Source organism: Xanthobacter variabilis (genome assembly GCF_043831965.2).
In the GTDB taxonomy this organism is placed as follows: domain Bacteria; phylum Pseudomonadota; class Alphaproteobacteria; order Rhizobiales; family Xanthobacteraceae; genus Xanthobacter.
Map to the genome: position 1 here is coordinate 286099 of NZ_CM195533.1, position 114475 is coordinate 400573.

At 68.3% G+C, this 114475-nt stretch carries 98 protein-coding genes (2 of these 98 running past the window's edge); 45 read left to right on the plus strand and 53 right to left on the minus strand.

Features of this window, described 5'->3' with window-relative positions:
* Positions 1–1462, plus strand: partial view of an ABC-F family ATP-binding cassette domain-containing protein gene (locus V5F26_RS01250; RefSeq protein WP_394946736.1) — the 3' portion only. 419 nt of this gene lie to the left of the window's left edge; only the last 1462 of its 1881 coding nucleotides appear in the window; the start codon falls outside the window, past its left edge; its stop codon occupies positions 1460–1462.
* A gap of 96 nt (positions 1463–1558) precedes the next feature.
* Here the strand turns inward: V5F26_RS01250 and V5F26_RS01255 are convergent, their stop codons facing one another.
* Positions 1559–2290 carry a class I SAM-dependent methyltransferase gene (locus tag V5F26_RS01255; protein WP_234051303.1) on the minus strand — a complete coding sequence of 244 codons (732 nt, stop codon included), beginning with the start codon at positions 2288–2290 and terminating at the stop codon, positions 1559–1561.
* Positions 2291–2506: 216 nt separating this feature from the next.
* Between V5F26_RS01255 and gloB the strand changes: the two genes are divergently transcribed.
* Complete coding sequence (gloB, locus tag V5F26_RS01260; RefSeq protein WP_394946737.1) at positions 2507–3280, plus strand: hydroxyacylglutathione hydrolase; 774 nt, start codon at positions 2507–2509, stop codon at positions 3278–3280.
* A 3-nt stretch (positions 3281–3283) separates the two neighbouring features.
* Positions 3284–3730 (plus strand): cupin domain-containing protein, encoded by a 447-nt coding sequence (locus V5F26_RS01265; protein WP_234051058.1) that lies wholly within the window; start codon positions 3284–3286, stop codon positions 3728–3730.
* A gap of 716 nt (positions 3731–4446) precedes the next feature.
* On the opposite strand, the gene V5F26_RS01270 is transcribed toward V5F26_RS01265, so the two are convergent.
* From V5F26_RS01270 to V5F26_RS01280, 3 genes are all read right to left on the minus strand, one after another.
* Positions 4447–5040 (minus strand): sigma-70 family RNA polymerase sigma factor, encoded by a 594-nt coding sequence (locus V5F26_RS01270; RefSeq protein WP_394056031.1) that lies wholly within the window; start codon positions 5038–5040, stop codon positions 4447–4449.
* Positions 5041–5321: 281 nt separating this feature from the next.
* The gene (locus tag V5F26_RS01275; protein ID WP_234051060.1) at positions 5322–5603 is read right to left on the minus strand and encodes a con-10 family general stress protein; all 282 of its coding nucleotides are present in this window, start codon (positions 5601–5603) and stop codon (positions 5322–5324) included.
* 209 nt (positions 5604–5812) lie between these two features.
* Positions 5813–7528 carry a sensor histidine kinase gene (locus tag V5F26_RS01280; RefSeq protein WP_394946738.1) on the minus strand — a complete coding sequence of 572 codons (1716 nt, stop codon included), beginning with the start codon at positions 7526–7528 and terminating at the stop codon, positions 5813–5815.
* A gap of 306 nt (positions 7529–7834) precedes the next feature.
* Between V5F26_RS01280 and V5F26_RS01285 the strand changes: the two genes are divergently transcribed.
* Together V5F26_RS01285 and V5F26_RS01290 are read left to right on the plus strand one after the other, a co-directional pair.
* Positions 7835–8620: a response regulator gene (locus V5F26_RS01285; RefSeq protein WP_394946739.1), complete on the plus strand. Its 786-nt coding sequence runs from the start codon at positions 7835–7837 to the stop codon at positions 8618–8620.
* 91 nt (positions 8621–8711) lie between these two features.
* Complete coding sequence (locus tag V5F26_RS01290) at positions 8712–9056, plus strand: hypothetical protein (protein WP_234051063.1); 345 nt, start codon at positions 8712–8714, stop codon at positions 9054–9056.
* 558 nt (positions 9057–9614) lie between these two features.
* Here V5F26_RS01290 and V5F26_RS01295 read toward each other — a convergent pair.
* From V5F26_RS01295 to V5F26_RS01315, 5 genes are all read right to left on the minus strand, one after another.
* Positions 9615–11264, minus strand: coding sequence for a DUF3300 domain-containing protein (locus tag V5F26_RS01295; protein WP_394946740.1), 1650 nt, complete (start codon positions 11262–11264; stop codon positions 9615–9617).
* Between the two features lie 154 nt (positions 11265–11418).
* The gene (locus V5F26_RS01300) at positions 11419–12180 is read right to left on the minus strand and encodes a gamma-glutamyl-gamma-aminobutyrate hydrolase family protein (protein WP_394946741.1); all 762 of its coding nucleotides are present in this window, start codon (positions 12178–12180) and stop codon (positions 11419–11421) included.
* Positions 12181–12204: 24 nt separating this feature from the next.
* Positions 12205–12897, minus strand: coding sequence for an outer membrane protein (locus V5F26_RS01305; RefSeq protein ID WP_394946742.1), 693 nt, complete (start codon positions 12895–12897; stop codon positions 12205–12207).
* Positions 12898–13137: 240 nt separating this feature from the next.
* Positions 13138–14481, minus strand: coding sequence for a phosphoglucosamine mutase (glmM, locus tag V5F26_RS01310; RefSeq protein WP_394056020.1), 1344 nt, complete (start codon positions 14479–14481; stop codon positions 13138–13140).
* Positions 14482–14642: 161 nt separating this feature from the next.
* Positions 14643–15749 (minus strand): linear amide C-N hydrolase, encoded by a 1107-nt coding sequence (locus tag V5F26_RS01315; protein WP_394946743.1) that lies wholly within the window; start codon positions 15747–15749, stop codon positions 14643–14645.
* A gap of 273 nt (positions 15750–16022) precedes the next feature.
* Between V5F26_RS01315 and V5F26_RS01320 the strand changes: the two genes are divergently transcribed.
* Positions 16023–17024 carry an adenosine kinase gene (locus V5F26_RS01320; RefSeq protein WP_394946744.1) on the plus strand — a complete coding sequence of 334 codons (1002 nt, stop codon included), beginning with the start codon at positions 16023–16025 and terminating at the stop codon, positions 17022–17024.
* On the plus strand, positions 17021–18367 hold the full coding sequence (locus tag V5F26_RS01325) for an ATP-dependent DNA helicase (protein ID WP_394946745.1): 1347 nt from the start codon (positions 17021–17023) through the stop codon (positions 18365–18367). The genes V5F26_RS01320 and V5F26_RS01325 overlap by 4 nt, the downstream gene beginning before the upstream one ends.
* Positions 18368–18391: 24 nt before the next feature.
* Here V5F26_RS01325 and V5F26_RS01330 read toward each other — a convergent pair whose 3' ends face one another.
* Positions 18392–19258 carry a type 1 glutamine amidotransferase gene (locus tag V5F26_RS01330; RefSeq protein ID WP_394946746.1) on the minus strand — a complete coding sequence of 289 codons (867 nt, stop codon included), beginning with the start codon at positions 19256–19258 and terminating at the stop codon, positions 18392–18394.
* Between the two features lie 700 nt (positions 19259–19958).
* Positions 19959–20450 carry a MarR family winged helix-turn-helix transcriptional regulator gene (locus V5F26_RS01335; protein ID WP_234051072.1) on the minus strand — a complete coding sequence of 164 codons (492 nt, stop codon included), beginning with the start codon at positions 20448–20450 and terminating at the stop codon, positions 19959–19961.
* A 234-nt stretch (positions 20451–20684) separates the two neighbouring features.
* Between V5F26_RS01335 and metX the strand changes: the two genes are divergently transcribed.
* Positions 20685–21905: a homoserine O-acetyltransferase MetX gene (metX, locus tag V5F26_RS01340; protein WP_394056015.1), complete on the plus strand. Its 1221-nt coding sequence runs from the start codon at positions 20685–20687 to the stop codon at positions 21903–21905.
* 2 nt (positions 21906–21907) lie between these two features.
* Complete coding sequence (gene metW, locus V5F26_RS01345) at positions 21908–22561, plus strand: methionine biosynthesis protein MetW (RefSeq protein WP_394056013.1); 654 nt, start codon at positions 21908–21910, stop codon at positions 22559–22561.
* A 90-nt stretch (positions 22562–22651) separates the two neighbouring features.
* Here metW and V5F26_RS01350 read toward each other — a convergent pair whose 3' ends face one another.
* From V5F26_RS01350 to V5F26_RS01395, 10 genes are all read right to left on the minus strand, one after another.
* A complete protein-coding gene (locus tag V5F26_RS01350) occupies positions 22652–23539 on the minus strand; it encodes a LysR family transcriptional regulator (protein WP_394056011.1) in 888 nt (295 codons plus the stop codon).
* 12 nt (positions 23540–23551) lie between these two features.
* The gene (locus tag V5F26_RS01355) at positions 23552–24646 is read right to left on the minus strand and encodes a YeiH family protein (RefSeq protein ID WP_394946820.1); all 1095 of its coding nucleotides are present in this window, start codon (positions 24644–24646) and stop codon (positions 23552–23554) included.
* A gap of 631 nt (positions 24647–25277) precedes the next feature.
* Positions 25278–25700, minus strand: a complete 423-nt coding sequence (locus tag V5F26_RS01360) for a F0F1 ATP synthase subunit epsilon (RefSeq protein WP_234051076.1) — start codon at positions 25698–25700, stop codon at positions 25278–25280.
* 319 nt (positions 25701–26019) lie between these two features.
* Positions 26020–27456, minus strand: coding sequence for a F0F1 ATP synthase subunit beta (atpD, locus tag V5F26_RS01365; RefSeq protein ID WP_234051077.1), 1437 nt, complete (start codon positions 27454–27456; stop codon positions 26020–26022).
* A 34-nt stretch (positions 27457–27490) separates the two neighbouring features.
* Complete coding sequence (locus V5F26_RS01370) at positions 27491–28366, minus strand: F0F1 ATP synthase subunit gamma (RefSeq protein WP_234051078.1); 876 nt, start codon at positions 28364–28366, stop codon at positions 27491–27493.
* Between the two features lie 40 nt (positions 28367–28406).
* Positions 28407–29936 (minus strand): F0F1 ATP synthase subunit alpha, encoded by a 1530-nt coding sequence (gene atpA / locus V5F26_RS01375; protein WP_234051079.1) that lies wholly within the window; start codon positions 29934–29936, stop codon positions 28407–28409.
* Positions 29936–30496, minus strand: a complete 561-nt coding sequence (locus V5F26_RS01380) for a F0F1 ATP synthase subunit delta (RefSeq protein WP_370640654.1) — start codon at positions 30494–30496, stop codon at positions 29936–29938. Before V5F26_RS01380 ends, atpA begins: the two co-directional genes overlap by 1 nt.
* Positions 30497–30976: 480 nt before the next feature.
* Complete coding sequence (locus V5F26_RS01385; RefSeq protein WP_234051307.1) at positions 30977–32323, minus strand: S41 family peptidase; 1347 nt, start codon at positions 32321–32323, stop codon at positions 30977–30979.
* The gene (locus V5F26_RS01390) at positions 32320–33699 is read right to left on the minus strand and encodes a murein hydrolase activator EnvC family protein (RefSeq protein WP_394946747.1); all 1380 of its coding nucleotides are present in this window, start codon (positions 33697–33699) and stop codon (positions 32320–32322) included. The genes V5F26_RS01385 and V5F26_RS01390 overlap by 4 nt, the downstream gene beginning before the upstream one ends.
* A 181-nt stretch (positions 33700–33880) precedes the next feature.
* Positions 33881–35698, minus strand: coding sequence for a M3 family oligoendopeptidase (locus V5F26_RS01395; protein WP_394946821.1), 1818 nt, complete (start codon positions 35696–35698; stop codon positions 33881–33883).
* Positions 35699–35973: 275 nt separating this feature from the next.
* Here V5F26_RS01395 and V5F26_RS01400 point away from each other — a divergent pair, with 275 nt between their 5' ends.
* From V5F26_RS01400 to V5F26_RS01410, 3 genes are all read left to right on the plus strand, one after another.
* Positions 35974–36762, plus strand: coding sequence for a response regulator (locus tag V5F26_RS01400; RefSeq protein WP_394946748.1), 789 nt, complete (start codon positions 35974–35976; stop codon positions 36760–36762).
* A 965-nt stretch (positions 36763–37727) separates the two neighbouring features.
* Positions 37728–39467 carry a L,D-transpeptidase family protein gene (locus V5F26_RS01405; RefSeq protein WP_394946749.1) on the plus strand — a complete coding sequence of 580 codons (1740 nt, stop codon included), beginning with the start codon at positions 37728–37730 and terminating at the stop codon, positions 39465–39467.
* A gap of 464 nt (positions 39468–39931) precedes the next feature.
* Positions 39932–41410, plus strand: coding sequence for a peptidoglycan L,D-endopeptidase MepK (locus V5F26_RS01410; RefSeq protein WP_394946750.1), 1479 nt, complete (start codon positions 39932–39934; stop codon positions 41408–41410).
* 434 nt (positions 41411–41844) lie between these two features.
* On the opposite strand, the gene V5F26_RS01415 is transcribed toward V5F26_RS01410, so the two are convergent.
* Entirely contained in the window at positions 41845–42096 is a 252-nt protein-coding gene (locus V5F26_RS01415) for a DUF2312 domain-containing protein (protein WP_234051084.1), read from the minus strand.
* A gap of 289 nt (positions 42097–42385) precedes the next feature.
* On the opposite strand from V5F26_RS01415, the gene V5F26_RS01420 reads away from it, so the two are divergent.
* Positions 42386–42937: a DUF1036 domain-containing protein gene (locus V5F26_RS01420; protein WP_394946751.1), complete on the plus strand. Its 552-nt coding sequence runs from the start codon at positions 42386–42388 to the stop codon at positions 42935–42937.
* Between the two features lie 110 nt (positions 42938–43047).
* On the opposite strand, the gene V5F26_RS01425 is transcribed toward V5F26_RS01420, so the two are convergent.
* The 7 genes from V5F26_RS01425 to proB form a co-directional block, all read right to left on the minus strand.
* Positions 43048–43791, minus strand: a complete 744-nt coding sequence (locus tag V5F26_RS01425) for a tetratricopeptide repeat protein (protein ID WP_394946752.1) — start codon at positions 43789–43791, stop codon at positions 43048–43050.
* A 120-nt stretch (positions 43792–43911) separates the two neighbouring features.
* Positions 43912–44037: a type B 50S ribosomal protein L36 gene (ykgO, locus tag V5F26_RS01430; protein ID WP_012114086.1), complete on the minus strand. Its 126-nt coding sequence runs from the start codon at positions 44035–44037 to the stop codon at positions 43912–43914.
* 128 nt (positions 44038–44165) lie between these two features.
* Positions 44166–44648, minus strand: a complete 483-nt coding sequence (rlmH, locus tag V5F26_RS01435; RefSeq protein WP_234051087.1) for a 23S rRNA (pseudouridine(1915)-N(3))-methyltransferase RlmH — start codon at positions 44646–44648, stop codon at positions 44166–44168.
* Positions 44649–44680: 32 nt separating this feature from the next.
* Positions 44681–45046 (minus strand): ribosome silencing factor, encoded by a 366-nt coding sequence (rsfS, locus tag V5F26_RS01440; protein WP_370640667.1) that lies wholly within the window; start codon positions 45044–45046, stop codon positions 44681–44683.
* A 191-nt stretch (positions 45047–45237) separates the two neighbouring features.
* Entirely contained in the window at positions 45238–45873 is a 636-nt protein-coding gene (locus tag V5F26_RS01445) for a nicotinate-nucleotide adenylyltransferase (RefSeq protein WP_234051311.1), read from the minus strand.
* Between the two features lie 136 nt (positions 45874–46009).
* A complete protein-coding gene (locus tag V5F26_RS01450) occupies positions 46010–47308 on the minus strand; it encodes a glutamate-5-semialdehyde dehydrogenase (protein ID WP_234051312.1) in 1299 nt (432 codons plus the stop codon).
* A 256-nt stretch (positions 47309–47564) separates the two neighbouring features.
* Positions 47565–48707, minus strand: coding sequence for a glutamate 5-kinase (gene proB / locus V5F26_RS01455; RefSeq protein WP_394946753.1), 1143 nt, complete (start codon positions 48705–48707; stop codon positions 47565–47567).
* 260 nt (positions 48708–48967) lie between these two features.
* On the opposite strand from proB, the gene pdeM reads away from it, so the two are divergent.
* Positions 48968–49924 (plus strand): ligase-associated DNA damage response endonuclease PdeM, encoded by a 957-nt coding sequence (gene pdeM, locus V5F26_RS01460; protein WP_394946754.1) that lies wholly within the window; start codon positions 48968–48970, stop codon positions 49922–49924.
* 890 nt (positions 49925–50814) lie between these two features.
* On the opposite strand, the gene V5F26_RS01465 is transcribed toward pdeM, so the two are convergent.
* Genes V5F26_RS01465 through V5F26_RS01475 form a run of 3 tightly spaced genes read right to left on the minus strand, consistent with a single transcriptional unit; the run spans position 50815 to position 53513 of the window.
* The gene (locus tag V5F26_RS01465) at positions 50815–51381 is read right to left on the minus strand and encodes a Smr/MutS family protein (RefSeq protein WP_394946755.1); all 567 of its coding nucleotides are present in this window, start codon (positions 51379–51381) and stop codon (positions 50815–50817) included.
* Positions 51382–51394: 13 nt separating this feature from the next.
* The gene (gene mltA / locus V5F26_RS01470; RefSeq protein WP_394946756.1) at positions 51395–52777 is read right to left on the minus strand and encodes a murein transglycosylase A; all 1383 of its coding nucleotides are present in this window, start codon (positions 52775–52777) and stop codon (positions 51395–51397) included.
* A 10-nt stretch (positions 52778–52787) separates the two neighbouring features.
* Positions 52788–53513: a Tim44/TimA family putative adaptor protein gene (locus V5F26_RS01475; RefSeq protein WP_394056395.1), complete on the minus strand. Its 726-nt coding sequence runs from the start codon at positions 53511–53513 to the stop codon at positions 52788–52790.
* A 444-nt stretch (positions 53514–53957) separates the two neighbouring features.
* Between V5F26_RS01475 and V5F26_RS01480 the strand changes: the two genes are divergently transcribed.
* Positions 53958–54899: a glucokinase gene (locus V5F26_RS01480; protein WP_394055988.1), complete on the plus strand. Its 942-nt coding sequence runs from the start codon at positions 53958–53960 to the stop codon at positions 54897–54899.
* A 21-nt stretch (positions 54900–54920) separates the two neighbouring features.
* Here V5F26_RS01480 and V5F26_RS01485 read toward each other — a convergent pair whose 3' ends face one another.
* On the minus strand, positions 54921–55697 hold the full coding sequence (locus V5F26_RS01485; RefSeq protein WP_394055986.1) for a hypothetical protein: 777 nt from the start codon (positions 55695–55697) through the stop codon (positions 54921–54923).
* 358 nt (positions 55698–56055) lie between these two features.
* On the opposite strand from V5F26_RS01485, the gene V5F26_RS01490 reads away from it, so the two are divergent.
* Together V5F26_RS01490 and V5F26_RS01495 are read left to right on the plus strand one after the other, a co-directional pair.
* Positions 56056–56844 carry a Bax inhibitor-1/YccA family protein gene (locus V5F26_RS01490; protein WP_234051094.1) on the plus strand — a complete coding sequence of 263 codons (789 nt, stop codon included), beginning with the start codon at positions 56056–56058 and terminating at the stop codon, positions 56842–56844.
* A 268-nt stretch (positions 56845–57112) separates the two neighbouring features.
* The gene (locus tag V5F26_RS01495; RefSeq protein WP_394055984.1) at positions 57113–57634 is read left to right on the plus strand and encodes a GNAT family N-acetyltransferase; all 522 of its coding nucleotides are present in this window, start codon (positions 57113–57115) and stop codon (positions 57632–57634) included.
* 99 nt (positions 57635–57733) lie between these two features.
* Here V5F26_RS01495 and argB read toward each other — a convergent pair whose 3' ends face one another.
* The gene (gene argB, locus V5F26_RS01500; protein ID WP_234051096.1) at positions 57734–58639 is read right to left on the minus strand and encodes an acetylglutamate kinase; all 906 of its coding nucleotides are present in this window, start codon (positions 58637–58639) and stop codon (positions 57734–57736) included.
* A gap of 334 nt (positions 58640–58973) precedes the next feature.
* On the opposite strand from argB, the gene V5F26_RS01505 reads away from it, so the two are divergent.
* Positions 58974–60599, plus strand: coding sequence for a hypothetical protein (locus V5F26_RS01505; RefSeq protein ID WP_394946757.1), 1626 nt, complete (start codon positions 58974–58976; stop codon positions 60597–60599).
* Between the two features lie 181 nt (positions 60600–60780).
* Entirely contained in the window at positions 60781–61914 is a 1134-nt protein-coding gene (locus V5F26_RS01510) for an alpha-D-ribose 1-methylphosphonate 5-triphosphate diphosphatase (RefSeq protein ID WP_394946758.1), read from the plus strand.
* A 119-nt stretch (positions 61915–62033) separates the two neighbouring features.
* Here the strand turns inward: V5F26_RS01510 and V5F26_RS01515 are convergent, their stop codons facing one another.
* Positions 62034–63089 (minus strand): DUF2125 domain-containing protein, encoded by a 1056-nt coding sequence (locus V5F26_RS01515; RefSeq protein ID WP_394946759.1) that lies wholly within the window; start codon positions 63087–63089, stop codon positions 62034–62036.
* Positions 63090–63219: 130 nt separating this feature from the next.
* Here V5F26_RS01515 and V5F26_RS01520 point away from each other — a divergent pair, with 130 nt between their 5' ends.
* A complete protein-coding gene (locus V5F26_RS01520; protein ID WP_394946760.1) occupies positions 63220–63819 on the plus strand; it encodes a gamma-glutamylcyclotransferase in 600 nt (199 codons plus the stop codon).
* A gap of 102 nt (positions 63820–63921) precedes the next feature.
* On the opposite strand, the gene V5F26_RS01525 is transcribed toward V5F26_RS01520, so the two are convergent.
* From V5F26_RS01525 to ftsE, 5 genes are all read right to left on the minus strand, one after another.
* Positions 63922–64347, minus strand: coding sequence for a hypothetical protein (locus V5F26_RS01525; RefSeq protein ID WP_394946761.1), 426 nt, complete (start codon positions 64345–64347; stop codon positions 63922–63924).
* Positions 64348–64379: 32 nt separating this feature from the next.
* Positions 64380–65177, minus strand: a complete 798-nt coding sequence (locus V5F26_RS01530) for a lysophospholipid acyltransferase family protein (protein ID WP_234051314.1) — start codon at positions 65175–65177, stop codon at positions 64380–64382.
* Positions 65178–65224: 47 nt separating this feature from the next.
* The gene (locus V5F26_RS01535) at positions 65225–66016 is read right to left on the minus strand and encodes a YdcF family protein (protein ID WP_394055974.1); all 792 of its coding nucleotides are present in this window, start codon (positions 66014–66016) and stop codon (positions 65225–65227) included.
* A 71-nt stretch (positions 66017–66087) separates the two neighbouring features.
* Positions 66088–67056 carry a cell division protein FtsX gene (locus V5F26_RS01540; protein ID WP_394946762.1) on the minus strand — a complete coding sequence of 323 codons (969 nt, stop codon included), beginning with the start codon at positions 67054–67056 and terminating at the stop codon, positions 66088–66090.
* Positions 67043–67702, minus strand: a complete 660-nt coding sequence (gene ftsE, locus V5F26_RS01545; protein WP_234051315.1) for a cell division ATP-binding protein FtsE — start codon at positions 67700–67702, stop codon at positions 67043–67045. Before ftsE ends, V5F26_RS01540 begins: the two co-directional genes overlap by 14 nt.
* Positions 67703–67850: 148 nt before the next feature.
* On the opposite strand from ftsE, the gene hpt reads away from it, so the two are divergent.
* Entirely contained in the window at positions 67851–68387 is a 537-nt protein-coding gene (gene hpt, locus V5F26_RS01550; protein ID WP_234051104.1) for a hypoxanthine phosphoribosyltransferase, read from the plus strand.
* Positions 68388–68406: 19 nt separating this feature from the next.
* Here hpt and ppc read toward each other — a convergent pair whose 3' ends face one another.
* Positions 68407–71226 (minus strand): phosphoenolpyruvate carboxylase, encoded by a 2820-nt coding sequence (gene ppc, locus V5F26_RS01555; protein ID WP_394055973.1) that lies wholly within the window; start codon positions 71224–71226, stop codon positions 68407–68409.
* Between the two features lie 165 nt (positions 71227–71391).
* Positions 71392–72315: a hypothetical protein gene (locus tag V5F26_RS01560; protein ID WP_394946763.1), complete on the minus strand. Its 924-nt coding sequence runs from the start codon at positions 72313–72315 to the stop codon at positions 71392–71394.
* Between the two features lie 166 nt (positions 72316–72481).
* Here V5F26_RS01560 and V5F26_RS01565 point away from each other — a divergent pair, with 166 nt between their 5' ends.
* The 3 genes from V5F26_RS01565 (at position 72482) to V5F26_RS01575 (ending at position 74152) form a co-directional block, all read left to right on the plus strand.
* Positions 72482–72805, plus strand: a complete 324-nt coding sequence (locus tag V5F26_RS01565) for a hypothetical protein (protein WP_234055150.1) — start codon at positions 72482–72484, stop codon at positions 72803–72805.
* 190 nt (positions 72806–72995) lie between these two features.
* Positions 72996–73268, plus strand: a complete 273-nt coding sequence (locus tag V5F26_RS01570; RefSeq protein ID WP_394055970.1) for a hypothetical protein — start codon at positions 72996–72998, stop codon at positions 73266–73268.
* 353 nt (positions 73269–73621) lie between these two features.
* Positions 73622–74152, plus strand: a complete 531-nt coding sequence (locus V5F26_RS01575; RefSeq protein ID WP_234051107.1) for a prolyl-tRNA synthetase associated domain-containing protein — start codon at positions 73622–73624, stop codon at positions 74150–74152.
* Between the two features lie 168 nt (positions 74153–74320).
* Here the strand turns inward: V5F26_RS01575 and V5F26_RS01580 are convergent, their stop codons facing one another.
* Both V5F26_RS01580 and V5F26_RS01585 read right to left on the minus strand, forming a co-directional pair.
* Positions 74321–76012, minus strand: a complete 1692-nt coding sequence (locus V5F26_RS01580; RefSeq protein ID WP_394055967.1) for an acyl-CoA dehydrogenase family protein — start codon at positions 76010–76012, stop codon at positions 74321–74323.
* 124 nt (positions 76013–76136) lie between these two features.
* Complete coding sequence (locus tag V5F26_RS01585; RefSeq protein ID WP_394946764.1) at positions 76137–77228, minus strand: FUSC family protein; 1092 nt, start codon at positions 77226–77228, stop codon at positions 76137–76139.
* A 216-nt stretch (positions 77229–77444) separates the two neighbouring features.
* On the opposite strand from V5F26_RS01585, the gene V5F26_RS01590 reads away from it, so the two are divergent.
* Positions 77445–78335, plus strand: a complete 891-nt coding sequence (locus V5F26_RS01590; RefSeq protein WP_234051110.1) for a YihY/virulence factor BrkB family protein — start codon at positions 77445–77447, stop codon at positions 78333–78335.
* A complete protein-coding gene (locus V5F26_RS01595) occupies positions 78335–78808 on the plus strand; it encodes an MmcB family DNA repair protein (RefSeq protein ID WP_394055964.1) in 474 nt (157 codons plus the stop codon). The genes V5F26_RS01590 and V5F26_RS01595 overlap by 1 nt, the downstream gene beginning before the upstream one ends.
* Before the next feature lie 793 nt (positions 78809–79601).
* On the opposite strand, the gene V5F26_RS01600 is transcribed toward V5F26_RS01595, so the two are convergent.
* Complete coding sequence (locus V5F26_RS01600; protein ID WP_234051112.1) at positions 79602–80156, minus strand: ActR/PrrA/RegA family redox response regulator transcription factor; 555 nt, start codon at positions 80154–80156, stop codon at positions 79602–79604.
* Between the two features lie 93 nt (positions 80157–80249).
* On the minus strand, positions 80250–81617 hold the full coding sequence (locus tag V5F26_RS01605) for an ActS/PrrB/RegB family redox-sensitive histidine kinase (RefSeq protein WP_234051113.1): 1368 nt from the start codon (positions 81615–81617) through the stop codon (positions 80250–80252).
* A 210-nt stretch (positions 81618–81827) separates the two neighbouring features.
* On the opposite strand from V5F26_RS01605, the gene V5F26_RS01610 reads away from it, so the two are divergent.
* Both V5F26_RS01610 and V5F26_RS01615 read left to right on the plus strand, forming a co-directional pair.
* On the plus strand, positions 81828–83276 hold the full coding sequence (locus V5F26_RS01610) for a polyhydroxyalkanoate depolymerase (protein ID WP_394055962.1): 1449 nt from the start codon (positions 81828–81830) through the stop codon (positions 83274–83276).
* 73 nt (positions 83277–83349) lie between these two features.
* Positions 83350–84105, plus strand: coding sequence for a M48 family metallopeptidase (locus V5F26_RS01615; RefSeq protein WP_394946765.1), 756 nt, complete (start codon positions 83350–83352; stop codon positions 84103–84105).
* Positions 84106–84134: 29 nt separating this feature from the next.
* Here the strand turns inward: V5F26_RS01615 and V5F26_RS01620 are convergent, their stop codons facing one another.
* Entirely contained in the window at positions 84135–85223 is a 1089-nt protein-coding gene (locus V5F26_RS01620; RefSeq protein ID WP_394946766.1) for an AbrB family protein, read from the minus strand.
* A gap of 9 nt (positions 85224–85232) precedes the next feature.
* Positions 85233–86483, minus strand: a complete 1251-nt coding sequence (locus V5F26_RS01625; protein WP_394055957.1) for a pyridoxal phosphate-dependent aminotransferase — start codon at positions 86481–86483, stop codon at positions 85233–85235.
* Positions 86484–86708: 225 nt separating this feature from the next.
* Between V5F26_RS01625 and V5F26_RS01630 the strand changes: the two genes are divergently transcribed.
* Positions 86709–87299, plus strand: a complete 591-nt coding sequence (locus V5F26_RS01630) for a malonic semialdehyde reductase (RefSeq protein WP_234051117.1) — start codon at positions 86709–86711, stop codon at positions 87297–87299.
* A 68-nt stretch (positions 87300–87367) separates the two neighbouring features.
* Here the strand turns inward: V5F26_RS01630 and V5F26_RS01635 are convergent, their stop codons facing one another.
* Positions 87368–87817 (minus strand): GlcG/HbpS family heme-binding protein, encoded by a 450-nt coding sequence (locus V5F26_RS01635; RefSeq protein ID WP_234051118.1) that lies wholly within the window; start codon positions 87815–87817, stop codon positions 87368–87370.
* 354 nt (positions 87818–88171) lie between these two features.
* On the opposite strand from V5F26_RS01635, the gene V5F26_RS01640 reads away from it, so the two are divergent.
* The 5 genes from V5F26_RS01640 (at position 88172) to ubiB (ending at position 95322) form a co-directional block, all read left to right on the plus strand.
* A complete protein-coding gene (locus V5F26_RS01640) occupies positions 88172–88702 on the plus strand; it encodes a universal stress protein (protein ID WP_234051119.1) in 531 nt (176 codons plus the stop codon).
* 105 nt (positions 88703–88807) lie between these two features.
* A complete protein-coding gene (locus V5F26_RS01645) occupies positions 88808–92314 on the plus strand; it encodes a hybrid sensor histidine kinase/response regulator (protein WP_394055954.1) in 3507 nt (1168 codons plus the stop codon).
* A 212-nt stretch (positions 92315–92526) separates the two neighbouring features.
* Entirely contained in the window at positions 92527–92724 is a 198-nt protein-coding gene (locus V5F26_RS01650; protein ID WP_234051121.1) for a hypothetical protein, read from the plus strand.
* 170 nt (positions 92725–92894) lie between these two features.
* Positions 92895–93725: a bifunctional demethylmenaquinone methyltransferase/2-methoxy-6-polyprenyl-1,4-benzoquinol methylase UbiE gene (ubiE, locus tag V5F26_RS01655; protein WP_394946767.1), complete on the plus strand. Its 831-nt coding sequence runs from the start codon at positions 92895–92897 to the stop codon at positions 93723–93725.
* Between the two features lie 28 nt (positions 93726–93753).
* Positions 93754–95322, plus strand: coding sequence for a 2-polyprenylphenol 6-hydroxylase (ubiB, locus tag V5F26_RS01660; protein ID WP_394946768.1), 1569 nt, complete (start codon positions 93754–93756; stop codon positions 95320–95322).
* A gap of 1545 nt (positions 95323–96867) precedes the next feature.
* Here ubiB and V5F26_RS01665 read toward each other — a convergent pair.
* Positions 96868–97281 (minus strand): Ros/MucR family transcriptional regulator, encoded by a 414-nt coding sequence (locus V5F26_RS01665; RefSeq protein ID WP_234051124.1) that lies wholly within the window; start codon positions 97279–97281, stop codon positions 96868–96870.
* 322 nt (positions 97282–97603) lie between these two features.
* Here V5F26_RS01665 and msrB point away from each other — a divergent pair, with 322 nt between their 5' ends.
* Together msrB and V5F26_RS01675 are read left to right on the plus strand one after the other, a co-directional pair.
* A complete protein-coding gene (msrB, locus tag V5F26_RS01670; RefSeq protein ID WP_234051125.1) occupies positions 97604–98113 on the plus strand; it encodes a peptide-methionine (R)-S-oxide reductase MsrB in 510 nt (169 codons plus the stop codon).
* Positions 98100–100223, plus strand: a complete 2124-nt coding sequence (locus tag V5F26_RS01675; protein ID WP_394946769.1) for a S9 family peptidase — start codon at positions 98100–98102, stop codon at positions 100221–100223. The genes msrB and V5F26_RS01675 overlap by 14 nt, the downstream gene beginning before the upstream one ends.
* Before the next feature lie 43 nt (positions 100224–100266).
* On the opposite strand, the gene V5F26_RS01680 is transcribed toward V5F26_RS01675, so the two are convergent.
* On the minus strand, positions 100267–101967 hold the full coding sequence (locus tag V5F26_RS01680) for a M10 family metallopeptidase (protein ID WP_394946770.1): 1701 nt from the start codon (positions 101965–101967) through the stop codon (positions 100267–100269).
* A gap of 296 nt (positions 101968–102263) precedes the next feature.
* On the opposite strand from V5F26_RS01680, the gene V5F26_RS01685 reads away from it, so the two are divergent.
* The 7 genes from V5F26_RS01685 to mraY all read left to right on the plus strand — a co-directional run bounded on the left by V5F26_RS01685 (position 102264) and on the right by mraY (position 110853).
* The gene (locus tag V5F26_RS01685) at positions 102264–102737 is read left to right on the plus strand and encodes a division/cell wall cluster transcriptional repressor MraZ (RefSeq protein WP_234051128.1); all 474 of its coding nucleotides are present in this window, start codon (positions 102264–102266) and stop codon (positions 102735–102737) included.
* The gene (rsmH, locus tag V5F26_RS01690; RefSeq protein WP_234051129.1) at positions 102734–103771 is read left to right on the plus strand and encodes a 16S rRNA (cytosine(1402)-N(4))-methyltransferase RsmH; all 1038 of its coding nucleotides are present in this window, start codon (positions 102734–102736) and stop codon (positions 103769–103771) included. Before V5F26_RS01685 ends, rsmH begins: the two co-directional genes overlap by 4 nt.
* 5 nt (positions 103772–103776) lie before the next feature.
* Entirely contained in the window at positions 103777–104409 is a 633-nt protein-coding gene (gene ftsL / locus V5F26_RS01695) for a cell division protein FtsL (protein ID WP_234051130.1), read from the plus strand.
* A 331-nt stretch (positions 104410–104740) separates the two neighbouring features.
* On the plus strand, positions 104741–106468 hold the full coding sequence (locus V5F26_RS01700) for a peptidoglycan D,D-transpeptidase FtsI family protein (RefSeq protein ID WP_394056393.1): 1728 nt from the start codon (positions 104741–104743) through the stop codon (positions 106466–106468).
* Between the two features lie 174 nt (positions 106469–106642).
* Positions 106643–108124 carry a UDP-N-acetylmuramoyl-L-alanyl-D-glutamate--2,6-diaminopimelate ligase gene (locus tag V5F26_RS01705; RefSeq protein WP_394055941.1) on the plus strand — a complete coding sequence of 494 codons (1482 nt, stop codon included), beginning with the start codon at positions 106643–106645 and terminating at the stop codon, positions 108122–108124.
* Entirely contained in the window at positions 108121–109554 is a 1434-nt protein-coding gene (locus V5F26_RS01710; protein ID WP_394946771.1) for a UDP-N-acetylmuramoylalanyl-D-glutamyl-2,6-diaminopimelate--D-alanyl-D-alanine ligase, read from the plus strand. The genes V5F26_RS01705 and V5F26_RS01710 overlap by 4 nt, the downstream gene beginning before the upstream one ends.
* Before the next feature lie 213 nt (positions 109555–109767).
* Positions 109768–110853: a phospho-N-acetylmuramoyl-pentapeptide-transferase gene (gene mraY, locus V5F26_RS01715; RefSeq protein WP_234051134.1), complete on the plus strand. Its 1086-nt coding sequence runs from the start codon at positions 109768–109770 to the stop codon at positions 110851–110853.
* 73 nt (positions 110854–110926) lie between these two features.
* On the opposite strand, the gene V5F26_RS01720 is transcribed toward mraY, so the two are convergent.
* The gene (locus V5F26_RS01720; protein ID WP_234051135.1) at positions 110927–111145 is read right to left on the minus strand and encodes a YgaP family membrane protein; all 219 of its coding nucleotides are present in this window, start codon (positions 111143–111145) and stop codon (positions 110927–110929) included.
* 201 nt (positions 111146–111346) lie between these two features.
* Between V5F26_RS01720 and murD the strand changes: the two genes are divergently transcribed.
* Entirely contained in the window at positions 111347–112918 is a 1572-nt protein-coding gene (gene murD / locus V5F26_RS01725) for a UDP-N-acetylmuramoyl-L-alanine--D-glutamate ligase (protein ID WP_394946772.1), read from the plus strand.
* 47 nt (positions 112919–112965) lie between these two features.
* Here murD and V5F26_RS01730 read toward each other — a convergent pair whose 3' ends face one another.
* Entirely contained in the window at positions 112966–113649 is a 684-nt protein-coding gene (locus V5F26_RS01730) for a TetR/AcrR family transcriptional regulator (RefSeq protein ID WP_394946773.1), read from the minus strand.
* A 383-nt stretch (positions 113650–114032) separates the two neighbouring features.
* Here V5F26_RS01730 and V5F26_RS01735 point away from each other — a divergent pair, with 383 nt between their 5' ends.
* A protein-coding gene (locus V5F26_RS01735; RefSeq protein WP_394946822.1) for an efflux transporter outer membrane subunit crosses the window boundary here: on the plus strand, positions 114033–114475 show its 5' end (the start). Its footprint extends 1000 nt past the window's final position; only the first 443 of its 1443 coding nucleotides appear in the window; its start codon is at positions 114033–114035; its stop codon lies beyond the right edge, outside the window.

The window sequence follows — 114475 nt, forward strand, 5'->3', positions numbered from 1 at the left end:
GAGCCGGCCTTGCTCGGAATTCTCCGGCGGCTGGCGCATGCGCGTGGCGCTCGCGGCCCTGCTCTTCACCGAGCCGGACCTGCTGCTGCTGGACGAGCCCACCAACTATCTCGACCTCGAAGGCACGCTGTGGCTGCAGGATTACCTCGCGCATTATCCGCGCACGGTCATCCTCATCAGCCATGACCGCGATTTGCTCGATTCGTCGGTGGACCACATCCTGCACCTCACCGGACAGAAGCTGACCCTCTACAAAGGCGGCTTCACCTCCTTCGACCGCCAGCGCCGCGAGCGGCTGCTTCTGGACCAGAAGGCCCGCAAGAAGCAGGAAGCGCAGCGGGCGCACATGGAGTCCTTCGTGGCCCGCTTCCGCGCCAAGGCCACCAAGGCGAAGCAGGCCCAGTCGCGCCTGAAGGCCCTGGCACGCCTGGAGCCGCTGGCCGCCCAGGTGAGCGAGGAGGCGGCGTCCATCTCCATCCGCCATCCCGAGCGGCTGCTGTCCCCGCCCATCGTGGTGCTGGAGAAGGCTGCGGTGGGCTATGTTACCGGCAAGCCGATCCTGCGCAATCTCGATCTGCGCATCGACGAGGATGACCGCATCGCTTTGCTCGGCCCCAATGGCAACGGCAAGTCCACCTTCGCCAAGCTGCTGGCGGGCCGGCTTTCCACCGATAGCGGGCGCATGGTGCGGGCCGACAAGCTGGAAGTGGCCTATCTGGCCCAACACCAGCTCGACGAACTGCGCCCCAATGACAGCCCTGCCGAGCACGTGCGCCGCCTGATGCCCGACGCCCCGGAAGCGCGGGTGCGCGCGCGGGCGGCCGAAATGGGCTTTTCCGGCGGCGCGGCCGACACCAAGGTCTCGTCCCTCTCGGGCGGCGAGAAGGCACGCCTGCTCCTGGGGCTGGCCACCTTCCACGGACCGCACCTGCTCATCCTCGACGAGCCCACGAACCACCTGGACATCGAGGCGCGCGCCGCGCTGATCGAGGCGCTGAACGATTTTCCCGGCGCGGTCATCCTCATCTCCCATGACCGCTATTTGCTGGAAGCTTGCGCCGAGCGGCTGTGGCGGGTCTCGGGCGGCACCGTGAAGCCCTATGAGGGCGACCTCGACCAGTATCGCACCGAGGTGCTCTCCAAGGCCGACGGCGACCGCATGACCAGCGAGGGCCGCAAGGAGAAGGCCGCCACCAAGGAGGAGAGCGCGCCAGAGCCCAAGCGCCGCATCGCCACGGGTCCGCTCAAGAAGCGCATCCGCGAGCTGGAAAGCCAGGTGGAGAAGCTGGAGCGGCTCATTTCCCTGCTCGACACCCGGCTGGCGGACCCGGCCTTGCACGCCAAGGCGCCGCTGGACGCCGCCCGCTATGGCCAGGAGCGCACCACCGCGGCAGCGACCCTTGCCAAGGTGGAGGAGGAGTGGCTCACCGTGAGCGCGGAGCTGGAGGAAGCGGGGGGCTGACGGCCCCTGCCGCGGAAGCGCAGGTCCGGAGCGCGGTCCAAGTCTGCGACATTCGCCGCGACACCGCCGCGCGGCCTGTCCGGGCGCGGGAGTCGCTCAGCTTGTCGGCACGCGCCCCAAAGCGGGTTCCAGGCCCGGTTCCATCACCGGGGCGAGGCGGGTGCGGCGGATCATGACCGGGCGATAGAGCTGCTTGGTGGCTTCCACCACCAGCACGCCGGAAAAGGGCAGCGACAGGCGCGAGCCCACCCGCTCAAAGGCGACCGCCGTGCGCAAGAACCAGCGGCTGGGCGGGGCGTAGAGCGCCTCGCTCCACCCCACGGGCGTGAACAGCGCCTCGCGCAGCAGTCCCACCACCTGGCCACGCGAGAAGGGCCGGCCATTGCCGAAGGGCGTGGTATCGAGCCGCGCCCACACGCCGCGCCGGTTGGGCACCACCGCCAGCAGACGCCCGCCGGGGGCCAGCACGCGCCACACCTCGCGCAGCATTTCGGCGGGGTTGCTGGTCATTTCCAAAGCGTGCACCGCCACCACCCGGTCCATGCTGGCGGTGGGCAAGGGCAATAGCAGCTCATCGGAAAGGGCGGCGAGGGCGGGGCCGGTGGACGGCCAGCGCACCACGCCCTGAGCCGCGGGCATCACCGCGATGCAGCGCTCCGCCTCCTCCCGGAACACGCCGAGAAAGGGGATGGCATAGCCCAGGCCGAGCACGGAAAGGCCGGTGACGTCCTCGAAGCGGGCGCGGATGGCGCGTCCGAGCAGCCGCCGGGTAATGACGCCCAGCGGCTGGGCATAGAAGTTGCGCAGGTCGACCACGTCGAGATTCATGCCGCTGCCCGCGATCCCCTGGCTGCCGAGATCCCACATGCTGCGAAAGTCCGGATCCACGCGCGCGCCCGCGCCCGTTGTTCAAAGGCCATGAATAGAGCATCGTCGCGGCCGGGTCGCCAGGCTTCTCGCGGCGACGGTGCAAAAGGCGGGACAGGCGCAAGCGCCACGCCTCTGCTATCATCGCCGCGGGCCACTGCCCCGGAGGACCCTTTCGTGCCGGCGGAGATCCGTCTCGTTCCCTGCCTCAGCGACAATTATGCGGTGCTGCTGCATGATTGCGTGACCGAAGCCACCGCCGTCGTGGACGCACCCGACGGGGAAGCCATCATCGCCGCCGCCGATGCGGCCGGCTGGGCCATCACCGAGGTGCTGGTCACCCACCATCACGCCGACCATGTGCAGGGCATCCCCGCGCTCAAGGCGCGCTATGGCGCCACTGTCGTTGGCCCGCGCAAGGAGGCGGATGCCATTCCCGACATCGACGTGGTGGTGGAGGATGGAGACCCCGTCGCCGTCGGCGGCCTGGTCGGCCGGGTGCTGGAAACGCCCGGGCACACGCTCGGCCATGTGGTCTATCTGTTCGAGGGGGAGCGGCTGCTGTTCAGCGGCGACACCCTGTTCTCCCTGGGCTGCGGGCGCGCCTTCGAGTGCGAGCCGGCCGTGCTATGGCACTCCCTGGCCCGCCTGCGCGCTTTGCCGGGCGACCTTTCCGTCTATTGCGGGCACGAATACACCCTGGCCAATGCCCGCTTCGCCCTCTCGGTGGATCCGGATAATGGGGACCTGAAGGCGTTTGCCGCGCAGGTGGAACAGGCCCGCGCCGAAGGCCGCCCCACCGTGCCCTCGCGCCTCCAGGACGAGTTGAAGGCCAACCCCTTCCTGCGGGCGGACGATCCCGCCCTGGCCGAGCGGCTGGGGCTCGCCGGGGCGGAGCCGGCGGCGGTGTTCACCGAACTGCGCGCCCGCAAGAACGACTTCAAGGGCTGAGCCATGGACCGTGCCGACACCCTGGACCCCAGCCTTGCCGCAGCCGACATCATCGCCTTGCTTGGCCTCCAGCCCCACCCGGAAGGCGGCCATTTTCGCGAAACCTTCCGCGACGTGGCACCGGACGGCGGGCGCGGAAGCTCCACCGCCATCTATTTCCTGCTGGCGGCGGGAGAGCGCTCCCACTGGCATCGTGTGGATGCGGTGGAGATCTGGCATTGGCACGCCGGCGCGCCGCTCACCCTTTCGGTGGCCGATGACAAAGGCCGCAGCGACCTGCTGCTGGGGCCGAAGCTCCATCTGGGGGAACGCCCGCAAGGCATCGTGCCCGCCTTCGCGTGGCAGGCGGCCGTGAGCACTGGGGCCTGGACCCTCGTCGGCTGCACCGTCGCCCCCGCCTTCGACTTCGCCGGCTTCGAGCTGGCCCCACCCGGCTGGTCGCCGGGCTGAGGGTTTCTGGCGTTTTCCTAAATCGGCCAAGGGCTTCAGCTTTTTGAGCCGGGGCTGTCTCTCCGCGAGACGCGGCCCCGTCCGTTGCCCCTCAGGGCGCAAGCGGAGCGTCCCTGAGCGCACGCGTGGAAATCAGCGAAGGCCTGCTGCCCGCAGCCAGAGACCAAATGGCCGGCCGATACGGGTGTGCCGGGTGAGAACAGCGGAGAGGCCAGCCCGGGGCGCCCTTGCCCTTCGGACCATTTCCGCTTGCCGCGAAGCTGGAGGGCATTCAACAATTCATTGATTTATTTTATTTATCGGCGCGCCCCGGTGTCCACTTCACTCGATACCGTTCCACACAGCCGAGGCGAGCGCCGAACGCTCTCCGGCCACGGCGGGAAGGACGCACGCCGAGTCCCGGACAGGCCTGCAGGCCGCCGACGTCGGCGCGCCCCAGGCTCCGGTCACCCGGCCCCGCACCGGGCGGCGCCGTCAGCTCTCGCCGCCCCGGCCGCCATGGGGCGAGGAAATTCAACAAGCTATTGATTTCAATCATTTATCGGCGCGACGCGAATTCCACTTCGCTCGATACCACTCCACGCGGCCGAGGCGAGCGCCGGACGCTCTCCGGGCACAGCGGGGAGGACACCCGCCGAGTCCCGGACAGGCCTGCAGACCGCAAACGCCGGCGCGCCGCAGGTTCCGGTCATCCGGCCCCGCACCAGGCGGCGCTGTCAGCTCTCGCCGCCCCGGCCGCCATGGGCGGCGGACAGGGCGATGGCGTCGCCCTCCACCACGTCGGCGGTATCGCTGGCGCCCATCAGCACCAGCAGCTTGGCGCGGGCCCGGTTGACGCGGCTCTTGATGGTGCCGAGGGCGCAGCCGCACACCTCCGCCGCCTCCTCATAGGAGAGGCCGGCGGCACCCACCAACACCAGCGCCTCGCGCTGGTCGTCGGGCAGGTGGGTCAGCGCCTCTTCCAGGGATTGCAGGGTCATGGACCAGTCCTGGCTGGGGCCCACATTGGTGTCCTGCTGGGCCAGCACCGACAGGCCCTCATTCTCGCGCCGTCGCTTGCGCATGTCGGTGTAGTAGGTGTTGCGCAGGATGGTGAACAGCCAAGCCCGCAGATTGGTGCCCGGATCGAACCGATCGATATTGGCGAGCGCCTTCAGCAGCGTTTCCTGAACCAGATCGTCCGCCTCGGTGCGGTTGCGGGTCAGGGAACGCGCGAAGGCACGCAGAGCCGGCAGGAACTCCAGCACCTGCATGCGCAGGGGCGGGTCGCTGTCGGGGCTGCTCGCGTGCGGGCGTGGCGTCACGTCCATGGCGAACCCTCGCATACGAAAATGCCGGGTGCGCCTGCGATCCGCCAATGGCGGGCCTTCGGCGCGATCCGCACGCGCCTTGCTTCACCACGAAGGGGGTGATGGCACTTTCGCCATCGGTTGAAACGCCCACCCTCGCGGCCTGCGCTGCGCATCTGCCTCATCTTAAGCCAGTGTGGACGTTTGCGGAAGGCGCACGCTGAACGCGCGTGCGGCTTCACATTCGCGTGAAGCGACATGGTCCCACGCGGCGTGGGCCACGCCGCGCCGCGCCCATGCTCTCATGCGCTGCGGCTGCCGGAGCCCTGGCCGCCGTGCTTCTGGCCGCCCTTCTGCCCCGCCTGCGAGGCGAGCGTGCGGTTACGCGAGAAGCTGCGCTGGTCATCCGAAACGCTCTGCCCACCCTTACGGCCGGCGGCGGCGGCCAGCGCCCGGTTCTGGAAGAAGCTGCGCTTCTCGGCGGGCACGCTCTCCCCGCCCTTGCGGGCAATGGCGCGCTGCTTTTCCGCATCCATGGCCGCGAAGCCACGGTGGGATGGGGCCTTTGATTGAACCTTTTCCATCACTGCTGCTCCTGGTCCCTTGCTGCTGGCGTCCGGCCTGAGGCCGGCTTGGCGACCGGGGGCCGGCTCCCCTGAATGGCCTTGGGCCGGGTTTGGAGAGGGCCTGAACGATCCGGAATGGGCGTCGGCTCAAAATCCGGTCGCATAACCATGAACGTTGCAGAACGGCAGAGGTTCCCGGCCCATCGTCCGGGAATGAGCAAGACGGCTCAGCGGCAGGGAAAGGCGCCGGTGACGACCATGCGTGCCCCATCGGCCACATGCACCAGGCTGCCGCCCAGCTGCGCGGCAAAGCCGTGGGCGAGGTCGCCGGTGGTTGCCGCCTCCGGCACATTCGCGCTCACGCGGATGGAGAGCATGCCATCCGCCAGGCCGCCGGTCAGCGTCAGGGCGGCGGGCTTGTCGGCCCGCAGCGTGCTCTCGCTGCCACCGGTCAGGCCGAGCACGATCTCCACCACCATCAGCGCGAGCGGCACCGCCATGTCGGTGGGCAGCGCGGCATCCTGCGCTTCCACGGTGATCCGCGCCGGCCGCTCGCAGGCGCCCTCGAGCAACGCCGCCAGCTCCCCCAGCAGCTCCCGCAGGCGCACCTGCGAGCCGTCGGCCGCCTCGTAGAGGATGCGATGCACCAAAGCCAGCGTGTTGACGCGGGTGCGCAGCTGGTCGAAGCGCCGCCGGTCGTCACCGCGCATTCCCGCGCCATAGAGGCTGATGAGGCTGACCACGATCTGCAGGCTGTTCTTGATGCGGTGGTGGATCTCGCGCACCAGCGCGGTCTTTTCCGCCAGCGCCTGGCGCAGCTGGCCATCACGCTCGCGCACCGCCAGCGCCATGTTCTCCACCGCATGGCCGAGGGCGCGGAACTCGCTGGGCGCGGCATCGATGCGGGTGGGGCGGAAGGCGTAGTGGCCCTGGGCATAGACCGCCGTCACCCGCCGCAGATACAGCAGCCATTGCAGCACGATGCGGTCCACCGCCAGCCACAGGCCGATGATGCTCGCCACCACGATCACCGTGGGCAAAGCGAAGCTGGCGGAGACCGTGAGCAGGGTCCAGCGGAACAGTCGGCTGGTGGGCATGGCGAAGGCGGCCACCAGCCCGTCGCGGCCCAGGGGGGCGGTGGCGAAGGTGTAGTCGCGGCCATCGGCGGTGCCCACGTCGCGCAGGCCACCCGCATCGGCGGTCATCTCCTTGCCGGCGAACAGAACGGCGGATACCTGCCGGGCGTTGGAGAGCAGTTCCTTGCCCTCGGCGGAGAACAGCGCCACCACCCCCTGGCTGGCGGGGGTCTCGCGGCGCAGCCGGGCTTCCAGCCAGGACACGTCGATGGACAGGCCGATGGCGCCGGAAAAGGTGCCGTCCCGCTCGCGAAGGGGCAGCACCCCCACCAGGACCTCGGTCTGGGCGGCCCGGCTGAACACCCGCTCCGACAGCAGAAATCGCGTCTCGCGCGTCGCCTGTCGCCACCAGCCTTGGCCCGATACATCGCGCGCCTCCAGCGGCAGGGCCGAGCATTCCACCGCGCCGTTGCGGTTCATCACGCCGATATTGCTGGCGAAAGGCAGGCTCAGCACCGCGCCGTGCAGAATGGCCTGGCAGGAGGGGCCAGCCTCGCGCACATCGGCGACATTCTGCAGGGCCCGCAGCACGTTCTCCGCGGAGGCGAACACTTTTTCCAGGGTCGAGGCATCGGTCAGCACATGCTGGAGCAGGCGCTGGCGGGCCTCCTGCTGGGCCGCCTGGAGCTGGAGCGCGCCCTGGACAAAATTGAGCCCCGCAATGGGGGCGAGGGCGAACAGCACCATGACGATGAGACGGCGGCGGACGCTGTCCAGAAGGCTGCGCGGATGGCCGGCCGCCGCCTCGAAGATCGCGCCGCGCTCCTTATGGCGCGCGCGCACCGCCTGCGCCTTCACCCACTCCATCGACAGCTCCGACGTGACCTGCCATCGTTCCCTGCCCGCATCCGCGCGACGCGGCGGGTGAAGCCAGATTTCATCCGGTTTACAATGCAAGGGGTTGCCAGCAGGTTCCGATCACGCGGGAACTTTCCGGCGGAGGGGCGTCGATCACGTCCCTTTTATTGCCCGGTTCGTGGTCAAGACTGCTGCTTCGGCGCACACGACACGCCCAAAAAACGATGCACGAGAACGATGCACGAGACATCTGGGGGAGGGGCCATGTCCATGAAGGGGTCATCCATCAGGGGGGCGAGTATCAGGGAGCAGCGAATGCCGCATTCCTCGATCATGAAGCAGCTTCCCGCGCTTCGGCGCTATGCCCGCGCGCTGCTGGGCTCCCAGCAAGCCGGCGACGGCGCCGTCAGGGACACCCTCCAGGCCCTGGTCGAAGGCCAGGTGGCGCTGGATGAAGGGATTTCGCCCCGCGTCGCCTATTATCGGGCCTTCCACCGGGTGTGGAACCGCAAGGCCGCCGGGGCACCGGACCTGCGCGCCGATCAGCGGCTCCAGTCCATGGACCTGTCTTCCCGGGTGGCGTTCCTCCTGACCGCCATGGAAGGATTCTCCTATACCGAGGCCGCGAGCATTCTCGGCGTCTCCATCGAGGAGGTGGAAGCCCAGGTGATCGCCGCCCAGCGCGACATCGACCGCCAGACCGCCACCCGCGTGCTCATCATCGAGGACGAATGGGTGATCGCCCTCGACCTCCGGAGCATGGTGAGCGACCTGGGGCATGAGGTGATCGGCGTCGCACCCACCCATTCCAAGGCGGTGGAACTGGCCGAAAGCTGCGATTTCGGCCTGGTTCTGGCGGATATCCAGCTGGCCGACGGCTCGTCCGGGGTGGATGCGGTGAACGACATTATGGGCTCGCGCGACGTGCCGGTGATCTTCATCACCGCCTTCCCGGACCGCCTGCTGACCGGCGAGCGGCCCGAGCCCACTTATCTCATCACCAAGCCGTTCCTTTCGGAAACGGTGAAGGCCACCATCGCCCAGGCCCTGTTCTTCCATCAGGCCCGCGGCGCGCCAGAGCCTGTCGCCCGCATCGCCTGAGCGGGCGCTCCGCCCGTCCCTTGTCCTTCCCTTGCCGTTTCCTTGGGTTCTGGCGCATCCTCCGCGCCGCACCCGCAGCAGGAGCTTTGCCATGGTTGAGAAGTCCGCAGCCGCCAAGAGCGCGTCCACTGAGAGCGAAGCCGCCAAAACCGATGCCGCGAAGACCGACGCCGGCCTCGACATGGATGCCATGCGCGCGGAACTGGAACATCTGCGCGGCGAGCTTTCGCGCCTGCTGGACGCAGTGGGCGAAAGCGCCCGGCAGGCCGCCGACGATGTGGCCATTGCCGCCGAGGCGCAGGCGGAAACCGCCGGCATCTGGGCCGAGGGGCAGTGCGAATCGCTGCGCTCCAGCATCCGCGAGCGGCCGCTCACCGCGTGCGCCATCGCCGCCGGCGCCGGCCTCATCCTGGGGCAGATCCTGCTCCGCCGCTGAGGCGCCTCGTCGCCCGACGATGCCGCGCCGGGCCTTGATTTCGCGACCGCGCAGCTGCGGCGGATTTTCTGGCCGGGACCGGCGGTGCCCCGGCCGGCCCATCGCTGCGGCCGAAGGCCGGCTGATGGGCGGATGGCTCCACGGGAGAGCTCACCGCCCGCACGCCCCGGCGCATGATCCCGGCTCCCGCTTGGCAGCGGGCGCCGACAGGGGCGACATCACCCTGAATGCGGGCGGGCTCAATCATGCTTCCGGCTCGCGGAGCGGGGAGAATGCTTTCGGCCCATCGAGCTGAGGCGCCTTCCAGCCGGCGACCCGCCCGCCGCTTCACGCGCCAACGCCCGAGAGGCGCCTTTGCGAGCCTGGTCCGCTGCGACAGAGATCGTGCTGTCGATCCGCCTCGACGCGGGCTCCCGCCACGCCGCCAACCCGCCGTGCGAGCGGGAGAAAACCGTTTCGCCCGCCTCCCCTTCCCACAGGCCTTTGCGCCAGCCCAATGGGCTCGCTTTAGCGCCGGATGGCAGAAGGCCCGTGAGTGGTGCTCACGGGCCTTCGGTCTCAGTTGTTGTTGCGCCGGTTGGTCTGCGGCCGGGCGCGCTGCTGGGGATTTGCCCTCTGCTGGGGTCTGGCGTGCTGCTTGGGCCGGGCGTGATGAGGCGCATTGGCACGAGGCTGCTGGCGCTGCGCGTTCGGACGGTTGGCGGGACGGTTCTGCCCGGCATTGGGACGGTTGGCGTTCGGACGATTCACGTTCGGACGGTTTGCCGCGGGCCGGTTCTCCGGACGATTCGCGCTGGGGCGATTGACGTTCGGGCGGTTCACATTCGGCGTGTTGCCGGGACGGCTCTCCGGCCGGTTCACGTTCGGACGATTAATCTCCGGCCGCGTGCCCGGGCGACCCTCCGGACGGTTGATGTTCGGCCGGTTGATCTCCGGCCGCGTGCCGGGGCGGTTGTCCGGACGATTGATGTTCGGCCGGTTGATCTCGGGGCGCGTGCCCGGACGACCGTCCGGACGACTGATCTCCGGGCGCGTGCCAGGGCGGCCGTCCGGACGGTTGCCGGGCCGGTTCACATCCGGGCGGTTGATTTCGGGGCGCGTACCGGGGCGATTATCCGGGCGGTTGATGATAATGCCGCTATTGCCGGGCTGATTGATGTTGATTTCGGGCCGGTTGATGATCGGGCGATTGCCCGGCCGGTTGCCCTGCCACGTGCCGCCACCGGGACGGGACGGCGGACGCATGGCCGGCCGGTCGGGCCGCCCCGGGCGGCCGGCGTCAGGCCGGCTGTGCGGCGGGCGGGGGTGCCACGGGCCAGGCCCCCAGGCCGGCGGGCGCGGACGCGGCCCCGGGCCCCAGCCCCAATGGGGCGGCTGATGCCACGCGGGCGGGGCCACCCAGATGGTGTTCCAACCCCGGTTGTTCCAGCCCCAGCGATTGTTCCAGCTCGAGCCCACCAGCACCCCTGCCCCGAAGCCCAGGGCCCCGGCGGCAAAGGTGTTGAACGCGGTATTGGGATTGTAGACCGGCACGTAGACGCGCTCGGGATTGGCCGGCTGGATATAGATGGTGCGCTGGCCGGCATCCTCGCGGGTGGTCACTACCTGCTGCGGCGTGGTGGCGAGGTTGCCCACCTGCTCGGCCTGCGCGCGCAGCATCTGAATGGCGTTGGAGACGTCCTGCGGCTGCTTGATGAAGGCGAAGCCGAGGGATTCCGTCCATTCCATGTGCTTGTAGAGGTTCTTCAGCACATCCGGGAAGCGCGTGAGCGCCTTCACGGAGGAATCCCAGGGCTTGCCGTCCAGAGCCGACAGGTCGCCGTGGCGCGCCGTATTGGGATTGCGCTCCACCCAGCGATAGGCGGCAACGATCTGGTCCGGGAACGCGGCGGCGGGCAGCAGGATGGCCAGCAGCGGATCCGGATAAAGGGCGATGGGCGCCAGCAGGAATTCCAGCTCGGCCAGGGTGTAGAGCTCGGGCGCGAGTTCCGGCGCCGCGGCCGGCACCTGCGCCGGAAGGGGCGGTGCCTGGGTGGGCGCGGGCGAAGCCTCCGCGGCCGGCGCCGGAGTGGCCGCCGCAGGCGCCTCGGGGCTCTGCGCCAAAGCGGGCGCGACCGCGGCCGACCAGCCGAACACCGCAGCAACCGCCATGCGCGACCAGTTGCCGGCCCAGGCCGGCGGCCCCTTTTTGCGAACGCAGCTCGTCATCCCTGTCTCCAGCGTCACCACGGCGCAGATCCAACGCTGATTGAGGGCGCGCCGCAAGGCGCTGGATCAATCTTGGGACGGGCCGCACAGGGCTGGGACACGCCGCGCAGCCAGCCGCCGCCCAGCGCGCCCCCGGACGATCCCGGAGCCGGCCTCAGCGCCCCGCGCGGCGGGCGCGCACGGCGGCGCCGAAGGCAGCGAGCAGGCGCGCATTGGGCGCCGACAAAGCAGGCTTGTATTCGGGATGCCACTGCACCCCCACGGCAAAGGGATGATCGCGCAGCGACACGGCCTCCACGGTGCCGTCGGGCGCGAGAGCTTCCACCGAGAGCCCCTCCCCCACCGTGTCGAGCCCCTGATAATGCAGGGAATTCACCGAAAACCGCGCCGCCCCGAAGGTCGCCTCCAGGGGCGAGGACGGTGTCAGTTCCACCTCGTGCAGGGGCCCATATTGCAGGTCGAGCGGCCCTTCCTCGGGCGAATGGTGGTTCATGCGCCCCGGCTGGTCGGCAAGTCGGGCATGCAGGGTGCCGCCCAGGGCCACGTTGAATTCCTGAAAGCCGCGACAGATGAAGAGCGACGGCATGCCGCGCGCCACCGCCGCCCGAATCAGCCCCAGCGCGAACCGGTCACGGGTGGGGTCGAACGGCCCCGGCGCATCTTCCGGCCCGTTCCAGTGGCTCGGATGCACATTGGAAGGGCTGCCGGTGAAGAAGAATCCATCCACATGGCCGAGCAGGGCGTCAATGTCCGCTTCGAATGCGCCCGGCGCCATCACCGGCAGCGCCATGACGGGCAGGCAGGCGGCGAAGTCATAGACCGCCCGCGCATATTTCTCGCCCACCATGAAATAGGGCAGCTCGGTCTCGTCCTTCAGGTCGCCGACCACGGCCACCAGCGGCTTGCCTTCAGCCATTTTCGCAAAGCTCCCGGAACCCGCTCACTCGCCCAGGCTGTAGCGCACGCCGAGGCGCAGCTGATGGCCGCCCAGCTCGTCGATGCCGACGCCCGTGATGCCCGGCAGGTCCGGGGCGCCAAGGCTCACATAGCGGTATCCGAGGTCGATGGTCCAGGTGTTCGACACAGCGTAGGACACGCCGGCCCCCAGGCTCCAGGCAAAGCGCCAGTCGTCGCCGAAGCTGGGCAGGCCCGCCGGCGGCGTGATCTGGTCGATAGCAAAGCCCACCCCGCCGCTGAGATAGGGCGTGAAGCCGGCCAAGGTGATGACATCCCAGTACAGGCTGGCGAGCGCCACCGTTGAATCGGCCTCGAAGCGCCCCAGCACCGTGTCGACGCCGCCAAGGTTGAGATAATCGATGCCCACTTCCGCCCGCAGCCAGGGCGTGAAGCGATAACCAAGACCGGCGCTGATGGACCAGCCCGAGGAATGCCCCGAGCCGCCCGTGGGCAGGGCGCCGGTGAACAGCGTGTCGAAGGAGCCGTCCACATAGCCGGCCACATAGCCCGCATCGGCGCGCAGGTACCAGCCGGCCGCGCCCTCTTCCGCCACGTCCGGCGGAGCGAGGGAGAAGTCACCGGCCTTGCCCAGCAGCGGCATGTCGTCATCCGCCCGCGCGGCGACAACCGGAGCAAGAAGAAGAGTCGCCGCCAGTACGGAAACCGAACGCCACATCACGCACCCACCGCATTACTGTCTCGATGGGGAAAGGCTCGCACGGGAAGGCTTAAAGTCGAATTAACCCTGATGGGAAGTTAAAGCCGGAGTGGCGCCTGCGGAATCCGGCATCCGGGGAGGTCTATGCTTGGCCGTCCCTGGGGCCCGGCACGAAGGCAGCCCTCAAGAACGCCAAAGGCCGGGACAAGCCCGGCCTTCGCGTTATCGCAGGATCTGTCGGCGCTTCGCCGCGCGGCTTCAGGCCGCCACACGCTTCAGGGCGTCAATGACCTCGTCCACCACTTCCTCGATCAGGTCGCGGTCATCACCCTCGCCCATCACGCGGATCACCGGCTCGGTGCCGGAGCGGCGGATCAGCAGGCGGCCGCGATTGGACAGGCGCCGCTCGGCATCGGCGATGGTGGTCTGCACATTGGCATCCTCCAGCGGCATGCCGTTGCCATAGCGCACATTCTTCAGCACCTGCGGCAGCGGGTCGAAACGGTGGCACACCTCGGACACCGGCCGGCCCTGCCGCGCCACCACCGCAAGCACCTGCAGCGCCGCCACGAGGCCGTCGCCTGTGGTCGAGAAGTCGGTGAGGATGATGTGGCCGGACTGCTCGCCACCCACATTATAGCCCTCGGCGCGCATGCGCTCGAGCACGTAGCGGTCGCCCACGGCGGCGCGGGCGAGGCCGATGCCCTGCGCGTTGAGGTGCCGCTCCAGGCCCAGATTGGACATGACCGTGGCGACGATGCCGTTGCCGGAGAGCCGGCCATCGGCCTTGAAGCTCTCGGCCACCACGGCCATGAGCTGGTCGCCATCCACCAGATGGCCCTTCTCGTCCACCAGGATGACCCGGTCGGCGTCCCCGTCGAGGGCGATGCCGATATCGGCGCGCACCTCCCGCACCTTGGCGCTGAGCGCCTCGGGCGAGGTGGAGCCCACATCCCGGTTGATGTTGAGCCCGTCCGGATCGACGCCGATGGAAACCACCTCCGCGCCCAGCTCCCACAAGGCTTCCGGCGCGACGCGATAGGCCGCGCCATTGGCGCAGTCCACCACCACCCGCAGGCCGTCGAACTTCTGATCGCGCGGCAGCGTGCCCTTGGCATATTCGATGTAGCGGGCGTGCACGCCCTCCAGCCGGCGGGCGCGGCCGATCTCGGCCGGCCTGGCCAGGCGGCGGGAGAGATCCTGGTCGATCAGCGCCTCGATCTCCCGCTCCGTCTCGTCGGAGAGCTTGAAGCCATCGGGCCCGAACAGCTTGATGCCGTTGTCGTCGAACGGGTTGTGGGAGGCGGAGATCATCACCCCGAGATCAGCCCGCATGGAGCGGGTGAGCAGGCCCACGGCCGGGGTCGGCATGGGGCCAAGCAGCAGCACCTCCATGCCCACGGAGGTGAAGCCAGCCACCAGCGCATTCTCGATCATGTAGCCCGAGAGGCGGGTGTCCTTGCCGATCACGACCCGGTGGCGGTGATCGCCGCGACGGAAGGTGAGGCCCGCGGCCATCCCGACCCGCAGCGCGATATCGGCGGTGAGCGTCGTATTGGCGCGTCCACGCACCCCATCGGTGCCGAAATACTTGCGCGACATGTCCCCTCATACATGCTGGGGCCAGCCTGAGGCCCGCCTCCCGGTATCGTGATGGCTTAGCATCCCTTCGCCCGCCGCGCGATCACATCTCGTGACTGCATTTCACAGGGTTTGCGCGGGGCGGAGCGGATCAGAGCTTCGCCATCATGTCGTTTTCGTGGTCACTGCCCGATGGGCGTCGGCGCCGGCGTGGCGGCGAGGGGGAACAGGCGCGGCTCCTTGCCGTCCAGCTTCACCTTGGCCATGTCGATCGCCTGCAAGGCGGGATTACCGTAAGTGGTGAAGGTGTAGCGCATGTTCTTCAGGTCCGCATAAACCGTCCACTCGGTCAGCTCGTTGCCGGAAACGCCACCGCCGGCGGCGGAATCCGACTGCGTCACCACCGAGCCGGGGGCGATGTCGAACGAGCTCATGATGTGGCGCACGGTGGTCAGCCCCTCATCCACGGTCGCCGGCTGGGGCGCGAAGCGCGAGAAGAAGAAGGCGCGCACGAAGCGCGAGGGCGAGAGCACATCTCCGGGCAGGCCGTGCAGCCCCGCGCCCGTGGACGGCGGCGAGATGGTGAGCGGACCCACGCTCATGGAATCCGGCTCGGCCGCGCCAAGATTCACATATTGGCCGAGATTGGCCAGGTGCCAGTCGAAGCCGGGGGCGTTGGTGAGCACGCCGGTGGGGTTGTCGTACATGTGCAGCTCGCCGCCCACATATTCCACCACCAGGCTGGCGCCGCTGGCATCGTGCAGCGTCATGTGCACCGGCACCGGGCCCTTGAAGGTTTCCTGCGGCGCCGCGCTCACCTTGATCTTCGGCATGGCCGCCTTCACCTCCGCCACCGTGGCGAAGGAGGTGAGCACGTAGGTGAGCATCTCAAACGAGGCGATGGAGTTCTTGGCCTCCGCCGGCGTCACGTCCTGGAACTTGGCGAGGCCGGGCAGGTAGAGCAGCCCGCCGGCGAGGCCCTTCTCGTTCATGCCGTCCACGAAGATCTTCATGCCCACGCCATTGAGGCCGACGGCGGCATATTTGCCGGTCCAGCTCAGGCCGGTGCCGGCCTGCCCGGTGGGGCCGGTGCCGGTGAGCGCGACATTGCGCGGCATCACCATGGCCTGCGACTGCAGCGGCAGGCTGAACTCCATGGTGCGGCCATAGACCACGCCGCCATCCTTCGCCTTCAGGATCAGCGAGGTGCAGGCCGAGGCGGCCATGCCCTGCGCCAGCAGCGCCGTGCCGGCGATGAGGGCGGTGGCCGTGTGCTTCATCTTCCGCATGGGGTCATCCTTCCTGCAGTCATCAAGGTGTGGATCAGGCCCGGACGCACGACGTAAAGGGACCAAACGCGACGCTGCCCCCTGCCGCCCGCCTCTTGATGGCGAATGGGCGGTCGTAATTGCGCCCGTCACCATAAAGGGTGCGCCCCCTGCCGACACCCCCGGAGGCTCCCTTGAAGGCCGTCGCGCTGGCAAGAGGGTTAACGCTCCGCATTGCGCATCACCCCGCGCCGATGCTACCGCTCCGCGACGCTTTTCCGGAGATTGCCGACCGTGTCTGCTTCCAAGCTCGATGTTCTCGCCATCGGTAACGCCATCGTCGACGTGCTCGCGCGGGCAGAGGATGACTTCCTGGCCACCCACGACATGAACAAGGGCGGCATGGCGCTGATCGACGAGCCGCGGGCGGAGGCGATCTACGGCGCCATGGGGCCCGGCACCGAGATTTCCGGTGGCTCGGCCGCCAACACCGCCGTGGGTGTTGCGGCGCTGGGCGCCCGCGCCGGCTTCATCGGCAAGGTGAAGGATGATGGGCTGGGCACCGTGTTCGGCCACGACATCCGCGCCGCCGGCGTCGCCTATGCCACGCCCGCCGCCGCCAATGGCGCCGCCACCGCCCGCTGCCTCATCCTGGTGACGCCCGACGGTGAGCGCACCATGAACACCTTCCTGGGCGCCGCCCAGGACCTCACCCCCGCCGACATCCAGAAGGAGATGGTGGAAAGCGCCGCCGTCACCTATCTGGAAGGCTATCTGTGGGATCCGCCGGCGGCCAAGGAAGCCTTCCTCGCCGCCGCGAAGATCGCCCATGGCGCCGGCCGCAAGGTCGCCCTCACCCTCTCCGACTCCTTCTGCGTGGACCGGTACCGCGCCGAGTTCCTGGAGCTGATCCGCTCCGGCACGGTGGACCTCACCTTCTGCAACGAGGCAGAGCTGAAGTCCCTTTACGAAACCGCCGATTTCGATACCGCCCTCGTCGCCCTGCGCAAGGACGCCAAGGAAGCCGTCGTGACCCGCTCGGAGAAGGGCGCCTCCTTCCTCACCGCCGGGGCGGTGGTGAGCGTGCCCGCCGTGCCGGTGGAACGGGTGGTGGACACCACCGGCGCCGGCGACCTGTTCGCCGCCGGCTTCCTGGCCGGCGACACGCGCGGGCTCGACCCGGCCACCAGCCTGCGCATCGGCGCCCTGGCGGCGGGCGAGATCATCACCCAGCTCGGCGCCCGGCCGCAGCGCAACCTCATCGACCTCGCCCGCGAGGCCGGCCTCATCTCGTGAGCGAGGCCGGACAAGGCGGCCCCCCGCCCGCGACACGGCCTGCGCCCCCGCCAGCGCCCCTTGCCGATCCCGGCGGCCAGTCGGGGCGGGCGCTGGCCGCCATCACTGCGCGCGCGCCCACCCTCATGGTGCTGGGCGGCGCCGGCACGGGCAAGACCACCTTCCTGCATGAGCTGCGCAAGGCGCCCATGGGGCGGCAGGTGTTCCTTGCCCCAACCGGGGTGGCGGCGCTGCAGGTCGGCGGGCAGACCATCCATTCCTTCTTCGGCATCCCGCCGCGCCTGCTGAACCCCGACGAGGTGAAGCCGCGCGTGCAGGTGCGCCGGCTGCTGAAGAAGCTCGACCGCGTCATCATCGACGAGATCTCCATGGTGCGGGCCGATTTGCTCGACGCCGTGGACATCTCCCTGCGCATCGCCCGCGACAATTCCGAGCCCTTCGGCGGCGTGCAGATGGTGCTGGTGGGCGACTTTCTGCAGCTTCCGCCCGTGGTGCCCATGGCCGAGCAGGAGATGCTGGAGCGCATGGGCTATGAAGGCCCCTTCGCCTTCCACGCCAAGGCATTGGCGGACCTCGCCACGACCGGCGTGCCGTTCACCCATGTGCACCGGCAGACCGACCGCGGCTTCATCTCCATGCTGGATGCGCTCCGGCGCGGGCGCGGCGCACGGGAGGCGGCGGAGGCGCTCAACGAAGCCTGCGTGCGGCCTCATCGCGAGGGCGCGCTGCCGGTTCTTTTGACCCCCACCAATGCCCGCGCCGATGCCTATAACGCGCGCGGCCTCGCCGCCCTGCAGGACAGCGGGCGGGAATTTTCCGGCTTGCTGAAGGGCGAGTTCGGCCTGGAGGGTGATCGCCTGCCGGTGGCGGAAAAGCTGGTCCTGAAGCGCGGCGCCCGGGTGATGGCGCTGCGCAACGATCCGGCCCGGCGCTGGGTCAATGGCTCGGTGGGCACGGTGGTGGGCCTCGGCCTTTCCAGCGCCCTGGTGAAGCTGGATGCCGGCCCGACCGTGGAGGTGGACGCCTTCACCTGGGAGCGCATCCGCTATGGGTGGGACGAGCGCACCGGTCGCATCGAGGCGCAGGTGGTGGGCACCTATACCCAGCTTCCCCTGGCCCCCGCCTGGGCGCTGACCATGCACAAGGCCCAGGGCCTGACCCTGGACGACGTGCGCATCGATTTCGGTGAAGGCGCCTTCGCGCCGGGGCAGGCCTATGTGGCCCTTTCCCGCGCCCGCTCCATCGAGGGCCTGTCCTTGGTGCGCCCCATTCGCGGTTCCGACGTGAGGGTGGACCGGCGCGTGGCCGCCTTCATGGAGCATTTCGAGGCGGAGGAGGAATAAGGCACCCGCCCCCTCTCCCGGCGCTCAGCCCCGGGCGCGGGCGGCGCGGGTGGGCAGCACCAGGCGCTCGACCCAGTTGCGGATTTCGACCGTCCGCTTGTCCTTGGAGATCACCGCCCCATCGATGCCGCAGCGCCACGCCAGGGCCTTGTTGCCGGGCTCGCGCTCAAAATGCTCCAGGTCGGCAATGAAGGCAGCCTCCTCCTCCTCATCGGAAAAGAAGCCTTCCGCCACCAGGGAGGGCCGCAGGCGGCGGAAGATGGCCGCCATCTCGCGGAAGGGATATTCGGGGTGGTACTGCACCGCCCAGCAGGTGGACAGGCCGGCCGTGAACTCCGCCGCCTGCACCTGGGAATGGTCGTTGGTGGCCAGCAGCCGCGCTCCTTCGGGCAGGGCTTCCACCTCGTCCAGGTGCACGGTCATGGCCTCGAACACCAGGGGCTTGTCGGCGAACATGGCGTGGCCCTGGCCATGGGTGGTCTGGCGGATACGGCGGCCAAAGCCCACCTCCCGCCCGCGCGGATTGAGCCGCACGCTGCCACCCGCCGCAACCGCGAGCAATTGCAGGCCCCAGCAGCTGCCGAACAGCGGCACTCCGGTAGCGAAGGCGGCGCGGATAAGGTCGAGCTGCTGCTCCACCTCCGGCCCGCCATGATAGATGTTGAGCGACGAGCCGGTGATGGCGATGCCGTCATACCCCTCCAGCCCCGCGCTGTCGGGCAGGTTGGCGCCGGGATCGGCCGGATAGCAGATGTCCACGGTGGCGCCGGGGGCCAGCTCGCGCAGCAGCTGGGCATAGCCCTCGCTCGCGGCCTGACCTCCGAAATGGATCTGGCGGGCGCGGGCTTCGGCGGTGTTTCCTTCGACGACGAGCAGGCGTGGGGCGGGCATGATGGCGTCGGATCCTGGAGGCATGTTCGGACGAACCGGATACCGGCTTGCGTCCGGAAAATGCGTTAACGTCAGGGCTTGCGGCATTCCCCGGCCGCAGGCGGGCCACCCCGCGCGACGGGAACGCAAGCTCTCGCGCCCCCGAGGTGTCGCGGCCCTTGCACCACGGCCTTCGAGGAAGGCGATGGCGGCAGCATACGGCCCATTTTGACCAAAGCGAGGATACGCTGCATTGCGAAGGTGGCCGATGCGACGCGGGCTCGGCCCCAAGGCGGCCCCAGCCCCTGACGCATCCCGAGCCGTCCGCCTTCACGGCGGATGACGTCGCCCCACCACGGCGCAGGCTTGCCCCCAGCGCCGCGCGAGCCCTGCCCGAGTGCCGCGCAGGCTTGCCCCGAGTGCTGCGCAGGCTTGCCCCGAGTGCTGCGCAGGCTTGCCCCGAGTGCTGCTCTTGCCGGCGCGCGTCATCGCTTGCGCGATGAGGTAATGCCGGCACTCGGCGACGCCCCGCGAGGGGGCTCAAAGAGGGGGCTACAGGGCAAGGCTCCATAGTCTTGCGTTCCGCCCGATGCCGGCCGGGCCCTGCGCACCTCCGGCCGGGCCTCAAGAGCGGGCGGGCGCGGCAGCGGCCTTGGGTCGCGCCCCCGTGGAGCCCACAACGGCCCGCCCTGATGCCGCCCGGGAACCAGGGCCGATGGTCTCAGACGTCGTCGTCATCGTCGGCGGCGTCCTGCTCGTCATCGGCGCCGCCATCGGTGCCGAGCTTCTCGGCGAGGTTCTTTTCCACCTTGCGGAGCAGCTTGCGCAGACGCTTGCGCTCCTTGCCGTCGAGCCCGGCCACCATCTCGTTTTCCAGCGTCTCCCACACACCATCGATGGCCGAGGCCCGCTCCAGCCCGGTCTCGGTGAGAAATACCCGCACCAGGCGGCCATCACCGTCGGTGGTGCGGCGCTCCACCAGACCCTGGCTGGTGAGACGGGCGATGGTCTTGGAGGCGGTGGGCGGGCGCACGCGCAAGGCGGCGGCGAGATCGCCCATGGTCCGGCCATCCTGCTCCGACAACAGCTTCAGCACCGATTCCTGGCCCGGAAACAGGCCGAGGTCGCTGAGCAGCCGCGCGGAAAAAGCGCGTTGCAGCCGTGCCGTATGGTTGAGCCGATAGCCGATGGTCTTCGTGAACGGGTCCTTCATGGTCTCCCCCACCGCACGCAGAGCCCCTGGCCTCCCGCGCCCGGCCGCCCTCGCGTGCTGCCAAGGGAAACGTCCGGAAAAACGGAGGTCGTGCGAACCGTCGCGCCGCGCGCGATCACCACGGGCCTCATTATCCGCGCCGGCTTACATTTTTACGAAGGTTTAAAAATCATCAGGGCCGCCGCGTGGTCCGCGCCGCTTGACAGCGGGGCCCGGGCATCGCTTGGTTCGCTCATGACATCGTTCTCCCCCCCGGATGCCTCTGCCCCGCAGGCTGAAGACGCGGTCGAGACCAGGGCCCGGCAGGAGGCGGACGATCCGCACTCCCCGGTGGCGCGCTTCGGCCCCTCCAAGCCCCTGCGGCTCGATGCCGGCGTGCTGCTGCCCGATCTGCAGATCGCCTACCAGACCTATGGCGAGCCCAATGCCGCCCGCACCAATGCGGTGCTGGTGTGCCACGCGCTGACCGGCGACCAGCACGCCGCGAGCCTCAACCCGGTAACCGGCAAGCCGGGCTGGTGGGAAACCATGGTGGGGCCGGGCCGGCCCATCGACACCGATCGTTTCTACGTCATCTGCGCCAATGTGCTCGGCGGCTGCATGGGCACCACCGGGCCGTCCTCCACCAATCCCGCCACCGGCGCGCCCTATGGGCTCGACATGCCGCTCGTCACCATCCGCGACATGGTGAACGCCCAGGCCATGCTGCTGGACCATCTGGGCATCGAGAAGCTGCTATGCGTGGCCGGCGGCTCCATGGGCGGCATGCAGGTGCTGCAATGGGCGGCGAGCTATCCGGAGCGGGTGTTCTCGGCCCTGCCCATCGCCACGGCGGCGCGCCATTCGGCCCAGAACATCGCCTTCCACGAGGTCGGCCGCCAGGCGGTGATGGCCGATCCGGACTGGCGCGGCGGGCACTATCTGGCGGAAGGGGTGATGCCTTATCGGGGCCTTGCCGTGGCGCGCATGGCCGCGCACATCACCTACATGTCGGACCAGGCGCTGCACCGTAAGTTCGGCCGCCGGCTGCAGGACCGCGCCATGCCCACCTTCGGCTTCGATGCCGACTTCCAGGTGGAAAGCTATCTGCGCCACCAGGGCGAATCCTTCGTGCAGCGCTTCGACGCCAACTCCTATCTCTATGTCACCCGGGCCATGGACTATTTCGACCTCGCCGCCGACTATGACGGCGTGCTGGCGAACGCCTTCAAGGGCTCGAAGACCCGCTTCTGCCTGGCCTCCTTCACCTCCGACTGGCTGTTCCCCACCGACGAGACGCGCACCATCGTGCATGCGCTGAACGCCTCCGGCGCCAGCGTCTCGTTCGCGGAGATCGAGAGCGACAAGGGCCATGACGCCTTCCTGCTGGATGAGCCCGAACTGTTCGCCATCGCCCATGGCTTCCTCGACAGCGCCGCGCGCGCCTTCGGGCTGCCGCCGGCGCGCGGGAGATGAGCATGGCCCTGCCTGAAGAAACACCGTACGCCGGCGCGCCGCGCCGCGAGGGCGTGCGCGTCGACCTTGTGGTCGTTTCGGAGATGGTGAAGCCCGGCTCCCGCGTTCTGGACGTTGGCGCGGGGGACGGCGCGCTGCTGGAGCTTTTGGCCACCACGCGCGACTGCGACGCGCGCGGCATCGAGCTTTCGCGCGAGGGGGTGAATGGCGCCGTGGCGCGCGGGCTCGCCGTGATCCAGGGCGACGCAGACGTGGACCTGGCCCACTACCCCGATGATTCGTTCGACTATGTCATCCTCTCGCAGACCCTCCAGGCCACCCGGCGCCCGCGCTGGGTGCTGGAACAGATGCTGCGCATCGGCCGGCGGGCCATCGTCTCCTTCCCCAATTTCGGCCATTGGCGCTCACGTCTCGACCTGCTGGTGAACGGCCGCATGCCGGTGACGGAGAACATGCCCTTCCGCTGGTACGAGACCCCCAACATCCATTTCTGCACCATCCGCGACTTCGTGGCCCTGGTGGAGGAGCTGGACGCCAAGATGGAACGGGCCGTGGCCCTGGACTCCTCGGGCCACCGAGTGCGCTTCAACATGCCCTGGTGGGTGTGGAACCTGCTGGGCGAACAGGCCGTGTTCCTGCTCTCCCGCAAGGGCTAGGCGGGAGCGGGAACAGCGCGGGCGCGGCGCCGTCCCGTGCGTTCCGCTCGCGCGGGCCCTCGCCCAAGGATGGGCGGAGCGGGGGCGGCCTCACACCGCCGGCGCTCGGGCCAGCTCCAACAGAGCGGCGGCGGCGCGCGAGTGGTAGCGATCGGCATGCCGCAGCGCGTAGAAGCTGCGGGGCGGCAGCGCCAGGGGCAGCCGCGCCAGGGTGCCCGCGGCCAGCTCCGAGCGCGCGACCAGATCGGAAATCACCGTCGCGCCCGCCCCGGCGATCACCGCACTCAGCACCGCCTCGTTGGATGGGAGCTCAAGCGTCACCCTGAGCCGGTCCGGTGCCACCCCGGCCCGCAGCAAGGCGCTTTCAAACACCTGCCGCGTGCCCGAGCCCGGCTCGCGCAACACGAACGGCAGCTCCAGCAATTCTTCCGGGGTGATTCGCGCCCGCCCCACCCAGCGATGGGACGACGGCACCACCAGCACCAGCCGGTCGCCGGGAATGACGCTCTTGGCCAGCAGCACCTCATTGACCTCGCCTTCCACGAAGCCGAGATCCGCCTCCCCCTGCAGCACCGCCGCCGACACCTGCGCCGTATTCCCCACGGACAGCGAAAGCTCAATTTCCGGATAGAGGCTGTGGAAGCGGTAGAGCAACGGGCCAAGCCAGTAATTGGCAATGGTCTGGCTGGCCATGAGGCCGAGGCGGCCGCGCTTCAGGCCCGACAGATCGGCAAGCACCGTCTGCGCCGCCTCCACGCGCGCGAGAATGGCGCGGGCCTCCGGCAGGAAGCCCGCGCCAGCATCCGTCAGCTCGATGCGCCGGCCCACCCGGTGGAACAGCGCCACCCCGCAGGAGGCCTCCAGCGCCGCCACCGAGGCGCTCACCGCCGATTGCGTCATGTGCAGGCGCTCGGCGGCTCGCGTCATGTGCAGGTGCTCGGCCACCATGGTGAACACCCGCAACTGTTCCAGCGTCATCGTCCCATCGCATCAGCTCATGAAAGTCGCGATGAGGATAAAGCTCAGCGTGGAGATGAAAAGCCAGGCGGCGGCACCGAGCATCAAAGGCCGCAGCCCCTTCATGCGCAGCTTTCGGATGTCCGTCTCCAGCCCCATCGCGCCAAGCGCCACCGCCAGCAGGAAGGTGGTGAGAGTAATGAGCGGGCTCTTCACCTCTTGGGGAATCACCCCCGTGCTGTTCACCATCACCATCGCGATGAAGCCGAACACGAACCACGGCACCGGCGGCTTGGCGTGATGAGCATTGGCATCGCCCCGCGCCTTCCACAGCGCGACCGCGCCCAGGCCCAGCACCAGCGGCGCCAGCAACATCACCCGCGACAGCTTCGCCACCGTTCCGAACTCACCCGCCTGCTGCCCCCCCTGGAACGCGGCCGCCACCACCTGTGCGACCTCGTGGATCGAAGCACCGGTCCACAGCCCATAGGCGTGAGCATCAAACCCCGTATAGGGCAGCAGCGCCGGCATCAGCACCATCGACAGCGAGCCGAAGACCGTGACGCACGCCACGGCATAGGCCACATCCTCGTCCGACCCACGGGTGACGGTGTTGGTCGCGATCACCGCCGAAGCGCCGCAGATCGACGTTCCCGCCGCAATCAGCTCAGCCAGCTTAGCTTCCACACCCATCACCCGGCCAAGCCACCGCGTGATGAAGAAAGTGCTCGCCAACGTGATGGCGACGATGGCGAAGCCCGCCACACCCACGGTCCGCACCTGGGCAAAGGTCAACTGAAGGCCGAGCAGCACGATGGCGAAACGCAGCACCCGCCGGAGCGCGAATTTCACGCCTGCGGTCGCCGCCCGGGGTGTACCCACCAGATTGTGGTACGCCATGCCGATGAGGATCGAGATGACCAGCGGGCTAAGCATTCCCAGCCCGGGAAGCAGCCTCACCGCATACGCCGCCGCAGCGATGACGCAGGTGACCGCGAGCCCCGGAACGATGCCTTCGTGAAGATGCCGCAGGGCCCGCACATGGCGCCGCGATGGCTGCTCCATCGGGCTGGGGGCTGCGGATGTGTGCTCAACCATGATGATGTCCTCGGTAGGTGCGCGGACCATCACAGATCGGCATCAATCGCTCCAACGCGTTATATTTCTACATTCAATTATTATTTTCGATTGAATGGCGCGCACCGCCCGCGAGTCCGCCCTCTCCGGGTGCCTCTCGGCCCCAGGCGGGGGAACGCCGCCGCGGAGCACGTTGACTTCACGGCAAATCCGTACCGCCAAGGCCCGCAAAAACGCCTCTCGCTCCCGCCCGCGCCCGGCATCCCCTTGCCTTTGCCGAACAGCAGAAGATCAACGGCAGTCACTTCCCGGCTCCCCACCCTCTACCGCCACAAGGCGAGACAGGCAAAGCGCCGGTCAGATCCAGCCACCAGATCACTCGTTGCATCATGCGGAGGACGTCTCGCGTGTTACACGCGTGGGCCAACACCTTGAAGCTCGTCCCTGCTTTCCAAGTTTCGGAACAAGCCGTGTCGGCTCGGCCACCGGAAGGGCCCGAGTGACAAGCGGCACTAACCGAGGAACCCGCCACGCGCTTCCACCGCGGCCCTAGCTTCCCGTGCGCCGCGCCAAGCTTCGCCCGAGCCGCAAGAAGGCCGCGGCGCCCCTCTGGCCCGCCAAATAAAAAAGGCCGGGCACAAGGGGGCCCGGCCTTTTCAAAATACACCCACCTTCGCCCAACTCAGTGAGCAGGAGTAGCCTTAAACCCGCGCTCCAGCGCCTCAGCGACCTGCTCCAGATCCGCAAGCTGGCGCTCGGCCCGCTGGCGCTCCGCGTCGCCCTTCGCGTCTGAGACGTCTTCCTTCGCATCCCGAATCTGCTGCCTCAGATGTGCGGGATCGATCTCTTCCACGGGCTTGGCCTCTTCGGCCAGCACGGTCAGACCCGCCTGATTCACCTCGGCGAAGCCGCCGCGGACGAAGTAGCGCTTGGGCTCTCCCTCCGACTTGATGGTCAGAATGCCGGCCTTCAGCGTGCCGATGAAGGGCGCATGGCCGGCCAGAACACCGAACTCGCCCTCCGCACCGGGCACAATCACTTCGCTCACCGCGCCGGAGAACACCAGGCGCTCGGGCGAAACCAGTTCAAAGGGTAAGCTCGCCATCTTCGTCTCCGGTTCCTTCATCTCCGGTCGCTCTGGAGGTCGCGCATCCCTGGCGGGCCGCTCCCCACACCCGCGTGGCACGCGCGCCGCTCAGCGCCCTGCCCCGGATCAATCTCCGCGCTGTTCCAGTCCTGCTGAAACGCCGCGCCAACCCGCTTAGCGGACCAAGCCCGACACCAGAAAAGGCCGTCACCCGTATAGGCCCAGCCCCTCGTGCGCCTTCGCCCGCGCCGCAGTTCCGGAGCGGCGCCGCCGACCGGTCCCACTCCTGCGCATCTTGCATCGGCACTCCACCCTCGCGGGCGGAGTGCCGCGCACATCACGCCGCTTCGGCAGCCAGCTTCTTGCCCTTCTCGATGGCTTCTTCCATCGAGCCGACCATGTAGAAAGCCTGCTCCGGCAGGTAGTCGTACTTGCCTTCCACCAGGCCCTTGAAGCCCGCGATGGTGTCCTTGAGGTCGACGAGCTTGCCCGGCGAACCGGTGAACACCTCGGCCACGTGGAACGGCTGAGACAGGAAGCGCTCGATCTTGCGGGCGCGCGCCACGGTGAGCTTGTCCTCTTCGGAAAGCTCATCCATGCCCAGGATCGCGATGATGTCCTGAAGCGACTTGTAGCGCTGCAGGGTCTGCTGCACCTGGCGGGCGGTGTTGTAGTGCTCTTCGCCGAGGATGGTCGGCGACAGCATGCGCGAGGTCGAGTCGAGCGGATCCACCGCCGGGTAGATGCCCTTCTCCGCGATGGAGCGCGACAGAACGGTGGTCGCGTCCAGATGGGTGAAGGAGGTCGCCGGCGCCGGGTCGGTCAGGTCGTCGGCCGGCACGTAAATGGCCTGCACCGAGGTGATCGAACCCTTGGTGGTGGTGGTGATACGCTCCTGCAGGGCGCCCATGTCGGTGGCCAGGGTCGGCTGGTAACCCACCGCCGAAGGAATACGGCCGAGAAGGGCCGACACTTCCGAACCAGCCTGCGTGAAGCGGAAGATGTTGTCCACGAAGAACAGCACGTCCTGACCCTGGTCACGGAAGTGCTCTGCGACGGTCAGGCCGGTGAGCGCGACGCGGGCGCGGGCACCCGGAGGCTCGTTCATCTGGCCATACACCAGCGCGCACTTGGAGCCGGCCGCGGAGCCACCATGCTCCTTGGGGTCCTTGTTCACGTTGGACTCGATCATCTCATGGTAGAGATCGTTGCCCTCACGGGTACGCTCACCGACGCCGGCGAACACGGAGTAACCGCCGTGCGCCTTCGCAACGTTGTTGATGAGCTCCATGATGAGCACGGTCTTGCCCACGCCGGCGCCGCCGAACAGGCCGATCTTGCCGCCCTTCGCGTAAGGCGCCAGCAGGTCGACGACCTTGATGCCGGTGACCAGGATCTCCGCCTCGGTGGCCTGCTCCGCATAAGAAGGAGCCGGCTGGTGAATGCCGCGCTTCTGCTCGAAGGAGATGGGCCCCACCTCGTCCACCGGCTCGCCGATGACGTTCATGATACGACCCAGCGTGCCATCGCCCACCGGAACCTGGATCGGTTCCCCGGTGTCTTCCACCGCGGCGCCGCGCACGAGACCCTCGGTGGCGTCCATGGCGATGGTGCGCACGGTGTTCTCGCCAAGGTGCTGGGCAACCTCAAGAACCAGGCGGTTGCCCTGATTGGTGGTCTCCAGCGCGTTGAGAATCGCCGGCAGATGGTCGTCGAACTGCACGTCGACGACGGCGCCGATGACCTGGGTGATGCGTCCGACCTTGTTCGCCATATTCGTCGTCCTTCGTATCTTCGGTCGCGAGGCGTCAGACGGCCTCGGCGCCAGAGATGATCTCGATGAGTTCCTTCGTGATCATGGCCTGGCGGGTGCGGTTGTAGGTGAGCGTCTGCTTCTTGATCATTTCGCCCGCATTGCGGGTGGCGTTGTCCATGGCGCTCATCTGCGCGCCATAGAAGGACGCCTGATTCTCCAGCAGCGCGCGGAAGATCTGCACGGCGATATTGCGCGGCAGGAGATCGGCGAGGATCTCTTCTTCCGTGGGCTCGTATTCATAGACCGGCCCCGCCTCGGTGGTGTCACGCTCGGGGAAGGTCGCGGGGATCAGCTGCTGGGCCGTCGGCACCTGCTGGATCACGCTCTTGAAGTTGGAATAGAAGAGCGTGCAGACGTCGAACGAGCCGGCGTACAGCATCTTCAGCACCTTGGAGGCGATGTCATTCGCTTCCTTGAAGCCGATGTTGCGCACGGCGCGCAGGTCGACCACATCGATGATGTGGTCGGGATAGACCCGGCGGAGCTGGTCGGCGCCCTTGCGGCCGACGCAGAGGATTTTCACATCCTTGCCTTCCGCCAGCAGCAGCTGCGCCCGTTCGCGCGCCAGGCGCACGATCGAGCTGTTGAAGGCGCCGCACAAGCCGCGTTCGCCAGTGCACACCAGCAGCAGATGCGTCTGGGTGTGCCCCGTGCCGGCCAGCAGCACCGGCGCCTGGGAGTTACCGACGATGCCGGCGGCAAGGTTGCCCAGCACCGTTTCCATGCGCTCGGCGTAAGGCCGCGCGGCTTCCGCCGCCTGCTGAGCGCGACGCAGCTTCGCCGCGGCGACCATTTGCATCGCCTTGGTGATCTTCTGCGTCGCCTTCACCGAGGCGATGCGGTTTTTAAGGTCCTTCAGACTCGCCATCGCGCCCGTCCGTCAGGTTCGAGGAACTATCAAGAGCCGATCAGGCGAAGCTCTTGGCAAAGGCGTCGAGCGCCTTCGTCAGCTTCTCTGCGGTGTCCTTGGACAGTTCCTTGGAAGTGCGGATGGCCTCGAGGATCTCCGGATGCTCGGAGCGCAGGGCCAGAAGCAGCCCCTGCTCGAACTCGCGGACCTTGGAGACCGGCAGCGGGTCGAGGTAGCCGTTGGTGCCGGCGAAGATCACCGCCACCTGCTCTTCCACCTTGAGGGGCGAGAACTGGCTCTGCTTCAGGAGCTCGGTGAGGCGCGCGCCGCGATTCAGCAGCTTCTGGGTCGAGGCGTCCAGGTCCGAGCCGAACTGGGCAAAGGCCGCCAGCTCGCGATACTGGGCGAGGTCGCCCTTAATCTTGCCCGCCACCTGCTTCATCGCCTTGATCTGGGCAGAGGAGCCCACGCGCGACACCGACAGGCCGACGTTCACCGCCGGGCGAATGCCCTGGTAGAACAGGTCGGACTCGAGGAAGATCTGACCGTCGGTGATCGAGATCACGTTGGTCGGAATGTAGGCCGACACGTCGTTGGCCTGGGTCTCGATGACCGGCAGTGCGGTGAGAGAGCCGGAGCCGTTGGCGTCGTTGAGCTTCGCGGCGCGCTCAAGCAGGCGGGAGTGCAGGTAGAACACGTCGCCGGGATACGCTTCGCGGCCCGGGGGACGACGCAGCAGCAGCGACATCTGACGATAAGCCACGGCCTGCTTGGACAGGTCGTCGTGGATGATCAGGGCATGCATGCCGTTGTCGCGGAAGAACTCGCCCATGGCCGTGCCGGTGAACGGCGCCAGGAACTGCATGGGAGCAGCGTCGGAAGCGGTGGCGGCGACGACGATGGAATATTCGAGCGCGCCCTGCTCTTCCAGCACCTTCACGAACTGCGCGACGGTGGAACGCTTCTGGCCCACTGCGACATACACGCAGTAGAGCTTGGCCTTCTCGTCGTTGCCCTGGTTGATGGGCTTCTGATTCAGGATCGAGTCGAGCGCCACGGCGGTCTTGCCGGTCTGGCGGTCGCCGATGATGAGCTCGCGCTGACCACGGCCGATCGGGATCAGGGCGTCAATGGCCTTGAGGCCGGTCTGCATGGGCTCATGCACGGACTTGCGCGGAATGATGCCAGGGGCCTTCACGTCGACGCGGCGACGCTCGGTGTATTCGATGGGGCCCTTGCCGTCGATCGGGTTGCCGAGGGCGTCCACGACGCGACCGAGCAGCCCTTTACCGACGGGAGCGTCGACGATGGCGCCGGTGCGCTTGACGGTCTGGCCTTCCTTGATCTCACGGTCGGAGCCGAAGATCACGATACCGACATTGTCGAGCTCGAGGTTCAGCGCCATGCCGCGCGTGCCGTTCTCGAACTCGACCATCTCGCCGGCCTGGACATTGTCGAGGCCATAGACGCGGGCGATGCCGTCGCCGACGGAGAGAACCTGCCCGACCTCGGAGACCTCAGCCTCCTGGCCGAAGTTCTGGATCTGCTCCTTGAGGATGGCGGAGATTTCAGCGGCTCGAATGTCCATCAGCGGACCTCTTTCATCGCATGCCGGATAGAATTGAGTTTGGTCTTCAGCGAAGCATCGACCATGCGAGAGCCGAGCTTCACGACGAGACCACCGAGGATGGACGGGTCGACGGTGACGTCGAGCTGCACGTCCTTGCCGGTCTTCTTGGCCAGCGCATCCTTCAGCTCGGCGAGATGCGCGTCGCTCAAGGGCTGCGCCACCGTCACCTGCGCCGTGGTCTCGCCGCGCTTCACGGCGACCAGGGCACTGAAGGCGGCAATCATCTGCTGAAGCGCAAACAGCCGGCGATTCTGCACCACGAGCTTCACAAAGTTGCCCGCGAGGCCGCCGATTTCGGCCTTCTGCAAAACCGCGGTCATGGCGGAAAGCTGCACGTCGGCCGTGAAGACAGGACTCTTCACCAGCCGCGCCAGATCCGCACTTTCGGCAATGAGGGCCGACAGGCGATCGAGATCCGTTTTCACGGAATCAATGGCGCCGGCTTCATCCGCCAGTTCGAACAGCGCGGTCGCGTAGCGCCCCGCCATGCCTGACACGATCGTATCCGCCACCCGCACCTCTCTCGGACTTGCGGCCGCCCCTGGGCAGAATGCCCCGGCTTCGACCCAAACCCTTGATCTGTTGGGAATATTGATAGTGCGATCTCGCCAGCGGGCGAAACCCCACCCTCGAAATCCCGGGTTGCCTAACACAGGCAGATCAAGGCGGCAACATGACCGGAGGATGGCGCATAGGCCGCATTGCCGCACCGGGAGCATCACGGTGCCCGAGCAGGGGCACCGCAGGCTGTAGCGGACACCCACCACAGGGCGCAGGACGCCTCGGAGCGAGTGCGCCGCAGCACCTCCGGAAGCCGCATGAATGAAAGAAAATCGGGAAGGCGGCTCAGAATTTTCCGCAGGGCCTTCGGCGCGGGCGGCGCGCAACCGTTGCACGAATGCAGCGCTGGGCCGATTACGAAAACGTCCCCGCGCAAAGATTGAGCGGGGACGCTGGTCTGCACCATTTTTCGGCAGGGGAAAGTGGACCCCTTGGGCTCAGTTCGCCTGCGTCGTCTTGTTCGGCGTCGCCGGGAAGGCGGCGTTCTTCACCGTGCCCTGCATGAGCTCGACGGCGAGCTTCAGCTGGGTGTCGTCCTTCGGGTCCGGCGGCACGTAGGAAGGCGAACCGGCCTGCTCGTCCTCGCCATTCTTGAGGTGGCCCTTCAGCGAAGCCTCGCCGCGCGTGGGGTCGCCGGAAGCGCCCAGCTTGGCCTTCACGTCATCGGGCATGTCCTGCACCAGGACGATATCGGGCTCGATGCCCTTGGCCTGGATGGAGCGGCCCGACGGCGTGTAGTAGCGCGCGGTGGTCAGCCGCAGTGCGCCATTCTGCCCCAGGGGAATGATGGTCTGCACCGACCCCTTGCCGAAGCTGCGCGAGCCGAGCACCGTGGCCCGCTTCTGGTCCTGCAGGGCGCCGGCCACGATTTCCGAGGCCGAGGCCGAGCCGCCATTCACCAGCACGATCACCGGCTTGCCCTTGGTGAGGTCGCCGCCGCGCGCGTTGAAGCGCTGGGTTTCCTCGGGATTGCGGCCGCGGGTGGAGACGATCTCGCCACGATCCAGGAAGGCGTCGGACACGGCGATGGCCTGATCCAGCAGGCCGCCGGGATTGTTCCGCAGATCCAGGATATAGCCCTTGATCTTGTCGGGACCGATCTCGGCCGTGAGGTCGTCGATGGCCTTCTTCAGGCCGTCATAGGTCTGCTCGTTGAACGAGTTGACGCGGATATAGGCGATGTCGCCGGACTCCACCCGCGAGCGGACCACCTTGATCTTGATGGTGTCGCGCGTGACCTTCACGTCGATGGGCTTATCCGCGCCCTTGCGGACGATGGTGAGGGTGATGGGCGTGCCCACGGCGCCGCGCATCTTGTCCACCGCCTCGTTCAGGGTCAGGCCCTGCACCTGCTCGCCATTGAGCTTGGTGATGAGGTCGCCCGCGAGCACGCCAGCCTTGGCGGCGGGGGTGTCCTCCATGGGGGCGACGACCTTCACCAGGCCGTCTTCCATGGTCACCTCGATGCCGAGGCCGCCGAACTCACCCTTGGTCTGCACCTGCATGTCGCGGTGATTCTTCGCGTCCATGTAGGAGGAATGGGGGTCGAGCGACTGGAGCATGCCATTGATGGCCGACTCGATCAGCTTCGAGTCCTCCGGCTTCTCCACATAGTCGGAGCGCACGCGCTCGAACACGTCGCCGAACAGGTTCAGCTGGCGATACGTGTCCGAGGAGGCTGCTTCCGCCGCCGTGCCGAGGATCGCGCGCGGCTGAACCGCGGCGACAGCCACCAGCGCGCCGGCCGCCACGCCGAAGAGAAATAGGGATGTCCGACGCATTATCCGCGCACCTTCTGACTGTCCGTTGCCGCCCACCACGGGGCAGGATCGATGGAGACTCCGTCCTTGCGGAATTCAACATACAATTGGGGCTGTCCCGAGGCTGTGCCAAGGGAGGAACCTGAAGTCGCATCCGCCGCGCTTGCGCGCGCAAGGCCGCCCATGACCGCCACCGGCTCGCCCGCGAGGACGAACTGGCCGAGATCCACTGTGATCTTCTCCATACCTGCCATCAAGATATGGTATCCGCCGCCCGCGTTGATGATCAAGAGTTGGCCATAACTGCGAAAGGGCCCGGCATAGACCACCCAGCCGTCCGCCGGCGCGGTCACCGGGGCACCGGCGCGGGTGGCGATGCTGATGCCCTTGGCGGCCGCGCCCACGTCGTCAGCCGCTCCGAAATCACGCATCCTTACCCCGGCCACCGGCAACGGCAGCAAGCCTTTGGCATCCGCGAAAGGAATGGCGGGCGCGATGCGCGCCGGGTTCTGCAAGGCGGCAAGGTCCGCCTTGGTGGTGGTGGCGGGCTCCGGCAAGGCGCGCGCGGCATCCGCAGCTCGGGCGGCCGGCGGCGCCTCCGTCTCCATGCGGGTCACGAGATCGTGCACATCGGTGGAGCCGCGGGCCAGCGAATCAACCTGCGTCTTTTCCCCCGGCGGCACTGGGCTGGCTTCCGCCTGGCGCCGCTGGCGCTCCCCCACCAGGGCTGCGAGGCGCTTGCGGTCCTGGTCCAAGGCCACCTTGAGCTTGGCGAGACTTTCCCGGGCGCTGCCGAGCTCGCCGCGCACCCGCACCAGCTCCGAGAGATCGGCGGCCAGGGTTTCCGCCTCCACACGCATTTCGGGCAGAAGCGAGCCCAGCAGAATGGCGGAGCGCACCGCATCAAGGGCATCGTCGGGACGCATCAGCAGCGCGGGCGGCGGGTTGCGGCCCATGCGCAGCAGCGCCGCCAGCACTTCCGCCAGCACGCCGCGCTGCTTGGCCAGGGAGGCGGAAAGCTCCGTCGCAGTCTTGTCGAGGGCGCCAATGCGGCCCTCCACGTCAATGAGCTGCTGCTCCACGGCGCGCGAGCGGTTGGCGGTCTCGATCAGCAATGCGTTGAGCTTGGCGCGGTCGCCCTTGGCGGCTTCCAGCTCGGCGGCAAGGCGCTTCTGGAACTCTTCATTGCCCTTCACGTCGGCCTTGAGCGCCTCCGTGTCCAGCCCCTGCCGCACGGGCGAGGCCGGGGGCAGCGGCACCCCGGCGGATGGGCGCGCGCCGGACGGCCGCAGCGGCGCGGGCGCCACCGGCGGCGACGGCTCCTGCCCATGGGCCGGCCCCACCGGCCCGGCAAGGCCGATGACCAGGGCGCACAGGAGCGGGCCGGTTCGCTGCTTCATGAATCAAGGCTTAAGGCGACAGGGTTGAGGAGTTGTAAAGGTCTGTGGCGCGGCGCCACCTTTGCCCCCGAATCGCCCTCGGTCCGCCGCCCGGGCGGAGCCCCCCGCCCGCCCCCGGCGCGCGGCCGGCGGAAGAGGCAGGGGACAGGCCGGGGCGGAGGGCCGCCGGTTCCGGCCGCGATCAGGCGGCCTCCATGCCCTCGAGCTCGGTGATCATCCGGTCGATGAGCGAAAGGCCGGTCTGCCAGAAGGCCGGATGGCGCGCATCGAGCCCGAACGGGGCCAGAAGCTCCGAATGGTGCTTGGTGCCGCCCGCCGACAGCATCTGCAGATAGCGCTCGGCAAAGCCATCCGACGCCTTCTCGTAGACCGCATAGAGCGAGTTCACGAGGCAATCGCCGAAGGCATAGGCGTAGACATAGAAGGGCGAGTGGATGAAGTGGGGGATGTAGGTCCAGAAGGTCTCGTAGCCGGCGCCGAGATTGATGGCCGGGCCCAGGCTTTCGCTCTGCACCTTCATCCACAGCTCGCCGATGGCGTCGGAGGTCAATTCGCCCTTGCGGCGCTCGGTGTGGACGTGGCGCTCGAACGTGTAGAAGGCGGTCTGGCGAACCACCGTATTGATCATGTCCTCCACCTTCTGGGCCAGCATGATCCTGCGGGCCTGGGGCGTCTCCGCCTTGTCCAGCAGCCGGCGGAAGGTGAGCATCTCGCCGAACACCGAGGCGGTTTCCGCCAGGGTCAGCGGGGTCGGCGCCATCAGCGCGCCCTGGCGGGCGGCCAGCACCTGGTGCACGCCATGGCCCAGCTCATGGGCCAGCGTCATCACATCGCGCGGCTTGCCTTGGTAATTGAGCAGCACGAACGGATGCGCGGACGGCACGGTGGGATGGGCGAAGGCGCCCGGCGACTTGCCCGGCCGCACCGGCGCGTCGATCCAGCTCTTCTCGAAGAACACGCCGGCGATCTCGGCCATCTTCGGCGAGAAGGCGCCATAAGCGGACAGCACCGTGTCCTTGGCCTCGTGCCAGCCGATGTCGCGGGTTTCCACCTTGGGCAGTGGCGCGTTGCGGTCCCAGAACTCCAGCTTGTCCTTGCCGAACCAGCGGGCCTTCAGCGCGTAATAGCGGTGCGACAGGCGCGGATAGGCGGCGCGGATGGCCTCCACCATGGCGTCCACCACCTCCTTTTCCACCCGGTTGGCCAGGTGGCGGGAGGAGGCGACATCGGGGAAGCCGCGCCAGCGGTCGGAAATTTCCTTGTCCTTGGCCAGCGTGTTGGTGATGAGGCTGAACAGGCGCAGATTCTTGGAGAAGGTCTCGGCCAGCCCCTGGCCGGCGGCGCGGCGCACCTCCTCCTTGGAATCCTGCATCAGGTTCAAGGCCGGCTCGATGGCCAGCTCCTGCCCGTTCACGGAGAAGCGCAGGGAGGCCATGGTCTCGTCGAACAGCCGGCTCCAGGCGGAGCGGGAGGGGTTCGACTTCTCGTGGAACAGCTGCTCGATCTTGTCATCGAGCTGGTAGGGCTTGTCCTTGCGCAGGTCCTCGACCCACGGCCGGTAGTGGCCCAGCGCCGGGTCGGCCATGGCGGCTTCCAGCGCCTTGTCGTCCAGCCGGTTCAGCTCCAGCGTGAAGAACAGGAGGTGGGTGGAGGCGTCGGTCAGCCGCTCCTGGATGTCGCCATAGAACTTGGCGCGGGCGGGATCGGAGGTGTCGCCCGCATAAATCAGGCTGCCATAGGAGGCGATTCGGCCGATGAGATCGTCGATCTCCTCATAGCGCTTCACCGCGGCGCCCAGGGCGGGGCCGGCATCGGCGGCCGCGAGCAGAGTGGCGAGCTTGCCCTTGTAGGCCTCCTCGAATGCCTTGCACTCGATGTCCGCCTTGATGAGGTCCCCCTCCAGCTCCGGCGCGTCCATGGCCGGGTAGAGATCGGCGAGGTTCCATTCGGGCAGCGATTCGGAAACGGCGGCGGCGCCGGCGGTCACCCCATGGACCATCCCGAAGCCGGCCCCGGCGGGCGCGGAAAGGAACGGCAGGTCGGCGGGGCGGGAGTGAAGCAACATGGAACCTCCGGGAAAATCGGGGCGGGTGCAATCGGCACCGTCATAGCTCGCCTCCCACGATCGCCTCAATGGCGGGGCGCCGCAAGCGGGCCGCGCCACCCCACCCGCGCCACCGGCAGGCGCCGCAGCGGCACACGAATGCGTGAAGCTCAGACTTGCTTAACCATCACCGACCAAGCTGGCCGATGTTCGCACCACGCCGGAATCCCATGAAACCCTTGCTGCTGCTGGTCGAAGACGACCCCGTGGAAGCCCGCCGCCTCGAATCGGCCGTGGCCCTGATGGGGTATGAGGCCACCCACGCCCGCGACGGAGACGAGGCCCTGGCCCTCATGGAGCGCATGGCGTTCGATGTGGTGCTCCTGGATCTCGTGCTGCCCGAGCTCGACGGAATGGGCCTGCTGGGCGCCATGAAGGCGCGCGGCCTGTGCGTGCCGGTGGTGGCCGCGGTGACGGCGGAAAGCATCGACATGGCGGCCTCCGCCATCCGCGCCGGGGCGCGCGACTTCGTGGTGAAGCCGGCCGGGGCGCTGCGCCTGCAGGTGGCCCTCGCAAATGCCATCGCCCTCGGCGGCGCTCACAAGACAGTGGAGGGCGACACGGCGGAGCGCCTGCCAGTGGAGCGCCTGCCAGTGGCGCCCGCCCCCGCGGCGCCTGCGCGTCTGGCGATGGTGGGTGAATGGCCGGTTCCGGCGGGCTTCGGCGCCCGTCCGGGCACGCTGGCTTCGGCAGCCCAATCCTCGGCGCCCCAATCCTCGACACCCCCCTGGGTCGACCATGGCGGCCATGTGCGCCCGCTGGAGGAGATCGAGGAAAAGGCCATCCGCTACGCCTGCACCCATTACGGCGGACGGCTCACGGAAGTGGCGCGCCGGCTCGGCATCGGCCGCTCCACCCTTTACCGCAAGCTTTCGCGGCTCGGCCTTGCCGTTCCTGAGGGACGCGAGCCGCCGCACCATTCGGAACCAATTGCAGCCCAGATTGTTGCGGCCGAGTGACAAGCTCACGAAAAGGCCCGGCAGCTCGCGCTTGTGAGTTGATTGGAAACCTTCGGCACGGCACCAAGCAGGGGTATAGCGGCGAGGAGAGGACCATGGGGGTCAGGGCCATCGGGCATTCAATGCCCAGCACGGGACGCAGCGGCGTCATGAAGGCCTCAGCGATGGATCGGTCTTTCGCCCGTGTGCTTGGGGTCAGCGTGCTCAGCCTCGCTCTGGCCCTGTCCTGGCTGCCGGCGGCCGAAGCCGGTCCCGCCGACACCGCGCCGGGCCTGTCGCCGGCGGCGGCATCCGCCCGCGCCCTGCTGAACGGTCCGCGTCCCTCTGCTCCCGTCACCACCCATGCCGGTATGGGCACCGCCGATCCCCCACTCCCCGCCCCCATCGCGGGCGGGGTCGACGCGGCGGGCAATGGTGAGGCGGCGACCCGTCCCGCGAGCCGGACGCAAGCCAGCGGCATCGATGCCGCCGGCAATGGAGAAGCTCGCGCCGTACCAGCTCCCACAAACCCGGCGGCCGCCTCGAACGGGCGACCGGAAGTGGCTCCCGCGACCACGCATGCCAACGCGGCGACGCCCGCCGCCAGCGATGCGGCCCGCGCTGTTCCCGAGGGCCAGGCGCAGGCGGCGCCCGCGCACGTAAACACAATGCAGGCGAACAAGGGACAAGCGAACACGGGGCAGCCGAATCCCGTTCAGGCGGTTCCGGCACAGGCCGCGGCTCGGCCGGCCACAGCGGTGCAGCCCGCGTCGACGCAGGGCGCCACTGCGCAGGCTGCTCCAACCCAAGTGACTCCGGCCCAAGTGACTCCGGCCCAAACGGCTCCAACCCAAGTGACTCCGGGCCAAGCCGCTCGGGAGCAGGCGGCTCCGGCACAGCCTGGCGCCGCGCAAGCCGTCGCTGCGCCTGCCAGCTCAACGACGCCCGCTTCAGCGCAACCCGCCCAGGCGGCGGCTCGCGGCCCGGTGCCTCCCGCCTCATCCGCGCAGCAGGCGCCCATCCAGGCGCAAGCCCCCTCCACCGTTGCCGCACCCGTGCCCACGGCGCCGGCTGCCGCTTCCCCGGCGGCCCGCGCCAACGCCGCGCCCGTGACGGCTCTGGCTTCCACCGCCGCGACCAGCCCGGCCGCTGGGACCATGCCGGCTGAGGGCCCCGCTGCAGCTCCCGTGGCCGCCGCGCCCATCCAGGGGCCGCTGGCTCCGGTGGCGGAGGCGGTCGCCATGCAGATCGCCCAGCCGGGCGGCCTCGGCTCCACCAAGAAGGAGGCGGAGGCACTCTCCGCTTTCTATGGCGCCCGCCAGGGCCTGCCCGTGTTCGTGGACGAGCGTGGGGTGAACGCGCGTGGCGCGGCCGTGCTGGCGCGGCTGCATGCCGCCGCCGAGGATGGCCTTGACCCCGCCGACTATGCCGTTGCCCTTCCGCCGCGCGGCGCCGATGCGGCGGCCCTCGCCCAGGCGGAGCTGCGCCTTGCCGTGGCGGCCCTGACCTATGCCCGCCATGCCCAGTCCGGCCGCTTCGAGCCCAGCCGCATTTCGGACCTGGTGACGCCCACCCGCGAAATTCCCGATCCCGCAGCCATTCTCGCCACCCTGGCGGAGGCTCGCGACGCCAACGCCACCCTGGCCGCCTTCAACCCGCCCCATACGGGCTACAAGGCACTGAAGGCGCGGCTTGCGGTGGTGGATCGCCCGCGTGACGCCAGCCAGGTCATGATCCCCGCCGGCGGCCTGATGAAGCCGGGCGACAGCGATCCCCGCGTACCGGCCTTGCGCGCGCGCCTGGGGCTTTCCGGCGCGCCGGGAAACCTCAGCTATGACCCCGCCCTCGTGGACGCCGTGAAGGCGTTCCAGGTGAGCGCGCGGCTGAAGCCCACGGGCGTGGTGGGAGCTGGCACGCTGACCGCCCTCAACCGTGCCGTGGTCGCCACCCCCAGCGCCGACATGAAGGCCGAACTGATCGCCAATATGGAGCGCTGGCGCTGGCTGCCGCGCGATCTGGGCGCCTATTACGTCTGGGTCAACATCCCCGAATACCTTGCCCGCATCCATGAGGGCGACAAGGTGATTCACGAGACGCGCATCGTGGTGGGCAAGAAGGAAACGCCCACGCCCCTGCTCACCCAGGACATGCGCTATGCGGTGGTGAACCCGGCCTGGAACATCCCGCCCTCCATCGCCCGCAAGGAGATGATGCCGCTACTGCGCTCCGACCCCGACGCACTTTCACGGCGCGGAATCGAGGTGGTGCGCAATGGCTCTGGCGGCTACACCTTCCGCCAGTCGCCCGGCGAGCGGAATGCCCTTGGCCGCATCAAGTTCATGTTCCCGAACGACCACTCGGTGTACCTGCACGACACCCCCTCCAAGTCCCTGTTCTCGCGGGACGAGCGTGCCTTCAGCCACGGTTGCATGCGGGTGCAGGACCCGCTGGAGTTCGGCGAGGTGCTGTTCAATATCGGCCTGCCGGGTGAGAGCTGGAGCGCCCAGCGCATCGGCAAGATGTTCGGCGGCAAGGAGCGCTATGTCACGCTCAAGCAGCGCATTCCGGTGCACGTCGTCTATTTCACCACGTTCGTGAACGACGCCGGACGCATCGAAACCCGCGACGACATCTACGGCATCAATGCCGAAGTGAAGTCGCGCCTTGGCCTCGACACCGCACGGCGCCGCCTCGCCGAGGGCAACGCCTCCTCCGCCCGTCGCTGATTCGTGCTGCACAGCCCCATCCGCGCGGCTAGCCCGCGCGCATGGGCCTGCCACCGGCCTTTATTTTTCCAGACACATCCGCCGCCCCACCGGGCGGCGGCGCCGCATCTACCGCTATCCGATTGTCAGGGATGCGCTTTCTCCAGCGGTACGCGACTGCTGGAATATCGGGCGCAACCGACCAGAGAGCCAAATTGCCGCACCGCGGCAGGCCATTGAATCATCAGCGTTACTTGCCTATGGCTTTTTCGCCACAGCCCCGCGCCAGCTTCCAGCACGTTTTCGCCATACTCCCCCGCTAGTCACGGTTGTGTGAGCGGTCACGAGAGTGTGACCAACTCGTGTGCCATGCGTTGGGGGGAGCGGGTGTCAATTCACCCTTAACCGAACCCGGCAAGACTCCGTTAGCTTCGCGTCGCGGTCATCCGCGGCGTCACTGAAACCAGAGCCTCGGGTTCGCGACATTGGCCAGGAACTTCGCATCGACCGCCGCGTCGATCCTCCCCCGTCCCTTCCGGCGCGGCGCGCGCGTCCTGCGCGCCTCCGCCATCGGTGTGACGCTCCTGGTGTGCGGGTCGACCTCGCTCCAGAACGCCGTCGCCAATGGCGACACCCGCACCCTCACCCTCCATCACACCCATCGCGGAGAAACCGGCACCTTCACCTTCAAGAAGGATGGCCGCTACGACCCCGCGGTGCTGGAAAAGATGAACGTGTTCTTGCGCGACTGGCGCAATGACAAGGCCACCAAGATGGACCCCCACCTCTTCGACGTGGTCTGGGAGGTCTATCGGGAAACGGACGCGAGCGCGCCCATCCAGATCGTCAGCGCCTTCCGCTCGCCGGAGACCAACGCCATGCTGCGCTCGCGCAGCCGGGGCGTCGCCAAATTCTCCCAGCACATGCTGGGCAAGGCCATGGACTTCTACATTCCCGGCGTGAAGCTGGTGGACCTGCGCGTGGCCGGCCTGCGGCTCCAGCGCGGCGGCGTGGGCTTTTACCCCACCTCCGGCTCGCCCTTCGTGCACATGGACACCGGCAACGTCCGCCACTGGCCGCGCATGACCCGCGACCAGCTCGCCCGCGTCTTCCCCGATGGCAAGACCGTCCATGTGCCCACCGACGGGCGGCCCATGGCCCATTATGCCGAGGCGCTGGCGGAAATCCGCTCGCGCGGCTCCAATGCGGGCGTCGCCGTCGCTTCCGCCGATTCCGGCAAGGGCATGAAGAATTTCTTCTCCGGCTTCTTCGGCAAGAAGGATGTGGAGGACGAGGAGAACGCGCCTGAAACCGCCGTGGCGGATGCCTCCGGCAGCCGCGACGAGGAGAGCGCGCCCGCCCAGCGTTCGGCCCCCGCGCGCGTAGCCCAGGCGACGCCGCTGCCCGTGGCGCGGCCGGCCGAGGTCGCGGCCGGCGTCATCGCCACCCAGCAGGTGGCCGCCGCCGCGCTGGTCGCCCCCCTGCCCCAGCGCCGGCCCAGCGAGGCGCAGGCGCGCACCCAGATGGCCGCCGCCCCCCTGCCCGCCATCATCACCCGCGGCAGCGAAGGCGGCTCGCGCGAGCTTCTCGGCTATGCGGCCACGAGCGATGTGTTTGGCCCCGCGCCCCTGGCCGGACGCGGCGCCGCAAGCCTTCAGGCCAGCCCGCAGGCGACGGCCCACGCTACCGGCGCCCGGCGCCCGCGCGATCGCGCCCGCGCGCCCCAGGCCATCGCCTTCGGCCGCCTGTTCCTGTCGCCGAGCCTGTCCACCGAGCTTTATCTGCGGCCGCCGGAGCTTCGGGTCTTCACGTCCTTCATGTCAGCGCCCAATGCGGTGGTGGCCATGGCCTTCTCGCGCGATGCCAGCTTTGGCCTGAAGTCCAGCTTCAGCGGGACCGCCGTGGCCGACGTGCCCACCTTCACCTTCCGCACGCCCGCCTACGCCCTCAACCAGCGCATGTGAGGGCGCGCGCCCGGCGCATGCCCCTGTGGCGGGTAGCGCACTGTCGTCGGGCCAAAGCGTGAGGCATTTCCGGTCGGGGCCATCATTCCGCCCCGCCTCTATCGCCACGCATCCCGCAGCGACCGTCCCGCGCCGGGATGCGTGCACGGCGGCACGGACTGGGGTCGCAAGCCAGGATTGGGCAGCCTGAGGATCCGGTGAACGCCACTCGGATGCAAAGCCTCACGGGCCTTCGAGAAGAAAGCTCCCCGGCCGAGAGCAACGCAGCCGTACGAGTACCGCGCGCCCGCCCATACAAAAAAGCCCGCCCCTGGACAGAGGCGAGCCTTTGGTGGCGAGCTGCTGTTGGAGCGGGCCTTTTGAGATGGGGAACGACCGCAGGACGGGTTCCCGGGCAGCCACCCGGCAGGCCGAAGCCGACCGGCGGCGCACGCTCACATGAAGATGCCGAGCGCCTGGCAGTAGAGCTCGACGATGGCGTCGTGCTCCTTGCGCTCGTCCTCATCCTCCTTGCGGAGCTTCAGGATGGTGCGCAGGGCCTTCACGTCGAAACCGTTCGCCTTGGCTTCGGCGAACACGTCCTTGATGTCGTCGGAAATGGCCTTCTTCTCCTCCTCGAGGCGCTCGATGCGCTCGATGAAGGACTTGAGCTGTTCCTTGGCGAAGCCCGCGGGGGCATCCGACATGTCTTCTTCCGCCACCTGGCAGGTCTCCTCAATCTGATGTGCGACGATAGAGGCCCCCAGCCCGCCCCGCGTCAAGGAACCATCCCCATTATCCACGCGGCAGGGGCACGACCGGTGCCGCTGCCTCAAGTTTGCCTCCTTGCTGCCCCGATCGGAGGCGAGAAACACCGGCCGGCCCGCCCTTGACCCCCACATGAGCCTCCTTGAGTCCCCCATGAGCCCCCCGTGAGCCCCCCTTGGGCCGCCGGCCATTGACGGATCGCGCGGTGAAAGGCACACAGCCCTCGACATGCTCCGTTGTCCCGCCCCACCGACAGCGCGCAAGCGCATCACTCGGACATCATTTTTTCGCAGCCGGCCCGCGAAGCTGACGGCGCGTCTGGCCCTTGTCTGCGGCCTGGCGCTCGCCCCCAGCCTCGCGCACGCCGACTTCCGCCTGTGCAACCGCACCCAGAGCCGGGTGGGCGTGGCCGTTGGCTACAAGGACGGCGACACCTGGAGCACCGAAGGCTGGTGGAACGTCGCCGCCAACAGCTGCGAAACCCTGCTGCGCGGCGACCTAGTCGCGCGCTTCTACTATCTCTATGCGGTGGATTACGACCAGGGCGGCGAGTGGGCCGGCAAGGCCCATATGTGCACCCGGGAAAAGGAGTTCACCATTCGCGGCGCCGAGGACTGCCTGGCCCGCGGCTTCGAGCGCACCGGCTTCTTCGAGGTGGATACCCAGGAGCAGAAATCCTGGACCGTGCAGCTCACCGAAGGCATGCAGACCCGCACGCCCACGGGCCATGCGCCGCTTCCGCCGCCCCCGCCGCCGAACTTCCGGCCGAAGCCCAACTGAAGCGGCACCCGCCCCGTTAGCGTGTTATCGGTGACATGGGCACCGGCTCACGGGGAGAGAACACGTCTCCTCGATCAGCGCGAGCATTTCCCCGACATCCGTAAGGGCGCCTAGATGTCCCGCCCCTCAACGGTCAGCGTCAGCTGTCCTTCGAGCTCCTTGGCGCCATCGAGCCGTGGATTGACCGCCAGCGCCTTGCGGGCGGCTTCCAGCGCGCGCTTGTCGTCGCCAATGTCGTGCAGGATCAAAGCGAGGGCGTAGAGCATGGCGAAATGGCGCGGCTCGCGGGCAATGACCTCGCGGATGTCGGCCAGCGCCGCTCCATAATCGTCGCGCATATAATAGATGGTCGCGCGCTTGGAGAGCGCGCCGATGTCGTCGGGATCGATCTCGATGGCCTGCCCCAGGATCTTCAAGGCGAGATCATATTGCTTGGCCTCGAACGCCACGCTGGCGCGGATCATCAGCAGATCCACGCTGGCGCTGTCGGTGGTGTTGAACAGCTGCTCCAGGCGATCGCCGATGATCTTGGCACTGCGGTCGTCGGGCGCCACCTTCAGCGCCGCGAACAGGCCTTCAAGCTGGGTGCGCTTGTCTTTCGGGACCTTGCGGGGCGCATGGGGGGCCGCCCCATCGGAAGAAGGCGCGGCAGCAGCGTCCGGCGCCGGGCCGGCCAATCCGCCAGCGGAATCATTGGTGAGAGCGAATGCGGGGGCTACAGCGAGCAGCAGGCCCAGAACGAGCGCCGACAGCGCAGCCAGCCCCACGAATGTCCTCGACCGCACGCGCAGCCGCACGAAAAGGCGGGGCGAAACGGAAGGCAGCTGAAGGAGGGGCTTGGTTTCTGCGCTCATGGTCTCGGCACTCATGAGGGGAGTGTCGGACGGCGCGCGGTGTTCGTCAACGACGGCGCGGCACCTTGGCCGCGTCCGCCCTTTCACGTTGCGGCGACGAATCGCTGGCGCGCTGGCGCCTCAGCCCTGGCGGGCCTTGTAGCGCTTCTGGGTCTTGTTGATGATGTAGACGCGGCCCTTGCGGCGCACCAGACGGTTGTCCCGGTGACGACCGAGCAGCGACTTGAGGGAATTGCGGATCTTCATGACACTCGCCTTCGGGCCGACCGCGGCGCGCGTGCCGCGCGGCTCGTCGACACTCTCTTGATGGATTGAGCGGGCGTGATAAGCGGCGGCGGCGCCGATGTCAATCCACCGGCCGTCGCGTCTTCGCCTCACGCCCTGTGGTACGGGTGGCCGGCGAGGATGGTGACCGCGCGATAGAGCTGCTCCGCCAGCATGACCCGCACCAATTGGTGGGGAAAAGTGGCCGCGCCATAGGCCAGCAGCAGCTCGGCCCGGGCGCGCACCGCGTCCGAAAGCCCGTCAGCCCCGCCGATGACAAGGGCGAGCGCAGGCATTCCGCCGTCACGCAGGGCGCCAAGGCGGCGGGAAAAATCCTCGCTGGAGACGTTTTTGCCGCGCGGATCGAGCACCATCAGCCCCGCTCCGGGCGGCACGGCGCCAAGAATCGCCGCCCCCTCCTCCGCCATGCGGTCTTCGGCGCGGCGGGCAGCGGATTCGGAAATCTCCACCATATCCACAGCGGAGAATCCCTGCGCGCGCCCAGCGGCGCGGGCGCGCTCAAGATAACGGGCGACAAGGTCGCGCTCGGCCCCGGCTTTCAGCCGGCCGACACAGACGAGGAGCAGGCGCACGCGCGTTCAGCCTTGAAGCCGCCGCATCCCCATCAGGAACGCGGCGTGCCCGACCACATCTTCTCGATATTGTAGAAGGCGCGCACCTCGGGCTGGAAGACGTGCACGATCACGTCGTTCGCGTCGATCAGCACCCAGTCGCAGGCCGGCTGACCTTCGACACGCACCTGCTTGATTCCCGCCGCCTTCAGCGCCTCCAGGAGGTGCTCGGCGATGGCGCCCACATGCCGCTGCGAGCGGCCGGAGGCGATCACCATGAAATCGGCGATGGAGGTCTTTCCGCGCAGGTCGATGGAGACGACGTCCTCGGACTTGTCATCTTCCAAGCGGGCCTGGACGAGGGCGAGGATCTCCTCGGGCTGCGGCGGCGCGGGGGAGATCGTGGCCGGCGGCATCATCTGGTCACTCGCCATCTGGTCATTCACCATGGAGCTGGTGACCATGCCGGCCGCCTGGACCGGGGCCTTGTGGGCCGGAGCCATTGTGGACAGGGGTCCATATCCTCTCAAGTTGAAAGCGCCGGGCCATCTGCCACGGGCGCAAGCATTAGAATGTAGGAAAATCAACGAATTTTCAAGGGTCGCCCGCATCAGTCCGTTGCCAACGCGGTCTCCCGGCGGCGCGCGGCGCGGATTCCCGTTGAAGAAACGGGAGATTTCAGCCCGTGCAGGAACAGCCAGGCGGGTGCGGCAAGCCCGGCCAGCGTGCCCGCATCGCTCTCGTCCACCCGCCAGCGCGCCAGCGCCTGGGCAGCCGGAGAGGCCGTGGCGGCAAGGCTTTGGCCCATGCGGTCCACCACCACCATGGGCAGGCGGCCGGCAATGGCCCGCCAGCGCTGCCAGCGGTGGAACTGGGCCAGATTGTCCGCCCCCATGATCCACACGAAATGCACTTTCGGCATGCGCCGCGTGAGCGCGGCCACCGTCTCATAGGTGTAGCGCACACCCAGCGCCGCCTCGCAGCCGGTGACATCGATGCGCGGATGGTTGGCCACCCGCCGCGCGAACGCGATGCGCTCCTCCAGCGTGGGCAATTCGCGATTGTCCTTCAGCGGATTGCCCGGCGTCACCAGCCACCACACCCGGTCCAGCCGCAGCCGCCGCAAGGCGAGCAGGCTCGCCGCGCGATGCGCCTCATGGGCGGGGTTGAAGCTGCCGCCGAACAAGCCGATGCGCAGACCCGGCGTCGCAAACGGAATGCGCCGGGCCTCGCGGGCGCAGGGCAGCCCCCGCTCGCCTCCGGCGCGCGACAGGCACGAACGCCCATCCCCCGCCCCGCCGCTCAGCGCAGGGGCGGAAGGCTGGGGCAGGAGGGCGCTCGCCGAAGCCGGGCTCACGGGCACATTCCGTGGGTCGCGCGGATCAGGGCCGGGTCTGGCCCGAGCCGTGGATGCGATACTTGAAGGAGGTGAGCTGCTCGGCCCCCACCGGCCCGCGTGCATGCATGCGGCCGGTGGCAATGCCGATCTCGGCGCCGAAGCCGAACTCGCCGCCATCGGCGAACTGGGTGGAGGCATTGTGCAGCACGATGGCCGAATCCACCTCCGCCAGGAAGCGATCCGCGGCCGCCTGGTCCTGGGTCACGATGCAGTCCGTGTGGTGGGAGCCGTGCTGCTCGATATGGGCGATGGCGGCATCGAGCCCGTCGACCACCTTCACCGCCAGGATGGCGTCGAGATATTCGGTGTCCCAGTCGCTGGCGGTGGCGGCCTCGACGCGCGGGTCGACCGCCTGCACGGTCTCGTCGCCGCGCACGGCGCAGCCCGCGTCGATGAGCATTTCCACCAGCGGCTTGAGATGGGTGGCCGCCACGGCCCGGTCCACCAGCAGCGTCTCGGCCGCGCCGCAGATGCCGGTGCGGCGCATCTTGGCGTTCAGCACCACGGTCTTGGCCATGTCGAGGTCGGCCGCCTTGTCGATGAAGACGTGCACGATACCGTCAAGATGGGAGAAGACGGGCACGCGAGCATCGCTCTGCACCCGGGCCACCAGGCTCTTGCCGCCGCGCGGCACGATCACGTCCACCGTCCCGTTCAGGCCGGCCAGCATGTGGCCCACAGCGGCCCGGTCGGGCGTGTTCACGAACTGCACCACGTCCACCGGCAGCCCGGCGGCGGACAGGCCGGCCACGAACGCCTTGTGGATAGCGCCCGAGGAGGCGAGGCTGTCCGAACCGCCCCGCAGGATCACCGCATTGCCCGAGCGCACGCACAGCGCCGCAGCATCGGCCGTCACGTTCGGCCGGCTCTCATAGATGACGCCGATGACGCCGAGGGGGGTGCGCACCCGCTCGATGATCATGCCGTTGGGCCGGGTCCAGCGCTCGGTCACCTTGCCCACGGGATCGGGCAGGCCGGCCACGGATTCGATACCCTCGGCCATGGCCTCCACCCGTTCGGGCGTGAGGGTGAGGCGATCAAGGAACGACCCGGTCATGCCCTCCGCCTTGGCACGGGCCAGGTCAGAGGCGTTGGCAGCGAGGATGTCGGCGCATGCGGCCCGCACGGCGGCGGCCGCCGCGTTCAAGGCGCGGGTCTTGGTGTCGGCATCGGCCAAAGCGAGGATGCGGGCGGCCGCGCGGGCGCGCTTGCCCATGCCCAGCATGGCGGCTTCCAGCTCGGCCGGCGGCAACGCCTGCTGCGTGGCAGCGGGGGCGATCATGCTGGCGGCAGAGGCGGTGGCCATGGCATCACTCTCTAAAATAAGGGGTTGCGGCCCTTCCAGGGGCCGCCGGGCATTCTGTATCACGTCCGCCGGAGAAATCGACACCCGGAAACCGGCGCCGGTACGAGCGCGACATTAAACATGGCGCCGGCGCTTCCCCGCGCAAGACCGGCGCATGCAACCCAGCTTTGCCCCCAGGGGAGCTATGCCAGGGGCGCTGTGCCAGGGGCGCTGTGCCAGGGGCGCTATGCCCTCACTCCACCCCCAAGGCCATGTCGTCCCGGTGCACCATCTCCGAGCGGCCGGAGACACCGAGCAACTCCTCGATCTCCACGGTGGAACGCCCCATGATGCGTTGGGCGGTCTCGGAATCATAGGCGACGAGGCCCCGACCCACTTCCGCCCCATCGGGTCCGCGCAGCAGCACGGCATCACCCCGGTCGAACACGCCTTCGATGCGCTTCACGCCCGCCGGCAGCAGGCTGGCGCCGCGCCGCAGGGCGGCCACCGCGCCGTCGTCCAGGTGCAGCGTGCCGTGGGGTTCCAGGGCGCCGGCGATCCAACTCTTGCGCGCCCGCACCGGATTGGCGGAGGTGAGAAACCAGGTGCAGCGCCCGCCTTCGCGAATGCGCCGCAGGGGATTTTTCACGTGGCCGGTGGCGATCACCATGTGAGTCCCGGCGGAAGTGGCGATCTTGCCGGCCTCGATCTTGGTGCGCATGCCCCCGCGCGAAAGCTCAGAACCGGCCGCGCCGGCCATGGCCTCGATCTCGGCGGTAATGCGCGGCACCACGGGAATGTGCTGGGCATCCGGATCCTTGGCCGGCGGGGCGGTGTAGAGCCCGTCAATGTCGGAGAGCAGCACCAGCAGGTCCGCGCTCGCCATGGTCGCGACCCGCGCCGCCAGACGGTCATTGTCGCCGTAGCGGATCTCGGAGGTGGCGACGGTATCGTTCTCGTTGATGATGGGCACGGCGCGCAGGTCCATCAGCCGGCCTAGGGTGGAACGGGCGTTCAGGTAGCGCCGCCGCTCCTCGGTATCACCCAGGGTCAGCAGCACCTGGCCGGCATTGATGTCCTCGTGAGAGAGCGCCTCCGCCCAGGTGCGGGCCAGGGCGATCTGGCCCACGGCGGCGGCGGCCTGGCTGTCCTCCAGCTTCAGCGGACCCGGCGGCAGGTGCAGCACCGTGCGCCCCAAGGCGATGGCGCCGGACGACACCACCATCACGTCGCAACCGCGCCGGTGCAGGGTTCCGATGTCTTCCACCAGGGAGACGAGCCACGGCAGGCGCACCCGGCCCCGGTCGCGGTCCACCAGCAAAGCGGAGCCCACCTTGATGACGATGCGGCGGAAATCGGTGAGGGCGGGCGGCGTGGCGGGGACCAGGGAGGCCATGGATGAAGACCGAAAAGGCGCCGGGGCGGGCGGAAGCATCCGTCGACGGCGGAAGAGAGCCCCGGGGCGAACCCGGAGGCGGGCGCGCCATGCGCCACCGCGACGGCATAGGCCATGCGGTCGGAGGAATTCAAGCCCGCCCCGGCGACGAGCGGCTCCGCGCGGCTTCGGTGCAGCAGCGGCCACCTCCGCCGCCACGACGGGTGACAAGGCGGCAGAACCGCCTTGCCCCTGCCCTTTCGCCGGGCACAATCGCCGCCATGCACGCCTGTGCCGATTCGGCCGCCCTCCTCCTCACCAGCATCGGCATCGCCGGCGCCGAGCTTCTGCTCGACCCCTCGGGGGCGGCGTTTTGGGCGGAAGAGCGGCTGCTGGTGGTGGCCGACATGCACCTGGAAAAGGGCTCCGCCTTCGCCCGGCGCGGGCAGATGCTGCCGCCCTTCGACACCCGCGACACCCTCGACCGGCTGGAGCGCCTCGTCGCCCGCCACCAGCCGCGCACGCTCCTCGCCCTCGGCGACAGCCTGCACGACCGCTGGGCCGCCGAACGCCTGGACGATGACGCGCGCATGCGCATCCACGCCCTTGCGGCAAAGGTGGATCTCGTCTGGATCGCCGGCAATCACGACCCCGCCCCCCACGATCTCGGCGGCACCTGCATCGAGACGCTCGCCCTCGGCCCCCTGCGCTTTCGCCACGAGCCGGAGGCGGAAAGGTGCCACAAGCCGGAGGCGGAAAGGTGCCACAAGCCGGAGGCGGAAAAGTGCCACGAGCCGGAGGAGCGCAACAAGCCGGAGGCGGACAGGTGCAACAAGCCGGAGGCAGAAAAACGCGACCAGCCGGCGGCGGGCGAATTCAAACTGCCGCAGGCGGGGGCGCTTTATGTGCCGCCGGTGGAGAAGCCCCGTGCGTCTGAGGCGGGGAGGATGATCTTGCCCCATGCGGCAACCGACCGGCCGGACACGATGACGGGCGAAGTGTGCGGCCACCTGCATCCGGCGGCGCGGGTGGTGGTGCGCGGACGCAGCCTGCGGCGGCGCTGTTTCGTGTCCGATGGCACGCGCCTGATTCTGCCGGCCTTCGGCGCTTTCACCGGCGGACTGGACGTGACCGCGCCCGCCATAGCCGGGCTGTTTGCCCGCGGCCGGTTCGAGGTGCACCTGCTGGGCGACGGACGCACCTTCCGCCTGCCCGCCCCCCGCCTCGGCGTCGCGTGACGCCAGCCGCGGTCCGGAGGAAATCCCCCTCCGCCCGCATTCGCCAGCCACCGGCGCAGGCGCCGAAGCCTTCCGCCGCGCTCCACTGACCACCACTCTGCAGGCGTCACGGGCGTCCGCGACGCTGGAATCCCGCCGCAGCGGACTTCACATGATGTCCGGGCCGTGGGCCGACGGCGCATGGGCCGGCAGGGCACCGTGTGCAGCCGGCAATTGCGCGCGCCCCTGACGCCTCCCGGCTCCACTCAAGGACCGGGATCGATGGGCATTCCCGAAGGAGATGGCGGGCAAAAGACCCGCTTCCTCCCCTCCTGCGGGTGAAGGAAGCCGCCGGCGTCGGCTCGGCGGCGCGGACGACGGCATGCAAGGCCTGGCGGCGCTCCGAAGTGTTGCCCTCTGCCTCGCTGTGGGGCCACATTTCCAACGCCTTGCCCCGCCCCGGGCCTTCCGGCAAGCGGCCGAGGAGCCGCGGCATGAGGAATACCGTGATGGCAGGCTACAAACGTCGCCGCGCGGGCTGAATGAGGACCGATTGCAACTCACGGCAACAGGAGCCGCACAACCCGACCGTCTCCCTCAGGCCGCCTGCGGACAAAGGCGTCGGAAGGGATCGTCGGGTGTGCCACCCGCGCAACCCGTTGGCCTCCGAGGCGGCGGCGGAGCGCGCAGCGGCGGCCAGGGAAGAGGTCTCCGGTTGGTCCGTCCACCGAAGCCGCCCCACGCGCAACGTGCGCCTCCAGGGGCGCGTTGGAGGGCTCGCAGGCTCCCCGGAAAGTAATACCCCTGGCCTCACGACGATGGCGGACCCTCACGCCCACCGCTAGCGTAAGCCGCGCCCACGGCGCGCCAGTCTGCCGGCCACAGCCCCGGGAGAGCGGGCGATGGGGCGCCTACCCGCGCCGGCGGCGGATGCGCACATAAAGGGCGCCCTCCCCGCCATGGCGCCGGCCTGCCGATTCAAAGCCGAGGACGACGCCGCGCAGATCCGGCTCTGCGAGCCATAGCGGCACGGAGCGTCGCAGCACGCCCCTCCCCTCGCCGAAATGGACACCCGTAAGCCGCTCCGGATCACCCTTGCCGGTAATCACCAGCACCACCGCGTGGCCCAGCGCCTGGGCTTCCAGCAGGAACAGGCGCAGCCGGTGATGGGCGACGGCTTGGGTGAGGCCGTGCAGGTCGATGCGGGCATCCACCTCCGCGCCACGCGTGAGGCGGCGGCGGGCCTTCGGCTCCAGCGGCGCTAGGGGAAGCGCGGGGCTGGCCTTGGCGGCCGCCGGACGCGGCGCCGGATTCGGCGATGGGGCGGAGGGGGGAGCAGGTATGGGCTCGGGCAGCGGCGCCGCAGTGGGAGCTTCCCCCTCCGGCTGCGGCTTCAGGGGCTTCACCTCCCGCACCACATGGGCCCAGAGCGCCCGCTCCTCCGCGCTCAGCAGCCGGCGACGGCCGCGACGGCTCATGCCACCCGCGCCTTCATGGTACCCGCGCCCGCGACGCCTTGACAGCAGGGAAGGCCACGGCCAGGGCCTCTGGGCCGGAGAAGCGCGGCACCAGCAGGGTGAAGCGCCCACGGTGGCGGATGCGCCCCGCCACAGAGCCGGCATTGGCACCCGTGCCGAAGAACAGGTCTGCCCGGCCGGGCCCGACGATGGCCGAGCCGGTATCCTGCGCGATCATCAGCCGCTGGAACGGATCGGCTCGCCGCGGGGCAGACAGAGGCAGCACCGCTTCCACGAACACCGGCGAACCATAGGTGTAAAGCTTGCGGTCCACCGCGAGGGAACGTTCGCTCGTCAGGGGAACGCCCTGCGCGCCCATGGCACCGTCATTGTCGGTCAGGGGCAACGCCTTGAAGAAGACGAAGGAATGGTTCTCGCGCCGCAGCTCGCGACCGGCCTCCGGATTCTGCTCCATGAAGGCGCGGATCCGATCCATGGACATCTCGTCCCGCGGCACCAGCCCCCGCTCGATCAGAAGCTTGCCCACGGGCGTATAGGAGCGCCCGTTATAGCCGTCATAATTCAGGCGCAGCACGCGCCCGTCCCGCAGGCGCACGCGGGCCGAGCCCTGGATCTGCATGAAGAACAGGTCCACCGGATCCTTGAGATAGGCGATCTCCAGCCCCCGCCCCTTCAGGGCGCCATCCTCGATCTCGGCCCGGTCGTAATAGGGCACCTCGCGCCCGTTCTCCATCCGCACCGCGCCTCCGCCATTGGCGGCGACGCCGGCCCGCATGACGAGATCCGAGGGACGCGCATAAATGGGGATGTCGAAGCCGTCGCCGGAAACCAGGGAACCTTCCACCTCGGGCTCGTAATAGCCGGTGAAGAAGGCGTCGGGATGCCGCTCGGGCACCACCCGGTAAGGGCGGAAATTGAGCTCGAAGAACAGCCGCGCCAGGGCATTGGAGGGCTCGCCGATGGCCAGGGAATCGGCGGCGGCGCAGGCCCGCAGGAGCCCTTCGCGCAGCGTGTCCGCCGAACTCGCCCCGCTGTCGCTGGAAGGCTGCCTCAGCGCCTCGCAGCTGGCGCGAAAAACCCTGAATGCGGCCGCGTGGTCATCCTCCCGCCAGCCCGTCAGCTCCGGGAACGACACCGGCATGAGCCGCGCACCCGCAATCTCCGGCGCCGTCATCGGCTCCATCCCCCAGGAGGACACCTCGCAGGCGGCCACCCGCCGCGAGCCTTCCCCCGGCGCGGTGCCGATCAGCGTCCGCGCGCCGCTCTCCGCTCGCACGGGGGCCGCAAAGCCCAGCCCCATGAGGACCACCCCCATGAGGACCAGGGCCCAGGTCATCGTCCTCAGGCGCGGCGCGCCGGGACGCGCCTTGCCGCCGTGCTCGCCGAATGCCACCACGATACCAGCCTCACTCCGCCGCTTCGGTGGCCACGAGCTTCCAGTTGGGATTGCGTGAGCCGAGGTCGCGGGCGAAGGTCCACACATCGGTCACATCCGCCACGGCCTCAGGGTCTCCATCGACCACGGCGCCGTCGCGCCCCCGCGTCGCGGTGATGAGCTGGGACACGAAGCGCACCGTGAGGCTCGCCGTCGACCCCTGCACCACCGCCTGCACCAGATCGGCCCGCGAAATGGCCACGAAACGCGATTCCATGGTTTCGCCGCGGCTCTCCCGGTCGGCGATGGAAGCGGCGAATTCGTCGTAGACCTCCTTGGACAGGAGATCCTTCAGGCTGCGCCGGTCGCCATTGGCGAAGGCGGTCACGATCATCTCATAGGCGGCCTTGGCGCCGGTGAGGAAGTGCTTGGCGTCGAAATCAGGTTCCCGGCGCGCGACTTCGTCCAGTGCCGCGGCCTGGGGGCTGCCCTCGGCGGCGACGCCGTCCCAGCGATATTTCGGCGGCTCGTCGGCGTCCGCGTCCGTGTCGACGGGCTGCGGCATGCCGGGATTGGCGGTATTGCGCTCGGGCAGCTGCACCACATTGTCGGGCGCCGGCTGGGGTGGGCGAGCGGTGTCGCGGGAATAGGGATCATAAGGCGGCCGCTCGCGCCCCGTGCGCTGACCCAGCACGCTGCGCAGCCGTATGAAGATGAATACGGCCAGAGCCAGGAAGATGATCGTGTAGATATCGATCACTGCGTTTCGCCATGCCTGCGGCGTACCGGCCATTGCCGACACGCCTGGTTTAGCCCGATCTCGAAGCCCGCGCGCCGGATGCCGCCGCACCGCATGCGCTGCCTCGCCGCTTTATGTACGCTGCACCGCCCGTCACGCCACCCCCCATCGGTCGATGGCGCACATATTTGCTGCACCTTACGGCAGGTGGGGCAGCCGCGCCACCTTACAGCACGGGGGGATGGAGCTCCGGCGGTGCCGGTGTCCGGGTCCTTCTCGCGAAGATTGAAGGCGGAAAAGAGACGGGCCGGCGCGAGGGGCGGTGGAATTCTCCACACGCGGCGTTCCCTGCGAAAAGAAATTGAGCCGGCGCATCTTCTCCACAGGCTGTGCTGCCCACTTTTCCGGAAAATGCTCTAGATTGCGCGCCCCTCCTTCTTCCACCCCAGCCGGATCGCGCCCATGGCCCCCAACGTCCTCATCGCAGACATCGGCGGCACCACAACCCGCATCGCCCGCAGCGGCGCGGATGGCGTGCCCTTCGACGTGCGGGTGGAGACGAATGATTCCTATGTCTCCGCGGAGGAGCTGATCGGCGCCTATCTGGACGACCTCACCGGCGAGGCGCCCCGGGCGGCGGTGCTGGCGGTGGCCGGGCCGGTGGAGGGCGACGACATCCGCCTCACCAATCGCGACTGGCACTTTTCCCGCTCGGCCTTGGGCGCGGCCTTCGACCTCAAGCGGGTGGAGGTCATCAATGATTTCGCCGCCTTCGCCCATGGCGTGCCGCAGCTTGGCCGCGAGGATCTGCTCGCGGTCGGCGTGGGGCGCGCCGCGGCCGGGCGCCCGCGACTGGTGTGCGGGCCCGGCACCGGCTTCGGCACGGCGCTGATTCTCACCCGCGAGAGCGGCTATGACGTGCTGCCCAGCGAGGCCGGCCACATGCGCTTCGGCGCCGTGGCCACGGACGAGGCCCGCATTATCGCCCACATGGTGCGCGACCTGGGCCCGGTGGTGGTGGAGCATGTCCTGTCCGGTGGTGGTCTGGTGCGGATGCACCGCATCCTCACCGGCGAGCAGCTCTCCTCCCACGCCATCATCAAGGCTGCGGCGAACGGGCAGCAGAGCGAAAAGGAAAGCTGCGCGGTGTTCCTGCGGGTGCTCGGCCGGGTGCTGGGGGACCTCACCTTGGCCTTTGAGGCGCTGGGCGGGGTGTATGTGGGCGGCGGGCTCGGCCGCGCCTTGGCGCCGCTGTTCACCGAAAGCCCCTTCCGCGCCGCCTTCGAGGATCACCCGCCCTATGGCGAGCGCCTCGCCCAGGTGCCGGTTCATGTGGTGACCCATGCCGCGCCTGGCCTGCTGGGCACGGCGCGCCTGGGCCGCCGGCTGCTCCAGGAAGATTGACCGCCGCGCGACGGCCGCCCTTCAGAACCGGTAGAGCGCGCTCAGCACCAGTCCGTTTTCCTGCGGCGCGTTGCGGGCCAGCCAGGTGCTCACCACCGCGGCCTGAAGGGTCATGGCCTGGCTCCAGTCATAGGCCACGCCGAGCTGCAGCTTGTAATACTCATAGGAGACATCGAAATAGGGCCCCTCTCCCGCCCCCTCGGAGAGCACGTTGAAGGACTGCACCAGCCCCTGCCAGCGCTCCGCGAAGCGCACGCCCAGAGTGAGGTCCGCATGCAGCTCGTCGGGCGGATCGCCGAAGCGCATGCGCTGGGCCAGCTGCAGGTCCACATAGGCCGGCATGTCCCACAGGGTGAACGAGAAGCCCGCCAGCAGCCGCAGGTCCAGCTCCCCATCCTCATATCCCACCGCGGCCGCGCTGGAGGAATCGCCGGTGCCGGACAGGCGCCCGACCACCTGGGCGGAAACCACAAGCCCCTGCTCTTGCCCCTGCTCCTGCCACAGGCGCACCCGCACCCCGGCATCCGTGTAGCCGAGGCCCGAATAGGAGGCGGGGTCGGGGTCCCCAAGGTTCACCGACAGATATTGGGGCGCGACAATCAGCGTCAGCCAATCGGCGATGCCGTATTCAAAGACGAGCGTCACCTCCACCTTGTCATAGGGGCGGCTGTCATAAAGGCGGGAGGAGGGACCGAACTCGGAGGACGACGACACGGCGGAGCTCTGCAGGATCACCTGGCCCGAGCCGGCCGCGAACGTCCAGGCCCCGGCCCGCGCCTCGCGGGGCCCAAGGCCCAATCCCGCCGCCACAAGGCAGGCGATTGCCGTCGATGAAATTACTCTTATTGGTTGATACGGGGAGGAGGGCGAACGATCATGCGAACGCCCCGCCGCTCGCAGGCCTGGACCACTGCCCCTGCCCTGCCCCTGCGCCATGCCCGATTGTCCCGGCCTTCCTGCAACTATAGCGGAAGTTGCCCGGCGCCTGTCAGCGGCAATACGTCTCCATGGGCACCTGACCTAGAGTGACCTTGCGTAAATTTCATCTTCCATCGTCTTGCCGCCCTATGCGGAACCAACCATATTGACGCACGAACCCGCAGGTGCGCTTTGGCGCCGGCAAAGGGTTTTAAGAGTTTCTTGAAGGGGAACGACGATGTCCGATTATGATCGCAACGTCGCCGGGCGTTGGAACCCGTCGGTGGCACGCTCGCAGGCCGCGATCGACCAGGGGCTGCGTTCGTACATGCTCAGCGTGTACAATTACATGACGCTGGGCCTTGCCATTACGGGCGCCGCCGCGCTCGGCATCTACATGCTGTCCGTCACCACCGACCCGAGCCTTGCCGTGGGCCAGGTGAAGGGCGGCATCATGCTCACCCAGCTCGGCTACGCTTTGTTCGTGAGCCCGCTGAAGTGGGTGGTGATGCTGGCGCCGCTGGCTGCGGTATTCTTCCTGAGCTTCCGTGTGGAGCGGATGAGCGTCGCGGCCGCGCAGATCACCTTCTGGGTCTATGCGGGCCTGGTGGGCGTGTCGCTGGCCACCATCTTCCTCGTCTACACCCATGAGAGCATCGTCCGGGTGTTCTTCATCACCGCGGCTTCCTTCGGCGCGCTGAGCCTTTACGGCTACACCACGCAGAAGGACCTCTCCGGCATGGGCACGTTCCTGATGATGGGCCTGTTCGGCATCATCATCGCCTCGCTGGTGAACATCTTCCTCGGCTCCTCGATGCTTCAGTTCATCGTGTCCGTGGTGGGCGTGCTGGTGTTCGCGGGCCTCACCGCTTACGACACCCAGCGCATCAAGGAGATGTATTTCGAGGGCGACGACGTGGCGGTGATGGGCAAGAAGGCCATCATGGGCGCGCTCACCCTCTATCTGGACTTCATCAACCTGTTCATGATGCTGCTCCAGCTCTTCGGGAACCGCGGCAACGACTGACGCATTCCAGGATTGCGCGATTTGGAAACCCCGGCTTCGGCCGGGGTTTTCTTTTGCCTGGAGGGTGCGGCGGCACCCGCCCCCACGCCCCGGCGGGAGGCCGGTAGCCGATGGCGCTTTCGCGCCACGCTCAAGGAGCATAAGAGGGTTGTGCGTGCTGTCCGTGCGAGGCCGAATCGGCGGACCGGCGCCAGAGGCGGGCGCGTCTATCGCCACAGGCGCGCTTCAGCGCCTCTGCATCCCTCGCAGCTTTGTGGAAGACAGGTCCATGCCGATCCGCCCAGCCACTCCCGAAGACAGCCCCGCCATCGCTGCCATCTATGACGCCGCCGTGCTGGCCGGCACCGCCTCCTTCGAGATCGACCCGCCCGGGCCGGAGGAGATGGCGCGCCGCCAGCAGGCCATCATCGCCGCAGGCTATCCCTTCCTGGTGATGGAAGAGAACGGACAGGTGGTGGGCTATGCCTATGCCAGCGCCTTCCGCCCCCGCGTCGCCTATCTGAACACGGTGGAGAACTCGGTCTATGTGGACGAGACCATGCACGGCCGTGGCATCGGCAAGGCCCTGCTGGAGGCCCTGATCATTGAGTGCGAGGCGCGCGACTTCCGGCAGATGGTGGCCGTCATCGGCGATAGTGGCAATGAAGGCTCCATCGCCCTGCACCGCGCCTGCGGCTTCGCGCCCATCGGCACCCTGCCCGCCACCGGTTTCAAGCTGGGGCGCTGGATCGACACCGTTCTGATGCAGCGCGCCCTCGGCCCCGGCGCCAGCACCCTGCCGAGCCGGTGAGGCGCGGCGCCGGCGGCGCTTCGGCGCGGCAGGCTTCCGCAGTGGAGTTCGCGCGCGAAACATGAAAGGCCCGGAAACACCGCTTCCGGGCCTTTGTCGTCAGCGGGTGATGAGGGTGCCGGCGCCGTGGTCGGTGAGAAGCTCCACCAGCACCGCGTGGGGCACCTTGCCGTCGAGGATGACCACGCCTTCCACGCCCTTTTCCAGGGCATAGATGCAGGTTTCCACCTTGGGGATCATGCCGCCGGAAATGGTGCCGTCGGCGATCAGCGCGTGCGCCTCGGCGATGGTGAGCTTGGGGATGAGCTGCTTGTTCTTGTCCAACACGCCGGGCACGTCGGTCAGCATCAGCAGGCGCTTGGCGCCGAGCGCGCCGGCAATGGCGCCGGCGAAGGTGTCGGCATTCACATTATAGGTGCCGCCATCCACGGCCGCCGCCACCGGCGCCAGCACCGGCACCAGGTCGCGGCCGAGGATCTGGTCCAGCACCATGGTGTCCACGGTGTCGGGCTCGCCCACGAAGCCGAGGTCCACCACCTGCTCGATCTTGCTCCCGGGATCGACCACGGTGCGGCTGGCCTTGCGGGCGCGCACCATGTTGCCATCCTTGCCGCACAGGCCGATGGCCTTGCCGCCGGCCTCATTGATGAAGCCCACGATCTGCTTGTTGATGGAGCCCGCAAGCACCATCTCCACGATCTCGACGGTGGCCTTGTCGGTCACGCGCAGGCCGGCCGCGAACTCGGACTTGATGCCGAGCTTCGTCAGCATGGCGCCGATCTGCGGGCCGCCGCCGTGCACCACGACCGGGTTCACCCCGGCCTGCTCCAGAAGCACGATGTCGCGCGCGAAGTGGCGGGCCACTTCCTCGTCGCCCATGGCGTGGCCGCCGTACTTCACCACGATGATGGTGTCGTCATAGCGCTGCATGTGAGGCAGCGCCTTGGCCAGGACTTCAGCCTGGAGCTGCGCTTCCGCGATGGGGGACAGGACGGTCTCGGTCATGGAGATCTCGCTCAAGCGGGTCAGCCCGAGGGGCTTTTGAGGGACCTGCGGGCGGGTGCCGGCGCCGGTCCCTGGAACGGCGCCCTCATAGCCCGTTCGTCGCCGCCGGGGAAGGGCGCGTGCCGCTGTTGACAGGTGACGGGAGGGTCATTCCACCGCTCGCGAAAACGTGATGATAAGGAGCCTCCGGCGCACCACAATCGAGGTGCGAAGAGCACGCCGCACGGCGTGTCCACCGGGTGCCGAGACCGCCGCTGTTCGAGACCATCGCCGCTCACGCATTCAACCCAAGCATGCACGCTTCAGGGCGGGCATCCTCAGGCAGAACCCCTCCATGTCCGCCCAGACCCAGTCTCCGACCCCGAAGGCACCTTCCGCCGGCCTGCGCCTGCCGCCCCGGCGCCCCCATGACCTGTCGCGCGGCCTCATCGCGGTGCTGTTCGTGGTGTGCCTGGCGATCGCCGCCATCCCGATCCTCACGCACCCCATTCCACCCCTGTCGGACTATGTAAACCACCTGGCGCGCATGCACATCATCGCCGCGCTGCCCCACGACAAGGATTTGGCCCGCTTCTATTTCCTGGATTGGTCCATCCTGCCGAACCTGATGATGGACATGGTCGTTCCCATCATCGACCGGTTCACGAACATCTATCTGGCGGGCGAGATCTACACGCTCATGTGCTTCGCCCTCATCACGGGCGGCACGCTGACCTTGCACCGGGCCCTGTTCGGCAGCTGGTCGGCCATTCCCCTGCTCGCCTTCCCGCTGCTCTACAACGCCATCTTCCTCGTTGGCGTGATGAACTATTATTTCGGCATCGGGCTTGCGCTGTTCGCCCTCGCCTTCTGGAGCCTGCTGCGCGACAGGCCCTGGCCGGCGCGCTACGCGGTGTCCACGGCGTTCGTTGTGGCCCTGTTCTTCTGCCACCTGTTCGCCGCCGGCGTTTACGGCATCGGCATTCTCTCGTTCGAGCTGGGGCGCCTGTTCACGCGGCGCAACACGCCGCTGGTGCCGCGTCTGGTGGATTTCGTCGCCTCGGGCCTGCCGTTCCTGGTGATGGTGCCCATGCTCATCGCCAGCCCCACCTGGGGCCTGTCGACCCAGAATATCTGGGAGCCCCAGGGCAAGCTCCAGGGCGTCGAGTTTGTCATCAACGTCTATTACGACATCGTCGCCTTCGTGCTCACCGCGGTGGTGGTGCTGGCGGCGGCCTGGGCCATTCAGCACCGGCTGCTGCGCACCAGCCCGCTGCTGGTGCCGCTGCTGGTGGTGTCGGGCGCGGTCTATCTCGCCATGCCGCGCGTGGTGTTCGCTTCCTATCTCGCGGACCAGCGCCTGCCCATCGCCATCGCCTTCATGGTGCTGGCCACCATCCAGGTGGATCTGCGCCACCGTCTGGCCCAGCGCGGTTTCATGGTGGTGCTCATCGTGCTGCTGGCCGTACGCGTGGGCGAGGTGCAGATGGTGTGGAACCGCCTCACCCAGTGGACGACGAATTTCGACAAGTCCATCAGCCTCATCCACCCCGGCTCGCGGGTGCTGGTGGCCTATGCGGACGCGCAGGGCGGCAACGACCCGCGTGACCTTGGCCTGGTGCATGCCGCCTGTCTCGCCATTATCGAGCGCTCAAGCCTCGTCACCACCGCCTTCGCGGTGAAGGGCAAGCAGATCCTGCGCGTGCACACCCCCTATCGCGACCATGTGGACACCGAGGACGGCACCCCGCCTTTGGTGGAACAGCTGCTGCTGACCGAGGAGGAATCCACCCCCGACGGCCCCCGCTACTGGGACCTGTGGCCCCAGCATTTCGATTATGTCTACCTGCTGTTCACCGAGCGCGGCGCGCCCAATCCCGATCCCGACCGGCTGAAGATGGTCTATGAGGGTGAGCGCTTCCAGCTCTACCAGGTCATCGCGCCCAAGCCGGCCACGACACCGGCGGCCGCCAGCAACTAGGGTGTTTTCGGGCGCGCCATTCCGTGTGAGGAAGGCGCGCCCGCGCCACGAACGGGAGCCCCTGCCCCATTTCATAAAGCGCTGAAATGCGCCAAGAGAGGCCCTCGGCGTCACGGCGCTGTCACCCATTTCTGTCAGGGCGGGATATCCCCTGCCCCGACAGCACGCATCCGGAGTCGTGATGGAATCCGTCCTCACCCATGCCCGCCTTGTCCTGGACGACCGCGTCGTCGAGGGTACGCTGGTGGTGCGCGACGGCTTCATCAGCGCTGTCGAGGAAGGCCGCAGCCACATGGCTGCGGCGGTGGACTGCGCGGGCGACTTCATCTGCCCCGGCCTCATCGACCTGCATACGGACGCGCTGGAAAGCCACTTCGTCCCGCGCCCCAAGGTGTTCTGGCCCGACGCGCGGGCCGCCGCCCTGGCCCATGACGGGCAGGTGGTGGCCAGCGGCATCACCACCGTGTTCGACGCCATCTGCGCCGGCGGCTTCGACCAGGCCAAGATGGAGCGGCGCGAGCTGTTCACCGTCATGCTCGACGCGGTGGAGGACGGGGCGGACCTGTTCCGCGCCGATCATCGCATTCATCTGCGCTGCGAGATGACGGATCCGGACCTGATGAGCCTGGCCACGCCGGCCCTGGAACGGCCGAAAGTGGCCCTTGCCTCCCTCATGGATCACACGCCCGGTGCGCGGCAGTGGCGCAATGTGGAGAGCCTGCGCGGCTTCCTTTTGGGCATCGGCAAGACCGCCGCCGAGGCGGAGGCGGAGATCGAAACCCGCGCTGCCCGCGGCCGCGCCTCGGTGGGGCTCAATTTCGGCCCGCTCTCGGACCTGCTGCGTGGCACCTCCATCATCCGCGCCAGCCATGATGACACAACGCCGGAGCATGTGGAGCTGGCGCGGGACGCGGGCTGCACCATCAGCGAGTTTCCCACCACCGTGGTGGCGGCGCGCTCCGCCCACGCCGCCGGCCTCACCACCATTGGCGGCGCGCCCAACGTGGTGCGCGGCGGCTCCCACTCCAACGGAGTGGCCATGAAGGATCTGGTGGCCGAGGGCCTGCTTGACGCGCTGGCCTCCGATTACGTGCCCGCCAGCCTGCTGCAGGCGGCGACCGCGCTTCACTTCCGGCAGGGTCTGCCGCTGTGGGATGCGCTGGCACTGGTGACATCCGCGCCGGCGCGCATGGCCGGCCTTGCCGATCGCGGCCGCCTCGCCCCCGGTCTGCGCGCCGACATCACGCGCTTTCACATGGTGGAGGGCACGCCTGTGGTCCGGCAGGTGCTGGTGAGGGGCGAGCGCGTCTTCTAGCCGTCCGGCCAGCCCCGTAACACGCCGCGTGCAGCACACAGGCACAGAAACGCGACCGGTCCCCACCGGTCCCCGCGCTCAAGCCGAGACGAAGACTGCCAATCGGACTCCGCCCTGCCTCAGAAGGCCGGCGGCAGGTTGCCCACCGGGAAGCCCCCAAGCCTGAGGCTGCCGGACTTGAAGGTTACCGCGAAGGTGACACCCTTGCGCCCCTCCACCTCGGCAGGCTTGCCGACCATGGCGAGGGCCCCCACCACGGGCGAGAGCTCCGGCGGCACCACTCCGGCCTGGTCGAGCTGCTTCATCAGGTCATTGAGCCCGGCAAAGCCGAGATCCAGATTGCCATTAAGCCGCCCCACGGGATCCAGCGACAACGCCCCCTTCGCGGAGGCCACCACCTGCGGGGTGGTGATGGCGAAACGGTCGAGCCGCGCCACGCCGCCGGCCGCAGCCCACGCCCTCAGGCGCTGCGCCACCGGCATGGGCCGCAGGTCCGCCGCTGCCGACACGAGGCCTTGCAGGGATACATCCACCGGGCCAGGGCTGCCCGCCTCCGACAAAATGGCGCTCTCCCCGCCGGTGATGCCGGCTGCATATTCCAACCCGTCCGGCCCGGAGGCCGCCGGCACGCGGCGCACGTGGAATTCCAGAAGACGCGCGGAAAGCAGGGAACGACCCGACGTGTCCGCCGGTTCCTCGATCCGCGGATCATGCACGGAAAGGGAGAAGCGTTCCGGCTGGCCGCTGAGATCGCCGACGCCGCTCATCTGCAGCAGGCTCCAGGTGGCGGCGTAGGACTGCCCGGTGGCCCGGTTCTCCACCCGCGCGGGCGGCGTGAATTCGGAAACGATGTGGTTGGGCGCCCAGATCTGCGCCACCGCATGGGCTGCCACCGCCGTCACCCGCATGGGCTCTCCGCCGCGGGTTTCCAGGCTCGGCTCCATGCACACCAGCTCGAAGCGGAAGGGGAAGCCCGCGAGGCGACGATCCGCGCAATTCCAGATGCGCCCGAGCCGGGCCTCGCGATCCACCCAAGCGTCAATCTCATGTTCGGCGCGATTGGCCGCGTAGACCCAGACGCCGCTCCAGATCACCGCCAGCAGCAGCATGAGCACCACGGGCACGATGACGAAGCGTGAGGTCAGGCGCTTGGCGGGGGCGTCTGCGGCGGGCATGCGCATCCTTCTCCGTGGGCGGCAGGGCGGGTGCAGTGCGAATCGGCATCGCCGCGCTTGCGGCGGACGCCGGGCGCTGTTAGGCGACGGCGGAAGGGATCTGTCAACGCCAAGGATATCCGCGCCGATCATGACGGAAGATGACGGAGCTGGCCACGACCGCTGGGTGTTCGCCTACGGGTCGCTGATGTGGAACCCGGGCTTTGCCTTCGCCGAGCGCTGCGAGGCCCGGCTGATCGGGGCCCACCGCTCGCTCTGCGTCTATTCCTTCCACCATCGCGGCACCCCGGAGGCGCCCGGGCTGGTGCTGGGGCTGGAACTGGGTGGGTCGTGCCGTGGCATTGCCTACCGGGTCAGCGCCGAACGGTGGGCCGAGACCCACGCGTATCTGACGGCCCGCGAGCAGATTTCAGGCGTCTATCGCGAATGCGTGCGCCGGGTGCAGCTGTTGGACGGGACGCGGCGCGCGGCGCCGGCCACGGCCTATCTGGTCAATCGCGGCCACGCGCAATATGCGGGCGCGCTCACGCGGGAGCAGCAACTCGCGCTGGTGAAGCGCTCCCACGGCAAGTCCGGCCCCAACGCGGATTACGTGTTCTCGACCGTCAGCTCCCTTGAGGAGCTGGGGCTGGCCGATCCGGATCTGGCGTGGATCGCCCATCATCTGCGCCAGGAGCACGGATTGCCCCACGCGGCGTCGCAGGCGGACGGCGATTCGGAACGCGACTGACACGCGCCGCAGTGGCGGAGCGCTGCCTACAGGCACACCCTAAGCGGGCCTGCGGGCGAAGGCGCGGATGCCGATTCCCCCGCGCGGAATGGGAAGGTCCGCTCAGGCGGCGTGGCGGCTAGCGAGTTCGGCGCCGCGCACCACCATGGGCAAGCGCGGGGTCCGAGCTTCCAGCGCGCGGCAGGCGGGCAGAGGACCGGTCAGCAGCCGAACGAGCCCCGGAGGGGCATTCTCCCCGAGCACATGGATGTGGATTTCGTCAGCCTCGAGCCGCTGCGCCATGCGCCGCGCATCCTCGCCGCTGCGCCCCACCCACATGGCCATGGAGCCGGCGGGCGTGCGGCGGGCGACGATGGCAAGGGCATCCGGATAATCGGGCGCCTCGTCGGCCGGATAGACCGAAAACACATGCCGCACGCCGTCTCCATCGCGCCAGAAGCGGTAGCGCGCTCCGAGCGCGCCGTGCTTCAAACCGGTGAGGCAGCCGGCGTCGGTCAAGGGAATGAGGAGCGAATCAGTCGCGTTCATGGGAACGAAACTAGAACACCCAAGAATCCCGATCAAGAGTTTTCCACAGTAGTGGACAACGGGGACGACGCGGCCTCCCGCAGGAGTTCCGGGGGCGCCCTCTCGCCCAGCTCCCTCAGGCCCTCTTCGAGCAGGCGGGTGCTGGCGGTTTCGATATCGCTTTCGAGCCGCGCCATGAAGGCGGCGCGGCCGAGCCCCGGCGCGATCGGCGGCAGGATATCGACCCGGATGGTGCCCGCGCGCTTGATGAACGCGCGGCGTGGCCAATAGAGGCCGGAATTGAGCGCCACCGGCAGGCAGGGCACGCCCAGCGCGCCATAAAGGTGTGCGACGCCGAACTTGTAGTCCGGCGGCGCACCTGGCGGCCGGCGGGTTCCCTCGGGAAAGATCAGGATCTGGCGGCCATCCTCGACCTCGGCGCGAGCGATGCGGGTCATGGCCTTCAGCGCGCTCATGCCGGCGCTACGGTCCACCGGGATCATCCGCGCCTTCTTCAGGTGCCAGCCCAGCAAGGGGATGAGGGTCAATTCCTTCTTGAGCACGAAGGCGGCGTCGGAAAACAGCGGCAGCAGGGCCAGCGTTTCCCAGGCCGACTGGTGCTTGGCGGCGATCAGCAGGGGGCCCGCCGGAATGTTCTCGCGGCCCGCAATCTCCACCCGGACGCCGCAGATGAGCCGCAGCAGGGCGCTGTTGGTCTTCGACCAGCCCAGCACCGCATATTTCCAGTGCACCTTGCGAGGCAGCAGCAGCAGCGGCAGGAAAGCCACCACATAGATGGTCGTCACCGCATAGAATGCGGCCAGGAATACCAGCGAACGCAGCGCCGTCACCACTTCGGAAAGCTCCCTCTCGCCCCTTGCATCAGGGGTGGCATGCATCAGGGGGTGGCAAGGGCCTCGGCGCGGATGCGCGGGTGCTGGGGGTCGGCCTGGGCCACGGCCTGCACCGGGCGGATCTGCGCCTTCGCCATCATGTACTTCAGATATTCCTTGAACAGCAGCTTCACCGTCGCCGGATCGCGCCACCACTGTTCCGTCTCCATGCGGGAGGTCACCACCGGATAGGCCACCAGCTCCACATCGGGCAGGGAGTGATTGAGCTCCACCAGGGCCCGCGGCATGTGCCAGGCCGAAGTGACCACCACCAGCGAGCGGAAATTCTGGCTGCGGGTCCACTCCGCCGCCTCGATGGCGTTGCCGCGCGTGTTCAGCGCCTTGTGGCCAAGGTCCACGCAGCAGGAAATGAGGGCCTGCCCGCCGGGCAGCGTGCGACCGAGCTCGCCCGGTGAGGTCACCGGATTGACGCCGGTGATGAGCAGGCGCTTGCCCCGCCCCTCGGCCAGCAGGCTCACCGCATCGGCGATGCGCGAGGCCCCGCCAGTCAGCACCACGATGGCATCGGCCGACTTCACCTGCACCGGCTCGCGGGCGGCGATCTGGGTGAGGAAGCCGAGGAAACCGGCCAGGACCGCGAGCACCGCCAGCCCCACCAGCAGCACCGTGCCCTTCACCAGCCGCCGCAACAGCGTGCGGCGCCACGTGGGCGCGCGGTGCGGCAAAGCGTTGACGGGCGCGTCGGGCCGATCGGCGGCGTCCCCCGGCCGCTCGCGGCGCGGGGCGCGGGCCACGGAGCCCGCCAGCATGGGCGGCATTTCAGTCGTCGTGCTCATACTCGCAACCTTGCGGGCCGAATGCGGCAGACCCGAGGTGCCTCCGCCACGGCCCTGAACGGCCATGGATTTCACTGTATCGTCCTCAAGGTTCGGTAAACGGTGACGCGCGAGGTGAGGGCGGTGGCGAATGCCACCACCGCCACTGCGCAGGCAATGCCCACAAAGCCCCAGATGCCGGGATTGAGCCAGGCGAGGAAGGTCGGGTCCTCCGGATCCCCCACCACGGAAAAGCGCGGCAGGGCGATGATGGCGCCGAACACCGCTGCCGCGGCGCAGCCGCCCAGCAGCCCGCCCTCGGCGCCGATCTTCAAAAAGTGGCGCTGGAACTGGGCGGCGATGAAACCGTCGCGGGCGCCCACGAAGTGCAGCACCTCCACCACCGCCCGGTTGGTGGCTACCGCCGCGCGGGTGGCGAACACCACCGACAGTACCGTGGCGAGCCCCACCAGGGCCAGCAGCACCACGCCGGCGATCATCACCCCTTCCGCCATGGCACCCAGGCGCTGCGACCACAGGCGGTGATCGTCCAGCGAGGCGGTGGGGATGCGGTCGCTCAGGGTGCGCCGCAGCTTGGCGAAATCCACCGGTGTCGAGCCGTCGAGCTTCAGCACCACCACGCGCGGCACCGGCAGGTCGCCCAGGTCCAGCCCCGAGCCCAGCCAGGGCTCCAGCAGCCGCCCGGTTTCCTCGGCCGAAAGAATGTGGGTTTCGGCGATGCCGGGAGTGGCGCGGGCGATCTCGGCCGCCAGCTGCACCTGGGCGTCGGTCGCAGCGGGCTCGCCGGCGCGGATCTGAATGGTCACCTCGCGCGTCACGTCGGCGCGCCACTGGCCGGCGGTGGTGCGCACCGCCATCACCGCCCCCACCGTGAGGGACGCGAGGAAGGTCATGATGGCCACCACCGCCACCAGAGTGTGCCCGGCGATGGTGGAGCGCGGAACGATGGAGGTCTGGGCGCGCGCCTTCGCGGGGCGCACTGCCTCTTCCGGGGCGGCCGCGCCCTTGGTGGCGAGGGGGGCGGTTTCAGTCGTAGACATAGAGGCGACCGTCCGCGATCACGAGACGCCGGGCATCATACTGGTCCATGAGCGCGATGTCGTGGGTAGCCAGCAGGACCGAGGTCCCGGTGCGGTTGAGCTCGATGAACAGGCGCAGCAGGCGCCGCGCCAGAGTGGGGTCCACATTGCCGGTGGGCTCGTCCGCCAGCAGGAATTCCGGCCGGCCGATGAGGGCGCGGGCGATGGCGGCGCGCTGCTTCTCACCGCCCGAGAGCACGGGGGGCAGCACGTCCATGCGGTCGCCCAGGCCCACCCAGCCCAGCAGTTCGGTCACCTCGCCGCGATAGCTCGCCTCGTCGCGGCCGAGCACGCGCAGCGGCAGCGCCACATTCTCATAGGTGGTGAGGTGGTCGAGCAGGCGGAAATCCTGGAACACAATGCCGATGCGCCGGCGCAGCACCGCCACCTCGTCCGGATCGAGGGACGACACGTCCCGCCCGAACAGGGTGATGAGCCCGCGCGTGGGCTTCAGCGAGAGGAAGAGCAGGCGCATGAGGGTGGTCTTGCCCGCGCCCGAGGGGCCGGTGAGGAACTGGAACGAACTGGGCGCGATGCCGAAGGACACGTCCTTCAGCACTTCCTGCCCCATTCCATATCGCAGACCGACATTCTCGAATCGGACCAGATGTTCCACCCTTCCTCCGAATCGTCCGTTGTGTTGATCCGCCAACATAAACGAAGCCGGCCGCCCCGCCCACCTCGGCGCGGGCCCGGCCGCGCTCTGGACGCCTGCCGCCATCCGGTCCATGCTCGGCCGAGTTGAGCGAGGACCCATGCCCCTGCCGAATATTTCCATTCTGTTCGACGAGAACCGCATCGCCGCCCGCGTCCGCGGCGTGGCGGACGAAATCGTGGCGGCGGAACCCCACAACATGCTGGCCGTCGTCGTGATGAACGGCGCCTTCATGTTCTCCGCCGATCTCCTGCGCGCCCTGCATGCCTCGGGGCTGACGCCGGAGGTGGAGTTCATGCAGCTCTCGTCCTATCGCGAGGCCACCGTCTCCTGTGGCCAGGTGGACATCCTGTCCGACGTGCACTCCGACGTGCGCGGGCGGGACGTGCTGCTCATCGACGACATCCTGGAATCCGGCCGCACCCTGGCCTTTGCCAAGGACCTGCTGATGGCGCGCGGCGCCCGGCGGGTGCTGGTGTGCGTGCTGCTGGAGAAGCCGGGAAAGCGGGCGGTGCAGGTGCATCCCGATTTCGTCGGCTTCGTGTGCCCGGACCTGTTCGTGGTCGGCTACGGCATGGATGTCGCCCATGCCTTCCGCCAGCTCCCCTTCATCGGACACATCGTCGGCCTCGCCTGAGGCCGACGATGCTCCGCCGTCAGCCTGAATTGCGCAGGCCGGCGGAGATGCCGTTGATGGAGAGCTGGATGCCGTGCAGCACCTCCTCCCGCGCCGCCGCGTCCGCCCCCTCGGCGGGGGCCGCGCCCTGCTGGCGGTGCAGCTTCAGGAACTCGATCTGCAAGTGATTCAGCGGATCGAGATAGGGAAAGCGCGCGCGGATGGAGCGGTCGAGGGCGGGATTACCCTCCAGCGGCCGCGACTGCTCCATGATGATGTTGAGATGGGCGACGGTGCGCTCATGCTCGGCGCGGATGCGGCCGAAGATCTCCGCCCGCAGGCTCTCGTCCGGCACCAGCTCCGCATAGCGCGAGGCCACCGCCAGCGAGCTTTTCGCCAGCACCATGTCCATGTTGGAAAGCTGGGTGCGGAAAAAGGGCCATTCCCGGTACATGGCCTGGAGCAGCGACATGCCGTAGTCGGCGCGCCGGCCGATGAAGGCTTCCACCGCCGTGCCGAAGCCGTACCAGCCCGGCAGCATCAGCCGGCACTGGGCCCAGGAGAACACCCACGGAATGGCCCGGAGCGAGGCGATGGACCGCGTCTTTGCCCGCGAGGCCGGGCGCGAGCCGATGTTCAGGGTGGCGATCTCGGAAATCACCGTGGACGACCAGAAGTAATCCTCGAAGCCCTCGGTCTCGTAGACCAGGTTTCGATAGGCCTTGAAGGCATCGCCGGAGATTGCCTCCATGGCGCTCAGGAATTCAGGGCGCGGGGCGCTCTCCTGCGGCTGCAGCAGCGAAGCTTCCAGGGTGCCCGCCACCAGGATTTCCAGGTTGCGCCGGCCCACGTCGGGATTTGAATATTTGGAGGAGATGATCTCCCCCTGCTCGGTGATGCGGATCTGACCGTTCACCGCCCCACCCGGCTGGGCGAGGATGGCGTCATAGCTCGGCCCGCCGCCGCGGCCCACCGAGCCACCGCGGCCATGGAACAGGCGCAGCCGCACCGAATGGGCGCGCGCCACCTCGATGAGGCCGATCTCCGCCTTGTAGAGCTCCCAGCCGGAGGTGACGAAGCCGCCATCCTTGTTGCTGTCGGAATAGCCCAGCATCACCTCCTGCTCGCCGCTGCGGCTCGCCACCAGGCGGGCATAAGCGGGCAGCGAGAAGGCGCGCTCCATGACGGCACCGCAGGCCTTCAGGTCGTCGATGGTCTCGAACAGGGGAATGATGTTGACCGCGCTCGTCCCTTCGGCGGAAACGAGCCCCACCTCCTTCAGCAGCAGCGCCACCTCCAGCAGGTCAGAAACACTCTCGGCCTTGGAGATGATGGAATTGGGGATGGAGAGCGGCCCCAGCTCCCGATGGGCGGCCGCCGCCTCGCGGAAGATCGCCAGCTCCGAGCGGGTCTCGTCCGAATAGGCCACGAACGGCGAGGACAGAAGCCGCGCCGTGCCCAGCTCGCGCACCAGCAGATCGACCCGCGCCTCCTCGCTCAAGCTGGCGTAGGAGGTGCCCGGCACCACCTTCTCGAACAATTCCGCCACGGTGCGCTCGTGCACGTCGGAATTCTGCCGGAGGTCCAGGCAGGCGAGGTGGAAGCCGAAGCAGTCCACCGCCCGCCGCAGGCGCCGCAGCCGGCCCCGCGCCAGGATGCGCGAGCCGTTGGCGCACAGAGAGAGATGGATGGTATCGAGATCCGCCTTCAGCCCCTCGGCGCCGGCATAGGGCTCCACCTCCGCCGGCCCGCCGGCGAGATGGCTCGCCGTGGCCTCCACCCGCGCCAGGATATAGGCCACCGCCAGCCGGTAGGGCTCGCCCCGATGGCCCGGCACCGGGTCCGTGGAGCGGGCGACCAGGGCTTGCAGCTCCGGCGAGGTGCGCACCTGCCGTCCCGACAGGGACAATTCCAGCCCGAGGGCGGCCAGCTCGGCGGCATAATGGGCAAAAATGCGCGCGCGGTGCAGGCGCATCGTGTTTCGCAGCACATCGGCGGTGACGAAAGGGTTGCCGTCGCGATCGCCGCCGATCCAGCTGCCCACCCTCAGGAAGGGCGGCAGCTCCAGCTCGGGTGCGTCCGATCCCTCCGCCTCCTGCCCCTTGGTCAAGGCGTCCTCAATGGCGCAGTGCAGGCGGGGCAGCTGATCAAGGAAGGTGTAATCGTAATAAGAGAGGCCGTTCGTCACCTCGTCCAGGACGGTGAGCTTGATGCGCCGCAGCAGCGCCGTCTGCCACAGGGTCAGCACGGCCCGGCGCAGCGCCTCCTCGCCCTCGACCCGCTCCTGGGGGGTAAGGGCCATGCGCTCGCCCCGGTCCAGCAGCTCGGCAATCTCCATCTCGCGGTTCAGGGTGCTCTTGCGCCGCACCTCCGTGGGATGGGCGGTGAGCACGGGGCTGATCTTGGCGCCCCGGAAGAAGGCCGCCAGCGCCGCCGTGTCCACCCCCTGCTCGCGCGCCAGGGCGAACGAGCGCGCCAGGCTGCCGCTGGCCGGCGGCGCCGCGGTCATGGCCGCCTCGCGGCCGCGGCGAATGTGGTGCTGGTCCTCGGCGATATTTGCGAGATGGGAGAAATAAGAGAAGGCGCGGATGATCTCCACGGCCCGCTCGGGTGACAGGCGCGGCAGCAGGGCCGCCAGTTCCTGGCGCGCCTCCTCCTCGCCGCCGCGATGGAAGCGCAGGGAGGTCTGGCGGATGCGCTCCACCAGGTCGAACACCTCCTCACCCTCCTGGATGCGGACCGTGTCGCCGAGAATGCGACCCAGCCGCCGGATATCCGCCTTCAGCGGCAGATCCTCCAGGGTGTCCGGCCCCTCCGCGCTCTCCAGTCCCAGATCCACCGGCATCATCCCGCGCGTCATGCTGCGCCCCGTCCCGAGCCCGGAGGAATCGCGCTTCGTGGCGGCGCAAACCCATTCCCGGCCTTGATTGGTGCTTTTCCGACTCGCCCCCGCGAGGTTCGGAAACGCTTGAGAGCCCGACCCTAGTGTTTCGGAAATTTCGCGTCAGCGAAAGAGCCGGCCTGCTCAGCCGGCGATGCCGGCTGCCGCTTTGGCCGCCGCCGTCCTCTCCAACGCCAGATGGGCGCTGCCGCGCAGAAAGGCGAAGGAGCTGGCAAAGAAATCGGCGAGCGCCTCTTGTCCGCGCTCGGTCAGCCGCCCCGCCCCGGCTTCCGCATCGCGGGACAAAAGCCCGCCGGCCTGCGCGTCCTTCAACAGTTGCAGCACGTGGGCGCGGGAGACATGAAAGCGCCGCGCCAGCTCGGCGATGGAGGGGGAAGCCTCGCCGGCCACGGCAGCCACATGCAGCGCCATCAGGATCATGATCCCGCTGTCCCGGTCGGCCAGCTCGGCGATCGAGGGAGCATCGTCCAGAACCCGGTAGCCGGCGCGAAAGCCGTCGCCCAGCGCAATGGCCACCGCATCGAACACCGCGCGATCCAGAAGGGCGGTCTCCAGCTCCCCAAGCTTGGGGTCGAGGGTGGAGAGCAAGCGATATTGGATCTGCCAGCGCTGGAGCTGCAGGCTCACCATGCGCGGCGTGGGCTCCAGGGGCTTCACGCGCCGGTCGCCGCCATGTTCGGCGGGGGCCAGATAGCCGCCCCACCGCAGCAGCGCCAGCATGGCCTTGGCCCGGCCCCGGCTGCACACGCCGGTTTCGGCCGCCAGCGCCGCCATGTGGCTCACCGTCAGGCCGCCACCGCGCGCCTCGGGCAGCGCATGCAGGTACAGCGCAAGAAAACCGAAGAGAAGGCGGCCGCGATCATTCAACACCCGGTTGAGCAGGCGGTTGCCGCTATAGAGGCCGACCATGGAGGCGGCACTTTCATCCATCGCTGCGGGAAAGGCCGGGTGGGTCCGCACCCATTTCCGCGCCTCCACGCCCGCCGCATCGGCAAGCCATTCGCAGACCCCACGGGCCTGCGCCGCCGTATCGTACGCCCCACTCACGCTCGCCCCCGAACGGTAGACCCTGACCGCCTCGCGAACAGGAGCCTATCGGCTTTTGTCGCCGCGCGGGAGATACGGGAAGTAGAAAGAGGCCAACTTTCGGCATTGAGCGGGGCAAAAAGCCGTCCTAGCCCTTAGCTCGGCCGGACCCTCCGTGAGGTAAATCATGTCCCGCTTCGCCTTGATCGCCATGGCGGCCGCCACCCTGAGCGCCGCCGCCTTCGTCTCCCCGGCCTCTGCAGTGGTCTACTGCAAATCTGTTGGTGTTCCAAAAGGTTGCGTGGCTCGCCCGACGGCTCCCGCCGCCCGCGCGGCCGTGCACTGCACCCGACCCGGCTACCCCGTCGGCTGCGTTCCCGGCGCGGGCGCGCCCGGTGTCGGCGTCACGCCTGGCGTCGGTGTCGGCGCGCCGGGCGTCGGAGTTGCTCCGGGACCGGGCGTTGCTCCGGCCAATGCCGGCGGCCCCGTGAACCGCATTGGCGTGCGCTGACCACGAACGCCTGTGATCTCAGTCGCGCATTCGTCCCTCGCCCTGCCGCGCGGCTCCACAGCCTTCACAAACCCGGCCTTCGCAAGACTGTCGCAGGCCGCGCGGAAGCTTGCGCGCACCGGCCGCCGGCGTGCGACACCCGCCTTTTCTGATTCTTGAACCTTCACTGCCGTGATGGAGACCCCCTGACATGAAGAAGCTGCTTCTCGCCTGCGCCGCACTTGGTGCCCTGTCCGCCCCCGCTCTGGCCGATCAGGCTTCCGCGGACAAGTGCGCCGCCGGCCTCGATGCCAACGGCCAGGCCATCTACGCGGCGGCCGCGCCGCAGGCGGCTTCCACCTCCGACCTGCGCGGGCTCGTGACCACTGTCACCAAGTCGCTGGTGGGCAGCGGCGCCGTTCCCATGGGCTCCGCCCGTGGCGCGGCCGAGGCCGCCGGCGCCTGCCTCGCCAAGCTGCGCTGACAACGCAGACGCTGCACGGGGCGGCCCAAGGCTTCCCGTGCAGCGTCCGCCCGAAACTCCCGCCGGCCCACGGGGCCCTGCGCCAATCCCGCACGCGGCCGACGTCCCCACCCGCAAGGGGCATGATCTCGCGCCGGAGGGGCGAAGGCAGCGGATCCTCGCGGACGGCGCGAAGGACAAGCCAGCCCCCGCCGCGCAACAACCGGCGTTCGGCACGAATTCTGTTGCCGTGTGCCGCGCCGCCGTCGTGCGGCCGGCCCCGCGCCTCAACTCCCAGTCGCCGGCCGATCCTGATTGTACTAAGCATGGGCGGAACAACCTTCCTGCGCCCCACGCGCGACGGAAACCGCCTTATGCCATTAACGCCCGACGCCTTGCTGGCGCTGCTCGACGCCCAGGCCATTCCGGCTGAGACCTTCTCCCATCCCCCGCTGCGCACGGTGGCGGAATCCAAGGCGCTGCGCGGCAGCGTGCCCGGCGCCCACACCAAGAATCTGTTCCTGCGCGATGCCAAGAAGAACTATTTCCTGGTCACCGCCGCCGCCGATGCCGAGGTGAACCTGAAGAGCCTGCGGGCGCCGCTGGGCGCGCGGGGCTCGCTCTCCTTCGGCACGCCCGAAGCGCTGTTCGAATATCTGGGCGTGCTGCCGGGATCCGTGACCCTGCTGGCGCTGGCGAACGATCCGGACCACCGCGTGACATTCGCCATCGACAGCGCCTTGCTGCGCGCCGAGGCGGTCGGCTGCCATCCGCTCACCAATACCCGCACCACCGTCCTCACCCCGCAGGCGCTGCGCAGCTTTTTCGCGCTGACCGGCCACCAACCGGTGCTGCTCGACCTCCCCTCCCTGGCCCATGACGCATTGCAGCCTGTCGCCGGCTGAGGGCGGGGCCATCACGGCGCCCCCCTGCCCTGACGCCGCTGCACGCCCCTCCCCCAAAGGCCCGGCAATGCGCTGAAGGCAGACATGAAAACGGCCCGCGAGCCAGGCTCGCGGGCCGTTTTCACTTTGTGACATCCCAAGGCGCGGCCCCGGCCGGAGCCGGCGAGATCAATTACCGCCGTCGAGCACGCGACGGGCGATAACCTGGGCCTGGATCTCGGCCGCGCCTTCGAAGATGTTGAGAATGCGCGCGTCGCACAGAATGCGAGACACCGGATATTCCAGCGCAAAGCCGTTGCCGCCGTGGATCTGCAGCGCATTGTCCGCCGCCGCCCAGGCGACGCGGGCGCCCAGGAGCTTGGCCATGCCGGCTTCCAGGTCCGTGCGGCGCCCCTCATCCTTGGCGCGCGCGGCGAAATAGGTGATCTGGCGGGCGATCATGGTTTCCACCGCCATCATCACGATCTTGTCGGCCACACGCGGGAAGGCGAACAGGGGCTTGCCGAACTGAATGCGCTCCTCGGCGTATTTGAGGCCCACTTCCATGGCCGCCTGGGCCACGCCCACGGCGCGGGCGGCGGTCTGGATGCGGGCGCTCTCAAAGGTGGTCATCAGCTGCTTGAAGCCCTGGCCCTCTTCCCCGCCCAGCAGGTTCTTGGCCGGCACCTCGAACCCGTCGAAGCCGATCTCGTATTCCTTCATGCCGCGATAGCCGAGCACCTCGATCTCGCCACCGGTCATGCCCTCGGCGGGGAACGGGTTCTCGTCACTGCCGCGCGGCTTCTCGCCGATGAGGATGGACAGGCCCTTATAGCCCGGCTCGTTGGGATTGGTGCGCACCAGCAGCGTCATGATGTCGGCGCGGACCGGATGGGTGATCCAGGTCTTGTTGCCGGACACCTTGTAGACGTCCCCTTCCTTCACCGCGCGGGTGCGCAGCGAAGCGAGGTCGGAGCCGGTATTGGGCTCGGTGAACACGGCGGTCGGCAGGATCTCGCCCGAGGCGATCTTGGGCAGGTAATGGCCCTTCTGCTCGTCGGTGCCGCCAGCCAGGATCAGCTCGGCCGCGATCTCGGAGCGGGTCCCCAGCGAGCCGACGCCGATATAGCCGCGCGAGAGCTCCTCGGTGACCACGCACATGGCCTCCTTGGGCAGGCCCAGGCCGCCGAACTCCTCCGGAATGGTGAGGCCGAACACGCCCATTTCCGAGAGCTGGCCGATGATTTCCAGCGGAATGTATTCGTTCTTCAGGTGCCATTCATGGGCGTGGGGCGCCACTTCCGCCTCGACGAAGCGGTGCATCTCCGTGCGCATGGCCTCCAGCGTCTCGTCGAGGCCGGCCTCGCCGATGGTGCCGGTGGGATGGGCAATGCGGATGATGTCGGCGAGCGCTGCGCGGCTGGCGGCGGTGTTGCCCTTGGCGACCAGGGTGGCGACGGCCTCCTCGGCGGCGAGGGCCAGAATGCTCTCGACCGGCACATACAGGTCCGTAAGGCGGACCACCTCGCCCTGGCTCATGGGAATGCCGCCCAGGATCTGGGCGATGTATTCACCAAGGCCGATCTGCACGATCAGCTTCTCGGTCTCGCCGAACTTGCCCATCTCGGTGAGCCGGTCGGCATAGTGCACGAGCTCGCGCACGGAGAAGACATAAGTGGCGAGCCAGGCGAGGCCGTGAGTGGCGCGCTGCTCCTTCTCCAGCAAAGCGGAAGAGATCTTCGGGCCGTCGATCACCTTGGCACGCACCGCGGAGGCCGCCTCCGCCAGCAGCTTCTCGAGGCTCGCCGTCGCGATTCGGCCGAGGGCGACCGCGTCGATGGGGTTCTGATCGACGGGACGGAGGGCTGCGCTGGCGGACATGGACGATGATCTCCCTTTGTGCATCGCGAAAACGTATCTTGCCCCGGAATGCTTCCAAAGCAACGACAGACTTAAGCCGCCACAGCCATGGACGCAGACGCGCGCAACGGCAACCCCGCCGCGCTCACGCCCCGCCCTCCTCCATTTCCGAGAGGCGGGCGACCAGCTCGTCCAGATTCTCCATCATGTGGCCGCAGGCGGAGATGGCCGAAAACACCGCCCGAAGGTCGGTTCCGCTGGCATCGTCGAAGGTGCCGGCGGCGTTGAGCCGCTCCACCTCCCCGTCGAGCGCCACCACCGCCGCCCGGGCGGCTTCCGCGGCCGCGGAGAGGTCCACCCCTTTCTCGCCGTCCAGCAGGAGGGCCACCGCCTCCATGTAGCCGGTTAGCCCCGCCACCGCCCCGTCCAGCCCCGGGCCCAGCAGCATTACGATTCGCTCGGACAAAGGGGTGTCGGTGCCGCGCAGCAGGATGATGACCGAGTGCCACAGCCGCCGGCAGGAGCGCACCACCGGATTGGGGTCCAACTGCCCCGAAAGGGCCCGCTCGGCCTGGGCCTCGGCAATGCGGGCATCGGCGGCGCGCAACGCCTTGCGGGCCTTGGAGTTGAGGGCATCCATCCGGCCCGCGTCGAGGCCGCGCCCCAGCAGCCCGTCGCGCCCCAGGCTGAGCAGCTCGGCGCACAGGCGCACCGCCGTGGCGCAATGGGGAAACAGGAAGGCCACCGCCCGCGCCGGCAGGATCAGGAGCGCGCACAGCACGCCCACCACGCCACCAATGCCGATCTCGAACACCCGGTGCAGGCCCGAGATCCACGGGTCCACATGGGTGGGGTCGGACAGCAGCACGATCACCGCCGTCACGGGTGCCAGCTTGAAGCTGGTGAAACGCGCGGCCAGGGTGCTGGTGAGCAGGATGGACATGCCCAGCATCACGAAGGTGAGGAGCGCCGACGGCCCGGCCACCATGGCCGCCCCGACGCCCACGACACCCCCAACCACCGTGCCGAGGGCGCGATCAATGGCCACCGAAAGGCTTGCGCCGATGGTGGATTGCACCACCAGCACCGCCGTGAGCACCGCCCAATAGCCATTCGGCAGCTTGAGGCCATAAGCCAGGCCGTAGGACACGAGCGCCGCCACCGCGGCCTTCAGGCCGAGCGTGTAATGACCGCCGGAGAAAACTTCGCCTAGGCGCTTGAGCGAGAACGAAGGCATCGCGAGGAACTCTCCGCGGAAAAGCGTGCGGCCATGACCCGCCCGGCGCACCGAAGGCGGCATTGCCCCTGCTGATCAACGAAAGCGCGCCTGAACTCAAGGGGGTAGGCGAGCCCCTGTCCACCCGGCGCCCTGCTGCGGTGCGGCAGGCTTGAACGCGCGCTTGCCAACCGTAAGGGAAAGCCCGATGTCTCGGAGGGATCAGCGGGGACATTCATGCTGCGACGCATCATCCATATCAGCCTCGACGCGGTGTGGACCTTCAGCACCGATGATGGCTGGGCCATTTCCAGCCACATCGCGCTGTCCGCCCTCATGTCGCTATTCCCGTTCCTCATCTTCGTGACGGCTCTGGCCGGCTTCCTGGACCTGCGCCCGCTGGCGGCGGAGACCATTCCCCTGCTGCTGGAGAGCTGGCCCCGGCAGGTGGCCGACCCCATCTCCCGCGAGATCTACAATGTGGTGGATCAGGTGCGCACGGACGTGCTCACCTATGGTGTGCTGCTCGCCATCTACTTCTCGTCCAACGGAATTGAGAGCCTGCGCATTGGCCTCAACCGCGCCTATGGGGTGAAGGAGGCGCGGGCCTGGTACTGGCTGCGCCTGGAATCCATCGGCTATGTGCTGCTCTCCGCCGCCGCAATCCTGGCCCTGTCCTTCCTGGTGGTGCTGGGCCCGCTGCTGTGGCAGGCGGCCGTGGCCCACCTTCCGGCGCTGAAGCCCTTCTCCCACATCGTGACGCTGGCGCGCTTCGCGGCCACCTCCATCATCCTGGTGGTGACGCTGGTGGTCGCCCATCTGTGGCTGCCGGCGGGCCGGCGGAGCCTGGCGGAAGTGGCGCCGGGCATCCTGGTCACGCTGGTGCTGTGGCTGGTGGCGGCCTCCGCCTTCGGCATGTATCTGGCCGAGTTTCCCGCCAACTACGTCACCACCTATGCCGGCCTCGCCTCGGTGATGATCGCCCTGGTGTTTTTGTACCTCACCGCCTCCATCTTCGTGTTCGGGGGCGAGCTCAATGCCGCCATCTCGCGGGACTACAAGGCCCGCATGGCCCAAAGGGACGAAAACGTGGTCCGCGAGAAGCTGACGGCGGAGGCGGAAAGCTGATGGAACACCCGCCCCAGCCCCGGGAGGATGGGCGCCAGTCGCCCACCGCGCGCACGGTGCAGCGGGGCGTGCTGCGGCATCTGGCGGCGCGCGGCGTGGTGGGGGTGACCGAATTTTCGCTGGTGAGCGGCCGGCGCGCGGACATCCTGGCCCTCGACGGCAAGGGCGAGATTTCCATCATCGAGATCAAGTCGTCGGTCCAGGACTTCCGCACTGACGGCAAGTGGCCGGAATATCGCGCCTTCTGCGATCGCCTGCTGTTCGCCGTGCCGCTCGATTTCCCCGCCGAGATCCTGCCCGGGGAGGCCGGCCTGCTGGTGGCCGATGCCTTCGGCGCCGAGCTGCTGCGCGAGGCCCCGCGCCATCCCCTGCCGGCCGCCACCCGCAAGGCGCTGACGCTGCGCCTTGCCCGCACCGCCGCCAACCGCCTCGCCGCCCTCTACGACCCCGACCTGATGCGGCTCGACATTTGAGCCCGGCGCAGCAGAGGCTGAGGGTCGATGGACATTCGGAGCGTGGGGCGCGGCTTATCCCTCACCACCCTGTTCCTCATGGCCCCGCCCCTCTCCCGCTTGCGGGGAAGGGCCGGAGTGGGGACAAAACATTGGGAAGCCGCCCCGGCAGCGAGGGGCAGGGCAACGCCTCGCAAATCTCAAAAGTCTTGACTCTCCGGCCTCTGCGCCCCGCCGCTGTCCTAGCCCAACTGGTCCTGCCCCTCACCTTCCCCGCAAACGGGGGAGGGAACGAGACCCGCCAGCCCCTGCCTCTTCAATGTCGATCAGCCTCAGCGCGCGGCGCTTGGTTCACGGGCCCTAGCCCAGCTTGCTCAGCCCAGGAGCGAGCCCGTCGTCCACCGATCGAAGGCTGAAGGCGCGAAGGCCAAGCCGGCGGCTTTGGCCCACCCGCGCCGGCCCGCTATCATCAGAGCGGCCGCGGGGCAGACCCGACCGCCCTCCCGAGGCGGGAGCACCGGCATCGCGCGCAAAGCCCGGCGGCCCGCAGAAGCGCGAAAGCGGGCCGAAACGCACGGTGTCGGCCCTTGTGGCCTGCTCATGAGCCGGCCATTCCCGGTGAGCGGCGGCAAGGCTCCGCCGCGGCACCACGCCGTCGACAGTAGACGGGCAAGCCGTGAGCGGCTGTCCCGAGCGTGACGCGGGACCGACTCTCGATGCGCGAATGCCCCAAGCCCCGCCGCCCCGCGAGCCGGTGCATGGCGGCACGGATCCGAGCCCCGATCCGGCCCGGACCGAAGCGCGCCTGCGCCCCTCAGCGGGGCGCGCGCTTGGCCAGGATGCGCTGAAGCGTGCGCCGATGCATGGAAAGGCGACGCGCCGTCTCCGACACATTGCGCCCGCACAATTCATAGACGCGCTGAATATGCTCCCACCGCACCCGGTCCGCCGACATGGGGTTTTCCGGCGGATGGGGCTTGTGATCGCCCGAGGCGATGAGCGCGGCCACCACGTCGTCCGCATCGGCGGGCTTGGCGAGATAGTCCACCGCGCCCAGCTTCACGGCGGTGACGGCGGTGGCGATGTTGCCGTAGCCGGTGAGCACGATGGCGCGCGCGCCGGGGCGATGCTTCTTCAGTGCGGAGATGACGTCGAGGCCGCTGCCGTCGCCCAGGCGCATGTCCACCACCGCGAAGGCGGGCGCGGACTCCTCCACGCGGGCGAGGCCGTCGGCCACGGTTTCGGCGGTGGCAACCTGGAAGCCGCGCGCCTCCATGGCCCGCGCGAGGCGCTGCAGGAAGGAGCGATCGTCGTCGACGATCAGGACCGAACGGTCTTCTCCCACTTCGAGCGGCGTCGTTTCATTCATCGTTATGTGTCCTCGGCATCCGGGGCGCTGGGGCAATGCGCCGTCACATCTAAACAATGGCGTTCAGGAACGGTTGAAATTCCGCGTCCGCTTTTACGCGCCTTCGGTGGCAGAATAGTCGGCTGCGCGTCCCTTTGTCGCGTCATCATCCATTTCTATGGCCAATGCGCGCCGGGGCCAAGTGATGCGGATGGAAGCGCCGGTGGCCGGCGGCGGGCGGTTCTCGAAGGTGAGGGTGGCGCCGGTGCGCTCCAGCAGCGTCTTGGCGATGAAGAAGCCGAGCCCCAGCCCGCTCTCCTCATCCTGGTCGCCGCGATCCTCCAGGCGCTCGCGGGCACGGGAGGTCACATAAGGCTGGCCGATGCGGGCGCTCACCTCGGGCGAGAAGCCTGGGCCATCGTCCTCCACCACCATGACGAGGCTTGTGGGGGTCCATTCCGCGGCGATATCCACCCGCGAGCGGGCGAAATCGACGGCATTTTCCACCAGATTGCCGAGCCCGTAGAGCAGGCCCGGATTACGGCCGATCACCGGATCATCGGGCCGCCCCGGCGCATTGATGACGATGGCGATGCCGAAATTGCGGTGTGGCTCGGCCACTTCCTCCAGCAGCACGCGCACCGGCATGCGATCGAACGGCGCATCTCCCGACCGGAGCGAGGTCAGGGTTTGAAGAATGTCGCGGCAGCGCCCCACCTGGTCGCGCAGCAGCGACACGTCATCGGCATAGGGCGCGCCGGGCGGCATGGCCCGCTGCATCTCCTTCACCACCAGCGCGATGGTGGATAGCGGCGTGCCCAGCTCGTGTGCCGCAGCCGCCGCGAGGCCGTCGATGGCGGACAGATGCTGCTCGCGCGCCAGCACCAGCTCGGTGGCCGCCAAGGCGTCCGCCAGCTCGCGCGCCTCTTCCGCCACCCGCCAGGCATGCAGGCCGATGAAGCCGATGGCCACCGTCAGCGACACCCAGATGCCGGCCAGATAAAGCTCCGGCAGCACCGGCAGCGCCTCCCCCGCCCAGGGCAGCGGGCGCGCCCACAGGCCCACCGCGCCGGCGCAGGCCGCCGCCAGAATACCCAGCACCACCGTCGTGCTCCAGGCGAGCGCGGTCGCCGAGATCATCACCGGCGCAAGATAAAGCAGCGCGAACGGGTTCTTGAGCCCGCCCGTCAGGTAGAGCAGCGCGGTGAGCTGAAGAAGATCATAGGCCAACAGCGGACCTGCCGCAGCGTCACTCAGGCGCCGCGCCACCGGATACTTGATCCGCAACAACACGTTCACCATCGCCGAAAGGGCAACGACCGCGAAGCAGGAGGCGAGCGGCAGGGGAAAGCCCAGCAGCAGATGCACCACCACCAGCGCAGCAACCTGACCCGTCACCGCCAGCCAGCGCAGGCGAATCAACGTGTCCAGCCGCAGGCCGAAGGAGCGCCCGTGAAGCGGCGGAGCGAAAGCGGGATTCATCGTTTAGTCACTTTCAGGCAAGCCTCCGCGCCGAAGCTGTGATGTCGCAATGCGCGACATTGTGACATCTTGGCCATACTTCATCGCGAGGAACGGCGTATATCCTTTGTCGGCATTGACCACATAAGAAAGAGAGCACACGCTCTGCTTCTAAAATAAAGCGTGAAACGCAACATAAAGCGAGGAACGCACAATAAGCGAGGAAATGCCATGGCCATCGGAGACTTCACGGGCTCGACCCAGCGTCCGACTCAGGGCGAGTACGGTGGTGATCTGGGCTACACGACGCCGCTCTACTGGCTCTACGAGATGGGGCATGCTGCCCTCAACCCCTCCCGCGCCATGGCCGACGCCAGCCGACTGTTTCTGAAGAACCCCATCAACCCGGTGTCCCACACCACCATCGGCAAATCGATGGCGGCGGCCTGCGAGCTGTTCGAGCGCACCACGCGCCGCTACGGCAAGCCGGATTGGGGCATCCGGGAAACCCTTGTGGATGGCCAGCGCGTGCCGGTGCACGTCAACACCGTGTGGCGCCGTCCCTTCTGCAATCTCCTGCATTTCGAGCGCGCGTTCGAGCATCCCCCAGCGGCCCGCCAGCCGAAACTGGTGGTGGTGGCGCCGGTGTCCGGCCATTACGCCACCCTGCTGCGCGGCACGGTGGAGGCCATGCTGCCCAGCCACGACGTCTATGTGACCGATTGGGTGGACGCCAAACTGGTGCCCCTGGCCGAAGGGCGGTTCGGCCTTTCCGATTACGTGGACTACCTCATTTCCATCTTCCACCGCCTGGGCGGGGACTGCCATGTGATGGCCGTGTGCCAGCCGGCTGTTCCGGTGATGATGGCCGTGGCCCGCATGGAGGCGGAAGAGGATCCCTATGTGCCCAAGTCCATGACCCTCATGGGCGGGCCCATCGACACGCGTGAGGCGCCCACCGCGGTGAACGCCATGGCGAAGGACCGCGGCATGGACTGGTTCCGCCGCAACGTCATCACCACAGTTCCCTGGCCCCATGCCGGCGCGCTGCGGGAGGTCTATCCCGGCTTCCTCCAGCTCAACGGCTTCATGAGCATGAATCTCGACCGCCACGTCCAGGCCCATTGGGACCTGTTCACCCACCTGGTGAAGGGCGATGGCGATTCGGCCGAGAAGCATCGCGACTTCTACGACGAATACCTGGCGGTGATGGATCTGACCGCCGAATTCTATCTCGAGACGGTCGAGAACGTCTTTATCACCCATGCCCTGCCCAAGGGCGAGATCCTGCATCACGACCAGGTGGTGAAGCCGGAGGCGATCCACCGCGTCGCGCTGATGACGGTGGAGGGCGAGAAGGACGATATCTCCGGCATCGGCCAGACCCGGGCGGCCCACAAACTGTGCCCGCGCCTGCCCGATCACAAGCGGGCCCATTGGGAACAGCCGGGCGTGGGTCACTATGGCGTGTTCAACGGCTCGCGCTTCCGGTCGGAGATCGCGCCGCGCATCGCCGAGTTCATCCTGCGCCAGGAATTTCCTGACGGCATTGTGCAGGGCAACATGAAACCGGCCCCCATGACCACCGGTTCGGAACCCGCGGAAACATGCCACGAGCCTGACATTTTTGCCCTGCCGGCGAAGGTCACCTCACTTTATCCACGGAATGCTGCAACTTAGCTCTGGCTGAGGACGCCAATTCTGGAGAAGATGACACCCAATCGTCATTAGGCTCCTCGTGCATGGTGTCCTCATGCCGCTGTTTCGTCGCCCGGACCTGAAGGCGCCACCGAAGCGCTGTGAAGCCATCGAGCTGGAGCTCGATGGCGAGGCCCTTTGCGTCTCCATCCGTCGCCATCCCCAGGCCCGGCGGCTGACGCTGCGCGTGCGCTCCGCCACGCGTGATGTCACGGTCACCGCCCCGCCCCACGTTTCCCTGGCCGCTGCGGGCGATTTCGTGCGCCGTCACCGCGAGTGGATCCGCGTGCGCCTGGGTCGCCTGCCCGAAGTGGTGCGGTTCGAGCACGGCGCGCTCGTGCCGGTGCGCGGCGAGCCGCACCGAATCATCCACCTGCCGGATGCCCGCGGCACCGTGTGGCTCGGCCTTGACGATGAGGGCGGCCCGGCCCTGTTCGTGGCCGGGGAGGCGCCCTATGTGGCGCGCCGCGTCACCGATCACCTCAAGCGCGAGGCGCGGCAGGACATCTCCACCGCCGTGCAGCGCCACGCCGTGGCGGTGGGGGCGAAGATCGGCCGCATCACCCTGCGCGACACGTCGAGCCGCTGGGGCTCATGCTCCGCGAAGGGGGACCTCTCCTTCTCCTGGCGCCTCATCATGGCGCCCACCTTCGTGCTGGACTATCTGGCCGCCCATGAAGTGGCCCACCGGCTGGAGCTGAACCACGGCCCGCGCTTCTGGAAAGTGGTGGAAAGCATCTATCCTGCCCGCCGCGAGGCGGAAGGCTGGCTGCGCCATCACGGCGCCAGCCTTCACCGCTACGGCGCCTGACTGCGGAAAACACGCCCGGCGGGAGCCCGTCAGCGATCGCGGTTTTCGGCCTGACCGTCCTTGGCGCCCTTTTCCAGGGTGAACAGCAGGTGCGCCGCCACCGGCAGCGCCACCGAGAGCCCGGCGAAGCGGAACAGGTGATGGGCGCTCATGAAGGCGGGATCATAGCCCATGGCGAAACCCAGCGCCGTCATGGCCTCCAGCGCGCCGGGCGAGAATGCCGTCAGCAGCTTGCCGAAATCGTCCCCGGTCAGGACCGCCGCCAGGGTCGCGAACACCGTGGCGACTGCGATCGCCACCAGAAACGCGCCGAGCGACACCCAGAAATAGGAGCGGATGGCCGAAAGGCTGGTGCCGATGAAGCGCGCACCCACCCCCGCGCCCAGCCCCACGAAGGCGGGCACCAGCAGCGCGCGCGGCATCACCGCATCGGACCATCCGCCCATATGCAGCGCCGCGCTGCCCGCCAGCGCGCCGAGAATGAGGCCGCCGGGCACCTTGAGGGCCGCGGCGCCGAGGCCGCACGCGGCGGACACCGCGAACAGGATCACCACATCCAGCAGCGGTGAGACATGGGGTTGCGGCTGCAGGCCACCACCGGCCAGGCCCATGGCCCCCAGCACATTGGGCAGCGCCGCCACCAGCAGGAACAGGCGCAGCGTCTGGGCAAAGGCCACCTGCCTCAGGTCCACGTCGCGCTCATCGGCCATGGCGAGCACGGCGGAAAAGGCGCCGGGCGCCGAGGCATAAAACGCCGTTTCCAGGGACCATCCGCCGACGCGGGTGAGGAACAAGGCGCCGCCCGCCATGGTGCCCACCACACTCGCGGCAAGACAGGCCATGCTGATGGGCCAGGAGCCGGCATGGGCCAACATGTCTGGCGTCAGCACCGTGCCCATGGAGGCGCCCAGCACGGTGTAGGACAAAAACCGCACCCATTCGGGCACCGCCACCGGAGCCCCGCCCACCGCCAGAACGATGGTGAAGACCAGCGCGCCCGAGATCCAGCCTGCCGGCAGGCCCAGCGCGGCGAACAGCGCTCCGCCCACGCTCCCCGCCACAAGGGTGGCCAGCGCGCCGAGCGCGGTCCGGATAGCCGCCGTGGAAGGCCCCCTCATGCTCCGCCCTCAGGTCCGGGGCGTGGACGCGCGCGCGCCACCGGCATTGGCCTCGATCCAGGCCGCGAGACGCCGGGCGGCCTCCGCAAGCTGGGCCTCGCCGCGGGCGAAGCACAGGCGCATGAAGCCCTCTCCGCCGGCGCCGAAGGCGGTGCCGGGCGCGATGCCCACATTGGCCTCGTCCACCAGGGTCAGGCCCAGCCGGCGCACATCCGCAAAGCCCTCAATGCCGAAGAACAGGTAGAAGGCGCCCTTCGGCTTCACCAGGTCCACCTTGCCGGTGGCGAGCAGCGCGTCGGCCACGATGTCCCGCCCCCGCCGGGCGCGGGCGATCTGCTCGGCCACGAAGGGCTCGCCCTGTTCCAGCGCCGCGATGGCGCCCCTCTGCATGAAGGCGGCGACGCCGGAGGTGGAATACTGGATGAGGTTCTCGATGATCTGCCCCAGCCGCGGATCGGCCTCGATCCAGCCGATGCGCCAGCCGGTCATGGCCCAGTTCTTCGAGAAGGTCTGGATGAAGAGGATGTGGTCATCCGGGCTCATCACATCATGGAAGGAGGGCGCGCGCTCCCCCTCGCCATAATAGAAGCGGCCATAGATCTCGTCGGCGATGATCCACAGCTTGTGGCGGCGGGCGAATTCGAGAACAGCCTGCAGTTCCTCGTGGGTGGCCACATAGCCGCTGGGATTGGAGGGGGTATTGAGGAAGATGGCCCGCGTGCGCGCCGTCACCGCCGCTTCCAGCCGGCCGACATCAAGGGAGAAGCCCTCCGCGCCATAGGCCAGCGGCACATGCACCGGCACCGCCCCCAGCTTCTGCGCCCCGGCCGCCGCATTGGGCCAGATGGGCGAGGGCAAGAGAATCTCGTCGCCCGCGCCGAGGGCGATGGAGAAGGCCACGAGGATGGCCTGCATGCCTGAGCCGGTGACAAAATAGCGTTCCGGATCCTCCGCGACGCCGTAAAGGCGCGCCATGTAGCGGGCGATGGCCTCGCGCAGCTCGGGCAGGCCCCGCTGCCAAGTGTAGAAGGTCTCACCGCCATGGAGCGCGGCCGCCGCAGCGTCGCAGATGAAGCCGGGCGTGGGCACGTCGCCCTCCCCCGCCCACAGGGGAATCATGCCCGGACGCGAGCGGCCATAATTCATCACCTCGACAATGCCGCTTTCCGGCAGCGCCACGATGTGCTGGCGCACCTGCGCAAGATAGGGATCCTCGGACAGGAGCGGAGCCGAAGGCGAGGCGGGAGAAGAAGAGGACATGGAACTCATCTCGAAGGGGCTGCGGCATGAACCGCGCGGACCATAGCGACGGGAAGGGACCCTGGCCCATCAATTCGCGTGACACCGGCATCAAGCGTCCTGATCGGTTTGCACCGATGCAAGGCAATCTTGCAAGCGCGGCCGTTGTTCATCGGCCAAGGGGCTCCTAGATCGCCAGTGCGATCCTTGTTCATTCCATTCCTGTTCTTCCTTTTGGAACCCATCATGAAGCAGAAGATCAACGATGCTGCCCTGGAGCAGCTTTTCCTCGGCGCCCGCTCCCACAATGGCTGGACCGACCAGCCGGTGACCGACGCGGAGCTTCACGCGCTCTACGACCTGGTGAAGCTCGGCCCCACCGCCATGAACACCCAGCCCGCGCGTTTCGTCTTCGTGCGCTCGGAAGAGGCCAAGGCGCGGCTGAAGCCGGGCCTCGCCCAGGGTAACTACAAGGCGCTGGCCGCGCCGGTGATCGTGCTGATCGCCTATGACCTGAAGTTCTACGACAAGATTCCCGAGCTCTTCCCCCACAATCCGGGCGCGCGGGACATGTTCGTGAACGCCCCGGCCATGGTGGAGCCCCACGCCTTCCGCAATTCGTCGCTGGAAGGGGCCTATCTCATCATCGCCGCGCGGGCGCTGGGGCTCGATGTCGGCCCCATGTCCGGCTTCGATGCCGCCAAGGTCGATGCGGAATTCTTCCCCGACGGCACGGTGAAGACCAACTTCATCGCCGCCCTCGGCCATGGCGACCACACCAAGCTGTATGATCGCCTGCCGCGGCTGGCCTTCGCGGACGCGGCCCAGATCCTCTGAGATCACCGGCTTCGTGCGTTTTTGCGCGCGAACCTCGGGCCGTTTGCGCCGGTTGGGTCCGGGCCGGTTCAGTCCGTGCCCGGATCGGCCACGAAACCGGCGGAGGCGATGCCAGCGAGCGCCGCCGCCTCGTCATTGTCCGAAGTGTCGCCCGAAATGCCGACGGCGCCGATCACCCGCCCCTCGCCATCGCGCACCAGCACGCCACCGGGCACCGGAATGAGCGAGCCGCCGATGGCGGCCGTGGCGGCGCTGATGAAGAAGGGCTGATCCTGCGCGCGCCGGAACAGGGAGCGCGAGCCCATGCCCAGGGACAAGGCGCCATTGGCCTTACCCATGGCGATATCGCCGCGCTTGAGACTGGTGCCGTCCTCCGCCGAAAAGGCCTTCAGGGCGCCGCGCGCGTCGAGCACGCACACCGCGAGCGGGTTCATCTCCTGCGTGCGCGCATGGACGAGGGCGGCGGTGATGATCACCTGCGCGGTTTCCAGGGTGAGGTTTGCGGCGCTGGCGGGCAAGGCGCGTCTCCGTGATGTTGCGGCCGGCGCGGCTTCGCCGTCCGGGCAAGTGGCGATGGTCCGTCTGTAGAGCAATTCGCCCCGCCATTGAAAGGCTTCGCCGGCGGCTGCGGGTGTCCAGGGCCGCGCGAGGCCCCCGCCGGATGGCCCGGAGCCCCGCCCGGGCCCCACTTTTTTCACCGGCGCCCGCTCCGCCATGGCAGCATGGAGCGCCCCATTGAATCGCGCTGCGCGGGGCGTCCGCCTCTCCGGCCGTCACGGGCCCTGGGGTCACGGGCCCTGGGTCCCGTGACCCCAGGGTTCCCTGAGGACCCGGCCTGGCGTGCGCTCGCGCAGCGACCGGCCGAGGCTGCCATGACCGATCCCCGTTCGCCTGCCCCCAACCCGCCGGCCGCGCCCCGGCGCAGCCGGGAGCCCGGCCATCGTCGCAAGTTCCTGGTGGTGGTGGACGACACGCCCGAATGCGACCGCGCCGTCTATTATGCGAGCCGCCGGGCCGCCGGCACCGGCGGCGCCCTGCTGCTGCTGGGCGTGCTGGAGCTGGAGGGTGTCAACCAGCAGTGGCTCGGCATCGGCGACCTCATGCGCGTCGAAGCCACCGACGACATGAGCGCGCGCCTTCAGAAGTTCGTCGCCCGCGCCCGCCAGGTGGCCGGGGTGGACGCCGAGACGGTGATCCGCGAGGGCACCAAGGCGGAAGCCGTGCTCGCCTCCATCGCGGAGGACGAGGACGTGGCCATCCTGGTGCTGGCCGCCGGGGTGGGGCGGGAGGGGCCGGGCCCCCTGGTGAGCGCGCTGGTATCCTTCCATTCCGGCCATTTCCCGGTGCCCATCACCATCGTCCCCGGCGCGCTCACAGACGCGGAGATCGACGCCCTCGCCTGAGACGCCACGGGAGTGTCCCGACTGGACAAGACCCGTCGCGGATGGTGAGTTGCAGAGAATGAGAAGAACGGGCGGCGGTGCGGGTTCCGCCGCCGGACGGGGGACATGCTTCAGGCTTCGGTCGTCATCTTCGCCGCGCTGGCCTATATCGGCTTCCTGTTCGCCATCGCGAGCTTCGGCGACCGGCTGCGCCCCTCCGAGAAGCGCCGCTCCGCGCGGCCTCTCATCTATTCGTTATCGCTGGCGGTCTACTGCACGTCCTGGACCTTCTTCGGATCGGTAGGCCTTGCCACCACCCAGGGCTTTGACTTCCTCACCATCTATCTCGGCCCCATCATCCTGATGACGGTGGCCGGCCCGGCCTTCCTGCGGGTGGTGCGGCTGGCCAAGGCCAACAACATCACCTCCATCGCCGACTTCATCGCCGCCCGCTATGGCAAGCACCAGGGCATCGCGGCGCTGGTGGCCCTGGTCGCGCTGGCCGGCTCCATCCCCTATATCTCGCTGCAGCTGAAGGCGGTGTCGGCCTCGCTGCTGGCGGTGCTGGGCTATTTCGCCGGGCAGGCCACCCAGGGCACGCCGGCCGGCGACCTCGCTCTGTTCGTAGCCTGCGCCATGGCCGCCTTCGCGGTGCTGTTCGGCACCCGCCACACCGATGCCACCGAGCACCAGAACGGCCTGATGCTAGCCATCGCCACCGAGAGCATCGTGAAGCTCGCGGCATTCCTGGCGGTGGGCATCCTCGTCACCTTCTTCCTCTTCTCCGGCCCCGCCGACCTGTGGCGCACGGCCACCGCCGCCGGCGTGACGGCCCCCTTCACGCGCGGCCTGTCGCTGGAGAACTGGATCACCATGACGATCCTCTCCGGCGGCGCCTTCATGCTGCTGCCGCGCCAGTTCCACGTGGCGGTGGTGGAGAACAAGGGCGAGGAGGAGATCCGCCGCGCCCGCTGGCTGTTTCCTCTCTATCTCGTGCTCATCAACCTGTTCGTGGTGCCGCTGGCGCTGGCGGGCATGACGCTGTTCCCCCGCGAGGTGGTGGACAGCGACATGTACGTGCTGGCCGTGCCGCTGGCCGCGGGGGCGGAGGGGCTCGCCCTGCTCGCCTTCGTGGGCGGGCTTTCGGCGGCCACCGCCATGGTGATCGTGGAGAGCGTGGCGCTGGCCATCATGATCTCCAACGATTTCGTGATGCCCCTGCTGCTGCGCCGGCGCGCCAAGGACGCCGGCGCGCCCGAGCCCAACGACATGGTGGGCGCCCTGCTGCTGGTGCGCCGGGTCGCCATCCTCGTCATCCTGCTGCTGGCCTATCTTTATTACCGCATCATCGGCGAGGTGCAGCTGGCGCAGATCGGCCTGCTCTCCTTCGCCGCCGTGGCGCAGGTGGGCCCGGCCTTCGCCGCCGGCCTCACCTGGCGGCGCGCCACCGCCAAGGGCGCCGTCGCCGGCATCCTCGCCGGCACCCTCATCTGGGCCTACACCTTGATGCTGCCGAGCCTGGTGGAAGCCGGCCTCGTCGCCCAGAGCGTGCTCGACGCGGGCCCCTTCGGCATCGGCCTGTTGAAGCCCACCGCGCTCCTGGGCCTCACCGCCGGGCCGCTGGCCCATGGGGTGGCCTGGAGCCTCGCCGTCAACACGCTGGTCCTGGTGATCGTCTCCTTCCTCACCCGCCCGAGCCAGATCGAGGAGGTGCAGGCCGAACTGTTCATGGCGCGGAGCCCGGAGCAGCCCCCGCACCGCCCCTCATTCCTGCGCTGGCGTTCCGCGGTCACGGTGGGCGAGCTGATCTCCACCGTGGGGCGCTATCTGGGGCGCGATAGGGCCCAGGCCGCCTTCTCCGCCTATGCGCGCATCCACGATGTGGACATCGACCCCCACCGCGAGGCGGACGCCACCACCGTGCGCCATGCCGAGCACCTGCTGGCGGCGGCGGTGGGCGCGGCCTCCTCCCGCCTTGCTCTGTCGCTGCTGCTGCGCAAGCGGGCGGTCTCCACCAAGGCGGCGTTGAAGTTGCTGGACGATGCCTCCGCCGCCATCCAGTACAATCGCGAGCTGCTGCAGAGCGCCATCGACCATGTCCACCAGGGCATTGCCGTGTTCGACCGCGAGCTGAACCTAGTGTGCTGGAACCGCAGCTTCGGCGAGATGCTGGAGCTGCCGGCGGACTGCTACACCGTGGGCGCCCCGCTCAGCGCCATTCTCGCCAGCGCCCCGCGCCCGGAGGGCTGCCGCGAGGGGCTGGTGACGCGGGTGGAGCGCTATGCCCTTCCCGCCCCGGGCTTCTCCGAACGGCTGGACCAGAACGGTCAGGTGATCGAGACCCGCTCCGACCCCATGCCCGATGGCGGCATCGCCGTCACCTTCACCGACATCACGCCCTCGGTGGAGGCCGCCCAGGCCCTGGAGAAGGCCAATGAGAGCCTGGAACGGCGCGTGCGCGAGCGCACCGACGAGCTCGTCTGCCTCAACAAGGCGCTGGAGCGCGCCAAGGCCGAGGCGGAGGAGGCCAATATCTCCAAGACCCGCTTCCTCGCCGCCGCCAGCCACGACATTCTTCAGCCCCTCAATGCCGCCCGCCTTTATGTGACGAGCCTGGTCGAGCGCGCGAAAGGGGCGGAGGAACAACGCCTGGCGGGCCATGTGGACGCCTCCCTGGAGGCGGTGGAGGAAATCCTCGGCGCGCTGCTCGACATGTCGCGCCTCGACAGCGGTGTGCAGAAACCCGAGATCGCGCCCCTGCGCATCGGCGAGGTGCTGAAGCAACTGGAGATCGAGTTCGCGCCGCTGGCACGGAACAAATCCCTCGACCTCACGGTGGTGCCCAGCTCCCTCACCGTGCGCTCGGACCGGCGCATGCTGCGCCGCCTGTTGCAGAACCTCATTTCCAACGCCATCAAATACACGCCCCAAGGCCGCATCCTGGTGGGATGCCGCCATCTGGCGGGGCACGTGCGCGTGGAGGTGTGGGACACCGGCATCGGCATCGCTCGGACGCAACAGAAGATCGTGTTCCAGGAGTTCCAGCGCCTGGACCAGGGGGCGCGGGTGGCGCGCGGGCTTGGGCTGGGCCTCTCCATCGTGGAGCGCATCGCCCGGGTGCTCGAACATCCCATCGCCCTGCGCTCTCAGCCCGGCATCGGCTCCGTCTTCACCCTGGAGCTGCCGCTGGCGAGCGCCATTCCCGCCGCGGAAGCCTCTCCCCAGCGCCCCAGCGGGCCGGGCGCCCCCCTGAACGGGCTCACCATCCTGGTCATCGACAATGAGCCGGCCATCATCGAGGGCATGAAGCTCCTGCTCACCGGCTGGGGCTGCACCGTGATCACCGCGGGCGATGCCGAAGCGGCCCTGAAGGCGGTGCAGCAGGCCGGGATCACGCCCGATATCGCCCTCGTCGATTACCACCTCGACGGCGGCCTGGGCATCGACGCGGTGATGACCCTGCGGTGGAAATTGGGGAAGCTCCCGGCGGCCCTGATTACCGCCGACCGCAGCCAAAACGTGCGCGATGCCGCCCACGCAGCCGAAATGGTGATCTTGAACAAGCCTTTAAAGCCGGCGGCCCTGCGCGCCATGCTGGCCCAGTGGCGGCTCTCGCGCACCGCCGCCGTTTAGGTTTGGTTAACCACCCGGCCAAGCTCCGCAAACACGTTCTCGATTACGCCGCGCTTCATCCCCATGAAGGTCAAATAAACGCCCCGATCGGACGGCGTACTGGACGCGTGCCAGAGAAGCACGCCCTCGCGGCAAGGAATTGTTACCGAATTGTTAACACCGGTCTCTTTTCTTTGCCGACTTGTACCAACGAATACAATTGGAGAGCGGCTATGACGATCACGATCAACGTTCCCCTCTTCCCCATGCGGAAAGAGATCGCGGCGCGCAAGGAGCGGCGCGGATTGAAGATTGGCACGCTGATGTTCCACAACGTGTTCGGCTCCAAGAAGGCGGCCCGGCGCTACAGCCGCGAGGGCCTGGAGTTCGACGTTTCGGACTTCGCCAAGCCGAACGGCTCCGGACGCTGATTCCTCGCCGGAGGGAGCCCCTTGCCGGGGCTTCCGGCGAAGAGCAAGGCGAGCCAACTCACAAGAGACGTTCGGGCGCACCGCCCCTTCCGCGCCCCGCATGGCATCGCGGCCCGTCATCCGCTAAGGTCGCGCACCATCTCGAACAGCGCGCGTGGTGCTTCCCCGTCATGACGGACCCCAATTTTCAGCCGCCCCCGTCACCCGAAGATCCCCATGGGGCTCAAGGGCCCGCTGGGCTCCGCGACGGGAAGGCGGACACCCATTTCGGCTACCGCACCGTGCCGCTGCAGGAAAAGCAGGCCCTGGTGGACGACGTGTTCCACAAGGTGGCCCGGCGCTACGACATCATGAACGACTTCATGTCCGCCGGCCTGCACCGGGTCTGGAAGGACGCGCTGGTATCCAAGCTGCGCCCGCCCACGGGCGAGCGCCCCTTCCGCCTGCTGGACCTTGCCGGCGGCACCGGCGACGTGGCCTTCCGCGTGGCGGAGGCGGGCGGCAGTGGCACGCGCATTACCGTCGCCGACATCAATACCGAGATGCTCGCGGTGGGCCGCGAGCGCGCGGAGAAGCGCGGACTTTCCGGCAAGGTGGACTTCCAGGAGGCCAATGCCGAGGAGCTGCCCTTCCCCGATCGCTCGTTCGACGCGGTGACCATCGCCTTCGGCATCCGCAACGTGCCGCGCATTCCCATGGCGCTCAAGGAGATGCGGCGCGTGCTGAAGCCCGGCGGGCGGGCGTTCGTGCTCGAATTCTCCAAGGTGGACGTACCCGGGCTCGACAAGATCTACGAGACCTATTCCTTCAAGGTCATCCCCGCGATCGGCAAACGGGTCGCGGGGGATGCGGAGCCCTACCAGTACCTGGTGGAATCCATCCGCCGTTTCCCCCACGCGGAAGCCTTCGCGCAGATGATGCGCGATGCCGGCTTCAAGCGCGTGGACTTCATGCGCATGACCGGCGGCGTGGTGGCGCTGCACTGGGGTTTCCGCATCTGATGGCCGCTGCGGCTGAAAGGCGCTCGACGTGATTTTCCTTCTCGCCGATGCGGCGCGGCTCGTCCGCGCCGGCTACGTGCTCGCGCGCGAAGGCGTGCTTTCGCTGGTGTCGCCGGCGGCCGCGCCGCCGCTCGCCCGGCCGGCCCTGCGCATCGCCCGGCTCATCGCCCGGCGCGATGCGGGCAGCCGCTCGGCCCGCTTTTCCGCCGCTTTGTCGCGGCTCGGCCCTTCTTATGTGAAGCTGGGCCAGTTCCTCGCCACCCGGCCGGACGTGGTGGGCCCCACCGTCGCCCGCGACCTGGAGGTGCTGCAGGACCGCATGCCGGCCTTTGGCCAGGAGGCGGCCGAACGGATCGTCACCGACGCCTTCGAGCGACCGGTGAACGAGGTGTTCCCCGTGTTCGGCCCACCGGTGGCGGCCGCCTCCATCGCCGAGGTGCACAAGGCCGAGGTGGTGGACCCCGACGGCACCCGCCGCGATGTGGCCGTGAAGGTGCTGCGCCCGGGCATCAGCCGGCGCTTTTCCGCCGACATGGCCAGCTTTCGCCGGCTCGCGGAATTCGGCGAGAACACCTTTGCCGAGGCCCGGCGGCTGCGGCTGACCAGCGTGGTGGACACCATGGCCCGCTCGGTGGCCATGGAAATGGACCTGCGCCTGGAGGCCGCCGCCTATGCCGAGCTGGCCGAGAACACCCGCGAGGATCACGACCTGCACGTGCCCGAGGTGGATTGGGACCGCTCCACCCGCGACGTGCTGACCACGGAATGGATCGACGGCATCAAGCTCTCCGACAAGGAGGCCCTCATCGCCGCCGGCCATGACCTGAAGGACATTGCGCGCATCGTGATGCAATCGTTCCTGCGCCAGGCCATGCGGGACGGCTTCTTCCACGCCGACATGCACCCCGGCAACCTGTTCGTGGACGCACAGGGCCGCCTGGTGGTGGTGGATTGCGGCATCATGGGCCGCCTGGGCCTCAAGGAGCGACGCTTCCTGGCGGAGATCCTCTACGGCTTCATCACCCGCAACTGGCGCCGCACGGCGGAGGTGCATTTCGAGGCGGGCTACGTGCCCTTCCACCATTCCGTGGACGATTTCGCCCTCGCCATCCGCGCCATCGGCGAGCCCATCCACTCCCGCCGCGCCGACCAGATCTCCATGGCGCGCCTCCTCGCCCTGCTGCTGGAGGTGACCGCCCTGTTCGACATGCAGACGCGGCCCGAGCTGCTGCTGCTGCAGAAAACCATGGTGGTGGTGGAAGGCGTCGCCCGCTCCCTCGACCCGCAGCTGGACATGTGGAGCACCGCCGCACCCGTGGTGGAGGACTGGATCACCCGCAATCTCGGCCCGGTGGGACAGCTCCAGCGCGCCGGCCTCAGCCTGGGCGAGGTGGGCCATTTCGCCACCGAGGTTCCCGCGCTGCTGACCCGCACCGCCCGGGTGGTGGAGCAGCTGGACGAGGCCACGCGCGATGGCATCCACCTGTCGCCGGCCTCGCTGGACGGCATCGGCCGCGCGGAAGCCCGCCGCGCCTTCTGGGGCAACGCTGCCCTGTGGGTGATCGCCCTCGCCTTGCTGGGGCTTTGGCTCAGCTGAAGCGGTCCCGAGCGAGATAGCCGCTCGGGAGAGGCTGCCACATTCGAGGAAGGCAGGACATCAAGGCAGGAGACTCGAGCGCCATTCGATGGGCTGCAGCCGGGTGGCGGCGGTCGGGGCGCGTGGCTGCCTTGACGTGCCCTCAGCGCAGCCCACCTGCATGGCCCCTCCCCGCGGCGGGGCGCGCGGAAAGCGCTGCAGGGCAGAATGAAAGGCTCATCAAGATGCAAGCCCGCGCATCTTGGTCGCCTCTGTCGGGCCGAACCCATCGGCGGTCTCGGGAGCATGTTCCGGGCAGTGACGGTGCCTCCCCCAGCCCCGCGTGGATCGCCCCTCCCCCGCCGCGGGGCGCATGGAAAGTGGTGAATGGTGGAATGAAGGCCCCTCTCTATCGAGAGAGGCCAAGCCCCCCGCCATCTTGGTCGCCTCAGGCGCACGGGGCCCATCGGCCGTCTCCAGAGCGCACCTCGTTACCGGTGACGGTGTTTTCCTCTGGGCCCGCGCGCATCGCCCCCTCCCCTGCCGCGGGGCGCATGGAAAGCGGGGCGGGGCGGAATGAAAGGCCCGTCCGAAAGAGAGCCCGCGCCATCTTGGGCGCCTCTGTCGGGCAGGGCCCATCGGCCGTCTCCGGATCACGTTCCGTTGGCAGTGACAGCGGCTTTCTCCCGGCCCCCGTGGATTACCGCTGCGCCACGAGGCGCACGGAAAGCGGTGCAGGGCAGAATGAAAGGCTCCTGATGATGCGAGCCCGCGCATCTTGGCGCCTCAGGCGGACGGGCCCCATCGGCCGTCTCCAGACCACGCGCCGGTACCAGCGACAGGCGGCACGCCTTCCACCACCAGCGATAACGCCCCCTCGCAACGTGGTGAGCGCAAGAGTTTCAAACAGCGCCGCGATGCCCCACCGGAGTGCCCGCGCTATGGCGCCGAACGCTCAGGGGCTTGAGCAGGAACCGGAGCGCATGAATAGGGGTCACCGGCCATGATCCTGTCAGCGAGGATCCGGTTCGCGGTGATGCCGCGGCGCCGGCCTGTCTCATCCGCCCTGCGCGGAGCAACTCAAGGCGGCGGCGAGGCACCGTTCGCCAAGCGTGGCGCAGCCAAGTTCGCCGATGAGGCCGCGGCGGCTCCCCATTCGCCACACCCGCCGACGGGAAATGCGGACTGGAGCGCGGCCCGAGGCGCGGCAGCCAGCGGAGCTCTCCGGCGCGGGGCAAAGGCGGTAAGGCTGAAAGAGTCCCGCTCGTCGAAGTGCCCTGGCACTCGGGAGAACATAAGATGCGCTCGGCGCGCAGCGCGCGGGCGGAGGTGGTGGATACCGACACTCTTGGCACGCCAACGCAGCGTGAAACTCAGGCGCCACAGTCTTCGAAGAGCAGTGGGGCAAGTCTCTGAAGGGTGCAGGGGGAGCGCATGTCATGCGGTCCGAAACATAAAGGCGCGTATGCGTCACCTGCCCGCTCCGCCGGGCCTCTACGGCGACGCGCCACATCCGCCCCGGCGGCTGGCGCGGCCGGGGCGATAGGAGCGATGGCGGACCGCGCCTCAGCCGCCGCGGCGCTGCTGGCCGAGGCCCATCTGCTTGGCGAGCTCGGAGCGCGCCGCCGCATAGTTCGGCGCCACCATGGGGTAGTCCGCCGGCAGGCCCCACTTTTCCCGGTATTGCTCAGGCGTCATGTTGTACTGCGTGCGCAAGTGACGCTTGAGCGACTTGAACTTCTTTCCGTCCTCGAGGCACACGATGTAATCGGGCGCCACGGACTTCTTCACCGGGACCGCCGGCTTGAGCTGCTCCACCACGGCCTCGGTCTCGCCCGTGGAGATGCGCTGCAGCGCAGCGTAAACATCGTTGATGAGCACCGGCAGTTCCGCCGCCGCGACGGAATTGTTGCTCACGTAGGCGGAGACGATGTCCGCCGCCAAGGCGACAAAGGAATTTTCTTCCATTTCTTCGGTCATGGCACTTTCTTTTTGCCTGTGACGAGAACCACACCCAAGCTGCGGAACGCAGGCCGGGGACCTGCGGCAGCCGGTTCTTTCCCACCCCGAAACGGGCGGCCCGCTTCGATTCGGTGGCATACAGCAATGTATAGGTGTTAAGTTCGCACGCACGCAAATGCAAGTAGAAATTCAGAAACCGTCATGTACTTTCAAGTTGGACTTGGTCCCTTCCTTCTCTGCATTTGCCAGACCTCGCCCCCGCCCGGCCGGCAGAGCGGCGCGCATGCCTTGCCAGTGCGGGAAGGGATGCCTACCTGAAGGCAAACACAGCGGGGTTTTCATGCCCAACACCCTTCCCGACCCAAGCTCCAAGCCGCAGGTGCCCCAGGACGACGCCCAGGATGCACCGAAGGACACCCCCACGGGCACCGGCCCGGCCAAGGTCACCAAGAGCGAAACGGAATGGCGCTCCTGCCTGACGCCCGAGCAATTCCGCATTGCCCGCGAGCACGGGACCGAGCGCGCCTTCACCGGCCCTTATTGGGACGAGAAGCGCACCGGCCTTTATCGCTGCGTGGCCTGCGGCGCGGCCCTGTTCCGCTCCGAGGCCAAATATGATTCCGGCACCGGCTGGCCCAGCTTCTTCTCCCCCGTTTCCGCCGAGGCGGTGGTGACGCACGAGGATACCTCCCACGGCATGCGCCGTATAGAGGTTCGCTGCGCCCGGTGCGACAGCCATCTGGGCCATGTTTTTCCCGATGGGCCGCAACCCACGGGCCTGCGCTTCTGCATGAACGGAACCGCCCTTTCCCTGGAAACCGATGAAGGACAGCCCCATGACGGCGCCTGAGGCCCCGCGCGCCGCGCGCCACCCCTCCTCCCGCACCATTCATGGCGTGACCCTTACCGACGATTACGCCTGGCTGCGCGCCGACAATTGGCGTGAGGTGATGCGCGACCCCGCCGTGCTCTCAAGCGAGATCCGCACCTATCTCGAGGCGGAAAATGCCTATGCGGATGCCTATTTCGCCCCGCTGGCGGACCTGCGCCGCGCCCTGGTGGTGGAGATGCGGGCCCGCATCAAGGAGGATGATTCGACCGTCCCCGCGCCCGATGGCGCCTTCGCCTATTACAGCCGGCATCGGGAAGGCGGCCAGCACCCCCTCGCCTGCCGCAAGGCGATGCCGGACGGGGCCGAGCAGATCATCCTCGACGGCGACCTGGAGGCCAAGGACAAGGCCTATTTCCATCTCGGCCACTGGCGCCACACGGCGGACCATCGGCGCTTCGCCTTCGCCGCCGACGAGCAGGGCTCCGAGCTCTACGGCATCCGCATCCGTGATCTCTCCACAGGCGCCGACCTGCCGGATGTGATCGCGGAAACCACCGGCGACCTGCTGTGGAGCGCCGACGGCAACGCGCTCTATTACATCCGCCGCGACGCGGAGCATCGCCCCTCCAAGGTCTACCGCCATGTGCTGGGCACGGCACCGGAGGCTGACGCGCTGATCTATGAGGAGCCCGACAAGGGCTTCTTCGTCTCGCTGGCGGAGACGCAATCGCGCGCCTTCGGCCTCATTTCCTGCGGCGACCACCAGACATCCGAGGTCCATCTTCTCGACCTCTCGAACCCGGATGCGCGCCCGCGCCTGGTGGCGGAGCGCAGCTCGGGCGTGCGCTATGAGGTGGAGCATCACGCGGGCCTGAGGGGTGAGGACACGCTCGTCATCCTCACCAATGCGGACCAGGCGGAAGACTTCAAGATCGTCACCGCCCCCACAGCCGCCCCCGAGCGGCGGAACTGGCGTGATTTCGTGCCCCATGCGCCGGGCCGCATGATCCTCAGCCACACCGTGTTCGCACGCTTCATGACACGGCTGGAGCGGGAGGGCGGGCTGCCGCGCATCATCGTGCGCGACCTGGAAAGCGGCGCCGAGCATGCGGTGGCGTTCGATGAGGAAGCCTATGCGCTGGGGCTGTTCCCCGGCTTCCCGTTCGACACCCGCGAGGTGCGCTTTACCTACGCCTCCATGACCACGCCGTCTGAGGTGTGGTCCTATGACATGGCCAGCCGGGAACGGGCGCTCTTGAAGCGCCAGGAGGTTCCCTCGGGCCATGATCCGGCCGACTACGTCACCCGGCGCATCTTCGCCCCGGCGCCCGATGGCGAGATGGTTCCGGTGTCCCTGCTCTACCGCAAGGGCACGCCGCTGGACGGCACGGCGCCGCTGCTGCTGTATGGATATGGAGCCTACGGCATCACCATACCGGCAAGCTTCTCCACCAGCCGGCTTTCGCTGGTGGACCGCGGCTTCATCTATGCCATTGCCCATATCCGCGGCGGCACGGACAAGGGCTGGCGCTGGTATTCGGATGGCAAGCTCACCCGCAAGACCAACACGTTCACCGATTTCATCGCGGTGGCCGACCATCTGGTGCGGGAGAAATTCACGACGCCGGCGCGCATCGTCGCCCATGGCGGGTCGGCGGGCGGCATGTTGATGGGCGCGGTGGCGAACATGCGGCCAGAACTGTTTGCGGGCATCATCGCGGAAGTGCCGTTCGTGGACGTCCTCACCACCATGCTGGACGACACATTGCCCCTCACGCCACCGGAATGGCCGGAATGGGGAAATCCCATTTCCGATCCCGATGCCTTCACCCGGATCCGGCGCTATTCACCGGTGGATAATGTGCATGCGGCGGCCTATCCGGCCATCTTCGCCCTTGCCGGGCTCACCGACCCGCGGGTGACCTATTGGGAGCCGGCCAAATGGGTGGCGCGGCTGCGCGCGTTCAACACCTCGCATGCCCCCATCCTGCTGCGCACCAACATGGATGCCGGCCATGGCGGCGCCTCCGGCCGCTTCGACCGGCTGGATGAGGTGGCCCTGGTCTACGCCTTCGCCCTGAAGACCGTGGGCGCGCTCACCCCGGCGCGGGCGCCAGAGCCCGCCTGAGCAAGCGGAAGTGGAGAAGGGCCCAACGCCCTTCTCCACGACTTCATACGATGAGACTGCTGGATGAGTAGGTGAAGCCGCTGCCCACGGCGATCACAAGATCCGCCCGGGAGTCGCCGTTCACATCGCCCTGCAGCAATCCATTGGCCAGCCGCAGCTCCCCGGCGGTGCCCGAGAAGGCCGAAGAGCCCACATAAACGAAGGCGTCATTGACGCCGCTGTTGGTTGTGTTGGCGTCGATGGCCGAGAGGTTCAGCCGGTCCCCTGCGGCGGTGGAAAAATCCGTCAGGGTGTCATAAGTGCTGCGGTTTGAATCGGACACGGTGGTGTAGACGAAGGTGTCTCGTCCGCTGCCCCCCGTCAGGGTATCGGCGCCCACCCCACCGGTGAGAGTGTCATTGCCGCCCCCGCCCCACAGCCGATCATTGCCGCGACCGCCGGTGATGGTGTTGCTGAAGTTGTTGCCGACCCCGGTGAAGGACGACGAGCCGGTATAGATCAGGCGCTCCACGCTGGTGCCGAGCGTATAGCGCGAGAGGGTCGTGCGGACCGTGTCGAAGCCCTCGCCCGCCACTTCGACCACGACATCACCAATGGAGTCCACGTAATAGGTGTCGTCGCCGGCACCACCGGTCATGCTGTCGCTGCCGGTGCCTCCCTCAAGAAGGTCGTTGCCAACGCCACCGACGAGCCGGTCGTTGCCATCTTGGCCATAGAGCCTGTCATTGCCGGCACCGCCATCGAAAATGTCATTGCCAGTGCCACCAAGCAGACGATCATCGCCGCCGTAGCCATAGAAGGTGTCATCGCCAGCATTGCCATAGATGACATTGACATAACTGTTTCCGATGAGGCGGTCATCGCCGGATCCACCATTCGCATTCTCGATGATGACACCGAGAGCGATACCGATATTGCCGGTGAGGCCGCCAATATTTGAGAATCGGCCCGCGCGCAGATCAATGAGCTGGTTCACCGCATAGCCGGAGGCATTGAGCGTGTCGGTGCCGGCATCGTCCACGATCGTGTAGCTCGGCGCCTCGCTGTAATTGGCGAAGTCGTAGAGCGCGGCGGTGGCGCCGAGGACGGTGGAATTGAACCCATAGACGGTATTGCCGGCATGGGTGGTGCCGCGCCCGTACATGGCGCGGACGGCATAGATGTCCGCCATCATGGGCGTCATCACAAAGCGGTAGCTGCCCTGCCCCGCCTCTTCCTGGCTGAAATAGGACATGACCGTCATCTGCCAGGAATCGTTGGCATAGATGGCGTCAGTCGCATAGGTCCCGCTGCCGTCATAGGGCCCGGCATGGCCGAGCCCGAGGGCGTGGCCGATCTCATGGATGAAGGTCTGGAAGGTATAGCCGTCGACGCTGCTGTCGCCGCCTTCCCAATTGGCCGCCACGTTGACCGTCGCCGCGGTGATGGATGAGCCGGAGCTCCACCACTGGCAGAAGGCCCCGCTCTGGTTCTGCGTGAACGAGATGGTCGCCGCGCCCGTGGTTTCCGTGAAGCTGATGTCGCAAATGTCCGACCAGGTGGCCAGAGCCAGCCGCGCGAGCCCCGCCCGCTGGGCGCTGAGGCCGGTCAGGTTCACGGTGATGGGCGTATCGGTACCGGCGATCGTCAACCCGCCATTGGTCCCGAAGCGCAGATAATCGGAGATCTGCTGCACCGAATAGGTCGGCAGGCTCGCCGCCGCATACACGGCGGTTCCCGCCGCCTGAGCCTCACTGATGGACATGCATCCCTCGCCGCCACGGACATCGTTGAAGCGCGAACCTAGCAGATTCCCTCCCCCGACGTTCAGCAACCACGCACCGGCCCTCCAACTTGGCCCGGCCGACCGCCGGTCGGTCGGTGAAACCACGCGCCATCTTCCCGCCAATGCCCATCCCGCTCCATTGACGCCCCATGATTTCCCATGTTAACCCATCATTACCCAAAACATGATGGGCGGCCTTCTGGTCGTCGCCGGGCGCGTCCTCCTTCGGGAGAGGCCTGGAAATGGGGAGGCACCCCGGCGCCGAGGAGCGCTCCATGGACCGCTTCGTGTCCACCTACACGATGCGTCTTGACGCCAAGGGGCGGGTTTCCATCCCTGCGCCGTATCGCGCGGTGCTGGTGAAGGACGGCGCGGAGGGCCTCTACTGCCATCCGAGCCTCGCCGAGCCCGCGCTGGATGCGGGCGGCAACCGGCTGATCGGCGAGATCGACGCGCTGATCGACCGCTACCCGCCCTATTCCGAGGAGCGGGAAGAGCTGGCCGCCGCCCTCTACGGCACCAGCGAGACCTTACGCATCGACCCGGAAGGCCGGGTGGTGCTGACCGAAACGCTCAAGGCCCACGCCGGCATCACCGATCAGGTCGCCTTCGTGGGGCTCGGGCATAAATTCAGGATCTGGGAACCGGAGCGGCTGAAGGTGCATCTCGCGGAGGCCACCCAAAGGGTGCGCGAGCTGCGCCGGGCCATCGGCTCCCGCGCCTCGAACCCAGGGAGCAGCACGGTATGACGACGGGCCACGGGGTCGGCCCCACCGACGCCGTAGGCGGACCGGCCCGTCATCTTCCCGTAATGCTGAAAGAGGTTCTGGCGCACCTCGCGCCGAAGGATGCCGGCACCTATGTGGACGGCACCTTCGGCGCCGGCGGCTACACCTCCGCCATCCTCGCCGCCGCCGACTGCCGCGTGCTCGCCATCGACCGTGACCCCACCGCCATTGCCGGCGGACAGGCCCTGGTCGCCGCATCGGGCGGGCGCCTGACCCTGGTGCAGGGCCGCTTTTCCGAGCTCGACAGCCTCAGCGCCGAGGCGGGATTCGTCCCGCTCGACGGGGTGGTGCTGGATATCGGCGTCTCCTCCATGCAGATCGACGAGGCCGAGCGCGGCTTCTCCTTCCGGCGCGACGGGCCGCTGGACATGCGCATGGGCGGCGACGGGCTGTCCGCCGCCGACGTGGTCGCCACGATGGACGAAGTGCGCCTCGCCCACATTATCTGGGCCTTCGGGGAGGAGCGCCAGTCGCGCGCCATCGCCCGCGCCATCGTCAAGGCGCGGGAGGAGACCCCCATTACCCGCACCGCGCAACTGGCGGAAATCGTGTCGCGGGTGGTGCGCTCCAAGCCGGGCGAGATCCACCCGGCCACCCGCACCTTCCAGGCCCTGCGCATCGCCGTGAACGAGGAGCTGAACGAGCTGGTGGAAGCCCTGGCGGCGGCCGAGCGGGTGCTGAAGCCCGGCGGCCGGCTTGTGGTCGTCACATTCCACTCGCTCGAAGACAGGATCGTTAAGACTTTTCTGGCAAACAGGGTAAAGGCACCGTCCGCGTCGCGTCATCTGCCGCTCGGAGAGGGGCCGGAGCCCGCCTTCCGCCTGGTGGCGAAGGGCGCGGTGGAACCCGGTCCCGACGAAGTGGCAGAGAACCCGCGCGCAAGGTCCGCGAAGCTTCGCGCGGCCGAACGCACGCTCGCTCCGGCGCATCCGGGCGGTGACCTGATGGGGCTGCTACCGGCCCCCTCACCGCAACGGCATGGGCGGAGACGCTAAAGAGAATGTTTCGAGTCGCCAACATCTTGATGGTCGGCGCACTCCTGGTGACCGCCGCGGTGGTGTACCAGCTCAAATATGCCTCCACCGCCGAGGCCGAGCGGCTCGCCACCCTGCGCAGCCAGATCCGCAAGGAGCGCGACGCCATCGCCGTCATGCGCGCCGAATGGGCGCGCCGTACGTCACCCTTCTACATTCAGGGGCTGGTGGAACGTCACCTGGACCTGAAGCGGCTGGACGTGGAGTCCATCTCCGAGTTCGACGACCTGCCCCCCAAGCCCGCCAATGGCGGCGACGGGATCGGCGGCATCATCGAGGCGCTGGAGGATGCTCCGCTCGTCACCTCCTCCACCGGCAAGGCGTCGACGCCCATGCCCAATGGAGGGGCCCCCGCGGCCGCCGGAAATACGGGCGCCGCCAGCATTCCGGCCACCTCGGCCATACGCCCCAAACCCGCGCCCAAGCCGCAGGCCACACCGGTGGCTTCGGCGGGCGCGCCCCTCACCACCGGCAGCATCGCTCCGCGTCAGCCGGCGGCCCCTCGCCCCGCACCCGCAGCACCACCGCCAGCGGCCGAAAGCGGAGGCGAGGATTCCCCGGTCGCCACCTTCTTCAAAGGTTTCCTGAGCGTGCGCTGACGAGGTCGCCATGTCCGAGAACATGTCCGAGAACAACACCGACGCCACGCTTGGCCCCGATTCCGCCCACGCCGAGCAGGTGCACGGCGACGCCCACGCGCCGCTGCCACCCGAGCCTAAGGTCTCGCTGGGCGACGCCCTCAACGGCGCCGCGATCCTCGCCGGCCGCGCCCTCGCGGGCGGTGGCGTGAAGGCCGGCGGGCGCCTGGGTGGCGCGGCGCTTTGGGTGGCGCGGGCCCTGGAGCGCGGCATCGAGGCCGTGGGCGCGCTCGCCGTGCGCCTGGTCACCGGCATCGGCAAGCTCAGCTTCCGCAGCGTGGCCGGGCTTGGGATGCTGGCCTATCTTGGCGCGCGCAAGTTCGCGCGCGGCCTGCTGGGCCTCGACCGCGGCAGCCCGGACATGGTCGCGCGGGGCCGCATCAAGCTGCTGATGGCGGGCTTCTGCCTGGTGTTCGTGGCCATTGCCGCGCAGCTCACCCACCTTGCCCTCACCTCCGACCCCGGCGCCACGCGCGGGCGCGGATCGGACGCGGTGGCCTCGGCACGGCCGGACATTATCGACCGCAACGGCGACATCATCGCCATCGATGTGAAGTCGCCCTCCTTGTTCGCCGAACCGCGCCGGCTGCTCGACCCCGACGAGGCGCTGGAAGGCCTGATCAAGATCCTGCCCGACCTCGATGTGGAAGAGACGCGCAAGCGCCTGAATTCCGGCAAGGGCTTCGCCTGGCTGAAGCGCGAGATCACCCCGGCGCAGCGCCGCGCGATCCATCGGCTGGGCCTGCCCGGCATCGGCTTCCTCAGCGAGAATCGCCGCATCTATCCGGATGGGCCCATCCTGTCCCACGTCATCGGCGGCGTGAACGTGGACAACCAGGGCATTGCCGGCCTTGAAAAGTGGATCGACGGGCGCGGCCTCTCCGACCTGCACCTGGCGGGCTTCGCCACCGACCGCCAGCAGGAGCCGGTCCAGCTCTCCATCGACATGCGCGTGCAGCACGCCGTGCGTGACGAGCTGATTCGCGCCAAGGACAAGTTCTCCGCCCTCCACGCCATGGCGGTGGTGACGGACGTGAATACGGGCGAGATCATCTCCATGGTCTCGCTGCCCGACTTCGACCCCAACGTGCCTGGCAATCCGGCCAGCGACGCCTACCTCAACCGCCTCACCACAGGCGTCTATGAGATGGGCTCCACCTTCAAGGCCATGTCGTTCGCCATGGCGCTGGATTCCGGCAAGATCGGCCTCAACTCCACCTTCGACGCCCGCGCGCCGCTGCATTTCGGCCGCTTCAAGATCTCCGACTATCACGCCGAGAACCGGGTGCTGTCGGTGCCCGAGATCTTCCTGGTGTCGTCCAATATCGGCACCGCCAAGATGGTGCTGTCGCTGGGCGTGGAGGCGCACAAGACCTTCCTGCGCAAGATGGGCCAGCTTACCCGCCTGCGCACCGAGCTGCCCGAGAGCTCCCAGCCCATCGTGCCCCGGCACTGGGGCGAGGTGAACTCAGCCACCATCGCCTTCGGCCACGGCCTTTCGGTCGCCCCGCTCCAGGCGGTGATGGCGGTGAACTCCATGGTGAATGGCGGCTATCTCATTCCCCCCACCTTCCTCAAGCGCGACCAGGAAGAAGCGCAGAAGGTGGCCACCAAGGTGCTGAAAACCGACACCTCCGACAAGATGCGCTACATCATGCGCCTCAACGCGGAGAAGGGCACCGCCAAGAAGGCCGACATTCCCGGCTACATGGTGGGCGGCAAGACCGGCACCGCCGAGAAGGTGGTGAACGGCCACTATGCCAAGCACAAGCTGCTCACCTCCTTCACAGCTGTCTTCCCCATGGACAGGCCGCAATATCTGGTGCTGGTGATGCTGGACGAGCCGCAGCCCGCCCCCGGCACCTACGGCTTTGCCACATCGGGCTGGAACGCGGCGCCCACCGCCGGCGCCATCGTGGAGCGCATCGCGCCCATGCTGAACGTGGCGCCCCGCCAGAACCTGCCCACGGCCGAGCAGATGCTGCGCACCCTGGCGCCCAAGGTCGCGGACCGGCAGTGAGCGCTCTTCCGGCCGACACCGGGCCGCGAGCGGCGACCGGGCCTTTCGCCTTGCGGGAAGGCCCGCCGGCCCGGTTCGGCGCGCCCCGGCAGGAGTGCCCGCGGCCTCATTCCCATTCCCTGGGGTGACAGCCCGTCACCTCAATGCCATGAACAGCAGCAAGAGGAGGCTCCGATGACAGACCACACCCTCGGATCGCTCCTCGGCGGTCACGCCCGTATCCTGGCCCCCCACGCCTGCGCCCTCCGCATCGAGGGCGTGACGGCGGACAGCCGCAAGGTGAAGCCCGGCTTCCTGTTCGTGGCGGTGCCCGGCACCCATGCGGATGGCGCCCGCTTCATCGCCGACGCGGTGGCGCGCGGGGCTACCGCCGTGCTCATGGAGCCGGTGGCGCCCCTTCCCACCCAGGCCGGGGGGAGCGCCTATCCCCACGTCTCGTTCGCCTTCTCGCTCGATGTGCGCCGCTCGCTGGCGCTGGCAGCGGCGCGCTTTTTTCCGCGCCAGCCCCAGGTGATCGCCGCCGTCACCGGCACCGCCGGCAAGACCTCAGTCGCCTATTTCCTGCGCCAGATCTGGGAGCGGCTGGGCCACAAGGCCGCCTATCTCGGCACCATCGGCCTCGTGACGCCAGACGGCGCCACCTATGGCAGCCTCACCACCCCCGATCCGGTGGAGCTGCACGCCATCCTCGACGACCTCGCCGGCAAGGGCGTGACTCACATGGCGTTGGAAGCCTCCTCCCACGGGCTCGACCAGCGCCGGCTCGACGGGGTGCGGCTTTCCGCCGGCGCCTTCACCAATCTGGGCCGCGACCACCTGGACTACCACCCCACGGTGGAAGCCTATTTCAAGGCCAAGCTGCGCTTGTTCACCGAGCTTCTGCCCATGGAGGCCACCGCCGTCGGCGTGCTGGACGCGCCCTATGCCGCCACCGCTTTGGCCTGGGCGGAGACGCGCGGGCTCAAGACCCTGTCCTTCGGTGACGATTTCGCCGGCGCCACCATTGAGGTGCTGGACGTGAAGCCGGCCGGCGCCAGCCAGATCATCCGCTTCGGCGACGGCACGGAGATCGCCCTGCCGCTGGCGGGGCGGTTCCAGGCCGACAACGCTCTGGTGGCCGCCGGCCTCGCCATCGCCTGCGGGGCCGAACGCAAGGACGCGATGGCCGCCCTCTCCCACCTGAAGGGCGTGCCGGGACGGCTGGAGCGCATCGGCCACGCCCCCGCCCACCCCGTCTTCGTGGACTATGCCCACAAGCCCGAGGCCCTCGCGGCCGTGCTCGACACCCTGCGCGGCGCGGTGAAGGGACGGCTCATGGTGGTGTTCGGCTGCGGCGGCGACCGCGATCGGGGAAAACGCCCCATCATGGGCGCAATCGCAGCGGAAAAGGCCGACCTCGTCATCGTCACGGACGACAATCCGCGCAGCGAGGACCCCGCCGCCATCCGGGCCGAGATCCTCACCGCCGCCCCCGGCGCGCGGGAGATCGGCGACCGGCGCGAGGCCATCCGCGCCGCCGTGGCGATGATGCAGCCGGGCGACGCGCTCGTGGTGGCGGGCAAGGGCCACGAGACCGGCCAGATCACGGGTGGACAGACACTGCCGTTCTCGGATGCGGCGGAGGTTCTCGCCGCCCTCGCGGAGGTTGGAGCATGAGTACCGGCGCGCGCCGCCTTTATCGCCTCGACGAGATCACCCAGGCCATGTCCGCCACGCCGCGCGGACCGGTGGGCGACGTTTCCGGCATCTCCATCGACAGCCGGACGCTGACGCCCGGCGACGCCTTCTTCGCCATCATGGGCGAGAATTCCGACGGCCACGATTATGTGGAAAGGGCCATCGCCGCAGGCGCCACCCTCGCCGTGGTGGCCCGCGACAAGGCGGATCGCTTCGGCCCTGATGCCCCGCTACTGCTGGTGGACGACGTTCTCGGCGGCCTCACCGCCCTTGCCCGCGCCGCGCGCGCCCGCTCCAGGGCCGGCATCGTGGCGGTGACGGGCTCGGTGGGCAAGACCACCACCAAGGAAGCGCTGCGCCTGGCGCTGGGCGCGGATGGCGAGACCCACGCCTCCGCCGCCTCCTACAACAATCACTGGGGCGTGCCCCTCTCCCTCGCCCGGCTGCCGGAAGAGGCGCGCTACGGCGTGTTCGAGATCGGCATGAACCATCCCGGCGAGATCACGCCGCTGGTGAAGCTGGTGCGGCCGCAGGTGGCCATCATCACCACCGTGGAGCCGGTGCACATCGCCCAGTTCTCCGGAATCGAGGAAATCGCCGACGCCAAGGCCGAGATCTTCGACGGGCTGGAGGCCGGCGGCACCGCCGTGCTCAATCTCGATAATCCCCTGTTCGCCCGCCTGAAGGCATCCGCGCAGGCCAAGGGCGTCGCCCGCATCGTCACCTTCGGCGAGAGCGAGGGCGCGGACGTGCGGCTGGAAACCGTCTCGCTGCAGCCGGCCTGCTCGGTGATGGTGGTGGACGTGCTGGGCACGCGCATCACCCTCAAGGTGCCCATGCCCGGCCGCCATGTGGTGCAGAACATGCTCGCCGTGCTGGCGGCGGCAAAGCTGCTGGGCGCGGACCTGGCGCTGGCCGCCATCGGCATTTCGCGCCTTACTCCGCCGCCCGGACGCGGCGTGCCGATCCAGCTGGCGGTGAAGGGCGGCGCGGCCACCCTCATCGACGAGAGCTACAACGCCAACCCCGCCTCCATGCGCGCCGCCATCGACGTGCTCAGCCGCACCCCGGTGGGGCCGCGCGGCCGGCGCATCGCCGTGCTCGGCGATATGCTGGAGCTGGGCGACGGCGCCGCCGCCATGCATGCGGGGCTGGCCCAGTCCCTCAAGGAGGGCCGCATCGACATTGTCTTCTGCTGCGGGCCGCTGATGCACGCGCTGTGGCAGGCCCTGCCGCCCGAGCGGCGCGGCGGCTATGCCCAGCACGCCACCCATCTTGAACCCATGGTGGCCGCGGTGGTGCGCGCCGGGGACACGCTGATGGTGAAGGGCTCCAATGGCAGCCGCATGGGGCCGCTGGTGAAGCGCCTCTCCGAGCGTTTCCCCGCCAGCGAGGATGCGCTGCTCTAGACTTTTTCCCCGTTTCACAGAATCGGGGAAATGCTCTAGCTTGTTGAGTTAACGCGTTTTCTTCACGCGAACCCGTATCCACCTCGCGCGAAAACGCTCAAGTACCACCCGTCTCATTGCCGGGCTTTGCGTTCCGTCCAGGCTTTTTGATCTCACGCATTTTCTTCACGCGAACCGGTGTCCACTTCGCAGGAAATGCTTCGAGGATGACCCATGCTTCAGTGGCTCGCCGAACTCCATCAGTCGCTTCCCGCCGTCAACGTGTTCCGCTACATCACCTTCCGCACCGGCGGCTCGGTGGTGACGGCGCTCCTGTTCGTGTTCCTGTTCGGCCCGTCCATGATTTCCACCCTGCGGCTGAAGCAGGGCAAGGGCCAGCCCATCCGCACGGACGGACCCCAGTCCCACCTGCTCACCAAGAAGGGCACGCCGACCATGGGCGGGCTCATGATCCTGTCGGGCATCGTGGTGGCGACACTGCTGTGGTCCAACCTCGCCAACCCCTATGTATGGGTGGTGCTGCTGGTGACGCTCGGCTTCGGCATGATCGGGTTCTATGACGACTACCTGAAGGTGACGAAGCAGACCCACAATGGTCTTTCCGGCAAGACGCGCCTCGCCATCGAAGCGGTCATTGCGGGTGTTGCGGTCATTCTCATCATGAATGTCGGCAAAGCGGGGCTTTCGACTTCAGTCTCCTTTCCCTTCTTCAAGGACCTGCTGCTGGACCTTGGCGTGTTCTTCGTGTTTTTCGGGGCTTTCGTCATCGTGGCCGCTGGCAACGCGGTGAACCTCACGGACGGGCTGGACGGGCTTGCCATCGTGCCGGTGATGATCGCCTCGGGCACGTTCGGTTTCATTGCCTATCTCTCGGGCAACGTGGTGTTCGCCGACTATCTGCAGATCCACTATGTGGCCGGCGTCGGCGAGCTGGCGGTCATCTGCGGCGCGGTGATGGGCGCGGGCCTGGGCTTCCTGTGGTTCAACGCGCCGCCGGCCCAGGTATTCATGGGCGATACCGGCTCGCTGGCCCTGGGCGGCCTGCTCGGCACCGTGGCGGTGGCCACCAAGCATGAAATCGTACTCGCCGTGGTGGGCGGGCTGTTCGTGCTGGAAGCGGTTTCGGTGATCGTGCAGGTGGCGTCCTTTAAGCTCACCGGCAAGCGCGTGTTCAAGATGGCGCCCATCCACCACCATTTCGAGCAGCTCGGCTGGACCGAGCCGCAGGTGGTGATCCGCTTCTGGATCATCGCCGTGGTGCTGGCCCTCATCGGCCTCGCCACCCTGAAGCTGCGCTGAACGCGCCCTTCCCGAAAACGAAAAAGGCCCGGTGGAGCGATCCACCGGGCCTTTGTCTTGATGGGGCCGCGACCTACTTGTCGCAGGTCTTGATGCCGACCAGCACATAGGCCGGGCAGAAGCGGAAGACGGCCGTGAGCAGCATCACGAGGCCCACCGCCCCAATCAGCCACGCCCAGCCGCCCAGCCCCGCGAGGGCCGGAACGGAACCGCCCACGAACGGCACCAGCAGCAAAACGATACCCACGACAAACCGCAGCACGCGGTCAATCCCACCCACATTCGGCGTCATCTCAGCCTCCTGATCTCAATTCTACATTCAATGTTTTTAATGTAGCTCGCTGTCAATGCCTCTTTTCCCGAAGGTCACTTCGTCGCGGCGGCCGGCTTCCCGCACAACGAACAGCGCTTCCCTCGCGGCGCCGCCGGGATTAGACGAGAGCACGACCGGCCAGCCGGCTCCTGATTGCGCCAGATCGAGAATTTGCCAGCCATGACTCCCGTCACCGTCTTCAAGGATCAGACCGTCGCCCTTTTCGGGCTCGGCGGCTCCGGGCTCGCCACCGCACAAGCGCTCCAGGCGGGGGGCGCCCATGTGGTCGCCTATGATGACGCGGAGCCCCAGCGCCGCAAGGCCGGCGAAGCAGGCATCACGGTCCAGGACCTGCACGACATCGACTGGACGGTGGTCCAGGCCCTCGTCCTTTCGCCGGGCGTGCCGCTCACCCACCCCAAGCCCCATTGGTCAGTGGACCTGGCGCGGGCAGCGGGGGTCGAGGTGATCGGCGACATCGAGCTGTTCTGCCGCGAGCGGCAGGCGACCGCCCGGCGATCGCCCTTCATCGCCATCACCGGCACCAATGGAAAGTCCACCACCACCGCCCTCATCACCCACATCCTGAGGGTGGCCGGGCGCGACGTGCAGATGGGCGGCAATATCGGCACCGCCATCCTCTCCCTCGCCCCGCCCAAGAGCGGGCGGGTGCATGTGGTGGAGTGCTCTTCCTACCAGATCGACCTTGCCCCCTCCATCGACCCCTCGGTGGCGGTGATGCTGAACATCACTCCGGATCATCTTGATCGCCATGGCAGCATCGAGAATTACGCGGCGGTGAAGGAGCGCCTCATCACCGGGGTCGAGGGTGGCGGCGCCGCCATCATCGGTGTCGACGACGACTTTTCCGCCGCCATGGCAGACCGCGCCGAGCGCGCGGGCAAATATGTGGTGCGCCTGTCCATGCGCCGGCCCTTGGCCGACGGCATCTGGCGCGAGGGTGAGACGCTTGTGGTGTCCGAGGGCGGGGCCGAGCGGTTCCGCCTGAATCTCGGCGGCATCGGCTCCCTGCGCGGCGTTCACAATGCGCAGAATGCGGCCGCCGCCTATGCGGCCGCCCGCGCCGTGGGCGTGGCGCCGGAAATCATCGCCGTGGCCATGAAGCGCTTTCCGGGCCTCGCCCATCGCATGGAGCAGGTGGGCACCAAGGGAAACGTGCTGTTCGTCAATGACAGCAAGGCCACCAATGCCGATGCCACCGAGCGGGCGCTGGTGAGCTTCCAGGATATTTTCTGGATCGCCGGCGGCAAGCCCAAGACCGGCGGCATCACGCCCCTCGCCCCCCATTTCGGGCGCGTCGCCAAGGCCTATCTCATCGGCGAGGCGGCGGAAGCGTTCGGCGAGACCCTCGGGCCGGCGGTGGCGCATGAGATCGTCGGCACCCTCGACAAGGCGGTGGCCGCCGCCACGCGGGACGCGGAAGCCTCCGGGCTGGAACATCCGGTGGTGCTGCTTTCGCCGGCCTGCGCGAGCTTCGACCAGTTTCCCAATTTCGAGGTGCGGGGTGATGCCTTCTGCGATCTCGTGAAGGATATTTCCGGGGTGGAGCTGCTTCCGCGTGCCACCCCACCCGTCGCCCAGCAGGAGCCTCCCCGCTCCGGCCATCCGGGCATGCCGCCCCACGGCATGCCGAAAGGCATGGGGCATCCGGGAATGGGGCATCCGGGGGGTCACCCCGGTGCGGGCCATCCCGGCGGCGCGCCTCACAAGGGCCCCGCCGGCACCCCCTGATCCGTCAGGAAACCCGCCGCCAAGAGGCCGCTCTCAAGGGCCGCCGATCAGCGCGGCAAGGTCCCCTTCAGGAACAGCCGCACGCAGCGCCGGATATGGGTTCGGCGCGCGGCGGTGTCCGGCTTCTGGGGCTCACCATCGGCCTTGGGCAAATCGGCGCCGAACATCATGTCCATGAGGATGCGGGCGGTAGCCGTGGCGTCCTCCACCACCAGGCACCCGGCTGCCGCCTGCGCCGCAAGCCAGGCGGCCAGCTCCGCCCGCGAGGGATCGGCGCCAGCCTGCTCCAGGATCTGGTGCAGCTCGGGGAAAAGCGGCCCCTCCACCAGCACCAGCCGCAGCAGCGCGCGGCGCGCGTGGTCCTCCTGCTCGGTGAGATCCACGCGGAAGATGGCTTCCAGCGCCGCGTCGAGGGGCAGGTGCGCGTAGTCACCCGGCAGCGCCAGCATGCTTTGCCGGTGCGCGTCCACCACCGCGGCGAACAGGTCTGCCTTGCCGGGAAAGAAACGGTAGAGGGTGCGCTTCGACATGCGGCATTCCGCCGCCACCGCGTCCATGGTGGTTCCGCCATAGCCCGTGTGCAGAAACAGGCGGTAGGCGCCGGCCACAAGGGCGGCACGCTGCGCGGCATCGCTCGCCGCCTTCGGCCGCCCGGGTCCCCGCCGCCCGGCGGGCGAGCTGGAAACGTTCTGAACGGCACCAGGCACCTTGACAGGCTTGGCCGGACGCATTCACCTCCCCCCGAGATTGACAGCGGCACGTGCCGACAATATGGGTAATTTAAAGTTTCCTAAATCGAGTCTCCAGTGATTTGTCCTTGCCTCCTTGGTCACGGCCTGAGGGCGGAGGTTTTGGTCGAAGGTTACCCGCACTGTCAGCGCACGCTTCGGATGCCACCGGCCTCCGGCGGAGACCGTAATGTCGTGCCTGCCCCGAGGGTGAGAGCCGCGTGACTCAGTTTACCCCCATTGCTTCCGGTGCTCGCCGTTCCGCCCGACGCCACCCGCTCGCGTCAGCGCCGCGGTGCGACAGCGCGCCTGAACGCCTTTGCGCACAGGCGGTACCGCCGCGCGCGCGTCCGCTCCTTGCGCTCGCCCCCGGCCCGCTCCTGTGCCTGCTTCTGGCCGGCTGCTCGGTGGGGCCGGACTATGCCACGCCCTCCTTCGACCTGCCCGCGCGCTGGCAGGACCAGAGCGGCATGAAGAAGGAGCCTGCCGCGCCCCAGCTCGCCCATTGGTGGGAGCGGATGAAGGACCCGACCCTCAACGCCCTGATCAACACCGCGGTCGCCGGCAACCTGGACGTGGCCACCGCGAAGGCGAAGATCCGCGAGGCGCGCGCCACCTATCGCCAGCAAGTGGGCGGCCTGTTCCCCCAGGTGGACTTTTCCGCCTCCGCCACGCGGGGGCAGAACGGCTCGCGCGTGGGCAGCGGCGGCGACATCACCGTGGGCGGCCTTTATACGGACTATCAGGCTGGCTTCGACGCCTCCTGGGAGCTGGACCTGTTCGGCGCCAACCGGCGCGGCGTGGAAGCCGCGGGCTTTGCCGCCCAGTC

Coding starts and splice junctions, on each gene's coding strand:
- V5F26_RS01255 (WP_234051303.1), bottom strand. CDS start 2,290: ATGAATCTCGACGTGGTCGACCTGCGCAACTTCTATGCCCAGCCGCTG.
- V5F26_RS01265 (WP_234051058.1), top strand. CDS start 3,284: ATGGACCGTGCCGACACCCTGGACCCCAGCCTTGCCGCAGCCGACATC.
- V5F26_RS01270 (WP_394056031.1), bottom strand. CDS start 5,040: ATGGACGTGACGCCACGCCCGCACGCGAGCAGCCCCGACAGCGACCCG.
- V5F26_RS01275 (WP_234051060.1), bottom strand. CDS start 5,603: ATGGAAAAGGTTCAATCAAAGGCCCCATCCCACCGTGGCTTCGCGGCC.
- V5F26_RS01280 (WP_394946738.1), bottom strand. CDS start 7,528: ATGGAGTGGGTGAAGGCGCAGGCGGTGCGCGCGCGCCATAAGGAGCGC.
- V5F26_RS01285 (WP_394946739.1), top strand. CDS start 7,835: ATGCCGCATTCCTCGATCATGAAGCAGCTTCCCGCGCTTCGGCGCTAT.
- V5F26_RS01290 (WP_234051063.1), top strand. CDS start 8,712: ATGGTTGAGAAGTCCGCAGCCGCCAAGAGCGCGTCCACTGAGAGCGAA.
- V5F26_RS01295 (WP_394946740.1), bottom strand. CDS start 11,264: ATGACGAGCTGCGTTCGCAAAAAGGGGCCGCCGGCCTGGGCCGGCAAC.
- V5F26_RS01300 (WP_394946741.1), bottom strand. CDS start 12,180: ATGGCTGAAGGCAAGCCGCTGGTGGCCGTGGTCGGCGACCTGAAGGAC.
- V5F26_RS01305 (WP_394946742.1), bottom strand. CDS start 12,897: ATGTGGCGTTCGGTTTCCGTACTGGCGGCGACTCTTCTTCTTGCTCCG.
- glmM (WP_394056020.1), bottom strand. CDS start 14,481: ATGTCGCGCAAGTATTTCGGCACCGATGGGGTGCGTGGACGCGCCAAT.
- V5F26_RS01315 (WP_394946743.1), bottom strand. CDS start 15,749: ATGCGGAAGATGAAGCACACGGCCACCGCCCTCATCGCCGGCACGGCG.
- V5F26_RS01330 (WP_394946746.1), bottom strand. CDS start 19,258: ATGCCCGCCCCACGCCTGCTCGTCGTCGAAGGAAACACCGCCGAAGCC.
- V5F26_RS01335 (WP_234051072.1), bottom strand. CDS start 20,450: ATGAAGGACCCGTTCACGAAGACCATCGGCTATCGGCTCAACCATACG.
- metX (WP_394056015.1), top strand. CDS start 20,685: ATGACATCGTTCTCCCCCCCGGATGCCTCTGCCCCGCAGGCTGAAGAC.
- metW (WP_394056013.1), top strand. CDS start 21,908: ATGGCCCTGCCTGAAGAAACACCGTACGCCGGCGCGCCGCGCCGCGAG.
- V5F26_RS01350 (WP_394056011.1), bottom strand. CDS start 23,539: ATGACGCTGGAACAGTTGCGGGTGTTCACCATGGTGGCCGAGCACCTG.
- V5F26_RS01355 (WP_394946820.1), bottom strand. CDS start 24,646: ATGGTCCGCGCACCTACCGAGGACATCATCATGGTTGAGCACACATCC.
- V5F26_RS01360 (WP_234051076.1), bottom strand. CDS start 25,700: ATGGCGAGCTTACCCTTTGAACTGGTTTCGCCCGAGCGCCTGGTGTTC.
- atpD (WP_234051077.1), bottom strand. CDS start 27,456: ATGGCGAACAAGGTCGGACGCATCACCCAGGTCATCGGCGCCGTCGTC.
- V5F26_RS01370 (WP_234051078.1), bottom strand. CDS start 28,366: ATGGCGAGTCTGAAGGACCTTAAAAACCGCATCGCCTCGGTGAAGGCG.
- atpA (WP_234051079.1), bottom strand. CDS start 29,936: ATGGACATTCGAGCCGCTGAAATCTCCGCCATCCTCAAGGAGCAGATC.
- V5F26_RS01390 (WP_394946747.1), bottom strand. CDS start 33,699: ATGAAGCAGCGAACCGGCCCGCTCCTGTGCGCCCTGGTCATCGGCCTT.
- V5F26_RS01395 (WP_394946821.1), bottom strand. CDS start 35,698: ATGGTCCATGGGGTGACCGCCGGCGCCGCCGCCGTTTCCGAATCGCTG.
- V5F26_RS01400 (WP_394946748.1), top strand. CDS start 35,974: ATGAAACCCTTGCTGCTGCTGGTCGAAGACGACCCCGTGGAAGCCCGC.
- V5F26_RS01415 (WP_234051084.1), bottom strand. CDS start 42,096: ATGTCGGATGCCCCCGCGGGCTTCGCCAAGGAACAGCTCAAGTCCTTC.
- V5F26_RS01420 (WP_394946751.1), top strand. CDS start 42,386: ATGCTCCGTTGTCCCGCCCCACCGACAGCGCGCAAGCGCATCACTCGG.
- V5F26_RS01425 (WP_394946752.1), bottom strand. CDS start 43,791: ATGAGCGCAGAAACCAAGCCCCTCCTTCAGCTGCCTTCCGTTTCGCCC.
- ykgO (WP_012114086.1), bottom strand. CDS start 44,037: ATGAAGATCCGCAATTCCCTCAAGTCGCTGCTCGGTCGTCACCGGGAC.
- rsfS (WP_370640667.1), bottom strand. CDS start 45,046: ATGATGCCGCCGGCCACGATCTCCCCCGCGCCGCCGCAGCCCGAGGAG.
- V5F26_RS01450 (WP_234051312.1), bottom strand. CDS start 47,308: ATGATCGCCCCCGCTGCCACGCAGCAGGCGTTGCCGCCGGCCGAGCTG.
- proB (WP_394946753.1), bottom strand. CDS start 48,707: ATGGCCTCCCTGGTCCCCGCCACGCCGCCCGCCCTCACCGATTTCCGC.
- pdeM (WP_394946754.1), top strand. CDS start 48,968: ATGCACGCCTGTGCCGATTCGGCCGCCCTCCTCCTCACCAGCATCGGC.
- V5F26_RS01465 (WP_394946755.1), bottom strand. CDS start 51,381: ATGAGCCGTCGCGGCCGTCGCCGGCTGCTGAGCGCGGAGGAGCGGGCG.
- V5F26_RS01480 (WP_394055988.1), top strand. CDS start 53,958: ATGGCCCCCAACGTCCTCATCGCAGACATCGGCGGCACCACAACCCGC.
- V5F26_RS01490 (WP_234051094.1), top strand. CDS start 56,056: ATGTCCGATTATGATCGCAACGTCGCCGGGCGTTGGAACCCGTCGGTG.
- V5F26_RS01495 (WP_394055984.1), top strand. CDS start 57,113: ATGCCGATCCGCCCAGCCACTCCCGAAGACAGCCCCGCCATCGCTGCC.
- argB (WP_234051096.1), bottom strand. CDS start 58,639: ATGACCGAGACCGTCCTGTCCCCCATCGCGGAAGCGCAGCTCCAGGCT.
- V5F26_RS01505 (WP_394946757.1), top strand. CDS start 58,974: ATGTCCGCCCAGACCCAGTCTCCGACCCCGAAGGCACCTTCCGCCGGC.
- V5F26_RS01510 (WP_394946758.1), top strand. CDS start 60,781: ATGGAATCCGTCCTCACCCATGCCCGCCTTGTCCTGGACGACCGCGTC.
- V5F26_RS01515 (WP_394946759.1), bottom strand. CDS start 63,089: ATGCCCGCCGCAGACGCCCCCGCCAAGCGCCTGACCTCACGCTTCGTC.
- V5F26_RS01520 (WP_394946760.1), top strand. CDS start 63,220: ATGACGGAAGATGACGGAGCTGGCCACGACCGCTGGGTGTTCGCCTAC.
- V5F26_RS01525 (WP_394946761.1), bottom strand. CDS start 64,347: ATGAACGCGACTGATTCGCTCCTCATTCCCTTGACCGACGCCGGCTGC.
- V5F26_RS01535 (WP_394055974.1), bottom strand. CDS start 66,016: ATGAGCACGACGACTGAAATGCCGCCCATGCTGGCGGGCTCCGTGGCC.
- V5F26_RS01540 (WP_394946762.1), bottom strand. CDS start 67,056: ATGTCTACGACTGAAACCGCCCCCCTCGCCACCAAGGGCGCGGCCGCC.
- hpt (WP_234051104.1), top strand. CDS start 67,851: ATGCCCCTGCCGAATATTTCCATTCTGTTCGACGAGAACCGCATCGCC.
- ppc (WP_394055973.1), bottom strand. CDS start 71,226: ATGACGCGCGGGATGATGCCGGTGGATCTGGGACTGGAGAGCGCGGAG.
- V5F26_RS01565 (WP_234055150.1), top strand. CDS start 72,482: ATGTCCCGCTTCGCCTTGATCGCCATGGCGGCCGCCACCCTGAGCGCC.
- V5F26_RS01570 (WP_394055970.1), top strand. CDS start 72,996: ATGAAGAAGCTGCTTCTCGCCTGCGCCGCACTTGGTGCCCTGTCCGCC.
- V5F26_RS01575 (WP_234051107.1), top strand. CDS start 73,622: ATGCCATTAACGCCCGACGCCTTGCTGGCGCTGCTCGACGCCCAGGCC.
- V5F26_RS01580 (WP_394055967.1), bottom strand. CDS start 76,012: ATGTCCGCCAGCGCAGCCCTCCGTCCCGTCGATCAGAACCCCATCGAC.
- V5F26_RS01585 (WP_394946764.1), bottom strand. CDS start 77,228: ATGCCTTCGTTCTCGCTCAAGCGCCTAGGCGAAGTTTTCTCCGGCGGT.
- V5F26_RS01590 (WP_234051110.1), top strand. CDS start 77,445: ATGCTGCGACGCATCATCCATATCAGCCTCGACGCGGTGTGGACCTTC.
- V5F26_RS01595 (WP_394055964.1), top strand. CDS start 78,335: ATGGAACACCCGCCCCAGCCCCGGGAGGATGGGCGCCAGTCGCCCACC.
- V5F26_RS01600 (WP_234051112.1), bottom strand. CDS start 80,156: ATGAATGAAACGACGCCGCTCGAAGTGGGAGAAGACCGTTCGGTCCTG.
- V5F26_RS01605 (WP_234051113.1), bottom strand. CDS start 81,617: ATGAATCCCGCTTTCGCTCCGCCGCTTCACGGGCGCTCCTTCGGCCTG.
- V5F26_RS01610 (WP_394055962.1), top strand. CDS start 81,828: ATGGCCATCGGAGACTTCACGGGCTCGACCCAGCGTCCGACTCAGGGC.
- V5F26_RS01615 (WP_394946765.1), top strand. CDS start 83,350: ATGCCGCTGTTTCGTCGCCCGGACCTGAAGGCGCCACCGAAGCGCTGT.
- V5F26_RS01620 (WP_394946766.1), bottom strand. CDS start 85,223: ATGAGGGGGCCTTCCACGGCGGCTATCCGGACCGCGCTCGGCGCGCTG.
- V5F26_RS01625 (WP_394055957.1), bottom strand. CDS start 86,483: ATGTCCTCTTCTTCTCCCGCCTCGCCTTCGGCTCCGCTCCTGTCCGAG.
- V5F26_RS01630 (WP_234051117.1), top strand. CDS start 86,709: ATGAAGCAGAAGATCAACGATGCTGCCCTGGAGCAGCTTTTCCTCGGC.
- V5F26_RS01640 (WP_234051119.1), top strand. CDS start 88,172: ATGACCGATCCCCGTTCGCCTGCCCCCAACCCGCCGGCCGCGCCCCGG.
- V5F26_RS01645 (WP_394055954.1), top strand. CDS start 88,808: ATGCTTCAGGCTTCGGTCGTCATCTTCGCCGCGCTGGCCTATATCGGC.
- V5F26_RS01650 (WP_234051121.1), top strand. CDS start 92,527: ATGACGATCACGATCAACGTTCCCCTCTTCCCCATGCGGAAAGAGATC.
- ubiE (WP_394946767.1), top strand. CDS start 92,895: ATGACGGACCCCAATTTTCAGCCGCCCCCGTCACCCGAAGATCCCCAT.
- V5F26_RS01665 (WP_234051124.1), bottom strand. CDS start 97,281: ATGACCGAAGAAATGGAAGAAAATTCCTTTGTCGCCTTGGCGGCGGAC.
- msrB (WP_234051125.1), top strand. CDS start 97,604: ATGCCCAACACCCTTCCCGACCCAAGCTCCAAGCCGCAGGTGCCCCAG.
- V5F26_RS01675 (WP_394946769.1), top strand. CDS start 98,100: ATGACGGCGCCTGAGGCCCCGCGCGCCGCGCGCCACCCCTCCTCCCGC.
- V5F26_RS01680 (WP_394946770.1), bottom strand. CDS start 101,967: ATGTCCATCAGTGAGGCTCAGGCGGCGGGAACCGCCGTGTATGCGGCG.
- V5F26_RS01685 (WP_234051128.1), top strand. CDS start 102,264: ATGGACCGCTTCGTGTCCACCTACACGATGCGTCTTGACGCCAAGGGG.
- rsmH (WP_234051129.1), top strand. CDS start 102,734: ATGACGACGGGCCACGGGGTCGGCCCCACCGACGCCGTAGGCGGACCG.
- ftsL (WP_234051130.1), top strand. CDS start 103,777: ATGTTTCGAGTCGCCAACATCTTGATGGTCGGCGCACTCCTGGTGACC.
- V5F26_RS01700 (WP_394056393.1), top strand. CDS start 104,741: ATGCTGGCCTATCTTGGCGCGCGCAAGTTCGCGCGCGGCCTGCTGGGC.
- V5F26_RS01705 (WP_394055941.1), top strand. CDS start 106,643: ATGACAGACCACACCCTCGGATCGCTCCTCGGCGGTCACGCCCGTATC.
- V5F26_RS01710 (WP_394946771.1), top strand. CDS start 108,121: ATGAGTACCGGCGCGCGCCGCCTTTATCGCCTCGACGAGATCACCCAG.
- mraY (WP_234051134.1), top strand. CDS start 109,768: ATGCTTCAGTGGCTCGCCGAACTCCATCAGTCGCTTCCCGCCGTCAAC.
- V5F26_RS01720 (WP_234051135.1), bottom strand. CDS start 111,145: ATGACGCCGAATGTGGGTGGGATTGACCGCGTGCTGCGGTTTGTCGTG.
- murD (WP_394946772.1), top strand. CDS start 111,347: ATGACTCCCGTCACCGTCTTCAAGGATCAGACCGTCGCCCTTTTCGGG.
- V5F26_RS01730 (WP_394946773.1), bottom strand. CDS start 113,649: ATGCGTCCGGCCAAGCCTGTCAAGGTGCCTGGTGCCGTTCAGAACGTT.